The sequence below is a fragment of the Alteromonas sp. ABH4_452 genome, from assembly GCF_056311825.1.
The window spans coordinates 403,699-519,041 of sequence record NZ_CM149973.1; the positions used below are offsets into that span (position 1 = coordinate 403,699).

General features: G+C 45.4%; 104 protein-coding genes (2 of these 104 only partly in view). 51 read left to right on the forward strand and 53 right to left on the reverse strand.

All coding sequences use genetic code 11. The features are described from left to right. Positions 1-363: the 3' portion of an orotate phosphoribosyltransferase gene (gene pyrE, locus ACYX4N_RS01760; protein WP_476055402.1), read on the forward strand. 279 nt of this gene lie to the left of the window's left edge; 363 of the gene's 642 nt are visible here — the last part of the coding sequence; its start codon lies off the left edge, out of view; it ends in the stop codon at positions 361-363. Next, positions 353-613 carry a sulfurtransferase TusA gene (gene tusA / locus ACYX4N_RS01765; RefSeq protein ID WP_474803396.1) on the forward strand — a complete coding sequence of 87 codons (261 nt, stop codon included), beginning with the start codon at positions 353-355 and terminating at the stop codon, positions 611-613. Before pyrE ends, tusA begins: the two co-directional genes overlap by 11 nt. Before the next feature lie 52 nt (positions 614-665). Here tusA and ACYX4N_RS01770 read toward each other — a convergent pair whose 3' ends face one another. The 7 genes from ACYX4N_RS01770 to ACYX4N_RS01800 all read right to left on the reverse strand — a co-directional run bounded on the left by ACYX4N_RS01770 (position 666) and on the right by ACYX4N_RS01800 (position 6,017). Then, positions 666-1,469 carry a DUF1206 domain-containing protein gene (locus tag ACYX4N_RS01770; RefSeq protein WP_476055404.1) on the reverse strand — a complete coding sequence of 268 codons (804 nt, stop codon included), beginning with the start codon at positions 1,467-1,469 and terminating at the stop codon, positions 666-668. A 116-nt stretch (positions 1,470-1,585) separates the two neighbouring features. Continuing rightward, positions 1,586-1,774, reverse strand: coding sequence for a hypothetical protein (locus ACYX4N_RS01775; RefSeq protein ID WP_476055405.1), 189 nt, complete (start codon positions 1,772-1,774; stop codon positions 1,586-1,588). 20 nt (positions 1,775-1,794) lie between these two features. Continuing rightward, positions 1,795-2,256 (reverse strand): hypothetical protein, encoded by a 462-nt coding sequence (locus ACYX4N_RS01780; RefSeq protein WP_474856738.1) that lies wholly within the window; start codon positions 2,254-2,256, stop codon positions 1,795-1,797. A gap of 171 nt (positions 2,257-2,427) precedes the next feature. Beyond that, a complete protein-coding gene (locus ACYX4N_RS01785; RefSeq protein WP_474856737.1) occupies positions 2,428-3,015 on the reverse strand; it encodes a YqaA family protein in 588 nt (195 codons plus the stop codon). A gap of 24 nt (positions 3,016-3,039) precedes the next feature. Further along, a complete protein-coding gene (locus tag ACYX4N_RS01790; RefSeq protein WP_476055406.1) occupies positions 3,040-4,332 on the reverse strand; it encodes an amidohydrolase family protein in 1,293 nt (430 codons plus the stop codon). Between the two features lie 211 nt (positions 4,333-4,543). Beyond that, positions 4,544-5,170 (reverse strand): DUF1285 domain-containing protein, encoded by a 627-nt coding sequence (locus ACYX4N_RS01795; RefSeq protein WP_476055407.1) that lies wholly within the window; start codon positions 5,168-5,170, stop codon positions 4,544-4,546. Further along, complete coding sequence (locus ACYX4N_RS01800; protein ID WP_476055408.1) at positions 5,157-6,017, reverse strand: DUF3014 domain-containing protein; 861 nt, start codon at positions 6,015-6,017, stop codon at positions 5,157-5,159. Before ACYX4N_RS01800 ends, ACYX4N_RS01795 begins: the two co-directional genes overlap by 14 nt. A 384-nt stretch (positions 6,018-6,401) precedes the next feature. Here ACYX4N_RS01800 and ACYX4N_RS01805 point away from each other — a divergent pair, with 384 nt between their 5' ends. Together ACYX4N_RS01805 and ACYX4N_RS01810 are read left to right on the forward strand one after the other, a co-directional pair. After that, entirely contained in the window at positions 6,402-6,794 is a 393-nt protein-coding gene (locus ACYX4N_RS01805; protein WP_476055409.1) for a hypothetical protein, read from the forward strand. A 93-nt stretch (positions 6,795-6,887) separates the two neighbouring features. Then, positions 6,888-7,196: a DUF6482 family protein gene (locus ACYX4N_RS01810; RefSeq protein ID WP_269917869.1), complete on the forward strand. Its 309-nt coding sequence runs from the start codon at positions 6,888-6,890 to the stop codon at positions 7,194-7,196. 191 nt (positions 7,197-7,387) lie between these two features. Here ACYX4N_RS01810 and ACYX4N_RS01815 read toward each other — a convergent pair whose 3' ends face one another. The 4 genes from ACYX4N_RS01815 to ACYX4N_RS01830 form a co-directional block, all read right to left on the reverse strand. Continuing rightward, positions 7,388-8,755 carry an ABC1 kinase family protein gene (locus ACYX4N_RS01815; RefSeq protein WP_476055410.1) on the reverse strand — a complete coding sequence of 456 codons (1,368 nt, stop codon included), beginning with the start codon at positions 8,753-8,755 and terminating at the stop codon, positions 7,388-7,390. A 244-nt stretch (positions 8,756-8,999) separates the two neighbouring features. Beyond that, entirely contained in the window at positions 9,000-9,419 is a 420-nt protein-coding gene (locus tag ACYX4N_RS01820) for a hypothetical protein (RefSeq protein WP_476055411.1), read from the reverse strand. Positions 9,420-9,731: 312 nt separating this feature from the next. After that, positions 9,732-10,316: a DUF6702 family protein gene (locus ACYX4N_RS01825; RefSeq protein WP_476055412.1), complete on the reverse strand. Its 585-nt coding sequence runs from the start codon at positions 10,314-10,316 to the stop codon at positions 9,732-9,734. Then, positions 10,306-12,768, reverse strand: coding sequence for a M1 family aminopeptidase (locus ACYX4N_RS01830; RefSeq protein WP_476055413.1), 2,463 nt, complete (start codon positions 12,766-12,768; stop codon positions 10,306-10,308). Before ACYX4N_RS01830 ends, ACYX4N_RS01825 begins: the two co-directional genes overlap by 11 nt. 193 nt (positions 12,769-12,961) lie before the next feature. Here ACYX4N_RS01830 and proB point away from each other — a divergent pair, with 193 nt between their 5' ends. From proB to ACYX4N_RS01850, 4 genes are all read left to right on the forward strand, one after another. After that, positions 12,962-14,062, forward strand: a complete 1,101-nt coding sequence (gene proB, locus ACYX4N_RS01835; RefSeq protein ID WP_476055414.1) for a glutamate 5-kinase — start codon at positions 12,962-12,964, stop codon at positions 14,060-14,062. A 95-nt stretch (positions 14,063-14,157) separates the two neighbouring features. Then, complete coding sequence (locus ACYX4N_RS01840) at positions 14,158-14,595, forward strand: acyl-CoA thioesterase (protein WP_476055415.1); 438 nt, start codon at positions 14,158-14,160, stop codon at positions 14,593-14,595. Positions 14,596-14,606: 11 nt separating this feature from the next. After that, on the forward strand, positions 14,607-15,605 hold the full coding sequence (locus tag ACYX4N_RS01845) for a D-2-hydroxyacid dehydrogenase (protein ID WP_476055416.1): 999 nt from the start codon (positions 14,607-14,609) through the stop codon (positions 15,603-15,605). Positions 15,606-15,614: 9 nt separating this feature from the next. Further along, the gene (locus ACYX4N_RS01850) at positions 15,615-16,517 is read left to right on the forward strand and encodes a DMT family transporter (protein ID WP_476055417.1); all 903 of its coding nucleotides are present in this window, start codon (positions 15,615-15,617) and stop codon (positions 16,515-16,517) included. 51 nt (positions 16,518-16,568) lie between these two features. Here ACYX4N_RS01850 and ACYX4N_RS01855 read toward each other — a convergent pair whose 3' ends face one another. Then, entirely contained in the window at positions 16,569-16,844 is a 276-nt protein-coding gene (locus ACYX4N_RS01855) for a hypothetical protein (protein WP_476055418.1), read from the reverse strand. Between the two features lie 228 nt (positions 16,845-17,072). On the opposite strand from ACYX4N_RS01855, the gene ACYX4N_RS01860 reads away from it, so the two are divergent. Both ACYX4N_RS01860 and ACYX4N_RS01865 read left to right on the forward strand, forming a co-directional pair. Beyond that, complete coding sequence (locus ACYX4N_RS01860; RefSeq protein WP_476055419.1) at positions 17,073-17,579, forward strand: RNA polymerase sigma factor; 507 nt, start codon at positions 17,073-17,075, stop codon at positions 17,577-17,579. Next, positions 17,572-18,192 carry a hypothetical protein gene (locus tag ACYX4N_RS01865; protein ID WP_476055420.1) on the forward strand — a complete coding sequence of 207 codons (621 nt, stop codon included), beginning with the start codon at positions 17,572-17,574 and terminating at the stop codon, positions 18,190-18,192. The genes ACYX4N_RS01860 and ACYX4N_RS01865 overlap by 8 nt, the downstream gene beginning before the upstream one ends. A gap of 40 nt (positions 18,193-18,232) precedes the next feature. Here the strand turns inward: ACYX4N_RS01865 and ACYX4N_RS01870 are convergent, their stop codons facing one another. Both ACYX4N_RS01870 and ACYX4N_RS01875 read right to left on the reverse strand, forming a co-directional pair. Beyond that, positions 18,233-22,135, reverse strand: coding sequence for a translocation/assembly module TamB domain-containing protein (locus ACYX4N_RS01870; RefSeq protein ID WP_476055421.1), 3,903 nt, complete (start codon positions 22,133-22,135; stop codon positions 18,233-18,235). Beyond that, positions 22,132-23,970 (reverse strand): autotransporter assembly complex protein TamA, encoded by a 1,839-nt coding sequence (locus ACYX4N_RS01875; protein ID WP_476055422.1) that lies wholly within the window; start codon positions 23,968-23,970, stop codon positions 22,132-22,134. Before ACYX4N_RS01875 ends, ACYX4N_RS01870 begins: the two co-directional genes overlap by 4 nt. A 274-nt stretch (positions 23,971-24,244) precedes the next feature. Between ACYX4N_RS01875 and ACYX4N_RS01880 the strand changes: the two genes are divergently transcribed. Continuing rightward, positions 24,245-26,230 (forward strand): alpha/beta hydrolase family protein, encoded by a 1,986-nt coding sequence (locus ACYX4N_RS01880; RefSeq protein WP_476055423.1) that lies wholly within the window; start codon positions 24,245-24,247, stop codon positions 26,228-26,230. Positions 26,231-26,369: 139 nt separating this feature from the next. After that, positions 26,370-27,620, forward strand: coding sequence for a multidrug effflux MFS transporter (locus ACYX4N_RS01885; RefSeq protein ID WP_476055424.1), 1,251 nt, complete (start codon positions 26,370-26,372; stop codon positions 27,618-27,620). A gap of 150 nt (positions 27,621-27,770) precedes the next feature. On the opposite strand, the gene ilvC is transcribed toward ACYX4N_RS01885, so the two are convergent. Beyond that, positions 27,771-29,249, reverse strand: coding sequence for a ketol-acid reductoisomerase (gene ilvC / locus ACYX4N_RS01890; protein WP_025257222.1), 1,479 nt, complete (start codon positions 29,247-29,249; stop codon positions 27,771-27,773). Between the two features lie 157 nt (positions 29,250-29,406). Here ilvC and ilvY point away from each other — a divergent pair, with 157 nt between their 5' ends. Then, the gene (ilvY, locus tag ACYX4N_RS01895; protein ID WP_476055425.1) at positions 29,407-30,279 is read left to right on the forward strand and encodes an HTH-type transcriptional activator IlvY; all 873 of its coding nucleotides are present in this window, start codon (positions 29,407-29,409) and stop codon (positions 30,277-30,279) included. A gap of 19 nt (positions 30,280-30,298) precedes the next feature. On the opposite strand, the gene ACYX4N_RS01900 is transcribed toward ilvY, so the two are convergent. Continuing rightward, the gene (locus tag ACYX4N_RS01900) at positions 30,299-31,813 is read right to left on the reverse strand and encodes a YifB family Mg chelatase-like AAA ATPase (protein ID WP_476055426.1); all 1,515 of its coding nucleotides are present in this window, start codon (positions 31,811-31,813) and stop codon (positions 30,299-30,301) included. A 203-nt stretch (positions 31,814-32,016) separates the two neighbouring features. Beyond that, positions 32,017-32,634, reverse strand: coding sequence for a trimeric intracellular cation channel family protein (locus ACYX4N_RS01905; protein WP_476055427.1), 618 nt, complete (start codon positions 32,632-32,634; stop codon positions 32,017-32,019). A 427-nt stretch (positions 32,635-33,061) separates the two neighbouring features. Between ACYX4N_RS01905 and ilvD the strand changes: the two genes are divergently transcribed. Both ilvD and ilvA read left to right on the forward strand, forming a co-directional pair. Further along, on the forward strand, positions 33,062-34,912 hold the full coding sequence (gene ilvD, locus ACYX4N_RS01910; RefSeq protein ID WP_476055428.1) for a dihydroxy-acid dehydratase: 1,851 nt from the start codon (positions 33,062-33,064) through the stop codon (positions 34,910-34,912). Then, positions 34,912-36,459 carry a threonine ammonia-lyase, biosynthetic gene (ilvA, locus tag ACYX4N_RS01915; RefSeq protein ID WP_476055429.1) on the forward strand — a complete coding sequence of 516 codons (1,548 nt, stop codon included), beginning with the start codon at positions 34,912-34,914 and terminating at the stop codon, positions 36,457-36,459. The genes ilvD and ilvA overlap by 1 nt, the downstream gene beginning before the upstream one ends. Positions 36,460-36,762: 303 nt before the next feature. Here ilvA and plsB read toward each other — a convergent pair whose 3' ends face one another. Then, positions 36,763-39,216, reverse strand: a complete 2,454-nt coding sequence (gene plsB / locus ACYX4N_RS01920) for a glycerol-3-phosphate 1-O-acyltransferase PlsB (protein ID WP_476055430.1) — start codon at positions 39,214-39,216, stop codon at positions 36,763-36,765. A gap of 279 nt (positions 39,217-39,495) precedes the next feature. Between plsB and ACYX4N_RS01925 the strand changes: the two genes are divergently transcribed. The 6 genes from ACYX4N_RS01925 to ACYX4N_RS01950 all read left to right on the forward strand — a co-directional run bounded on the left by ACYX4N_RS01925 (position 39,496) and on the right by ACYX4N_RS01950 (position 47,634). Next, entirely contained in the window at positions 39,496-41,778 is a 2,283-nt protein-coding gene (locus ACYX4N_RS01925) for a sensor domain-containing diguanylate cyclase (protein WP_476055431.1), read from the forward strand. A 173-nt stretch (positions 41,779-41,951) separates the two neighbouring features. Further along, on the forward strand, positions 41,952-42,578 hold the full coding sequence (gene lexA / locus ACYX4N_RS01930; protein ID WP_474803480.1) for a transcriptional repressor LexA: 627 nt from the start codon (positions 41,952-41,954) through the stop codon (positions 42,576-42,578). A gap of 582 nt (positions 42,579-43,160) precedes the next feature. Continuing rightward, positions 43,161-44,324 (forward strand): cytochrome c oxidase subunit II, encoded by a 1,164-nt coding sequence (gene coxB, locus ACYX4N_RS01935; RefSeq protein ID WP_474803483.1) that lies wholly within the window; start codon positions 43,161-43,163, stop codon positions 44,322-44,324. 10 nt (positions 44,325-44,334) lie between these two features. Continuing rightward, on the forward strand, positions 44,335-45,978 hold the full coding sequence (ctaD, locus tag ACYX4N_RS01940) for a cytochrome c oxidase subunit I (protein ID WP_476055432.1): 1,644 nt from the start codon (positions 44,335-44,337) through the stop codon (positions 45,976-45,978). 151 nt (positions 45,979-46,129) lie between these two features. Continuing rightward, complete coding sequence (locus ACYX4N_RS01945; RefSeq protein ID WP_476055433.1) at positions 46,130-46,717, forward strand: cytochrome c oxidase assembly protein; 588 nt, start codon at positions 46,130-46,132, stop codon at positions 46,715-46,717. A gap of 23 nt (positions 46,718-46,740) precedes the next feature. Next, positions 46,741-47,634, forward strand: a complete 894-nt coding sequence (locus ACYX4N_RS01950) for a cytochrome c oxidase subunit 3 (RefSeq protein ID WP_474803488.1) — start codon at positions 46,741-46,743, stop codon at positions 47,632-47,634. Between the two features lie 16 nt (positions 47,635-47,650). Here the strand turns inward: ACYX4N_RS01950 and ACYX4N_RS01955 are convergent, their stop codons facing one another. Beyond that, entirely contained in the window at positions 47,651-47,860 is a 210-nt protein-coding gene (locus tag ACYX4N_RS01955) for a DUF2909 domain-containing protein (RefSeq protein ID WP_474809186.1), read from the reverse strand. Between the two features lie 45 nt (positions 47,861-47,905). On the opposite strand from ACYX4N_RS01955, the gene ACYX4N_RS01960 reads away from it, so the two are divergent. From ACYX4N_RS01960 to ACYX4N_RS01985, 6 genes are read left to right on the forward strand one after another with little or no spacing between them, the layout of a single operon-like run. Next, positions 47,906-48,610: an SURF1 family protein gene (locus ACYX4N_RS01960; RefSeq protein ID WP_476055434.1), complete on the forward strand. Its 705-nt coding sequence runs from the start codon at positions 47,906-47,908 to the stop codon at positions 48,608-48,610. Then, complete coding sequence (locus ACYX4N_RS01965; protein ID WP_179985043.1) at positions 48,603-49,142, forward strand: hypothetical protein; 540 nt, start codon at positions 48,603-48,605, stop codon at positions 49,140-49,142. The genes ACYX4N_RS01960 and ACYX4N_RS01965 overlap by 8 nt, the downstream gene beginning before the upstream one ends. Before the next feature lie 5 nt (positions 49,143-49,147). Beyond that, positions 49,148-50,365, forward strand: coding sequence for a COX15/CtaA family protein (locus ACYX4N_RS01970; protein ID WP_476055435.1), 1,218 nt, complete (start codon positions 49,148-49,150; stop codon positions 50,363-50,365). Beyond that, positions 50,358-51,275 (forward strand): heme o synthase, encoded by a 918-nt coding sequence (gene cyoE, locus ACYX4N_RS01975; protein ID WP_476055436.1) that lies wholly within the window; start codon positions 50,358-50,360, stop codon positions 51,273-51,275. Before ACYX4N_RS01970 ends, cyoE begins: the two co-directional genes overlap by 8 nt. Continuing rightward, positions 51,272-51,916 (forward strand): SCO family protein, encoded by a 645-nt coding sequence (locus ACYX4N_RS01980; protein ID WP_476055437.1) that lies wholly within the window; start codon positions 51,272-51,274, stop codon positions 51,914-51,916. The genes cyoE and ACYX4N_RS01980 overlap by 4 nt, the downstream gene beginning before the upstream one ends. 1 nt (position 51,917) lies before the next feature. Continuing rightward, complete coding sequence (locus tag ACYX4N_RS01985; RefSeq protein ID WP_474803502.1) at positions 51,918-52,505, forward strand: GNAT family N-acetyltransferase; 588 nt, start codon at positions 51,918-51,920, stop codon at positions 52,503-52,505. Between the two features lie 92 nt (positions 52,506-52,597). Here the strand turns inward: ACYX4N_RS01985 and ACYX4N_RS01990 are convergent, their stop codons facing one another. Beyond that, entirely contained in the window at positions 52,598-53,758 is a 1,161-nt protein-coding gene (locus ACYX4N_RS01990; RefSeq protein ID WP_476055438.1) for a polysaccharide deacetylase family protein, read from the reverse strand. A gap of 122 nt (positions 53,759-53,880) precedes the next feature. Between ACYX4N_RS01990 and ACYX4N_RS01995 the strand changes: the two genes are divergently transcribed. After that, entirely contained in the window at positions 53,881-55,227 is a 1,347-nt protein-coding gene (locus ACYX4N_RS01995; protein WP_476055439.1) for an MATE family efflux transporter, read from the forward strand. 95 nt (positions 55,228-55,322) lie between these two features. Here ACYX4N_RS01995 and ACYX4N_RS02000 read toward each other — a convergent pair whose 3' ends face one another. The 5 genes from ACYX4N_RS02000 to nfuA all read right to left on the reverse strand — a co-directional run bounded on the left by ACYX4N_RS02000 (position 55,323) and on the right by nfuA (position 58,531). Continuing rightward, positions 55,323-56,039, reverse strand: coding sequence for a class I SAM-dependent DNA methyltransferase (locus ACYX4N_RS02000; RefSeq protein ID WP_476055440.1), 717 nt, complete (start codon positions 56,037-56,039; stop codon positions 55,323-55,325). Between the two features lie 273 nt (positions 56,040-56,312). Further along, positions 56,313-56,696, reverse strand: a complete 384-nt coding sequence (locus ACYX4N_RS02005) for a VOC family protein (protein WP_474803510.1) — start codon at positions 56,694-56,696, stop codon at positions 56,313-56,315. A gap of 74 nt (positions 56,697-56,770) precedes the next feature. Beyond that, positions 56,771-57,466, reverse strand: a complete 696-nt coding sequence (locus tag ACYX4N_RS02010) for an aspartate/glutamate racemase family protein (protein ID WP_474809188.1) — start codon at positions 57,464-57,466, stop codon at positions 56,771-56,773. A gap of 211 nt (positions 57,467-57,677) precedes the next feature. After that, a complete protein-coding gene (locus ACYX4N_RS02015) occupies positions 57,678-57,833 on the reverse strand; it encodes a hypothetical protein (RefSeq protein WP_476055441.1) in 156 nt (51 codons plus the stop codon). A gap of 119 nt (positions 57,834-57,952) precedes the next feature. After that, positions 57,953-58,531: a Fe-S biogenesis protein NfuA gene (gene nfuA, locus ACYX4N_RS02020; protein WP_118491185.1), complete on the reverse strand. Its 579-nt coding sequence runs from the start codon at positions 58,529-58,531 to the stop codon at positions 57,953-57,955. A gap of 161 nt (positions 58,532-58,692) precedes the next feature. On the opposite strand from nfuA, the gene ACYX4N_RS02025 reads away from it, so the two are divergent. Further along, positions 58,693-61,350, forward strand: coding sequence for a M14 family zinc carboxypeptidase (locus ACYX4N_RS02025; protein ID WP_476055442.1), 2,658 nt, complete (start codon positions 58,693-58,695; stop codon positions 61,348-61,350). 67 nt (positions 61,351-61,417) lie between these two features. Here ACYX4N_RS02025 and ACYX4N_RS02030 read toward each other — a convergent pair whose 3' ends face one another. Next, entirely contained in the window at positions 61,418-62,131 is a 714-nt protein-coding gene (locus ACYX4N_RS02030) for a ComF family protein (RefSeq protein WP_476055443.1), read from the reverse strand. Positions 62,132-62,229: 98 nt separating this feature from the next. Between ACYX4N_RS02030 and bioH the strand changes: the two genes are divergently transcribed. The 3 genes from bioH to ACYX4N_RS02045 all read left to right on the forward strand — a co-directional run bounded on the left by bioH (position 62,230) and on the right by ACYX4N_RS02045 (position 64,497). Next, entirely contained in the window at positions 62,230-63,039 is an 810-nt protein-coding gene (gene bioH / locus ACYX4N_RS02035) for a pimeloyl-ACP methyl ester esterase BioH (protein WP_179985030.1), read from the forward strand. A 175-nt stretch (positions 63,040-63,214) separates the two neighbouring features. Next, a complete protein-coding gene (locus ACYX4N_RS02040; RefSeq protein ID WP_476055444.1) occupies positions 63,215-63,532 on the forward strand; it encodes a hypothetical protein in 318 nt (105 codons plus the stop codon). A 14-nt stretch (positions 63,533-63,546) separates the two neighbouring features. Further along, entirely contained in the window at positions 63,547-64,497 is a 951-nt protein-coding gene (locus ACYX4N_RS02045) for a putative metalloprotease CJM1_0395 family protein (RefSeq protein ID WP_476055445.1), read from the forward strand. Positions 64,498-64,659: 162 nt separating this feature from the next. On the opposite strand, the gene ACYX4N_RS02050 is transcribed toward ACYX4N_RS02045, so the two are convergent. The 3 genes from ACYX4N_RS02050 to greB form a co-directional block, all read right to left on the reverse strand. Then, entirely contained in the window at positions 64,660-66,438 is a 1,779-nt protein-coding gene (locus ACYX4N_RS02050) for a C1 family peptidase (RefSeq protein WP_476055446.1), read from the reverse strand. Positions 66,439-66,876: 438 nt separating this feature from the next. Continuing rightward, positions 66,877-69,243, reverse strand: coding sequence for a Tex family protein (locus ACYX4N_RS02055; RefSeq protein ID WP_476055447.1), 2,367 nt, complete (start codon positions 69,241-69,243; stop codon positions 66,877-66,879). 178 nt (positions 69,244-69,421) lie between these two features. Continuing rightward, positions 69,422-69,907, reverse strand: coding sequence for a transcription elongation factor GreB (greB, locus tag ACYX4N_RS02060; RefSeq protein ID WP_476055448.1), 486 nt, complete (start codon positions 69,905-69,907; stop codon positions 69,422-69,424). A 174-nt stretch (positions 69,908-70,081) separates the two neighbouring features. Here greB and ACYX4N_RS02065 point away from each other — a divergent pair, with 174 nt between their 5' ends. Further along, positions 70,082-70,351: a hypothetical protein gene (locus tag ACYX4N_RS02065; protein ID WP_179985024.1), complete on the forward strand. Its 270-nt coding sequence runs from the start codon at positions 70,082-70,084 to the stop codon at positions 70,349-70,351. 264 nt (positions 70,352-70,615) lie between these two features. Here ACYX4N_RS02065 and fkpA read toward each other — a convergent pair whose 3' ends face one another. Beyond that, positions 70,616-71,401 (reverse strand): FKBP-type peptidyl-prolyl cis-trans isomerase, encoded by a 786-nt coding sequence (gene fkpA / locus ACYX4N_RS02070; RefSeq protein ID WP_118491202.1) that lies wholly within the window; start codon positions 71,399-71,401, stop codon positions 70,616-70,618. Between the two features lie 197 nt (positions 71,402-71,598). Here fkpA and ACYX4N_RS02075 point away from each other — a divergent pair, with 197 nt between their 5' ends. The 3 genes from ACYX4N_RS02075 to ACYX4N_RS02085 all read left to right on the forward strand — a co-directional run bounded on the left by ACYX4N_RS02075 (position 71,599) and on the right by ACYX4N_RS02085 (position 73,186). After that, a complete protein-coding gene (locus ACYX4N_RS02075) occupies positions 71,599-72,531 on the forward strand; it encodes a WD40 repeat domain-containing protein (protein WP_476056408.1) in 933 nt (310 codons plus the stop codon). Between the two features lie 9 nt (positions 72,532-72,540). After that, entirely contained in the window at positions 72,541-72,789 is a 249-nt protein-coding gene (locus tag ACYX4N_RS02080; protein WP_474803538.1) for a SlyX family protein, read from the forward strand. 238 nt (positions 72,790-73,027) lie between these two features. After that, positions 73,028-73,186, forward strand: coding sequence for a hypothetical protein (locus ACYX4N_RS02085; RefSeq protein WP_012520154.1), 159 nt, complete (start codon positions 73,028-73,030; stop codon positions 73,184-73,186). Between the two features lie 119 nt (positions 73,187-73,305). On the opposite strand, the gene ACYX4N_RS02090 is transcribed toward ACYX4N_RS02085, so the two are convergent. Further along, entirely contained in the window at positions 73,306-74,415 is a 1,110-nt protein-coding gene (locus ACYX4N_RS02090; RefSeq protein WP_476055449.1) for a DUF748 domain-containing protein, read from the reverse strand. Between the two features lie 178 nt (positions 74,416-74,593). After that, positions 74,594-74,800, reverse strand: a complete 207-nt coding sequence (locus tag ACYX4N_RS02095; RefSeq protein WP_012520152.1) for a YheV family putative zinc ribbon protein — start codon at positions 74,798-74,800, stop codon at positions 74,594-74,596. Positions 74,801-74,918: 118 nt separating this feature from the next. On the opposite strand from ACYX4N_RS02095, the gene ACYX4N_RS02100 reads away from it, so the two are divergent. Genes ACYX4N_RS02100 through ACYX4N_RS02115 form a run of 4 tightly spaced genes read left to right on the forward strand, consistent with a single transcriptional unit; the run spans position 74,919 to position 78,726 of the window. Continuing rightward, positions 74,919-76,892, forward strand: a complete 1,974-nt coding sequence (locus tag ACYX4N_RS02100; protein ID WP_476055450.1) for an ATP-binding cassette domain-containing protein — start codon at positions 74,919-74,921, stop codon at positions 76,890-76,892. After that, on the forward strand, positions 76,873-77,379 hold the full coding sequence (locus tag ACYX4N_RS02105; RefSeq protein ID WP_476055451.1) for a TIGR02444 family protein: 507 nt from the start codon (positions 76,873-76,875) through the stop codon (positions 77,377-77,379). Before ACYX4N_RS02100 ends, ACYX4N_RS02105 begins: the two co-directional genes overlap by 20 nt. Positions 77,380-77,399: 20 nt before the next feature. Next, on the forward strand, positions 77,400-78,434 hold the full coding sequence (locus tag ACYX4N_RS02110) for a hydrolase (protein ID WP_118491212.1): 1,035 nt from the start codon (positions 77,400-77,402) through the stop codon (positions 78,432-78,434). A 58-nt stretch (positions 78,435-78,492) separates the two neighbouring features. Further along, entirely contained in the window at positions 78,493-78,726 is a 234-nt protein-coding gene (locus tag ACYX4N_RS02115) for a YheU family protein (protein ID WP_025257266.1), read from the forward strand. Between the two features lie 92 nt (positions 78,727-78,818). On the opposite strand, the gene ACYX4N_RS02120 is transcribed toward ACYX4N_RS02115, so the two are convergent. After that, the gene (locus tag ACYX4N_RS02120; RefSeq protein WP_474803560.1) at positions 78,819-79,373 is read right to left on the reverse strand and encodes an outer membrane beta-barrel protein; all 555 of its coding nucleotides are present in this window, start codon (positions 79,371-79,373) and stop codon (positions 78,819-78,821) included. 834 nt (positions 79,374-80,207) lie between these two features. Here ACYX4N_RS02120 and ACYX4N_RS02125 point away from each other — a divergent pair. Both ACYX4N_RS02125 and mdoH read left to right on the forward strand, forming a co-directional pair. Further along, complete coding sequence (locus tag ACYX4N_RS02125; RefSeq protein ID WP_476055452.1) at positions 80,208-81,833, forward strand: glucan biosynthesis protein G; 1,626 nt, start codon at positions 80,208-80,210, stop codon at positions 81,831-81,833. After that, the gene (gene mdoH / locus ACYX4N_RS02130; protein ID WP_476055453.1) at positions 81,814-83,814 is read left to right on the forward strand and encodes a glucans biosynthesis glucosyltransferase MdoH; all 2,001 of its coding nucleotides are present in this window, start codon (positions 81,814-81,816) and stop codon (positions 83,812-83,814) included. The genes ACYX4N_RS02125 and mdoH overlap by 20 nt, the downstream gene beginning before the upstream one ends. Positions 83,815-83,923: 109 nt before the next feature. Here mdoH and ACYX4N_RS02135 read toward each other — a convergent pair whose 3' ends face one another. The 3 genes from ACYX4N_RS02135 to nudE all read right to left on the reverse strand — a co-directional run bounded on the left by ACYX4N_RS02135 (position 83,924) and on the right by nudE (position 86,048). After that, the gene (locus tag ACYX4N_RS02135; RefSeq protein WP_476055454.1) at positions 83,924-84,508 is read right to left on the reverse strand and encodes a YceI family protein; all 585 of its coding nucleotides are present in this window, start codon (positions 84,506-84,508) and stop codon (positions 83,924-83,926) included. A gap of 127 nt (positions 84,509-84,635) precedes the next feature. Beyond that, on the reverse strand, positions 84,636-85,481 hold the full coding sequence (gene cysQ, locus ACYX4N_RS02140; RefSeq protein WP_014951323.1) for a 3'(2'),5'-bisphosphate nucleotidase CysQ: 846 nt from the start codon (positions 85,479-85,481) through the stop codon (positions 84,636-84,638). A 3-nt stretch (positions 85,482-85,484) separates the two neighbouring features. Beyond that, on the reverse strand, positions 85,485-86,048 hold the full coding sequence (gene nudE, locus ACYX4N_RS02145; RefSeq protein WP_476055455.1) for an ADP compounds hydrolase NudE: 564 nt from the start codon (positions 86,046-86,048) through the stop codon (positions 85,485-85,487). A gap of 71 nt (positions 86,049-86,119) precedes the next feature. Between nudE and yrfG the strand changes: the two genes are divergently transcribed. From yrfG to ACYX4N_RS02165, 4 genes are all read left to right on the forward strand, one after another. Then, positions 86,120-86,833 carry a GMP/IMP nucleotidase gene (gene yrfG / locus ACYX4N_RS02150; RefSeq protein WP_474803576.1) on the forward strand — a complete coding sequence of 238 codons (714 nt, stop codon included), beginning with the start codon at positions 86,120-86,122 and terminating at the stop codon, positions 86,831-86,833. A 7-nt stretch (positions 86,834-86,840) separates the two neighbouring features. Next, positions 86,841-87,392 carry an inosine/xanthosine triphosphatase gene (gene yjjX / locus ACYX4N_RS02155; protein ID WP_474856690.1) on the forward strand — a complete coding sequence of 184 codons (552 nt, stop codon included), beginning with the start codon at positions 86,841-86,843 and terminating at the stop codon, positions 87,390-87,392. Positions 87,393-87,674: 282 nt separating this feature from the next. Further along, complete coding sequence (locus ACYX4N_RS02160) at positions 87,675-89,063, forward strand: NAD-dependent succinate-semialdehyde dehydrogenase (RefSeq protein ID WP_476055456.1); 1,389 nt, start codon at positions 87,675-87,677, stop codon at positions 89,061-89,063. 210 nt (positions 89,064-89,273) lie between these two features. After that, the gene (locus ACYX4N_RS02165) at positions 89,274-90,401 is read left to right on the forward strand and encodes an MBL fold metallo-hydrolase (protein ID WP_476055457.1); all 1,128 of its coding nucleotides are present in this window, start codon (positions 89,274-89,276) and stop codon (positions 90,399-90,401) included. 290 nt (positions 90,402-90,691) lie between these two features. On the opposite strand, the gene ACYX4N_RS02170 is transcribed toward ACYX4N_RS02165, so the two are convergent. The 13 genes from ACYX4N_RS02170 to gspC all read right to left on the reverse strand — a co-directional run bounded on the left by ACYX4N_RS02170 (position 90,692) and on the right by gspC (position 103,741). Continuing rightward, positions 90,692-92,125, reverse strand: a complete 1,434-nt coding sequence (locus ACYX4N_RS02170; RefSeq protein WP_476055458.1) for a YdgA family protein — start codon at positions 92,123-92,125, stop codon at positions 90,692-90,694. Positions 92,126-92,211: 86 nt separating this feature from the next. Next, complete coding sequence (locus tag ACYX4N_RS02175; RefSeq protein WP_476055459.1) at positions 92,212-92,967, reverse strand: type II secretion system protein N; 756 nt, start codon at positions 92,965-92,967, stop codon at positions 92,212-92,214. After that, positions 92,964-93,443 (reverse strand): type II secretion system protein GspM, encoded by a 480-nt coding sequence (gene gspM / locus ACYX4N_RS02180; protein ID WP_476055460.1) that lies wholly within the window; start codon positions 93,441-93,443, stop codon positions 92,964-92,966. Before gspM ends, ACYX4N_RS02175 begins: the two co-directional genes overlap by 4 nt. Continuing rightward, positions 93,440-94,639, reverse strand: coding sequence for a type II secretion system protein GspL (gspL, locus tag ACYX4N_RS02185; RefSeq protein ID WP_476055461.1), 1,200 nt, complete (start codon positions 94,637-94,639; stop codon positions 93,440-93,442). The genes gspM and gspL overlap by 4 nt, the downstream gene beginning before the upstream one ends. Further along, a complete protein-coding gene (gene gspK / locus ACYX4N_RS02190) occupies positions 94,639-95,661 on the reverse strand; it encodes a type II secretion system minor pseudopilin GspK (RefSeq protein WP_476055462.1) in 1,023 nt (340 codons plus the stop codon). Before gspK ends, gspL begins: the two co-directional genes overlap by 1 nt. Before the next feature lie 59 nt (positions 95,662-95,720). Next, the gene (gene gspJ, locus ACYX4N_RS02195) at positions 95,721-96,347 is read right to left on the reverse strand and encodes a type II secretion system minor pseudopilin GspJ (RefSeq protein WP_476055463.1); all 627 of its coding nucleotides are present in this window, start codon (positions 96,345-96,347) and stop codon (positions 95,721-95,723) included. A 1-nt stretch (position 96,348) separates the two neighbouring features. Continuing rightward, positions 96,349-96,777 carry a type II secretion system minor pseudopilin GspI gene (gene gspI, locus ACYX4N_RS02200; RefSeq protein ID WP_476056409.1) on the reverse strand — a complete coding sequence of 143 codons (429 nt, stop codon included), beginning with the start codon at positions 96,775-96,777 and terminating at the stop codon, positions 96,349-96,351. A 26-nt stretch (positions 96,778-96,803) separates the two neighbouring features. Next, positions 96,804-97,430 carry a type II secretion system minor pseudopilin GspH gene (gspH, locus tag ACYX4N_RS02205; RefSeq protein WP_476055464.1) on the reverse strand — a complete coding sequence of 209 codons (627 nt, stop codon included), beginning with the start codon at positions 97,428-97,430 and terminating at the stop codon, positions 96,804-96,806. A 5-nt stretch (positions 97,431-97,435) separates the two neighbouring features. Further along, on the reverse strand, positions 97,436-97,873 hold the full coding sequence (gspG, locus tag ACYX4N_RS02210) for a type II secretion system major pseudopilin GspG (RefSeq protein ID WP_012520130.1): 438 nt from the start codon (positions 97,871-97,873) through the stop codon (positions 97,436-97,438). Further along, positions 97,873-99,099, reverse strand: a complete 1,227-nt coding sequence (gene gspF / locus ACYX4N_RS02215) for a type II secretion system inner membrane protein GspF (protein WP_476055465.1) — start codon at positions 99,097-99,099, stop codon at positions 97,873-97,875. The genes gspG and gspF overlap by 1 nt, the downstream gene beginning before the upstream one ends. Beyond that, positions 99,100-100,659, reverse strand: a complete 1,560-nt coding sequence (gspE, locus tag ACYX4N_RS02220) for a type II secretion system ATPase GspE (RefSeq protein ID WP_474829101.1) — start codon at positions 100,657-100,659, stop codon at positions 99,100-99,102. A gap of 1 nt (position 100,660) precedes the next feature. After that, positions 100,661-102,706: a type II secretion system secretin GspD gene (gene gspD / locus ACYX4N_RS02225; protein ID WP_474803613.1), complete on the reverse strand. Its 2,046-nt coding sequence runs from the start codon at positions 102,704-102,706 to the stop codon at positions 100,661-100,663. A gap of 114 nt (positions 102,707-102,820) precedes the next feature. Next, positions 102,821-103,741 carry a type II secretion system protein GspC gene (gene gspC, locus ACYX4N_RS02230; RefSeq protein ID WP_474856681.1) on the reverse strand — a complete coding sequence of 307 codons (921 nt, stop codon included), beginning with the start codon at positions 103,739-103,741 and terminating at the stop codon, positions 102,821-102,823. A gap of 128 nt (positions 103,742-103,869) precedes the next feature. Between gspC and hslR the strand changes: the two genes are divergently transcribed. From hslR to ACYX4N_RS02255, 5 genes are all read left to right on the forward strand, one after another. Continuing rightward, entirely contained in the window at positions 103,870-104,274 is a 405-nt protein-coding gene (gene hslR, locus ACYX4N_RS02235; RefSeq protein ID WP_179984995.1) for a ribosome-associated heat shock protein Hsp15, read from the forward strand. A 23-nt stretch (positions 104,275-104,297) separates the two neighbouring features. After that, positions 104,298-105,197 (forward strand): Hsp33 family molecular chaperone HslO, encoded by a 900-nt coding sequence (gene hslO / locus ACYX4N_RS02240; protein WP_476055466.1) that lies wholly within the window; start codon positions 104,298-104,300, stop codon positions 105,195-105,197. A gap of 445 nt (positions 105,198-105,642) precedes the next feature. Further along, positions 105,643-107,205, forward strand: coding sequence for a phosphoenolpyruvate carboxykinase (locus tag ACYX4N_RS02245; RefSeq protein WP_476055467.1), 1,563 nt, complete (start codon positions 105,643-105,645; stop codon positions 107,203-107,205). 235 nt (positions 107,206-107,440) lie between these two features. Beyond that, positions 107,441-109,867 (forward strand): TIM-barrel domain-containing protein, encoded by a 2,427-nt coding sequence (locus ACYX4N_RS02250; RefSeq protein ID WP_476055468.1) that lies wholly within the window; start codon positions 107,441-107,443, stop codon positions 109,865-109,867. A gap of 153 nt (positions 109,868-110,020) precedes the next feature. Beyond that, the gene (locus ACYX4N_RS02255; protein ID WP_476055469.1) at positions 110,021-111,202 is read left to right on the forward strand and encodes an MFS transporter; all 1,182 of its coding nucleotides are present in this window, start codon (positions 110,021-110,023) and stop codon (positions 111,200-111,202) included. Between the two features lie 101 nt (positions 111,203-111,303). Here the strand turns inward: ACYX4N_RS02255 and envZ are convergent, their stop codons facing one another. From envZ to ACYX4N_RS02275, 4 genes are all read right to left on the reverse strand, one after another. After that, positions 111,304-112,638: a two-component system sensor histidine kinase EnvZ gene (gene envZ, locus ACYX4N_RS02260; protein WP_476055471.1), complete on the reverse strand. Its 1,335-nt coding sequence runs from the start codon at positions 112,636-112,638 to the stop codon at positions 111,304-111,306. Between the two features lie 133 nt (positions 112,639-112,771). Continuing rightward, positions 112,772-113,494, reverse strand: a complete 723-nt coding sequence (gene ompR / locus ACYX4N_RS02265) for an osmolarity response regulator transcription factor OmpR (protein ID WP_118491268.1) — start codon at positions 113,492-113,494, stop codon at positions 112,772-112,774. A gap of 138 nt (positions 113,495-113,632) precedes the next feature. Continuing rightward, positions 113,633-114,763 (reverse strand): DUF2855 family protein, encoded by a 1,131-nt coding sequence (locus ACYX4N_RS02270; RefSeq protein WP_476055472.1) that lies wholly within the window; start codon positions 114,761-114,763, stop codon positions 113,633-113,635. A gap of 149 nt (positions 114,764-114,912) precedes the next feature. Continuing rightward, a protein-coding gene (locus tag ACYX4N_RS02275; RefSeq protein WP_474803640.1) for a phosphoribulokinase crosses the window boundary here: on the reverse strand, positions 114,913-115,343 show its 3' portion. 475 nt of this gene lie beyond the right edge of the window; 431 of the gene's 906 nt are visible here — the last part of the coding sequence; the start codon falls outside the window, past its right edge; the stop codon is at positions 114,913-114,915.

Consider the following 115,343-nt stretch of genomic DNA (forward strand, 5'->3'; position numbering starts at 1 on the left):
CCTTATTGCTTCAACCGTAAAGAAGCAAAAACCCACGGTGAAGGCGGCAATTTAGTTGGCAGCCCACTAGAAGGCAAGGTTATGCTGGTGGATGACGTGATCACAGCGGGTACCGCTATTCGTGAATCGATGACATTAATTGAACAGCAGCAGGCAAGTTTGTCTGGCGTATTGATCGCATTAGACAGACAAGAGCGCGGTAATGGTGAACTGTCAGCTATTCAAGAAGTAGAACGTGATTTTGGCACTCAGGTGATTTCTATCGTATCGCTGGCCGATGTGGTGGCTTATCTGACTGAGAAAGGCGGTTTTGAAAATGAAATCAGTGCCATTAACGCCTACCGTGAAAACTATGGCATCTGATTTTGATGGCGCCTTCAGCGCGGCAACTCAGCATTTAGACGCGCTAGGTTTACGTTGCCCTGAGCCAGTGATGATGGTGCGTTTAAATATTCGTAAGCTGGCCGATGGGGAAACCTTATCGGTCACGGCTGACGATCCCTCAACGGCAAGAGATATTCCTAGCTTTTGCCGTTTTATGGACCATACGTTGGTAGCGTCTCAAACAGAGACCTTGCCTTATCAATATGTTATTAAAAAAGGGCGCGCTTAAGCGCCCTTTTATCATTCAAATTTAGGCTCTTAGCGCCTTCCATTTAAATTTCCTACTCTACCTTTCTGTATTTCGCCTCTAACGCACAATAAAGGCCGAACATAACAAAGCCTGCGCCTACTGCGGCAATGAGATAAGGGCCGAAGGGCTGCTTCATCAAGGTTTCTAGTGCTTTTTGTAATCCACCCGCTTGGGATGGGTTACTTAATATGGCGGCAAGGATAAAAAAGCCACCTACTAAGGAATAAACGACCCCTCTTGCGGTATACCCTAGGCGACCGGTTACTTTCACACTCTTTCTAATGCGCTGATTTAAAGCGTGTAGTGAAAATTTCTTTAGAAAGTCAGCAGTGTAAGCATGTTTGAACTGCATAACGGCAAATATGATGATGCAAAGTCCGATTGCGGCCACAAGCCACAGGCCCCACTCGTATTGCATTAGAAATTCACTCACTTTCTTTCCGCTCCCTTGCGATGATGAGCTACTTTGTATTTCTAATAAGGTTTTACCTCCCGCGTAAGCCGCAACAAAATAGAACGCGCCTGATATAAAGAAGAACAGCTTATTTATGATGTGAATGAACCAGCTGTCGTCGTCAGATTTGTCGGTAATAAAAATTTGAAGCCAACGCCAACAGGCATAGCATGCTAAGCCAAGAACTAGAATGCCTAATAAGATCTGCCCGAGTGGTTGCTCTTTAAGTGTAAGAAAGACATTGGACTGAGAGGCTTTTTCACGGTTAAGCGCAGTAAATACAGATGTAAGAATGAAGACACCAAGCATAACGTACATGACTGTCTTGGCGCTATACCCCGCTCTAGCGGTTATCTCTTTCCATTTAGACGAAGGTTCCACGGTGTCCTCTCATAGCTTAATTGCAAAATAAAAACGGCTTAGTTATTTATCCTATATCAAGTTATGTTCCGTTTTGCTCCCGTCTGTATTTTACGCTTTCTAGCTAGCGTTTAAGGTTAACGTTCTGAACTGTCTGCAACGGCTTTTAGCAGCAGGTTTTGAAGCGTACGTTTGCTGTGAGCACAGTTGCAGTGAACGTCTGTCATGTGCAGAACTTCACCTTTAAGCATTTTTTGAAGAACAGATGCTCTTACGCTTAAAGAGACAAAGCCGTCTTCATTTGGGATTTGTTTCGACATCATCATTCTCTCCTTCAACTTTTTATTTAATGCAGGGCAGCAGACGCAAGTTGCCTGCTAATTTGAGGTTCATAGGTTTGCTCAAGCGTGTGCTGAATGGCGGATATAAGCCTGCATACAGATGGGTTAGTGGCATGCAAAGGCAGTATGGCAATTAGCTGCTGTTGGCACTCCTGCAAAATTGCGTGAGATTCTTGTTTTTTGTGCTCTTGAGCAAGTAAAGAAGATAAGTACATGCCCATAGTGCCAAACGCGAGTACATCTTCTTGCACAGCGCTCACTTTTTGAGAGGATGTGGGCTGCAGCGCGTTGAGAATAGCTTTAGCCGCTTCAAAGGCTTGATAACCTAACTCTCTGGCATAATCTAACTTACCCTGTTGATGGGCTTTCTGCGTTTGTGCCTGCATTGCTAAGCGATGCTCTCGTGCGCTTGAAGGGTTTAGCTGTAGCCACTTTCTGTAAACTGGGCATAAACGTTGAACATTCATATAAGCACCTCCTGTTTTTTATAACATTAGTGCAAATAAGAATCATTATCAAATGTAAAGTTCAAAAAATCTATTAGCGTAATTTGAAATGGGGATTTAGGGGGAGCTCACACGATTTGGTTGATGCTATTTTGATAGCTTTAGCGCCCTCAAATCGAAAAGGCTCTTCAATTAGGAGAGCATATTAGACAGCCACCACAATAAAACTACCACCAGCGTAATAGCGAAGACAGCTTTCATCTTGTAGCGTTTTATAAGTTGCTCGGCTTTGTCACCTGCGTAATACACCACTACCGCAAGGCCAAAGTAGCGAATAGCGCGGGCAATAACCGTGGCTAAAAGGAATAGCGGGAGTGAGTATTGGGTGGCGCCAGCAGCTAACATGGCCACTTGAAAAGGAATAGGCGCAATGCCTAGCGTCATCACAAACCAGAAGCCTTGATTTTGCATTTGTTGTTTAACGCTGTCGAACTGATCTTGACTAAAGAAGGTATCAATCACCCACTGGCCAACAAGGTCGAAAAGGTAATAGCCAAGAGCATAGCCGAAAACAGCGCCAATCACACAGCCCACGGTAGCCATTAATGCAATTTTCCATAGCGACTCTCGTCTAGCTTGCATTAACGGCACCATAACAGCTTCAAGCGGTATAGGAACAATGGTCGATTCTAAAAATGACGCTAAGGTAATGCCCTTTAACATATGTTTAGAGTCAATAAGCTTTTTGGTTTTGTGCTTAACCTTTTTACCTAGTGCCATGTAACCTCTACCACTTTTATTGTTTTACTGCTTGTAAACTACCCCGTCTTTCATCACAAAAGACACGCTTTCCATAAGTGATATATCGTCAAGCGGGTCGCCTTGAACAGCAACAATATCTGCTAACTTACCTTGTTCTAACGTACCTAAAATGTCGCTTATACCCAGTAAATCTGCGCTATTAACGGTAGCACTAAGAAGTGCGTCAGCGGGTTTCATGCCTGCTTCAACCATTAAAGAAAATTCCTGTGCATTATCGCCATGGGCCGATACACCACTGTCTGTACCAAAAGCAATTTTTACGCCCGCTTTGTGCGCTTGTTCAAAGGTATTTTGAATTAAGGGGCCGATGGCTGCTGCTTTAGGGCGAACTAGCTCAGGGAAAAAGCCATCAATCTTGGCTTTATCTGCTACAAACTTCCCAGCCAAGATAGTAGGCACGTAGTAGGTGCCGTGTTTCTTCATTAGCTTGCGAATTTCATTGTCCATGTAGGTACCGTGCTCAATAGAATCTACTCCTGCTTCTATTGCGCGTTTCATGCCTTCTTTACCATGAGCATGCACAGCCACAGTCATACCGTAATCTTTTGCTGTATCGACAATAGCTTCTAATTCGTCGGTCATAAACTGAGGGTTTTGGCCACTTTTGGCTACGCTTAGTACGCCGCCAGTTGCAGTAATCTTAATTAGGTCGGCACCATCTTGATAACGGGTACGTACCGCTTCGCGGGCTTCAACTTCGCCGTTAACTACACCCTGCTTTGGGCCTACATCTGGTCGAAGTAAGTGAGACATACCGTTGCTTGGGTCAGCATGTCCGCCTGTAGTCGCAATAGATTTAGCTACCGTGTAAATACGTGGGCCGGTAGCATAGCCTTTCGCAATAGCATTTCTTAAAGCCACGGTTTCGTTATAGCCATCACCAAGGTTACGCACTGTGGTAAAGCCTGCGTCTAGGGTTATTTCTGCGTAGTTTGCTGCACGCAATGCGTAATCGGCTTCATTAAGTGAAAAACGCTCTAAGTAGGTTTGCGGCCCGCCGTGTTGCGACGATAAATGAACATGCATATCCATTAGACCGGGCATAACCGTTGAAGCGCTTAAATCGATAACGGTGTCGCCTTTTTGTGGCTTAGCAAACCCTTTCTTTATCTCTGCTATTTTGTTGCCTTCAATAACAATGGTCATTTTTTCTTGAAGTGATTTTGAGGTGCCAGTAAACACTTTTCCCGCATGTATAAGGGTATCGGCAACCGCAGAAAAAGGTGATGAGATTAGTGCGCTGGTAATCGCAAGGGTGAGCAAAGGCTTTTTCATGATGTAGGTCTTCTTTTGATTGTTTTATAGACTACATCGAATGTAATGCACATAAAGAAATAACGCAAAATAAAGTGCTGTTAATGACATCTTGATGGTGACAAATATTTTAATAGTAAGTCCAAGTTACAGACGCAAAATAGTTGTGCAACATTAGTAGCGTAACCATAAGTTGCTTATCCATCAGTAACGTGAGAATAGAAAACGCGAATTAGGGCGTTTGAAGTATTTCGCCCAATACGAAGGTCGTACCGCTAGATTGAATACTAAATTGCGTATTCGAACCATCCGATGACTCTTCGGCTTGTTCTAACAGCTGGTAATAAGTGTTTTGATGTAGCCTTGCCCATAGGTTTCTACGAACGCGAATGTAAGGAATAGGTGTTGCCTGGGGGTCCTGAATAGCTTTTGGTGGAACTCGAAGTTCTAGCTGATCTGCGCACTCTAAGGGAATAATGTCGCCGGTTTGTGTAGTAAACACATAGGTGCTGCAGCTAGCAGATTCACCTTCTTGCTCAACTTCACTCGCCTTGCCGCATTTATTCTTTTCTATATGCCACTGGGTAATGAGAAAGGGCGTGTCTTCAACAGTGATCCCTACCTTTTCGACAGGTGTCACTAAAAAGTACTTATCGCCTTCTCGCTTCAGAACAGAGGCAAAAAGCTCGACCAGGCTTGCCCGCCCTATCGGGCTGCCCTCGTAAAACCATCGGCCATCAAGGGCTATCGTCAAATTAATATCACCACAAAAATCTGGATTCCATTGGTCAACGGGGGGCAAAGGGCGCGCCTTTGAAGACGTGCCCTTAAGCTGATGTTGAAACCTAGTTAGATCCACGCTCTTCTACCAAAACTTTCAATTCGCGTAGTTTCGCTTTAATACGACGCATATTGTCTGGTCCGGTACGCAGTAGCTGCTTTTGCGGCTCATTAAGGCTTTCTAAACGATCGTCTGCATACTTATAAGCTACCGAATCTGTATATACCTCGACAGGAACAGGTACTTCTGGTGTATCAAGTAACTGGTCGATGGCGTTTAGTAATACGCTGTTAAAGTCTTGGTCTGGACTACCAATTTCTGCAAACTTCGCTTGGATATCGTCTTTATAAATACCGTAGATATTAAGCAGCGCTTCATTATCGAACGACTCCAGCATATCTACATAGGGCGTATATCGTTTATAACTTGCAGCATCAATCCACTGTTTTCCCGCTTGAGAATAAACCCGGAAGTTTTGTTCTGGCGGCGTAAGTAGTTGATGGTTTGGCGCCATCTCATCATTCGCGAGATTAGCTACAGAGACAACAAACCGTTGAATAAGACCTTCGTTAACCAGCATACGGTTTACGGTTTCTTCATTTGCAGAAGAACTTTCAATTAATGACGCTTTGACTGCTGGATCGCTAGTATCTAATGGCTCTGGATCAGGCTCAACGGGCTCTGGAAGTGGCTCAACGTCGTCTTTTTCTTCAAGCTCAACGGTGGGTGCTGGTTGAGTAGGTTCAAAAATCTCTGGCTCTTCCGGTGCTGTGACTTCCGGTTCGGTCACTTCAGGTTCAGGCGTAATGACTGGCTCAGGCTCTTCGTCACTTGGCCAAAAAACTACAGCCAGAATAACAATAAGAAGGATGCCGACAATAATAAAATGTGGGCCTAACGATTTCTTTTCTGACGATTCGCTCATAATGACTCCGCTACAAAAATATCCTTTCGGTAATACTACCAGAGATAACACCCAAAATTAGAAAATCAATCAAGAGAAATGTTCCCTCAAAATTCAAATTCCTTATTCTGAACAGATTTTAACGTTTAAAAGACAGTTTCCGATTTGTTTTCATCCAAAAATTAGTGGGAACTCCCCATTTTTTTGATCTTCCAGTTCGCCATACAATGTAAACGTGAAAGTAATTTTTAAAACAATTGTTTAACATTTGGAGCTTTGTGTACTAATGTGTTGATTAATCATTGAAAAGCAAATGCTAGAGCACTGCTATTTACAGTAATTAACTAACATTTTGAGTCCTTAAGTCCCAGTGTTACCTAAATGTGCCCTTGTAGGATAGTAAGCGTGAGTAAATTCAAATCATATCATCCAAAGTTACACCGAGCCGTTACACGGTACACTGCTATACAATACGTTATTGCACTAGGGATAATGCTTTACCTGTTTTTGAATATGCATAGTCTGCCACCGCATCATCAACTAATTACTGTAATAACCGTGGTTGTTATGGGCATACAAAATGGCTTTATCTTGTCGAGAGCAAAAGTTGCACTTGCTGTAGAAGGGCCTCGGTTGCTGGTTTTCCCACTGTTATGGATAGCAACTGGAATGGGGGTCGCTGCTCTTGTGTACACCGTTTTTTCTATTGCTTCGTTGTTGGTTTTAGCCAACGCAGTGCGATATAAAAATCACCGCCCTCCACTTCATCTTGTGAATGAACCTGAAAACCTCGCATAGCGTATAACTGTCATTATCTCGTCCTGAAAATCAATGTATATAAAATCAAGCAGGGCGAGCGTAATGCGCACGCTGATTTCATGAGGTAGGAAAATGCATAAGTTTTATTTTCGGGATATTGAAGAGTCGCCGACGGTTATCGATTACTTAGAAGTTCAGTCTTATGAAATGAATGTCTATTTGGTTTATCTGACTATCGATAAACAAAGCGGTATGCTTTACGACAATAAAGACAAGCCAATGCGTTTTTTTAGTGCCGGGCACATTCGTGAAGCGTTCGCTCATTGTCGCGTTCAGCAGGCTGTAATGAAGCACGATACACCGTACGACGAGATGATAGGTAACCCGCCGAAAAGCAAAGAGCAGATGGCCTTACCTTTTAGTATGGAACTGCCCTACTAAACGCAACGCTATCTACCCAATACTGCCGGCTCAGTGCCATGAGAAGTGTAAAAACTGGGCGAAGGCATTAAGCAAAGTCTTCGTCCTTTTCCGATAATCCCAATCTTAAACAAGCAGTATTAAAACAAGCTGCACTCAAACAAGCAGCATAAACCGCGGTAGGATTTATCGTAAGATGGGATTAAACCTTGTTAAGAGCAAAGCCAGTTGCCCGCGGCCTCGCGCATATCCACTTTAGCTTGCAACCGCTTCGCTAACAAAAATAAACCTCCGAGCTTTCTATGTATAAAGAGCGCATCGACCGGCGGTGTGTGCCAAAAGTTATGATCCATTGTAAGCGCCATTCCTTTTTCGTGAAGTCTTGCGATTAAATCACTTTTCCCAAAGTCATAAGCCCCCTCAAAGCGAATGGCTTCGCAGGCTTCCATGCCTATAGCTATGACTGCATCAACTTGCATTTTAGAATGTCTGTCATCAATAAGCCCAATATTGTATGCAGCTTGCTTCATTAGTGCTTTATCATTGTCTGCGGCGCTCTTAAGTAAAGTTTGGTATTGCTGAGATATATTTTCAGGCACTTCGCGAGTGGCACCAAAATCTAGCAGCACGATTTCCTTGGTATCAGGTTTAAACTGATAGTTGGCTAAGTTAGGGTCGCTTTGCAGCAGCTTAAAGTGGAAAACTTCATTAAAAAACAACGTCATTAACGCTGTCATCACGGCATCTCGAACTTCTTGAGGCTCATCAAATAGCACATCCAAATCTTTCGCTTCGATATAGTCCATGGCTAATACCGTGCTTGTGGTAAGCGGTGCATAGGTCTTTGGAATAATAAACGCGCTTTGTTCTTCACATCGGATTTCAGTGGCCTCAACTAGGTTGCGGTAACGATTTAGCATATCGGCTTCTCGTTCGTAATCCGCTTCTTGGTGAAGCTGCGCTTTGGCTTCCTGCAACAGCGGGCCTATATCTAATGATTTTGGCACCAAGCCAGTAAGCTTTATAAGTGTTGCTACGTTATCCACATCGCTATCAATACTCTTCTTCACGCCTGGGTACTGTACTTTTACCGCTAACATTATGCCGTCCATAGTAATAACTTTGTGAACTTGGCCTATGGAAGCTGCGGCAACAGGGGCAAAGGAAAAGTAAAGTAAGTCATCTTGCCATCTGTCGCCCCAAGACTGATTTAGCGTGGCTATTAGCTGGTCCTTGGGCATGGGGTCAGCATCGTCTCGTAAACGTCCTAAAACGGCGGCGAGTTCTTCGGGTAAAAAGTCTCCTGCATCCATGGAAATGAGTTGCCCTAGTTTCATTGCAGCGCCACGCATACTGGCAAGCTGATCGGCAATATTTGAAATATTCTTTGGTGTTAAAAGCAGCGAAGATAGGACCGGCTTCTCACCTTTTAGCAACTGGCCTGCGCCCTGAGAAACCACATTACCTGCAATCCTACCTGCTAACGTGCCTAAACGACCTATACGCGATAAACGAGACGAGGGTACAGCCTTACTCGAACGGGTTGGCGACTCGGAAGATTTAGTCGGCTTCTCTGCCATAGGTTCACTCTGTTTTATTGAAGACGGAAAGGAATATTAATTTTTATGGTTTAAAGCATAGCTTAAAAAGTACTCTGACCCTTTATACATTTAAGTACGATGGCTGGATCGGGTATAAGAGCCATAAATCACCAAATAACTAAATGAATTGCTTGATAGTAGTGTTGAGATTATAGAATCAGGAAGAGGTGTAAAAATAAGATTGAGCACTGCATAAGTGTGCGGATTACACAGTGCTATATATTTAGATGATTTGAGAAATAAATTGAAGCACTAGACCAATGACACTGCCATAAGCAAACCCAGCCCATCCGCTTGCTGTTCTGTAACGCCAAAGCGCAGCACCAAAGAATCCGCACCATAGCATTGCAGAATAAGTTGATATTAGGCCCCCGCCCATGCCTGTATCGGGCAGAAATAGCATTACGATAAATGTCAGTGCCATGGCACCGCTCAACAGCACCCACATGATATTTTTCTTATCAGCGAACGCATTGCTGTTTTTACCTTTTGCTAAATCAGCATCTGGGGTTAGTTCTGCATTTACCTTTTGTTCAGCGCGCTCTGCTGCGTTAGCAGTACGCATTTTTCTAGCGCGGCGCTCGCTTCTTGATTGGGGTTTCTTGACCTGTGAAGGCAACGGTGCTGCAGCGCTATTGGTCATGATATACCTCATTAATTAGGTGTCAGTAACGTATTTGTCTACTGATAAGGTAGAGCATGCCTTAAGCTATGACTATAAGACTTCGGTCTCACATCGACATCATTGAGTAAAACTTCTCATACGAAGAGTAAAGAGCGGATTTTTGCGCAGTCGATATGGGTATTTGCCAACTCAGTTCGAATCAAAGGGCATTTGAGTCAGGGGTATTCGAATTAGGGAACTAAAAAGTTAGTCATTAAAAAAGCCCACCAGCTTTCATCGTTGATCGACGGTGAATGCTGGTGGGCTGTTCACAAGTTACTCAGCTAAATATTAATGATGGTCGCTACTTTGACTTTTAAAGCTCACTTCCAGCAGATTTACGCTATCAGCAAAGGTGAGGGTTTTAATATCGCCCTTGCCTTCTACATTTAGCGTATTTACTTGCTTCGGCCATAAGTCGCGCAATGCATCGTGGCGAATTTTAATACCTTCTAGCACGGGCGGTTCAGCGGTTTCCTGATAAACCCAAAAATGCTTACCTTCAACTTCAAAACCCACGTCAGCTAGTTTTAACGATTCGTCTGCCGCGTTTAAGATAGCGAAATGCTTAGCAACGTAATCGGCAAACCGCTGCTGCGTTTTAACGTCATCCATAATATCTGCATGCTTGTCGAACAAAGCTTTAACCGCGTGCTCAGCATCATGCAAATTAAAGCGGTGCATCACTTCAATATTTTCTGTTCTAGGGTTGAACAGTACCGTTGTAATCGCGGCTTTTATTTGATGCGCTTGAGCAGTCGTGCTGAACGACATTGCGCTAACTAGTAGCGCAGCCGCAATAGCTAACCCACCAACGCTTGCAAGCAGAGCATGAGAGCTCTGCAGCAGGCGGGCTAAAGACAACTTATTCGTCATCTTTATCCTCGTCGTCAGTTTTTAGCTCGGTCTTTGAATCGTGCATAAGGTCGCGGTACTCGTAAGTGTTACGCGGCTTATTCTTATACGCTTCAATACGCGAAGGAATGATACGACGTGGGTAGTGGTTGTTTTCCACATCTACGTCCGCTGTTTCCCAATGCGGGTCAACCGTCACGCTTACCAACTCTTTGTCTTTGTCGGTAACAATAAGCTTGCTAACGGCTTTAGGTGTACGACGCCAGATTTCTGCTGGAATGCGCATTTCTTCTTTCGTACCGTCTTCAAAGGCTAGCTCAAGAATAATCGGCATTACCAAACCACCTTTGTTGCTAAAATCTAGCACGTAGTAGTTTTTGTCTTCTTTTACCGCACGTTCAAAGGCTTTACGCTCCCAAGGTTCAAGCTTATCAAGGAACTTCTTGTACTTGTTGCGCTCTTTGTTGGTTACGGTATAGCGATCATTTTCATCGTAGAAATCGCTGATATCTTCAAAGCGGTCTACCCACAGCTTTCTACCTTCTTCTTTATTGCGAATATCGGTAAGTGACTTAGGCTTTTCCATTTCCGCTTCGCGCTCACGAGCAAAGTCGATATCTGGATCTTCAGTGTCTAAACGCAGCTTGTGTACGCTGTCTAGGCTAATATCTACGTGGTCTGTGGTATAAAACCAACCGCGCCAGAACCAATCTAGATCTACACCAGAGGCTTCTTCCATAGTGCGGAAGAAATCAGATGGCGTCGGACGTTTAAACATCCAGCGCTGTGCGTATTCTTTAAATGCGAAGTCAAACAGCTCGCGGCCAAGGATAGTTTCACGAAGGATGTTGAGCGCTACCGCAGGCTTGGTGTAAGCATTTGGACCAAGGCGAAGTACCGAGTCAGATTGCGTCATAATTGGCACCTGAGTCTGAGACTTCATGTAGCCTGTAATATCGCGCGGCTCTACACCCCATGGAATTGTTGGGTCCCATTCGCGACCAGCAACGCCATCTAGGAAGCTGTTAAGACCTTCATCCATCCATGTCCACTGACGCTCATCAGAGTTTACTGTCATAGGGAAGTAGATATGGCCCACTTCGTGAATAACTACGCCAATTAGGAAGCGTTTCTCAGCTAGCGAGTAGGTGCGTGAACCGTCATCACGAAGTTCTGTACGCGGGCCGTTAAAGGTGATCATGGGGTATTCCATGCCGCCAACTGGACCATTTACTGATTGGGCTACTGGGTAGGGGTAATCGAAGCTAAAACGGCTGTAAACATCCATAGTGTGGATGATTGACTCTGTTGAATACTTCTGCCACAGCTCACCACCTTCTTTCGGGTAGAAGGACATTGCCATTACAAGCGGCTGAGTGTCACCACCTTGCTGGTAGCCACGTGCATCCCATGCAAACTTACGCGACGAAGCCCAAGCAAAATCACGTACGTTATCCGCTTTAAAGGTCCAAGTCTTAAGCTTAGAGGTGCCTTCTTTTTCGTTTTCAATAGCTTCTTCAGGAGAAACGATGAATACGATACGGTCAGCTTTTTCTGCTTTTTTCAGTCGATCCCGTTGTGTTTTAGTTAACACATCTTTCGGGTTTTGAAGCACACCTGTTGACGATACGATGTGATCAGCCGGAACCGTGATATCTACTTCGTAGTTACCGAATTCTAGGGTGAACTCACCACGGCCAATAAATTCTTTATTAGTCCATGCTTCGTAGTCAGTGTATGCCGCCAGGCGTGGGAACCACTGTGCTAGCAAGAATATATCATTGCCGCCTTCGCGCTCATCATCTGGGAAGTGCTCGTAACCTGCACGTGCTGAAACCGCATCTTCTTCAACAATATTAAAGGCAAAGTCGATATCAAAGGTTACTTTGCTGCCTGGCTTTAGTGGCTTAGCTAGGTCAACCCGCATTAGGGTACCGACAATGGTGTGGCGTAAATCATTGCCCGCTTTGTCTTCAACGCGAGAAATGGTGTAGCCCAGTTCGTTGTCGTCAACAAACTGCTGACGGCGCAATGCACCCATGCTTAATTTAGCGGGCGTATTGCCACTTGCGGCTTGCGTGCCTGGTCCACGGTTACCAATGCCACCGAAAGTGGTAGTAAGCGCAGACATTGAGTCGTCACGGAATTTGTTTTGATCTAGCTGAACCCAAAGGTACTTAAGGGTGTCGGGCGAGTTGTTGTAATACGTAATTTCTTCGCTTGCTTCGATACGGCGCTCGTCTTCAAGTAGCTTTACGTCGATATCGTAATCTACTTGCTGTTGCCAGTATTGATGACCAGGCTCACCAGCGGCGTTGCGATAAACATTGGGAGTAGGAAGTACTTCATCTAGCTGACGGAATTTATCTTCAAAGTCGCCTTTTGTTTGTTTTATAGCGGCGGTACTAGGAAGAGAAATCAGCATAGACAACACTGGCGCTAGCCAGAAAAAGTGTCGTTTTGCGGTGCTCATGCAGGTTCCTTGCAACTTGTAAGTTAGAATTGTTATAAGATAACACTTGCTAGTATATAAGCATGGCACACACAATCCAATTTTTTGACCGTAAACTAACCATGTTTTAACGCAAAAAAACTGTAACAGAACGTTTTGTTATACGCTTTAACTGTCGTATTCTTAAGCTCTTGTTATCTTTTTTCTTCCCCCTATGAACTGTTTTAATTGGCAACGTGCTGTTATAAAAGTTGGCAGTGCCCTTATTGCACCTGAAGGCAATGGGTGTAGCGGACGCTACCTTTTATCTCTTGCTCGATTCATTACCGCAAGCCGAGAGGCTGGCAAAGAAGTGATTTTAGTTTCATCTGGCAGTGTGGCGGCAGGTCGTAGCCAAGTTAAAGTTCGCCACAACGCGTCTATTGCAGAGAAGCAGGCCATGGCTGCGATTGGTCAAAATTTAATGATGGCCAACTGGCAGCGCTTTTTTGATTTCCCCTGCGCGCAGGTATTGCTAACCGCAGATGATTTGCGTGACAGAACCCGCTACGTAAATATCAAAAATACCTTACGTGAAATTTTGAATCACAACGCGTTACCTATTGTGAATGAAAACGACACGGTAGCTGTCAACGAACTTAAAGTAGGTGATAACGATAACTTGGGTGCTTACACGGCATTGGTTGCGCAGGCTGACACTTTAATTATTTGCTCTGATATTGATGGCTTGTTTACCGCTGACCCCAGAAAAGACGCCAACGCCACACTCATTCCGCAGGTGGATAAAATAGACCCTACTATTTACGGACTAGCGGGGGGCGCAGGTACTGCGGTAGGAACTGGCGGCATGCGCACAAAAATTGAAGCGGCAGACAAGTGCACCAGTAGTGGTATCCAAACTCTTATTGTTAATGGGCGAAAAGGCGAAACCTTCGATGTTTTACTTGAAGGCAAGGTGCCGGGGACTTTGTTTACTGCTAGCAGCACACCGGCCAGCGCCAGAAGGCTTTGGCTTACTCACACGCTCAAAACCGCTGGTAGAATAGAAGTAGATATAGGTGCTAAAGAGGCGCTAGTGAGAAAAGGCGCGTCATTGCTGCCGTCGGGTATTGTGAATGTGAGCGGTTCATTTGAACAAGGGGATGCCGTTGAAGTGATGTGCGATGGAGAAATTATCGCTAAAGGTCTTTGCTTGTATAACGCAAAAGACTTAATCCTAATAAAAGGGAAAAAGTCGAAAGAAATTGCCAGTGTGTTAGGTTATGAAACAAGCGATGTTGCCGTTCACCGTGACGATATGGTGCTTTATTCATAGCACTATCATTGAAATACGATATAGCGCTTAGGCGCTATATTTGTTCACTTTTTGGGCAGCAACACTTACCCAAATGTATATGCCAAGGATTGTTCATGACTGATATTACACCGACACTTGCCGACTACCCTTATAACGTCACTATTGCCACCCGCTGGCAAGACAATGATGCATATGGTCATATCAACAATGTTGTGTATTACGGTTTTTTTGATACCGCGGTAAACCGCTTTCTGATTGAGAAAGGCAATTTAGATATACACAACGGGCAAACCGTTGCGTATGTGGTAAGCAGTCAATGCCAGTACGTGGCTCCGGCGGCATACCCAGAAGACATTTTTGTTGGGCTACGGGTAATAAAAGTAGGTCGAAGTTCAGTGACCTATGGGTTATCTGTGTATGCAGGCGAAAATAAGCGACGCGTGGCCCATGGTCAATTTGTGCATGTATTTGTAGATAGGAAGACCGATAAAGCTATTCCGATTCCTGTAAACGTGAAAGCGGCGTTAGAATCTATTGTGGAAGTAATGTAGGCCTATCGACAATGACAAAAAACGATGCTTTAAACAGTAAAATTGAAGATAACCAAACACAATCGTCGCGCAACGGTCAAAAAAAACGAGTTGTCTTCCTAGACGCTGAAACAATGGATTTACCCAGCCTTGATACTTCTGTACTCGATAGTCTTTATGCCGACGTCACACTTTATCAGCAGACTCGTGCTGAAGAAGTTGCCGAGCGTATTCGAGCAGCCGATGCGGTTTTAGTCAATAAAGTTGTGCTAAAAGCTGAAGATCTAAAGCAGGCAGAACAGCTTGGTTATATAGGTGTAACGGCTACTGGTACGAACAATATCGACCATGATTACTGTAAACAAGCGGGTGTTACTGTTCAAAATGTAGAGGGCTACGGCACTGATAGTGTGGCGCAGCACGCGTTAACCTTAGCTCTGAACCTGGCTACGAACTTTGTGGCATATCAGCGTGATATGGATAATCAGGCATGGTCCGCTTCTTCTCATTTTTGCTTACTTAATCACCCAGTGATTGAGCTTGCAGGTAAACACGCGGTGATTGTGGGTCACGGCGAACTTGGTAAGCGTGTAGAAGCATTATTCAAAGCTATGGGGATGAAAGTGAGTATTGCTGCTCGCCCCGGTAAACAAGACGACCCTCGCCCAAGCTTTGCGTCCCTTTTGCCCAGTGCTGATGTGATAAGCCTTCATTGCCCGCTTACTGAAGATACCGAAAAGCTTATTAACGCAGATACGCTGTCATTGATGCAGCCAACGGCCTTTCTTATTAATACCGCTCGCGGCGGACTGGTTGATGAAGAGGCGCTTTACCATGCGCTTAAACAAAATAAAATTGGTGGTGCAGGGTTGGATGTACTTAGCATAGAGCCCCCGCCCGCTGATCACATATTACTAAAGGAGCCGTTACCTAATTTACTGGTAACGCCACATAATGCTTGGATTGGTAATAGTGCAAGGCAAAAACTGCTTGATAAAGCCCTTGCCCATTTAAAAGATTTTTTGGGTTAAAGCGCGGCGATGAATAACGCGACCTTATTTGCTCTGTGCTGCCTGATTTGGGGTTCGACTTGGATAGCAATCACCTATCAAATCGGGCACACATCAGAGACGTTTGCTATAGCGCTTCGCTACTTTTTAGCGTCGGCTTGTTTAGGGGCATACTGTGTTATTAAACGTTTACCGCTAAAGCTCCCCTTACACGTTCATGTGAAAATGGCGGCAGTAGGGCTCTTCTTATACAGTTTGAATTACACGCTGCTGTATATTGCGCAGGCGCATATTATCAGTGCGCTATTGGCACTTATGAGCTCCTGCATTATTTATATCAACGTTGTACTTCGCCGTTGGTGGCTAAAAGAGCCCATAAGAAAAGAAGTGGTGGTTGGGGCCACTTTTGGCTTGCTGGGCATTGTGTGTCTATTCGTGCCTGAGTTTTCAAAAGTATCCATGGACGCAGCGCTTGCCACCGGTCTTGCCATCGCGTTTGTCAGCTTTTTTTGTGCCTCAACGGGCAACGTTATTTCCGAGCGTATTCTGACTTCGGGGACGCCTGTTATTCAAATGAATTTCTATGCCATGAGCTACGCCATGGCGCTGCTTTTTGTTACCTCGCTGGCTATGCCTGGAGAATTAAAGATACCTACCCACATTGAGTTTTATTTATCACTCGTGTACTTGGCAATATTTGGCTCTGTGTTCGCGTTTGGCGCATATATGAAACTGTTAAAGCAGATGGGCGCAGACAAGGCAGCTTACGTAGTGCTGGTTTACCCCATGGTAGCACTGGTTATTTCTACATTTTTTGAAGGTTACACTTGGAGCGTGTTATCAGTACTTGGCGTAGTAATTGTGCTGGTGGGTAACGCCATTGCAATGGGAAAAGTTCCCCGCTTTATGCGTCGCCCATCCGTATCTAGTTAGTGTCTGTTGAACTTTACTATGCATTAATTCGACAATCCCTGATAAGCACGTTTACTTAAGTGTATTGATTCTCTTGTTTAGCTCGTAAGCAGGCTCAGTGACGATGGTTTCAAGGGTTTCAATACGCTTCATCAAAGTTTCAATTTGCGCATCTTTTTCTTCTAATCGCTGCTGCTGTTTGTCAGTAACGGCTTTTACAAATGGATTACTGCACTCGCCGTTCATCCAGTCGTTCAATCGCCACTGAAATTTTGCGTCTAAGTAACTTGCCAAAAGCACAAGCGATGTGATGCTGCCAATTAACAAAACTAAACTTAACGTAGACATAGTGTTTTCCTCATTTAATTTTCAAAATTTAAAGTTAAAGCTTTCTAGGAGAAGTGCGCTTACCGCCCGTTACTTCGTCTTCTATTTCCTGCCTTTGTTAAGTAGTCGGGAGCTGTTCAAAAAAATTACAGCTTCATCGAAAAAAGTTTGTAATAAAAACTGGTGTGGGCAGACTGATAGAAGTAACACAATAAAATAACAACAGTTTTTGCTATTAGGGATGTGACCTTGGGCCAGGGTTTTGAAGATGTTTTTGTGCAATACGGAGCACTACTGGGCCGTGTAGCTAACAGCTATGAGGCAAACGAAGCGATGCAGCAAGAGTTATTGCAAGAAATTGCTATTGCAGTTTGGCAAGGACTGTCTCGCTTTAAAGGCGATAGCAGCGTAAAAACCTATATCTTGAAAATAGCCCACAACCGCGCTGTGACTCACGTAGCAAGTCTAGTGAAGCGTGTTGATACTCACCAATACGACCACGATGATACGGGCTCTGACGGGTACGCGAGTAACACACACTCCCCAGAAGAAATGTCTAGCCAACATCAGTCTTTAGAACGCCTATTGCGCGCTGTACGAGCCTTGCCACTGCAGCCAAGGCAGGTGCTTACCCTTTCTCTTGAAGGCTTAAGTTACGACGAAATAGCAGACGTATGTGGTCTGACAAAAAACCATGTTGGTGTGATATTAAAACGCGCCAAGCAAAGTATCATGCAGGAGCAACCGCATGCATAATTCAGATAAAGAAAATCAAAAGACGCCGCCAATATCAGTAGGTAACGAACAAAACGAGGCCCTATCTGCGCTATGGCAAACTCAGCCAGTTACGACTATCGATGTTGAGGAAGTAAAGTTCAGTTTGCGCAGCGAACGAACAAAGCAGCGTTGGTATATGGTATTCGATTCCTTAATGGTAATTCCCGCTATTTACATTCTGAACAAATATTGGGGAAATATGACGCTTATAGCACAAATGATGTTTCTTTTTATGTTGGTCACCTCTCTGCCTTTACTTATATATCAATTGTGGCTAAGACGAGTGGCGGCTTTCTACAAAGATAGCCAGACAGCAAATCACCTTACTCGACTCACTAAGCAAATTAAAAACAATGTAAAAATCGCATTCATTACCAAACACTCAACCTGGGTAGCCGTAGTTTTTGGCATTGCCTTTATTCTAGAGCGTTATTTCTTCGGCGATCTTACACCTGAAAAGATCATTAAGATGTCCATTGTAATGGTCTTAATGACTATCGGAATGTTGATTTGGTATGTATGGGCACACAAAAGACAAAAGCGCTTCGAGCGGCAGCTCAAAACGCTAGAAAGTATGGCGCAGCAGTGCTAGAAATTAGGGCCTAACTAATCAAAGCATCAACATGGAGCGTTTAGCTGTCCTTGCTAGCACTTGAGGTATCAGCGTTGCTTCTCTGTGATGATTCTGAATTATTATCTGCCTCATCAGTATCATCACTGTCGTCATCAGCGCTATCGCTTTTGCGAGTTCTGTTATCACCTAAAAAGAACTCATAATAGAGGTCTAAGGCAAACTCTGATTGGTCTTCCAGTGTGGTTTGGATTGCCTCTAAATACAGGCTCGGTAGTAACTGATATTTAAGCGCCAAATCAGGTGGTAGCTGTCGACGTCTCAAGGTGCTATTGGCATCGTTATCTTTTATGCCTACGTCCACATTGTATTCCACCGAAAGCCGGTCATTGATTTGGCCGGTAACAGAAAGCAAGTTTTCATTGGTACTTAGGCTAAAGTCATCAATGCCTAAAGCACTGCCTAACTGGCCAGTAAGGGTTTCTGTGTTCGAAAGCCCAAAACCCAATAGCAGAGCTGCGTAGTTAGGATCTGCTGAACTGCCTGAATCTGGTCCAGACCCTGTTAATAAGTAAGATAATACGCCCTGCTGGTCCATAGAGGGTTCAGAGAAAAGGTTGATGCTCGGTGCGTCGGCGGCTCCATCAATACGAATACCTGCTATAACATCATCGTCGGTTTTCGCCGGGTCTCTTATAGCCTCTACCAGTAACAAAGGCTGGTCGATTGGGCCATTGAACTGTACTTCGCCGGTTTGAATTATTAATTGTTGACCATAGGCGCTGTAGCGACCGTTTATTATTTGCAGGTCTCCATAGCCAACTAACGCCGGCTGAGTGTTCACTCGTATACCGCCGAACAAGCTGGCTGTAAGACCAAAGGCTTCAAGCTTTACTTCTTCTGTTTTGTTTTTATCAATATTAACCAACACAGATGCATGAACAATATCCAGTGGTTCTTCTTTGTCTGGTTCTCCGCGTAAGTGCACGTCCTTTGATGGTGAAACTGCACTTTCAGGCAGGGACTCTACTTCAATTCGGGCCCACGGAATATTAATATCGCCCGTAACATCGACCTTCTCTTTAGTTGCGGCAACATCAATATTAGGCGATACCTTAAGGCGAATGTTTGGTTGTCTTATTTCAAAGCTGTTGCCCTTTAACTTAAAGTTAGCGCTAGGCTCTGATGACCAGTCGAGTTCACCTTTTAGCGTACCTTTACCTCCACCGAGTATAAAACTGCCATCAAGCGCTGCAGTTTGGTCGCTAAGCACTACTTTTTGATTCCAGTCGGCTAATGTGACAGGCGTATCTTGAATATCTATTGCGCCGTTAGAAACGGTAAGCTCGCCATTTAGGGATGGGTCATTGACATATCCGCTAAGAGTAATATTACCGTTAAGCACCCCTGTTAAGGTGCGAATAGCGGGAGAAAGAGGTTTCAGTGGCGCTACATCAAGTCCCTCCATAACCAACTTACCTTCCAAAGGTATTTCCTCTTCAAACGGTCGGGTGTTTAACGTAAGTGTTGCATCACCGATATCTTGACTAGAGATCAGTGAAGTAGACTCTAGCAGCCCTTGTTTTATTTTACCGCTAGTTTCAAATGAGTTAATGGTAAGCGTTAATGGTCTGGTTTCGCCTAATTGCCACGGGGCTGCACTCATTGACGCGGTAAAAGTGGCGTCAATAGGATCTTGTTGTGAATAGCTGCCTTTTGTTTGAATACTCAACGTCGCTTCAGAGGGCGCTGAAACCATGGTCGGCACTAGTTCATTTGCCCACAGCCCCACAGGCAGTGACGTTGCCTTAATATCCCAACTTGCTTTGCTGTCTTGGTAATTCACGTTCGAGATACATAGCTCTCCTTCGCGTCGCGATGTCCAACAGTGCTGGCCTATTTTGGCCGTAACAGGTGCAGTGCCTATATCAAGTGTGAACGGGCTTGATAACGCCCATTGCATATTAGCAAGCTCTAGCTGGGTATCGCTTATTTCACCTACCCAGTGATTGTTTGACCATGCGCCTTTAAGGCTGAAGGCGACTTGATTATCCGGCACAGAAAGGTCTAGCTGCGCTTTGTGGTCTTTATATGTGCCATCTAGTCTTATCTCGCCGCTCATTGGCCCTTGCTGCGCCGCAGAGGCATTTAAATTTGGAGATATAGTGATGTTGGATAACTCTAATGTGCCGTTAGCACGTGGATTTTGCCACGGACCAGAGGCAGATATTTTACCATTTATCGCACCGGATACTTCTGGGTAAAGATTATTTATTGTGTTGGCGTTAATAGTAATATCGGCGTTTAAATGACGCTTGTTTAAGACTTGTGCAATAGCTCGAATAACGTTCTTTTCATTTTCCCCTTCTTGCACGATGTTTACGTTAGTAACGAATAAGTCACTTGGGCCGGCATACACGGCGTTGCCTTTTATTTCTAGTGGTTCACCTTGTAGCACGCCAGATACCTGCATATTTTTAAAGCTCATATGCAGCCCGCCACGCTCTGAGTACTGTAAAATGCTCTCTATCTGGCCGCTTAAGTTCTCAGGTGCGTAAGCGCTGAAACGCTGTGCAGACACGTTTGAAAGCGTGGTTTTTCCCTCCCAAGCAATACTCTCGTTTAGGTAAAGGGTACCTGTATTGACTAAGCTACCTTCTAGCGCCTCAATATTCGCCTGATTGACATAGATATTGTTCTTTTTAAGCACAACATCCAGTGATACAGGCACATTGCCTATGTCTGGCAAGGTTGCTGCACCGGCGCCTTTTAGCAGGTAATCGCCCATAGTGCCTTCAAGTGACAGCGTACCTGCTTTTAACGTGGCGTTTTCCATTGTTGGAATGGGTTGTTCTTGCCACTTTGCAGTAAGTTTAATGGGGAGTTCGGTATTAAGAACGTTTGCCGCCAAATTAGCGTCTGCGTTTACAGCCCCCTTTGTGTTGAGAGTAAGGGCCAAGTCATCAAGTGCTCCCGACGCGTTTAAGTTTACGGTAAGGGGGGCATCATCAAGGACTGTCTTTGCTCTAGCTGCAATACTTAGCGGGAAGTTCCCACTAAGGGTGGCGCTCGCTTTTGCTTTTACTTCCCCTTGTTCATGCGCGACAACCATTTCTTCAATGGCAATATCACTGTCTTTGAACTGTGCATCAAGCAGCGATACTAATGCTATTTGTTGTGTGCTATCGCCTTGGGTAACGTGTAAGTCTTCAACCAATAAAGTACCAAACGATATGGGAATTGGAGCGGTGATTGTTGGTAATTCAGGCACCTCGTAGCTAAGCGAGTATGACTTAGGCAAGGCGCTTTCTTCACTCGAGGTCGCTTGGTTTGCTGTTTTATCGGTGTCTTGAACAGGGGGCTGTTGACTCTGGGATGATTTAGCTTGAGAAGCCGTGTTTGCCGCTGGTGAACTAGCGTTTTCATCTGCCTCTACTAAAGCTATACGAATTCCTTTAGTGGCTAAACCGCCAAGCGTTAGCGCTTGGTCACCACTAAAATCCGTAAGCTCTAGCTCATCGACTTTAATGGTTGTGGTAAGAAGCTCAACGTTAATGTTTGCAAGCGCTAGATACCCTACCTCAATGGGAATAGGCAAAGAAAATTCATCGCTAGCCTCTGTTTCTTCATCAGTCTCAGGAGCAGCAGCGAGTTGCATTAACGTGGCATTCTCAAGCGTGAGTTCATTTACGCAGACTTTTGGTTCAAAGAAACAACGCCACGTTATATCAATATAGGCATACTCCGATGCCACGCGCCACTGCGCGTTCTCCCAGTGTAAATCGCGTATTTCAAGGGTATCGGCAAAACTTCCCTCAATATCATCAATGGAAAGGTTTGTAACAAAGCTGTTTGCTATAAGTTTTACCGTTGGGCCGCCCAATGGGCTAATAAGTAGCGCGTAAATGGCAACCAGTAGCAGTATAGGTGAGAGTAAAATGGCCGAAAGCGTACGTTTTCTCATAGCTCAGGCCCTAAAATGATGTGAATGCGCCAATCATTTCCTTGTTTTGATAGCCCTCTGGCTAAGTATACTCTTACAGGGCCAATAGGTGACAGCCAGTGAACCCCGGGGCCTATACCATAAGCGAGTGAGTCGCTTATATCGTTGGCTGCTTTACCCGCGTCTACGAAAGCGGCTATTCGCCAGTTGTCTGCAATTGAGTAAGCGTATTCTATGCTTGATGTGACTAAGTACTTCCCCCCAATAGATTCGATATCAAGCTCGCCAGTCTCTGGGTTAATAACATCTGCTTTCGGCGACAAATCACGAAATTTAAACCCTCTAACGCTTTGGTCTCCTCCAGCGTAAAAGCGAAGCGAAGCTGGCACATCATCGAAAGAATTTGTTTTAATTGCTCCAATTTCTCCGCGTAAAGTTATTCTATGCTTATTAGCGAATGTACGAATTAACATGCCTTCAACGGCAGTTTTAGCATAGTCAATATCTGAGCCAAAACCCTCTTTGCCATATTGAGCCAGCACTTGAACATAGGTGCCGTTGCCAATGTTTAGTTCGTCGTCTTTATCTCGGTAGGTGAGTGAATAGCCCGGTAAAACTAACGACGTGGTATTGGTATCAAGGTCCCCCTGATCGTAAGTTTCTCTAAGGTAGGTTACTGAATAATCATGTTGCCAGGGCGATCCATCTTGTTGCGTGTACCTATGTGCCGACAAAGAAAGGGTTTCGCTTTCAAAAGAGGTATTGGCGTACTCAATAAACTGGTAGCCCGCTTCGATACTGGCATAGTCACGGGTGATATTTTTCATCGGGATGCGATAGTCGGCGGTAACCGATTGCTCAGGCTCCGAAATAAAAATATCTGATGAAACCGAGTGCCCTTTGTCATTAACCCAAGGACGCTCCCAACCCAACCGTACTCGCGGACCTGTATCGGTAGCCGCACCGACCGAGACATTAAATGCATCGGTAGGCCTGTGTTGAAGCGAGACCTCAATAGGAACCAGTAAACCTTCTGCGTCGCTGACTACTGGCCTTGCTATAACGCGGTTGAAATAGCCCGACTGATTTAAACGTCTGTTAAAATCGCCTAACACTGATGATGAATAGGCATCGCCAGTTTTAAAAGGTTTTAGGCGCTCAATAATCGCTTTAGCTTTATCATCACCTACGAATTTAAGTTCCCCAAACTTATATTGAGGCCCGCTTTGCGCAATTAGCAGCACGTTCGCTTGTTTTTCGTCACGTACTAGATCTAAACGTGTTGCTTGCCAGAAATAGTCAAAATAACCGTTTGAGAGAGCGTAGTTAAACATAGAAGATTTAAATGACTCATAGATGGTCTGATTTAACACATCACCTTCTTTGAGTTTAAGTGAGTTAAAACGCTCTCTAAATGCCTTATCTTCACGACCAGCACCAATGATTTCTCGGGTAACTTTGTTGATGGTAAGAGGGGCATTCAACGCAACCGTTACTGTGACCTTGTCCCCTTCTTGTATGCGTACCTTGGTTTCACTGTTGTAAAAGCCATAGGGTTGTACCGCCGTCGCCACCGCTTCTGCTACTTCGTCTTGCCAATAAGGGTCAGTTAAAAGTGCTTTTTCCACATCAAGTCCGCTTAAATGCAGTCGGATGTTGTTACGTAGCTTCCCGTCTTCAACACCTTGAACATCGTAGGTAATTGACTCTTGAGCCAAAGATGTCGTGCACAGCAAGCACAGCTGCACGCACAACAAAGCCTTAGCTAATAAAGAGCATGCTTTGGATGTTTTGCGCACTAATTGTCGGGAAAATAGGCCTTGCAAAGTGGCAAGCCCGCTCCAAGTTGAAGGCATGAAAAGGCTAAATCCTTAAGGTAACGCTGGGCTTAGAAGCTTACTGGTTTAGGGTAAAATCCATATTATGTCTGTGGTTAATAGTACCATATCTGCATTTTGTATTCGCAAAGTACGACGAGAGATCAAATTATTGCGTCAATATTATCTATATTACCCCGTATGGGGTGGTTTTTTGTACATTGTGTCACAAATTTGTATACTTGAATTAACATAGCTTGAGGTTTACTCATTAGCTAAGTTCCGCCCAAAATAAAAATTACAAGGGAATGTTATGTCTTATAAAAAGGCTTTCTCACCAGCTACGCTTATTGCCCTACTATTGTTAGCTATTTCGACTACGTCGAACGCTGAGCCGGCTACTCAAAAAAATGCCTACGATGCTTTTAGTACGCTGCCAACCTATTGGACGCCATCTTTGTCGCCCGATGGAACAAAAATCGCTTTTGTTCAAAATGTTGAACAAGGAGAGGCGTTTGCCATGCTCGCCACCTTCGACTTGGTAAAGGGTGAAAAGCATTACCTACTTCGCTCTGACAATGAGCGTGTAAAGATTAATTGGTACAAGTGGGTGAACAATGAACGTGTCGTGGTGAGTGCGCGCTATGAAACTCGCCGTGGTACCACAAAAGTGCATGACACCCGCTTGTTAAGTATTAAATTCGATGGCGAGGGCGGCGCGTTTAATATGGTTGAATGGGAACGAATTAAGCGTCGGGCCGGTAATCCTAACCACATTCCTCAATTTCAAGATGAGGTTATCGATTGGCTACCTGATGACCCAGATCATGTGCTTATAGCAATCGATGCCGAGGTGCTAGGTTTACCTTCAGTGTATAAAGTCAATGTCAACACTGGAGGGGTAAGTCGCATTATGCGCGGTAAAAAGCGCATCAGAGATTGGCTTACCGATCAACAAAGTAACGTCCGTATTGGTGTTTCACTTAATTATGATAGTGGTGAGCGCGAGGTCTTTCTAAAAGAAGAAGATGGCTGGCGAACCTTGTTTGCCTATAACGCCATGACAGAGAAAGGGGAATACCCTGTGGGGTTTGCGAAAGACCCAAACATTCTTTATTACAAAGGCTACAAAGGTGACTACCGCGCACTTTACACCCTAAACCTTAAAACCAATGAGCGAACTGAAGTTTATGCTGATGAAGGGTACGACGTAAACGGTAGTCTTATTTACTCACCAGTAACGCGAGATGCTATCGGTGTGCGTCACGATGGTCGTTTTTATTGGGATGAACGCTATGTTGCACTTCAAAACGGTATCGACCAAGGGCTTCCAGATTATAACAACACGTTAGTTAGTTTCAGTGACGATGAGCAAACATATATTGTTTATTCTGAGTCTGATGTATTGCCTGGTGTTTATTTATTGGGTAATCGCAAGGAAGGCACGCTGAACATGCTATTTGAGCAATACAGCCAAATAGACTCGACGAAACTATCCGAGCATAAACTTATTGAGTATGAAGCCAGAGATGGTATCAAGATTGAAGCATATTTGACGCTCCCTAAGGGGGACGGACCCTTCCCAACCATTATTCATCCTCACGGCGGGCCAGGGGCTCGTGATTTCAGCGGTTTCGACTACTGGACTGCATACTTCACCTCTAAAGGCTACGCGGTGTTGAGGCCAAACTTTAGAGGCTCAAGAGGTTATGGGTATAGTTTTGCGCAAAGCCAAATGAAAGGATGGGGCCTAGCTATGCAAGACGACATCACTGACGCCGCAGGTTGGATGGTAGAAAAGGGATACGCAGAGCAAGATAATATGTGCATAGTGGGAGCAAGCTACGGTGGCTATGCCGCGTTAATGGCAACGGTTAAAACCCCTGAACTGTTTCAATGCGCCGTAAGTTTTGCGGGAGTGAGTTCGCTTAAACACGTTATCATTCACTCTCGTCGCTTTCTCAATAATGAGTTTGTTAAAAATCAAATTGGTGACGACTACGATGATTTAGAAGCTCGCTCGCCTTATTACAATGCAAAAGGGATCAAGACGCCTATTCTACTTGTGCATGGTGAAGAAGACCGTATTGTTCCACCTCTTCACAGCCGTTACATGGCTGACGAGCTAGAAGGCTACGACAAAGTTTTTAAATACGTAGAGCTTGAAAATGGAGACCATAACCTTTCTATTCAGCGCAACCGTCACCTATTCTTTAAAGAAATGGACGGCTTTTTAAATCAATACTTGAAACCGACCAAAAACGGCGAGGCGGTAGCAGCTAGTCTGTCAGAGGAGTAACACTCGTTAAAGAGGGCAGTATTTACGATAAGATAGCCTAGTTTGACGGCTTTTTAACCAAGTTTCAGGTATACTTACCAAGGCGCGAGGATTTCGCGCCTTTTTTAATTCCCTCACTTTATTTCATATTCGAGACTTTATGCCCCAGACATCTAATGGCGTATCTGATGATACTGCAGTTGTGCAAAAGCCCGCTCTTGGCCTTGTTGAATTTGTTGCTTTGATGGCGACCATGACATCGCTGGTGGCACTTAGTATAGACGCTATGTTGCCCGCACTTATTCAAATTGGTGAATCACTTAATGTGCAAGAGGCGCATCAGACTCATCTGATAGTCACCGTATTCTTTTTAGGGATGGCATTTGGCCAAATGTTCTTTGGCCCCTTTTCAGACAGCCGTGGTCGTCGTCTTACCATTTTAGTGGGGCTGTGTATTTTTGCGTTGGGAACCTTTGTATGTATGCTTGCCACTAATCTTGAAACCATGCTGGTGGGGCGTGTTATTCAAGCGTTTGGGGTGTCTGGCCCTCGTATAGCTTCTATGGCAATTATACGTGACCTCTACGTAGGTGATGCGATGGCAAAAGTTATGTCGTTTATCATGATGGTGTTTATCCTAGTGCCTATGTTGGCTCCAATTATTGGCCAAACTGTGATGGAATTGACGTCATGGTTTCACATTTTCACTATGTTTCTCATAGTGGCTACTATGGCGGGGATTTGGTTCTTTTCTCGTCAAGGCGAAACCTTGCCTCGTGCAAAGCGCAGAAAATTCTCGCGGGCACACTTTTTTAAATCATCAAAGTTTATTCTGACCCATCCAGAAATTATGGGTTATACCTTTGCCATGGGTTGTATCTTCGGGGCGTTTTTGGCGTATTTAAGCGCGTCACAAACCATATTTACTGTGTTTTACAATGTTGGAGAGTGGTTCCCGTATATCTTCGCTACCCTTGCCTTTTCCATCGGGCTTGCTTCTTACTTCAACGGTAAAATGGTCATGCGTTTTGGCATGCGCAAGCTGTGTCGCTTTGCGCTAAAAGGGGTAAATGGGTTTGCGGTGGTCTATTTAGCGTTGCTGTTTGCCTACGATGGTCTGCCGCCATTAATTCCGACCGTGGCCGTTATGTTTGTTGGCTTTTTCTTTGTAGGTATTCTGTTTGGCAATTTAAACGCTATGGCAATGCAGCCTCTTGGCGATATGGCTGGTTTAGGTGCCGCAATTATTGGCTGCTTTTCAAGCTTATTCTCTGTGCCCGTTGCCCTTATCGTTGATAGTTTTTTGAATGGAAACTTGATGCCCATTGGTTGGGGCTTTCTTATCTTTTTTTCGCTGGCGTATGCATCAGTTCGCTACGCTGAGCGTGTTCGGGAAGTGGCTGTTTCTTAGAGAGATAAGTGGTTGTTAGTTACTGCTTTGAGTTAGCTAAGCAGTACGCTTTAAAAGGATATGTGACTCACTGAGTTACAGGTATAAAAAAGCCCGACCAAAATGGTCGGGCAAGAGGGCTTAGTTAAGCACCTAACGACAGAAACTGTCCTATCCTATGATGGCTTTCATGTCAGTCATGTAGCCACGCAAGGTCTTACCTACTGATTCCACACCGTGTGAGCGGATGGCTTCGTTAATCTCAACAAGGCGTTTGTTCTCTACTTGATTAGAAGCAGCAGTCAAACCCTTACCGATAACGCTGGTATCAATAGCAGGCATAAATTTCTCACGCAAAATTGGAATTGCTGCGTTAGCAAACAAATAGTTTCCGTATTCTGCTGTGTCTGAAATTACCACATTCATTTCATACAAGCGCTTACGTGCGATTGTGTTAGAAATTAGCGGTGTTTCATGCAGTGATTCGTAGTACGCAGACTCAGGCAGAATCCCAGCTTCAACCATTACGTCAAACGCAACTTCAACACCACACTTGATCATGGCAACTAGCAAGATGCCGTGGTCAAAGAATTCTTGTTCGCTGATTTCACCTTCGTAAGCAGGTGCGTTTTCAAACGCGGTTTCACCGGTCTCTTCACGCCACTTAAGTAGGTTCGCATCACCATTTGCCCAATCTTCCATCATGGTGCGAGAGAATTCACCGCTGATGATGTCGTCTTGGTGCTTTTCAAATAGCGGACGAAGTAAATCAGTTAACTGCTCAGAAAGCTCAAACGCTTTCACTTTTGCAGGGTTTGATAGACGGTCCATCATGTTAGTTACACCGCCAATCTTAAGTGCTTCAGTAATGGCTTCTAGACCGTACTGAATAAGCGCACCTGCATAACCTGGGTCAATACCATCATCAACCATTTTCTCGAACGCAAGTACTGCTGCAACTTGTTGCATACCACATAAAATGGTTTGCTCACCCATAAGGTCAGATTTAACTTCAGCCACAAATGAAGACTCAAGTACACCTGCGCGGTCACCACCAGTTGCACTTGCCAGTGCTTTGGCTTGATCCCAACCTTTACCTTCAGGGTCATTTTCTGGATGCACAGCTATTAGTGTTGGTACACCAAAGCCACGCTTATATTCTTCGCGTACTTCTGAGCCTGGGCTTTTCGGCGCACACATAATAACTGTGATGTCGCTACGAATTTGCTGGCCTTCTTCAACAATGTTGAAGCCGTGCGAGTAACCTAGCGTTGCACCTTTTTTCATAAGCGGCATAACTGCCTCTACTACACTTGCGTGCTGCTTATCAGGTGTTAGGTTGTAAACTACATCAGCTTCTGGAATAAGCTGCTGATATGTACCAACAGTAAATCCATTGCTTGAAGCGCGTTTGTAAGAGTCGCGTTGCTCATCGATCGCTGCCTGACGCAGCGCATAAGAAACATCTAACCCTGAGTCACGCATATTCAGGCCTTGGTTAAGGCCCTGCGCGCCGCAGCCTACAATGACAATTTTCTTGCCTTTTAAGAACTGACAACCGTCAGCGAATTCATCGCGTGCCATAAAACGGCAGCGGCCAAGCTGGTCTAACTGCTGGCGAAGTGACAGGGTGTTGAAATAATTAGCCATAAAAATTTCCGAACAACATTCATTTTTGTCAATATCAAACACCGACCTTGGCGTTGACAGACCTCGTCTATGACGACTTGGTAGTGAGACTAAAAGATTTCTTTTGTTTTGGAAAATGATATATTTGCAAGATAATATTGCATAAAGTGAAATATATATGGATTTTCGCAGTCTACAGCTCTTTAACCACCTGGCTACCAGTCTTCACTTCGGCGTCACCGCAGAAGCCATGTATGTATCGCCATCTACGTTAAGCCGTGTAATTCAGCGTCTTGAAGACGAGTTGGGCTGCACCTTGTTCAAACGGGATAACCGTAAAGTCGCGCTCACCCATAGCGGGCACAAGTTACTGTCCTTCTCAAAACACGCGTTAGCTGATTGGCAGCAATTAAAAATTGATTTAAAAGAAGATAGCGATGCACTTCAGGGGGAACTAAGTGTATTTTGCTCGGTAACTGCCAGTCAAAGCCATTTACCCGCTATGCTAAGGCAGTTTAGGCAGCAACACCCTGGGGTCGATATACGCCTAATAACCGGTGACCCTGCTCTTGCCATAGAAAAAGTTAAAAGTAAGCAGTGTGATTTATCTATTGCTATCTATACCCCTGACATGCCGACAGATTTGCATTTCACTGCTCTTGATAACGTACCTTTGGTTCTTATTGCGCCAAAGGAATGGCGACTTACTCAGCTAAACCAGCTGGATTGGACCAAGCATCAGGTGATAATGCCTGAAACAGGGCCAACGCGACGCACTGCCTATCACTGGTTTGCCGAGCACGGTATTCGGCCGAATGTTTATGCCTATGTAGGCGGTAACGAAGCAATTGTAAGCATGGTAGCGCTAGAGTGTGGTGTAGGCTTTGTGCCAAAGGTAGTGCTCGACCACTCCAGTATGGCTAATGCGGTAACCCAAATTCAGGTTGAAGATATCGAGCCTTATGCCCTTGGCCTATGTTGTTTACAAGATAAGCAAAACGAACCGCTTATCAACGCCTTTATGCAGCTAAACTTGCATTCTCGAGGGTAGGTTACTTTATTAGTTGCGCTTAGCTAGCACTGAGCTGCTTTATAAGGTTATCGAGAGCACGATAGCCCAGCGCTTCTGCGATATGAGCTCTGGATACGGCATTTTCTTCTTCAAGGTCGGCAATGGTTCTAGCCACTTTCAGCGTGCGGTGAAATACGCGCATAGATAAATTAAGTTGTTTCGCGGCTGCTCGTAAAAAGAGGAGATCTGCGTCATCTAGCAAACAGATGTCGGCAAGTTCACCCGCGTGTAAAGCGCCATTGGGCTTGCCTTGTCGAGACTCTTGTTTTTGCCGTGCAGCTATCACCCTTTCCCGCATGTCATGTAACGAGTCGTCAGGTCTATTGCCCCGCTCTGGCAAGTCGTAGTCTGGAAGCCTAGGCACCTCGACTTGTATATCTATTCTATCTAGCAGCGGGCCTGACAAACGGTTCAAGTAGTTCAGCTGCTGCTGAGGTGTTAGACGGTTGTCCTCGATATCTCCAGTAGGGCTGGGGTTCATGGCCGCTACGAGTTGAAAATTTGCGGGATACGTTGCACTTCCTGATGCACGGGATAAATGCACGTCACCGGTTTCAAGCGGTTCCCGCAATACATCCAGCGCTTTTCGGCCAAATTCGGGGAGTTCGTCTAAAAACAAGATACCGTTGTGGGCCAGCGAAATTTCACCTGGCACTGGAGTAGAGCCCCCGCCCGTAAGTGCTACGGCAGAACTTGTGTGGTGGGGCGAGCGTAAGTGGCGGGTTAGAAAACGTTCAGCATTTAGCTTTTCGCCTTTCACTGAATGGATAGCAGCGACTTCCAAGGCTTCTTCTTCACTCATATCCGGTAATAGCGACAACATTCGACTGGCAAGCAAGCTTTTACCTGTGCCTGGCGGGCCTACCATCAGTAAGTTGTGAGCCCCGCTAGCTGCAACAATTAGAGCTCGTTTAGCCTGCTCTTGGCCGATAATATCGTCCCAACCTGTTGGGGAGTTACGTGATGAATGAGAAGTGAAAGGCTGGCCTTTGGCGAGCTTTTTGTTACCGGTAAGATGTTCATAGACAGATAGAAGATCAAATGCGGGAAACCGTGTGGCGTGGGAAACCAAGGCTGCTTCAACGTCGTTATCTCCCGGATACACAAGGGCTATATCTTCGTTTGCTGCCGTCATCACTACAGGAATAAGCCCGTTAACCGGTTTAATCTCACCGTTGAGCGCTAACTCGCCCACAAAGGCAATGTTTAACAGGCTAATGTCAGATATATAGCCCGATGCTGCTAAAATGCCAATGGCAATAGGAAGGTCGAACCGCCCGCCGAACTTTGGAATATCAGCCGGCGCTAAATTAACCGTTATTCGTTTGGCAGGAAACTCAAAACCACTGTTAATTAGCGCGCTGCGTACTCGCTCACGAGCTTCTTTCACACTGGTTTCCGCCATACCGACCAGTTGAAAAGCAGGTAGGCCATTAGCCAAGTGGATTTCCACACTTACCTCAGGAGCAGACACCCCCTGCCCTGCAAAGGTTTTAACAACAGCCATTCCCATATTGTGAACACCCTCTCTTCTTACCCACTCATTTTTTGCCTAATTAAAATTTCAAAACTTAGGCGCGGCCAAATAGCCAACGCACTGGGCATAAACTCTAGAGAGAGTGGGATAAAGATGTAACTGTACTAACGACGGGATTTATCGCCAATACTCACCGAGCCATGCCATTGATTACCTTGCTCGGCAACGAAGGTTAGATGCTAATGATGGTCGTTGTAAAATACGGGTAGCTGCCAATGCCAGCGCATGGCGCCTAATCTAAACAATACCGTGGTTGCAAGGGCTGCAATACCACACCATTGGGTAGCAAGGTCAAATTCAAGTGCGATGCCATATACAATACCGCCAGCAATACAGGTCATCGCATAAAGCTCGCCGTTTAGTACCAGCGGCACCTCGCGGCATATGACGTCTCGTAATAACCCACCAAATACACCAGTAATAGTGCCCATTGCTACCGCCACTGCCATGCCTGTGTCGTTGGCTAAGGCTTTCTCTATGCCCACGACATTAAAGAGTGCTAGCCCAAAAGCATCGGCGATTAACAGGTAGTGAAAAGGGAAGCGTGGGCTAATTCGCAGCCAAACAATGGGAATAAAGGCGGCAATTAGCGTGGTGTACAAGTAATCGGTATCGGCAATCCAAAACACGGGCACATCTAGCATCACATCTCGCAAGGTACCGCCGCCAATGGCTGTAGCACTGGCAAGCACTACAACGCCAAATCCATCCATGCGTTTTTGATAAGCCATAAGGGTGCCTGAAATTGCACACACGGCAACGCCTGCCAGGTTTAACCAGTGAAACCAATCGAACATGCTTATTACCCTTTTACTACTTTTAAGAACTCGCTATTTCTACCGCAAAAACTTGATCAAACCGTGTGTTTCATGCTATTTCTTTGCCCAATACCAATTCGCGGTTTAGCGCGCATTGCGTTTAGGGGTAAAGCCATAGCCCCTAACAAACAACATTTCATTTTTATAATGCCAAAGGAATACGGCATTGTAAGTCAAAGATATCATATAAAACAAAGCGCTACTGATCTGTAAGCAGTAAGGCTTTGTCGCCCTTCGCTTGAACGACCTAAGATGATTTAATACATCATCAGTATGACATGCAATTTTGAGTAAAACAGCGCGTATTGGAAAACAAGCCAAAGCATTACTGGTTTACCACTGTTTTTAAGTTTCACATAAAGGTCTAGCATTAAACCCTAGCACCTAAAATTAACGGGAAGGATTTATGCCCAAGTTACGTTCTGCAACTACCACACAAGGTAGAAATATGGCCGGTGCTCGTGCGCTATGGCGTGCAACCGGAATGAAAGATTCTGATTTCGGCAAGCCTATTATTGCTATTGCTAATTCATTTACGCAGTTTGTACCTGGGCACGTTCACCTCAAAGATCTTGGTCAGCTAGTAGCGCGCAGCGTGGAAGAAGCCGGTGGTGTCGCCAAAGAATTTAATACGATAGCGGTAGATGACGGTATCGCCATGGGACACAGCGGCATGCTATATAGCTTGCCGTCTCGTGAAATCATTGCTGATGCAGTGGAGTACATGGTGAACGCACACTGCGCGGATGCCATTGTATGTATTTCTAACTGCGACAAGATCACCCCGGGAATGTTAATGGCGTCTATGCGTTTGAACGTGCCCGTTATATTCGTATCTGGCGGCCCAATGGAAGCGGGTAAAACCAAGCTTTCAGACCAGCTGATTAAACTTGATTTAGTTGACGCCATGGTAGCGGCTGCTGATGATAAAGTGAGCGATGCCGACACTGACGAAATTGAGCGCTCTGCCTGCCCTACTTGTGGGTCGTGTTCAGGTATGTTTACTGCAAACTCAATGAACTGCTTAACTGAAGCGTTAGGTTTATCACTACCGGGCAATGGCTCTATGCTGGCCACTCACGCCGACCGTGAAGGCTTATTTAAGCAAGCAGGTAAGCAAATTGTTGAGCTTTGTAAGCGTTATTATGGCGATGATGATGAAAGTGTATTGCCACGTAATATTGCTAACTTTAAAGCGTTTGAAAACGCCATGAGCCTAGACATTGCCATGGGTGGTTCAACCAATACCATTTTGCACTTGCTAGCGGCAGCGATGGAAGGTGAAGTGCCTTTCACTATGGATGATATCGATCGCTTATCTCGCAAAGTGCCTCACTTATGTAAAGTGGCGCCGTCTACGCCTAAATACCATATGGAAGACGTTCACCGTGCCGGTGGCGTACTAGGTATTTTAAACGAGCTAAATAAAGCGGGCTTACTAAATACCGATGTTAATCACGTCTTAGGCAAACAGCTTACTGAGGTTATCAGCGAGTGGGACATCACTAACCCTGAAAACGAAGATGCGATAACCTTTTTCCGTGCAGGTCCTGCGGGTATTCGCACTACTAAAGCCTTTAGCCAAGATTGTCGCTGGGATGAGGCCGATGCCGACCGTGAAAACGGCTGCATTCGCTCTATTGAGAATGCGTTTAGCCAAGAAGGTGGCTTAGCGGTGTTATACGGCAATTTGGCCGAAGATGGCTGCATTGTAAAAACTGCGGGTGTGGATGAATCTATACTAAAATTCAACGGCACTGCCCGTATCTATGAGAGCCAAGATGATGCGGTAGCAGGTATTTTAGGTGACGAAGTAAAAGCCGGTGACGTCGTGTTTATTCGCTATGAAGGCCCTCGCGGTGGTCCAGGCATGCAGGAAATGCTATATCCAACGTCGTATTTGAAATCGAAGGGGCTGGGTAAGCACTGCGCACTAGTAACCGACGGGCGATTCAGTGGTGGTACAAGCGGCTTGTCTATTGGACACTGTTCACCAGAGGCAGCCAGCGGTGGCGGTATTGGCTTAGTTGAAGACGGGGACAAGATTGAAATAGATATCCCTAACAGAAGCATCAACATCGTTATTTCAGATGAAGCACTTGCCGAGCGCCGTGCAAAAATGGAAGCAAGCGATAAGCCCTGGAAACCAAAAGATCGCGTACGCGAAGTGTCTACATCACTTAAGACCTTTGCAGCGCTGGCAACCAGTGCCGACAAAGGTGCAGTGCGCGATGTCAGTAAGTTGGAAGACTTGTAATGGAAAACGAGCACGTTAGCGACCACGAGTATTTAAAAAAGATATTACTCGCTCCCGTTTACGATGTGGCGGTGGCTAGTGAACTTTCTTATATGTCTTTGCTTTCAGCTGAGCTTGGCAATGAGATCTTTTTGAAACGAGAAGATCAGCAGCCAGTGAAAAGCTTTAAGCTGCGCGGTGCCTACAACCGCATCTGCTCATTAAGTGAAGCACAGCTGCAAGCTGGCGTTATTGGCGCATCAGCGGGTAACCATGCACAAGGCTTAGCATACAGTGCAAAAATGAAGGGCATTCAAGCAACTATCGTGATGCCCGAAACCACCCCTGATATTAAAGTGGATGCTGTACGTCGCTTCGGTGGTGATAACGTTAATGTAGTCTTGCATGGCACGAGCTTCGACCAGGCAAGCAACCATGCAAAAGCGTTATGTGACACCCACGGCTATACTTTTGTGCCTCCCTTCGACAACCCCGATGTAATCGCCGGACAAGGTACGGTTGCACGAGAACTGTTGGAGCAGAACCCAAATTTGGATATTTTGTTTATTGCTGTTGGCGGTGGCGGCCTAGCCGCGGGCATTGCGGTGTACTTAAAGCAACTCAAACCCAGTATAAAGATTGTGGCGGTTGAGTCAGAAGAGTCGGCCTGTTTTATTAAAGCAAAAGCGCAAGGCGAGCCTGCAGAGCTGGAAAGCGTAGGTATTTTCGCCGATGGCGTGGCTGTTAAAGTGATGGGGCAAGAAACTTTTCGCCTGTGTAACCGTTTAGTCGATGAAACCATTACGGTTAGCAATGATGAAATATGCGGGGCTATAAAAGATATCTTCGATGATACCCGCGTTATAGCCGAGCCTGCTGGTGCACTATCTGTAGCGGCAATTCGTAAATATGCCAAGCAACACGACCTTAAAGGTAAAAAGTTAGGCGGTATTTTATGTGGCGCAAATATTAACTTTCATACCTTGCGCTACGTGTCGGAACGCTGTGAATTAGGCGAGCAGAAAGAAGCCGTTTTTGCCGTTAAAATTCCTGAAACTAAAGGCGCGTTTAAACAGTTTTGTGAATGCGTTGGGGCAAAAGCGATTACTGAATTTAACTATCGCTATGCAAGTGAGAGCGAAGCCCATATTTTTGTTGGGGTTAAGCTAAAAGGCGGTCAGCAAGAATTCGCGACACTTCAAAGCGACCTTGAAAGTAAAGGGTATGACTGCGTTAACCTAACGGATAACGAGTTAGCGAAGCTTCATGTCAGACACATGGTAGGCGGCCGCCCGCCGACCATTTTAAACGAGCAGGTGTTCAGCTTTGAGTTCCCGGAGCGCCCAGGTGCACTACTGAACTTCTTAAACACATTGGGCGAGCAGTGGAACATTACTTTATTCCACTATCGTAACCACGGTGCGGCGGAAGGCTTGGTATTGGCTGGTTTTGATATTGCGCCAGAAAGCCGAGATGACTTTAACCAGCATGTTGCCGAGTTAGGCTATAAGGTTGAAGAAGTAACGGATAATCCGGCATATCGCTTTTTCCTGTCGCAACCAGCGTAAAATCCTATCGGCTATGCAGAACAGCCTTTGATAGCTATACATTCAAAAGCGAAACTTAGCTCGTTTTAAACTTTTTTCGCTTTGTATTGCTTCACGTTAAGCGCAGGTTTACCGAGGAGCGATACAAAGCGGCACTATTTCAACTTTACTATATCAACCTCTATGGAAGATTGGCTCAGTGCCTATCTAAATATAGTTACTGAGAGACCCCATAAGTTAGAAATACGCCCAATAAAAAACCCATGCGGATGCATGGGTTTTTTTACGCTTTTAACAAAGCGATAGTTTTCGTTGCTTACAAAGCTAATTTGCCGTGTTAAGCGCAACATTTTCTAAATGCTGAATCATCTCAGGCCATATCAGCGCCATTACGTCAGCCCGCAAGGCTTCACACTCTTCCGAGTATTTTAAGCTGCCGTCTTTTTCTGAATCTAACCAATGATTATCTTTTAATGCGCCGATAAAGCTAGATAATACGTTCTTATCGTAAAACTCAGGAGAACTTAATCCGTAAAGGGCAGATAATCGCTCAGCGACTTGTTTACTTTCTCGCTCTAATGCACTGCGGCTAATTACTTTTTCTTTATCAAGAATAGTCAGTACTACGGCATAGCGCTGCAATGTTTCTTGCATACAGCGGCTTAATAACCAAGCAGAATGGAACTGTTTGCAGTGTGCATCTGGGGGTAAAAGTTCACCGTCTTTTTGGCGCAACAGCCCGTTGTCTAACATCGCGGTGATCAACGCATCAGTATGCGCAAGTGCTTCATCTTGTGTTAGATGCAAAAACAGTTCTTTTTGCAGCAAAGGATAAAGTGCTGCAATGAGTTGGAAAATACTGTTCTTGGTTGCGCCCTTCTTAGCGAAGATAGACGCCATGATAAGGCCGGGTATGGCGAACAAATGCAAAATATTGTTGCGATAATAGGTTAGGTATACAGCAGATTTAGGCTGAGGGCTGATCAAACGTCCGTAATCGTCTTCTTTAACATCAAAACGACCTAATTTTAATGTATCCCGAAGCAATTCTTGTGCTGATGAATCTGGAATAGTGGCGTCATCACTGAAGGGCACTGTTTTGAACAAGTTCATGAAGTCATCCATGGCTTGTTTAAGCTCCATCTCACTCATGGTCTGCCTTTTAGAAGACAGTAGACATAGCGAAGCTAATGCCATGCCGTTAAGTGCCGCAGCGCGGTTAATGCGCGTCATGACGTTGTTAGCCAACTCATTAACGGCAGGCGTTAACCAAGCAGGCTTTTTCTCTGGCTCGGCATCGCGACAGTCGCGCCAGTTCGGCACATGGCTTTCAAGGAACTGATTAAGAGCGATAGGCTCACCAAAGTTCACATATCCATGCCCGTAATTCTTAAGCTTACGAATGGCTGAGAAAACCTGAAGGTTAGACTCTTTTTTCTTCTTTGAGCCTTTAAGCTCGTTCAAATAGCTCTTCACTTCCATCACATTTTCATAGCCAATGTAGACAGGAACAATACTAACTGGACGGTTAACGCCTTTAAGCATGGCTTGAATTGTCATGGCCAGCATACCGGTTTTCGGTGGAATTAGGCGACCAGTACGGCTGCGTCCACCTTCAGGGTAGTATTTTACAGAGTAACCTTTGTTAAACAGCAGCTCTAAATACTCTCTAAATACCGCGGTATAGAGCTTGTTGCCTGCAAAACTACGACGTAGGAAGAATGCACCTCCTCTGCGAAACATTTTTCCAACAGGCCAGAAGTTAAGGTTGATACCCGCTGCAATGTGAGGCGTTACCATACCTTCGTGATAAATCACGTAAGTTAATAACAGATAATCCATGTGACTGCGGTGGCAAGGCACATAGATAATTTCGTGACCGTTAGCGGCCAGCTCACGTATACGCTCTGCATGACCTACGCTAATGCCGTTGTAAATCTTGTTCCAAATGCGTGTCAGCAATCTGTCACCGAAACGGATAAGCCCTTCACGATAATCTGCAGCAATCTCGGTGATATAGCTTTGAGCCCGCTCTTTGGCCTTTTCGTGTGTGACCTTTTTGCTTTTTGACTCTTCGGCGATCGCACGACGTACGGCATCTGAACCCAATACACTGTTATTGAGTTCTTGTCGCTCTAGCAGCGTAGGGCCAGTCATACTTTGACGTTTACGTTGAAAGTGAGTACTTGCTACGCGTACAAGTTTGTGTGCGATGCTTTGGTCACTACCATGCTGATTTGACATGGCGCGCGCCGAGACAGCTTTAGAATAATTAATAAAGTTATCACGGCCTAAAAACAGCACGATGAAAAGTTTACGTAGCCAGCTCGGTGCAGCGTTATCAGCAATTAGGTCGCTCAACCCTGGGTTACCGCGCCCTGGTGCACGACCCCAGGTTACATAAACAGGAACTACCTGTAGATCGAGGTTTTCGTGGTCTCGGTGCAAATGGAAAAGGTCAGTGAAAACGTCTTCAATGCCCGTATCTTTGGCTGATGAGCGAAAAAGAGGCTGAGTTTTACGTAAAAATAGAGTCGATGAGTACTCTCGACCTGCCAGTGTAAGCGTGTCAGTTGGGCTAGGAAGGCCTAGGTATTTAGTCGACATTCTCAGCGCAAGCTGGTCGGTCACTGAGTTAGTGGGAAGTAGATAAACAATAGGCTTGCTCTTATCTATTCCTAATTCGGTTTCAACGTTAACTGGAATACTGTGAGCTTTAACCAGTAACTTAACAGGATAATGAAATACCGACAGAAGGGCTTTTCGCATCCACGACATGAATTATGTAATCCTATGAAATAAAAACGGGTGAAGTGTAACACAATCGCGTCACAATCTCGCGACGAGCCATTGTTATTGATTTGCTTGTTTTACAGACTCCCTACCTAGCGGTAAGTTCATGAAATTCATAAGCGCCTGTATTTTTATATCTTCGTAACTTTGTTTAGGGTAAGGCTCACTGACCCTTTTAGCAATGCAACATTAGAAGTATTTAAATTGCTATAAGCTTTGATAATTACTACTTTTATAAGGGTTAATGAATATGAGCATGTAGTAGTGGATGAACAAAACCGGTTAAAGACGATTGATGACTTTTTGCTCAGTGATGAGGTGCCGTTAGATCTTGACGACCTTATGGTTGTGTTAGCAGGGGCATATAAGGTGCCTATCGCGCTAATAGGAATTGTTGGTGAATTTGAAGAAACATTCAAAGCGCGATATGGAACTACACTTTCTAAAGTGAGCCGTGAGCATGCCTTTTGCAGTCGTGTTGTAGAAGAGCGCAAACAAGTTGTTGTTAACAATGCCCACGAGGACCCCAAGTTTAAAGATAATCCATTAGTCACGGGCGAGCCGCACATCTGCTTTTATGCAGGAACTCCCATTGAAATTAATGATGAGATTATTGGTGCTGTCTGTCTTATCGATACTGTTCCTCGAGAAATTGATGCCAAATATCTTGAAGTGCTGAATAGAATTGGTGCGCTTGTTAGCCAGCATATTTCTCTTTCTAAAGAGCATGAAGCACTCAAGCGTGAGCATGGGCTAATAGAAAAGTCCCCTATTGTTCTGGCTACGTGGCGAAATACTACGTCGCTCAAACTGGTTCATATCTCAAATAATAGTGAGCGCGTTTTGGGCATATCGTCCCAAGATTTACTGAGCGGTGCAGTTGAGCTTGGCGATGTTTTAACACAAGACGCTGAGGGCGACTTTACGTTTGCCATGCAGGCGCATATGGAGGGCGTGGAAACGCATACCTGTCGTCTTCAAATAGCCACGCCCACACGTACCATTTGGGTAAGTATGATCTCTACGGCGAGTTTCCGTGAAGACGGTATGTTGTCTTCAGTTCAGGCGTTCTTATTTGACACCAGCGACCAAAAATATGTGGAAGACAAGCTCAACAAAACAAACCAGCGCATGCGGCTGTTATTGGAAGCCTCTGAATTGGGCACATGGGATTGGAATTTGGCCGCTGACGTAAACCAAGTAAACAAGCGTTGGTGTGATATCGTCGGTCTGGAATATGAGTACTATGACACCAGCTCTCGCTTTTTCAGGCAGTTAATTCACCCCGCGGACTATGTAAAAGTAGAAAAGCAATTAAACGAGCACATCATTGGTAAAAGCAAGGTTTTCAATACCACGTTTCGCATGAAACATACTAACGGCGCGTGGGTTTGGGTTGAAACCTACGGAAAAACCGTAGAATTTAACAATGCGGGTAAGGCTATTCGCGTTGCTGGTATTCATCGCGACATCACGCAGAGAATGGAAAGTGAGCTTCATGAGAAAAAGAAAACCCAGCTACTTCAATTTATAAATAAAACCCGTGCCTCTTATCTCCAGAACAACGATTTAACCATGGCCTGCCAAACGGTATTACCCGAGCTTATTGATATCTCGGATAGTCAGTTCGCTTTCATTGGGCAAATGAAAGGTGAAGGCGATGCATCGAAGCTGTTTATTCATGCTATTTCTGAAATAGTCTGGGACAGCAGCAGCTTTACGCAATACAACGAGTACAAAAAGCGAAACTTGTATTTCAGTAGTTTCGATAACCTTTTCGGTACCACAATTTTAACCGGTGAGGTAACGATTAGTAATGCCTCAGGAAGTCATCCAAACTCAAAAGGGGTGCCCCAAGGGCACCCCCGCATTAGTCGATTTTTAGGGCTACCGATTAAGATCAAAGATAGAGTGGTGGGCATGATTGGTTTAGCCAATAAATTCGAGCCCTACACCTTCGATGATGCTGAGTTTTTGCAACCTCTATTAGATGCATTAGCCGGTCTTTTCTATGCGGTTGAACTGGAAGAATCACGCGCGATAGCTGAAGAGAAGTTGCGTAAGCTGGCCATGACTGACTCGCTAACTGGGCTGTACAATCGACGAGCTTTTGTTGATAAATGCCATCAGCTCTCTGCACAAAGCAATAGAGTGAGCGTAGCGGTAATCGATATAGACCACTTTAAAAAGGTTAACGATACTTATGGACATGATGCAGGAGACCAAGCTCTAATTTCAGTAGCCCACCTCATCGAAGAATATTATGTGGAGCCCGATATTGTTTCACGTCTTGGTGGAGAAGAGTTTGCGATAGTAGCAATTTCAGACAACAAAAGAGACGAAGAAAGGCGATTTAACAAACTTCGAGAGGCTGTTGAAAAAACAGAAGTTAAATACAAGAAAGACACGATATTCGTGACAATAAGTATTGGTGCTGTCTTTGCTGAGGATAGCTTGAATCTTGACTTTAGTGTGTTACTTTCCAAAGCGGATAAACTGCTATATACGGCGAAAAAGAATGGCCGAAATCGAGTTATTCTAGAGTAATAAAAACTTTAGGCTGCGCGAGGTTTCACGTATTTGACAGCCTTAAGCCCCCTAGTTTTTATATACTAGGTGCTAGCCCCATGCAGCTTGCTCCATAGTTTCAAGACTTTGCGCTTGTTATTTGCTTTTAGGTGTATATACTTACAGGAACTGTATGAACAGACAGGTCTTTTATGCGCCCACTCACAGCTCGACAAACTGAAGTTTTAGAACTTATTAAAACAACCATGCAAGAAACGGGAATGCCGCCTACGCGCGCGGAAATAGCTCGTCAACTTGGTTTTCGTTCTGCCAACGCAGCAGAAGAACATTTGAAGGCATTGGCGCGTAAGGGCGTAATTGAAATTTTGCCTGGTACCTCGCGTGGTATTAAGTTAAATATCCCCCTCGAGGATACTGCACCAGAAGAAGAAGGCTTGCCTCTAATAGGGCGCGTGGCGGCTGGTGAGCCAATTTTGGCGCAAGAGCATGTAGAATCCCACTACAAGGTCGACCCTGCTTTGTTTCAGCCTCAGGCAGACTTTTTACTTCGTGTAAACGGCATGAGCATGAAGGACATCGGTATCTTGGATGGCGATCTTCTTGCTGTGCATCGCACGACCGATGTCCACAACGGTCAGGTAGTGGTCGCGCGGGTGGATGAAGACGTTACGGTGAAGCGTTTAGAGAAACGCGGTCGTGAAGTTTTACTTCATGCTGAAAACGAAGAGTTTTCGCCAATTAAGGTAGACCTTGCCAGCGAGCCTTTTGCTATTGAAGGTATTGCCGTAGGTGTTATTAGAAACGCCGACTGGATGTAAGGTTTTAGCATCTTCAATCAAAAGCGGCGTATTAGCCGCTTTTTTTATGCCTTTTAGTACCATATTTTAGTTAATTTTCTTAGGTTAGCGTTTGTTAGTATGTCTCAAAACTACGAAATCTGGCATCACCATTGTGCGAAAGATATGTGCTATTTGGCCCGAGAATGAATTGGCTAATACACATTTATTATTTGAAAGTTTGTTTGAAAAATAGGACGAGCGATGTGTTAATTGTTGATTTTATGACCAAATGAAGCTTCATCCTCATCAACACCCCGTTCAAAATGCGCGTTTGATTTTTTAAGCGCCGCGAGCACGCCCAATACCCTCTCCAACAAAATTGTAACGTAAGCCTGCCACAAGAAATGGTTAAAAATTAGCCTCTTCATTAAATTTTTAATAGAAAAGACTAGACGACACGACATTATTGCGCAATTCTTATACAGAGATTAACAAAATAATAACAATGACTCTAAATTTGTTTTACAAGTTGAGGTGATGGGTCAATCGTTCGCAAACCATTTGGTAGGGCAGCGCGCAGAATAATCAGCGTTTTTGGTCTTGCTATTACGGAGGTGCTGAGTGAAACAACTAACGACCGTTTTTGCAAAGTGGTGTTCAATAATACCATTTTTGCTTTTCTCCCCTTTGCTTCTTGCACAAGAAGTTAGTGAAGAAGCCTCTTCGCTTAATTTGAGACGCGGTGCTACCGACATCAGTGGGCAGGTCTATGATCTGCATATGTTGATGTTCTTCATTTGTGTAGGTATCGCGGTTGTAGTTTTTGGCGTGATGTTCGCCTCAATGTATCTGCATAGAAAGTCTCGTGGCGCCAAGCCCGCTAACTTTCATGAGAACGTGAAGGTTGAAATAGCGTGGACCGTTGTACCTTTTCTTATTCTCATCTTTATGGCTGTGCCTGCGGCAAACACGCTTATTGCGATGGAGGACACGTCTGAGCCTGACATGACTGTGCTAGTAACAGGCTCACAGTGGAAGTGGCACTACAAGTACATGGACAGCGACGTAGAATTTTACTCACTGCTTGCTACTCAGCGTGAGCAAATAGAGAACAAATTTCAAAAAACCGACAATTATCTGCTTGAAGTTGACCGTCCGTTAGTTATTCCAACTGGGAAAAAAGTGCGTTTTCTTATTACCTCTGACGACGTTATCCATTCGTGGTGGGTCCCGGATTTTGCTGTGAAAAAAGATGCAAATCCAGGCTTTATTAACGAGTCTTGGGCCAAGGTCAATGAGCCTGGTATTTATCGCGGACAGTGCGCAGAACTTTGCGGAAAAGACCATGGCTATATGCCTGTTGTGGTTATCGCTAAAGAGCCAGCTGAATTTGATAAATGGATGGGCGAGCAGGAAGAAATTGTTCGTAAAGCGAAAGAAGAAGAACAGCGCCTACTTTCTATGAATATGTCTATGGATGAATTGATGAAAGAAGGCGAGCGCGTTTACAACGCCACGTGTGCAGCGTGCCACATGCCAAATGGTGAGGGTTTACCCGGTGTATTCCCAGCACTTAAAGGCAGCAAGATGGCGTTAGAGGACCAGCAAGGTCACATCGACATTGTGCTTCATGGTAAGGCAGGTACGGCCATGCAGGCGTTTAGCAAAATGCTGAGCCTTAAAGAAATTGCTGCGGTAGTCACTTACGAGCGCAATGCGTGGGGTAATAACACTGGCGATATGGTTCAAGCCAAAGACGTCAATGCTGTGGCAAACGGAAACTAGGAGCAGACAAATGAGCAAAGCAACTGAAGTTATTTCGCCAGATACCTCTGCGACTCATGGTGGTCACGTACAGGGTGATCATACACATAATGACCATGAACACCACGATCATATTCCGAAAGGAATAACGCGCTGGTTGTTTACTACTAACCATAAAGACATAGGCACACTTTACTTGTGGTTTGCCTTCATTATGTTTTTGGTTGGCGGCGCAATGGCCATGGTTATTCGCGCTGAACTGTTTCAGCCCGGCCTACAAATTGTAGAACCAAATTTCTTCAATCAAATGACCACTGTGCACGGGCTTATCATGGTGTTTGGTGCCGTAATGCCAGCCTTTACAGGTCTCGCGAACTGGCTCATCCCCATGATGATTGGTGCCCCAGATATGGCATTGCCGCGCATGAATAACTGGAGCTTCTGGATTTTACCTGGCGCCTTTTTGATTCTGCTTAGCTCGCTCTTTATGGAAGGCGGCGGCCCTGCTTTTGGTTGGACTTTCTACGCACCCCTTTCAACGACTTACAGTGGCGATTCGACAGCATTGTTTGTGTTCTCTGTTCACATCATGGGTATCTCATCCATTATGGGTGCGATTAACGTGATAGTGACTATTTTCAATATGCGTGCGCCAGGCATGACCTGGATGAAAATGCCGTTATTTGTATGGACTTGGCTTATTACAGCGTTCTTGCTGATTGCGGTAATGCCAGTGCTTGCTGGCGCGGTAACCATGGTATTGACAGACAAGTTTTTCGGAACCAGCTTCTTTGATGCTGCAGGTGGTGGCGACCCGGTGATGTTCCAGCACATTTTCTGGTTCTTCGGGCACCCCGAGGTCTACATCATGATCTTGCCCGCTTTCGGCATTATTTCTCAAATTGTCCCTACCTTTTCTAGAAAACAACTGTTTGGCTATGCCTCTATGGTGTACGCCACGGCGTCTATCGCGCTGCTTTCTTTTGTAGTTTGGGCTCACCATATGTTTACCACGGGCATGCCGGTGTACATGGAAATGTTTTTCATGTTTGCCACCATGCTTATCTCAGTGCCCACTGGAGTAAAAGTGTTTAACTGGGTAGCCACCATGTGGCGCGGCTCACTAAGTTTCGAAATGCCAATGATGTTCGCCATTGCCTTTATCGTATTGTTTACCATTGGTGGGTTGTCAGGGCTAATGTTGGCGATCACCCCTGTAGACTTCCAATATCACGACACGTATTTCGTTGTGGCTCATTTCCACTATGTTCTGGTGACAGGCGCGGTCTTTTCCATCATGGCGGCCGTGTATTACTGGCTGCCTAAATGGACAGGCAAAATGTACGACACTACTTTGGCTAAATGGCATTTCTGGTGCTCTTTAGTATCGGTAAATGTGTTGTTCTTCCCTATGCACTTTGTGGGTTTGGCAGGTATGCCACGCCGTATTCCTGACTATGCATTACAGTTCGCTGATTTCAATAAATGGATAAGTTTGGGTGGTTTTGCCTTCGGTTTATCTCAGCTCATCTTTCTTGCCCTGCTTATTAAGGCCTGCAAAAAGCAAGGTGAGCCGGTATCAGCGCAAGTTTGGGACGGCGCAGAAGGATTGGAATGGGAAATTCCATCCCCCGCTCCTTATCACACGTTTGAAACTCCGCCTGTCGTCAAGTAACGATAGGTGGGATTTGTGAATTGACCATTCTTGTAAAGCGCTGAACTGCAGCGGTAAGGGTGGTATTCACACATTGCAGGTGGTGAGGGAGATAAGCGGCTAAAAAAGCGTTTACCAAGCTTCACTTTTGGAGTTACTCGGAGGTTGCGTGATGTCACAGCAAAGTGCAAATAACAAAATGGTTATCAAGCTTGTTGCTATTGTCATAGGCATGTTTGGCTTTGGCTTCGCTTTGGTTCCCTTGTATGACGTATTCTGTGACGTAGCGGGAATTAATGGCAAAACCGAGAACACGGCAGCCGTTTACCAATCAGTTGAGATTGATGAATCGCGAGAAGTGACCGTAGAATTTATTACTCGCACAAATACCGGTATGCCGTGGGAATTTCGCACTGAAACCAAGCGTGTGAAAGTGCACCCCGGCGAGCTAAACACGGTATCGTTTTATGTGAGAAATCCTGCATCAAGTAATATCGTCGCTCAAGCCATTCCCTCTGTATCCCCTGGCACAGCAGCGCTCTATCTTAATAAAACGGAATGCTTCTGCTTCAATCAGCAGCCACTTGATGCGGGGAGTGAGGCGTATATGCCTATGCAGTTCTACGTCGACCCGCAGCTTCCTGAAGATATAACCTTTTTTACCTTGCAGTACACACTCTATGACGTCACAGCGCGAGCCAGTGACCTAACGACAACACCGAATCCCTTTATGGCTTCGACACCATCAACTGGCGAATAAGCAGAAGGGGTAAGGAGAAGAAAATGCAAACCGAAGTACAGAATCACGAATATCAAAAATACTATGTACCAGCGCAAAGCCCATGGCCCATTGTAGGGGCCGTCGCTCTATTTCTTATCGCTGTAGGTGCAGGCAACTATGTGGTGCAGGCGACCAAAGGCGAAACCGGCTATGGCGGTCATATCCTTTTAGCGGGAATAGCCGTATTGCTGATTATGCTGGTGGGCTGGTTTAAAAACCAAATTGATGAGTCTATGGCTGGGCTTTACAGCGACCAGCTAGGCCGCTCGTACCGCCAAGGCATGAGCTGGTTTATCTTTTCAGAGGTGATGTTTTTCGCCGCGTTTTTCGGTGCGCTTTACTACGCACGGTTTATCTCGGTTCCATGGCTTGGTGGCGCATCGAATAACGCTATGACTAATGAAGTCTTATGGCCGACTTTTGAGGCAATCTGGCCGCTGGTATCAACGCCAGGCGGCACTACCACACAAGAAATGAGTGCTGCGGGTTTACCCACAATCAACACGGTTATCTTGCTTATCTCATCAATCACACTGCACTTCGCTCATGTGGGTCTAGAGCAAAACAAACGCAAGCAGTTGACCCTAATGCTAGGCATTACCATTTTACTCGGGTGTGGGTTCCTGTTTTTACAGGTGGAAGAGTACATTCATGCTTATCGCGACTTGGGGCTTACGCTTCAGTCAGGTATTTATGGCAACACCTTCTTTATGCTTACAGGGTTTCACGGTATGCATGTGACCCTCGGTACCATCATTCTTATTGTATTATTTTTTAGAGTGTTGAAGGGGCACTTCACACCAGAAAACCACTTCGCTTTTCAGGCGGGAAGCTGGTATTGGCACTTTGTAGATGTAGTGTGGGTCATGCTCTATCTCTTCGTTTACGTGCTTTAGAAACAACACCCCAAACTCAATAAGGCCTTGGGTTTGGGGTAATTAAACCGGTACCAATAGCAATAAGAATAATAATAACAATGACGGCAGAAGTGAGCACTCGTCGACCAATATATTTACTCATTGGCCCCTTAGATGTGTCGTTTTTTATCATGATGCGCATCGCCATGAACAGATTAACAATCATGTACAGTACCAACGCAACAAGGACTATTTTTATCAACATACTCACCTCAGTTTTTATTCTCATTTTGCAGGGTGCGAGATAATCATGCTTTTTCGCACTCGCCACGTTATTCCTTGGTTACTCACAGGCTTTAGTGTGGCGATTATGTGCGGGTTAGGTTACTGGCAACTTGATCGCATGGTTCAAAAGCAACAACGTTTAGCTAGCATAGCGCAAAAGCAAAGTAATGGAACCTTGAGTTTAGAAGAGGCGCTGAACCACACAGATCCGAGAGATATCACCGTTTCTTTCAGTGGTTCCTTAGATGCAAATCACGTATTGCTTTTAGATAACCAGATTTACAATCAACGGATAGGGTTTGACGTGATAGCGCCGGTATATACCAATGCCGGTTGGCTTTTAGTGAACTTTGGCTGGGTGCCCTCACCAGATTTAACTCGCACCTTGCCAGATATAAGTTTTACGAGCGAAATTCGCGATTTTACCGGTGTCATCAGTGTTCCGGGTAATAACCCTTTAGTTAAAGAAACCAACATGGCCTTGGCGCAAAGCCCTGCGCTTGTTCAGCACATCGAATTTCCCGAATTAAACGACGCCTTAGAGCGAAATTTTTTACCTTTTATTCTCCAGCTTACTACGCCTGACCCAGCGTTTATTCGCGAACATCAGGCCGTTGTAATGTCTCCCGAAAAGCACCTGGGTTATGCCGTTCAGTGGTTTGGTTTAGCCATTGCCGCTGCGGCCATAGGTGGTTTTGCAATTAATAAGAAAGGACGTAGTTATGAGTAATGCTGCTTCGAAAAAAACGTTAATTATCATGGTAGCTGTGTTTGTTTTGCCTGTCGTCATGGCGAAGCTTGCACTTGACAACGATTGGTTTACCAAAGGCGCTACTAATAAAGGTCAGCTGCTTGCGCCAACAATCGACATGAGTGCACTTTTGAAAGATGCAGAGCCTAAGTGGCGTTTACTTTACGTCATGCCGAATGAGTGCGATGCAGTGTGTGAAAACGCACTATTTAGCATTAACCAAGTATGGCTTGCTTTAGGTAAAGAGTCTGATCGCGCCCAAGCCGTGGTCGTTACAAGCGATTCAAGTGATCAAGTAGCGATAGCAGCCTTAGCGGACTACCCCTTTGTAGAAACCTTGCCGGTTACCACGCCAACCGCCCTCGCCTCTAGCAGTGTTTATATCGTCGATACTCAAAATAACGCCATGCTCTTTTACGAAATTAAAGACGATAGAAAAGACGCGGTGATGGAAAGCCGTAACATGCTGGCGGACATGAGAAAGCTATTAAAGCTATCACGCATAGGATAAACGCTATGAAAAAGTTAACCCTATTCAGTATATTTTTAGCTGCTGTTGTTATCATTTTAGGTGCCTATACCCGTTTGACCGATGCCGGATTAGGCTGCCCGGATTGGCCTGGGTGTTACGGAAACTTAACCGTCCCCTTAAGTGAAGAAAAGGTAGCACAGGCAAACGCCGCCTACCCAGAGCGTCCGGTAGAAGCATTTAAGGCGTGGAATGAGATGATTCACCGCTACTTTGCAGGAACCTTAGGGCTATGTGTACTGGCTATTGCCATTATTGCTGTTCGGCAGCGCGACAAAGGCACGCCCGTTAAATTACCACTGTTACTGCTGGGGCTTATTATCTTCCAGGCTGCACTTGGTATGTGGACAGTGACGCTCAACCTGCTTCCCGTTGTTGTTATGGGGCATTTGTTAGGAGGCTTCTCCGTAATATCCTGCCTATTTATTCTCTATCTTCGCTTGCGCAATACCGCAGGCGGTGCACCGAAAACTAAACAAGCGCCCATAGCGTCAGCTATGCATGTTCAGGGCATTGTCGACTTACCTCAAGCTAAAGCCTTTCAGCGAAACCTCAAATTTTTCGCCTTTGTTGGACTCGGCGTACTTGTTACGCAGATTGCTCTGGGAGGGTGGACTTCGGCAAATTATGCGGCCTTAGCTTGTACGGAAATGCCAGTTTGTGAAAGCGGTTGGCAGGAACGAATTGATTTGGCAGGCGCATTCAGTGTGCCTGATGCAGACAACTATGAATTCGGTGCTCACGATTACGGTGAGCGAGTCACTATGCACATAGTGCATAGGTTCGGTGCGGTCATTACGTTTTTATACTTGCTAGCACTTGGTATCAGTGTGTTGGTAAGCCGCCATACCTCAAGTAAACAAAAATATGTGAGCGCGTTTATGTTGGTAGCCTTGTGTACGCAGGTGGCATTAGGGCTTAGCAACATTATCTTTATGCTGCCATTGGCTGTCGCTGTAATGCATAACGCAGTAGCAGCCGTGTTACTTCTTTCCCTACTCAACCTCATTTTTACCGTATTTCTGGCACTAGAAAACGATAACGTCTTTGGTACAGAAAAACGAAGAACAGACTCATTCTCAGGCTCGAAACCACTGCAGGGGGCAGGTGCATTTAGCATACATGAAGCGCCTTTGCAGGGCCCATTTAACGCGTCAACGTCTTCTCATATTCTCCCTAAAGCTCCAGGAGGTTTCCATGGCTAAATCGGTCTCTTTACATGCGCGTACTTCACGCAAGCACAATGTAGTCACGTGGCGAGATTACTATGAAATGACTAAGCCTAATGTCGTCATGTTGTTGCTGTTAACCGCGTTAGTGGGAATGTGCTTAGCTACGCCTACTTGGGTAAACGCAACTGTGCTCATCTGCGGCTTATTGGGTATTGGTATGTTGTCTGCGTCTGCTGCCGTTATTAATCACGTTGTCGACCATAAAATAGACAGCGTCATGGCACGTACGTTTAATCGGCCTGTCGCGAAAGGCAAAGTCAGTATAAACAACGCGCTGTGGTTTGCCGGTATCTTAGGTGTGGTAGGGTTCGTGGTGTTGGCCTTATTTGTGAATATGTTAACCGCGTGGTTAACCCTAGCAAGTTTAGTGGGCTACGCGTTTATCTACACTATGTACTTAAAGCGAGCGACACCGCAAAATATCGTGATTGGCGGTTTGGCGGGTGCCGCGCCACCACTTTTAGGTTGGACTGCGGTTACCGGGGAAATACATGCTCATGCATTACTTTTGGTCCTGATTATCTTTACTTGGACCCCTCCCCATTTTTGGGCTCTCGCCATCCATAGAGAAAAAGACTATGCCAAAGCGAAGGTGCCTATGCTGCCAGTAACCCATGGTGTGTCTTTTACGAAAACTTCAGTATTGTTATATACAGTGTTGCTAGGACTTGTGTGCCTGCTTCCCTACCTTACAGGTATGAGTGACCTCATTTATTTAATTGGCTCAAGTATGCTTAACATTGGATTTTTATATTATGCTTTAAAGCTAAAATTTGATGCAAAGCCTCAAACAGCAATGAAAACTTTTAGGTTCTCTATTATTCATCTCATGGTATTGTTTGTAGTATTACTCTTAGATCACTACATTCCATTGAGTTTATGAACCAACGAACTATTGTCGGCCTTGTTGCATTTTTAGCGTTGTGTGCAGGCATTCTCGGGGCGCTTTATATCGCGCCTCCAAGTGTTGAAAGTCAGCCTGAATACTTTCAAACCTACCCTGAGCCAAGAGCATTATCACCTTTCACACTAACGTCACATGAAGGTGACGTATTCGATAATTCCTCGCTCAAAGGCCAATGGAGCTTAGTATTTGTGGGCTATACATTTTGCCCAGATATTTGCCCCACGACCATGGCCGAGTTAAACGAAATATACCCTGAACTAAAGGGATTAAATACTGTCGAACCAATTCGAGTTGTATTTGTATCCGTTGATCCGAATCGCGATTCAATAGAAAGACTTTCAGAGTATGTGAGCTATTTTAATGAGGAGTTCATCGCCGTTACCGGAGAGCACAAAGCGCTATTCCCGTTCGTACGTAATTTAGGGATGATGTATGCTATTGCTGAAAGTACCGATAACCCCAACTATTTAGTTGATCACAGTGCATCTGTTGTACTTGTCGACCCTGATGCTAGGGTGATAGGAAGATTCAAACCAAAAAGAGAGCCAGGAAAGCTATCGATAAGTGATTCTCAGCAAATATTGGCAGATATGCCGATAATTACCTCGAAGCAGTAGTATGGAAATAGAAATTAGGCAAGGTGTGGCATCTGATGCCGCGCAAACTACGCCGCTCATATTGAACGCGGCGCAGTCATTATTAACGTCTATTTTTGGACATAATAAGAATAAAACAGCCGATGGCTACCTTGCTCATGCTTGGGAACTAGGCGGCGGTCAGTATGGCTTCAACAATCATTGGGTGGCATGCAGTGGTGACGAAGTGCTAGGTGTGGTAACTGCTTGGCATAGCAAACTGGGTGCCGCATTTGATAGAGCAACCCTAGACAGCATTACGTCATACTTTACGCTTGATGAAGCTATGACAGTACTCATGCGTAACCAAACAGTAGCGGTAAACCTTACGCCCCCCACCAATACTGAACTAATGATTGGACACCTTTCCGTTGAAGAAAGCGCCCGACGAACCGGGGTGGGCTCTATGCTGATGGATGCTATGCAGGTGCGAGCAGAAAAACTCAAGAAACGTAAGCTTGTGCTCGATGTTGAAGTATCGAACGTGTCGGCTATCCGTTTTTATCAACACCATGACTTTGTGGAAGAGTCTATTAATAAAGGCTTTATCCGCTTTGCTCGTCCAGTTTAGGTAAACGTTTCCTTATGTAAGCGCGAGTTCACTGACGCGAACTCGCGCGAGCCCCGCATCAGGCTAATTCCAAGTCAAAATTTTTAATTTACTTAGTCAGGATAATTGCCACTTTCATCTGCTACAAAGAAGGGCGTTGAGTACCAATAATAGCGACCAGCTTGAGTATTGGATGGTGCTGTACAGTTCACCCGTGAGCGGCCTACCGGGAGCGTCTTATCTAAGGTGAACGAAAGCACCTTACCTTCAAGGTCTGTCTCGATGGTATCGCCCCCAAAAAAACAATTAACCTGAGTAAGACGCACATCGTCACTGTCTATAGTCAAGCTTATGGGTGAAGACAAGGTTCGTGTCGTCATGCGAGGGTTTTCATGTGAACTGTGCGTTACTGGCATAGCAAGGCTATTAAGCTTGGTCTTGAGCGTTGCCAAATTTGCGTAAGGACCTGCAGCTGGAAACCGTGGAAGGGCTTGCATGTCGCTAGATGGGCCTACAGCCCCAGAGTGCTGTCCAAATCCAACATAACCTTCAGTTTTGAGCTTATTAGTAAGCGCGGTGTTGTACTCGCCAAACGGGTACGCTAGATACTTAAGGCTTATATTTAGCTTGTCTTCTATCTTCTTTTCAGCACTTTCTACGTTTTCCCACACTTTTTCCAGCCATGCGCGCTCCCCCATCGCTTGCTCACCGTTTAGCATATGAAGGTGATCTAGCGTATGGTTGGCAAAAGTAACGCCGTTGTTGTGCATGGCAATTACTTGCTCCCAGGTTAGCTGCTTCGGGCCTACGCCAATTTCATCGGGATTGATAAACACTGTGTATGGAAAGCCAAGGTCAGCCAGAATAGGATGAGCATTGTGTAAGATATTCGCGTAACCATCGTCAAACGTGATAGCCACTGCTTTTTCGGGCAGTGTTTTATTGTGTTGTATTGCTTCAACAACGTCCTGTAGCGAAACAACTGTGTGGTGTTTGTCCAAGTATTCCATGTGCGATCTAAAGGCTTCAGGCGAAATACTGGTACTAGCCGGTGTTGAAGACGACACATGGTGGTAAAGCAAAATGGCCGCGTTAGGCGTGGCACTCGTACTAGAATCTGAAGCGAAGCTAGGCGAGGCCAGCAACATATTGAAGAGCCCCAACAACGTTAAAGAAAAGATCTTCAAACGCGAGCGAATCATCATTCTATTTTGAATTACATTGTTGGTTTTCATATCATCATCCACTGAGTGCCTGAACAAATTCAATAGCATGGTAAACTTCAAAATTACGCAAATTGGGCCAATTTTATATTTGGTCGCGCAGGTACGCTTTTACTTATGCTGTTGCCTAGGTTGATAGTATATAGCGAAATTAACCCCTACTGAGATCATTTATGCCCCGTTCCCCAGTAACTCAGCGCTCTTTTTTTGACGACCATTCCCGTCTGTTGGCGTTAGCGCTTCCCATGATCTTAGCAAATATTACCACGCCCCTATTGGGCTTGGTTGATACCGCAGTTTTGGGGCATATGTCTTTACCTGCAATGCTTGCGGGAGCATCGGTAGGCGCGCTAATTCTAACGCAAATATACTGGGTGTGCGGATTTCTTCGCATGTCTTCAACGGGCTTAAGTGCACAAGCTAAAGGTTCGCCGAATAACACGTTAGAGTCAGCAAAAGTGTTGTGGCAAACGGTGGCTGTTGCCTTGGTATTGGGGGCATCGGTACTTGCTCTTCAATCTCCCATTTTGTCTATAGGCTTAGCTCTAACTCAGCCAAACAGTGACGTCGCCCTTCACCTTCAACACTATTTCTCGACGCGGGTATGGGGTGCGCCAGCGGCTATGCTGAACTTGGCATTGGTTGGATGGCTTGTCGGGCAGCAAAAAACGCGCAGCGTCATGGCTATTCAAATAGTGGGAAATTTATTAAATGCGGCACTCGATGTGGCGTTTGTGCTCGGTCTTGGTTTGTCCGTGGCTGGTGTAGCGCTGGCCAGTGTTATCGCTGAATACACCATGGCTATAATGGCGTTCGCCGTGGCGATTAAGTGCGTTGGCGGTGTAGCCGTAAGTACATCGTGGTTCAACCGTGCTGCTCGGAAAGTACTGATGAAGCTTAACGGTGACATGCTATTACGAAACCTGGCACTGCAAGGCTGCCTAGCGTTCCTCACTATTCAAGGGGCCCGTTACGGTGAAACGTCGGCGGCCGTCAATGCTATACTCATGCAGTTTTTTGTTCTAATTGCATTGGGGCTTGATGGTATTGCGTATGGCGTGGAAGCGCTGGTCGGTGAAGCCAAAGGGGCGTCTGACAGCAGCGAAGTGAAACGACGCACCTACCAAGGGTTAGTCTGGTCGAGTATTTTTGCCCTTATTTATAGCTTGATATTTTTCGCTGGCGGTGAGGCTATTATTACGTTACTTACGGAGCATAGTGACATTGTAGATGCTGCGCTACCTTATCTTGGCCTAATGGTATTACTTCCTTTATTAGCGCATTGGTGTTTTTTGTACGACGGCGTGTTTGTTGGTCTCACTCGAGCCAGCGCCATGAGAAATACCATGATAATAAGTGCTTTAGGTGTATATTTCCCTGTTTGGTATCTCACGCAAGACCAAGGTAATGTTAGCCTGTGGTACGCCCTACTCGCCTTTTTACTTGCTCGAGGCGTGACATTGGCTTGGAGCTTTTATCGGTTAGATAAACGCGGTGAGCTAGCGACACTGCAAAGCTAGTGTTTTATAACGCTTCGCTGACCTTACTTAGTGAAGGCGTGCTGAGCACGCTGCCTCTCTCAGTTTTTCTAGGGCATCATTCAGTATTATTTTTGCTACTGAGTTTTTTGCGCGGCTCTTTTTTGCACAATGATAATAGTGTGTTGCTCGGGGTGCTGATCAAATTCAACGTGGCGAATAAAGCCGCCCGCTTCCATCAATATTTCCAAGTATTTATGTAGCCCTAGCGAGGCGTAGTAGACTTCTGGGCCCATCACTTCATTTGTGTGCTCTCCACTTTCTGTTGTGCCCCCGCAGCTAAAAAGTAACACGCCGTCATCGCCTAAGTGGTTCACTAGCTTCTTAAGCAAAGGCTCTTGCTGCGTTAGAGGAATATGCCAAAAGCTATCCCAAGCGCTTATAAACGAATAGTGCTTGGGCATAGTGAATGTACACACGTCGGCGCAATAGAAGGTATGGGCGGGTAATTGAGTTGTCGCAATGGCGAGCATTTCTTCGGATACATCAATACCTTCGTACGTTAACCCTGCGCTTTCGATAATGGGAACAAAACGGTTTGTGCATCCACAACCTATGTCTAGCGCGTAACCTCTTTTTTTTGGTTTGACTTGATTGCTCTTGTCTCCTTTATTTAGCGCTTCTCTTTTGTTAGGCGCTTCGCTTGGCACTGTATCGGGCTCTTGTGATGGGATGTCCGGCAAAAATGACAGGGCTTTTTGATAGGCCGTCATGCCATTTTTCTGATTAAATTCAGGGCGAGTCCAAAGGTGAGTAATGGTGTCGTAGGCCTTGCCGGTTTCTTCAGGTGTCATATTCCCTCTGTTAGCCGAGCTTATAATGGTTCAAGATTAATTCATTTAGCAGCAATGTATAGTCAAAGTACAAGGAAGAGAAAAAGCGAAACCCGTTTGAGGCATGGAGCGGCCAGACAGTAACGCCTATGCTTTTTCGTTTGGCTGGGGCTTATATGTAGACTTAAATAGGCATACCCAAAGCGCTATTACTAAAAGCGCTTTGGGCCAAATAGAAAGCTAAAAGCGAATAGCCTACAAAAAGGCGTAGGCACCTAAGCAGGCTAGCTTCAGCTATTTTTTTACGATATGCGTGGCACAGAGTTTGTTACCTGACGGGTCTCTCAGGTAAGCAAGGTATAATTGGCGTTCGCTATTTCCCCGAATGCCTGGTGGGTCTTCACACGGAACGCCCCCATTTTCGCTTCCTACCTTATGCCACTCATCTACAACCTCGGGTGTGCGTGCCGCAAGGCCAAGTGTAGTGCCATTGCCGTGTGTCGCTGCCTCGCCATTAATTGGCTTGGTTAGGGCTAAAATACCTTTGGGCGTGTAGTAAAACACGCGTCCATATTCATCAAAAACGCCGGGTTCGTAACCCAATACACCTAAAATAGCGTCATAAAATTTCTTCGACGCCTCAAGGTCGTTTGCGCCTAACATAACGTGGCTAAACATAGTTGTGTCCTCTGAAATAGTAGGGGTAACCCCCTTTTATCAAATTAGGTTACTCGTGCTCTGCCTTAGTGTATTTATTGCCCTAAAGCGAAGTCTACCGCGGCTTTAGCATGGATAGCGGTAGTGTCGTATAACCTAACCTTGGTATGTTGTTGTTGCACTAATAACGCAATTTCTGTGCAGCCTAAAATAATGCCTTCAGCACCCTCGGCCGCAAGCGCGTTTATTACTTCAATATACGCCTCACGAGAATCAACACAAATCACGCCCTTGCATAATTGTTCATAAATAATGTTATGGACTGTATCTCGTTGTTGCGCATTTGGAATAACAACTTCAATACCAAAAGCCTCTTCAAGACGGGATGTATAAAAGGTTTGCTCCATGGTGAAGCGGGTGCCTAGCAGCCCAACTTTCTTAACTGAATTTTTCTGCAGCACACGACCCGTGGCATCGGCAATGTGAATAAGAGGGATACTAATATTTTGCTCTATGTCAGCCGCGACTTTGTGCATGGTATTGGTACAAATTAATACGGCTTTTGCACCAGCAACTTCTAAATGCTTTGCCTCGCGGATAAGTATATCGGCGGTTTTATCCCATTCACCCTTATGTTGAAGCTGTTCTATGTGAGCGAAATCGACGCTGCTTATTATTAGCGGTGCACTGTGAAGGCCGCCAAGTCGTGTATTAACGTCACGGTTTATTGCTTGGTAATAACTTACCGTTGATTCCCAGCTCATGCCGCCGAGCAAGCCTAGCTTTTTAATAGTATTTTCCACAGTTCACCTTTTTTAGGTATTTAGTACTACCTTCAATCTACCGATAAAATGAAGTCGCGACTAGTGGCTGGAAGAAGGAAAACATTATGAACAGAAATATAACAGCGATATAACTAGCTAAGTGTAGGGAGAGACGTTGGCGCGTTGTGAATACTTTAACGCGGTAAAGTGGCTTAAATTAAATAGATAAGCTCAATTGTTAGAACTTAGGTGGCGGTTTCTTATTTTTCATAAACGAGAAACGCTGAATGAAAATGCCCCAGTAGCCCAACATGGCAATAGCAAAACCAAGAAATAGCACCAGAAGGCTTAGGTAACGCAGCGCAACATGAAGTTCGCTAAGGGTAAATAACATCAAGACGCCGACAACGAAAATAGATAAGCCTATTTTGAATCGTTGCCAGCTCTTGAGTGGATCTTGCATCAGCATAAGGGCAGCATTGTGATTGCACCTAAATAAGCGCAGTATTGCGCTTAGTAGTAAGAGTGCTCACCGGCTTGGTGTTCAGTTGCGTCGCGCACGCCTTTAAGCTCGCCAGCAAACTGTTCAATCATTTGCTTCTCGATACCTTCTTTAAGCGTCACGTCTACCATTGAGCAGCCATTACAGCCACCGCCGAATTGAAGAATAGCGTAGCCATCATCAGTTAACTCGGTAAGTACAACATTACCCCCGTGGCTCGCTAGCTGCGGATTGATTTCTGATTCGATCATGTAGTTGATTCGCTCGACTAAAGGGGCATCGTCGGCCACTTTGCGCGCTTTAGCATTAGGCGCTTTAAGCGTTAATTGCGAGCCCATTTGATCGGTAACGTAGTCAATTTCCGCCTCATCGAGGTAAGGTGCACTTTCTTCGTCTACCACGGCATCGAAGCCGTTAAACGTAAGGCGAGTGTCTGTTTCTTCGACAGCGTCCGGCGGACAATAGGACACGCCACACTCAGCTGACGAGGTGCCTGGGTTTACGACGAATACACGAATATTCGTGCCAGACTCTTGTTTACTCAGCAGTTTTACGAAGTGAGCCTGGGCTTCTTCTGATATAGTTATCATCAGCAAGTCCTACATATTGTGAAAATTTGGATTATTGTATCAAATTTACCTGAGTAAAACAGTCAGGTATTAATTAAATAAATTATTCCAGTGAATCGAATTTGTTGAGAGCGACGTACACCGCTATTACTCTCAACCATAACAACAAGACGGGAAGCGCTATGTTAGCGAAACTAAAAAACTCCGCCAAAAAGAACCCATTATCACTCGCTTTATTGTTGGCGCTTGGCACTATCGCCCTTGACGCGACAACCAGCCAGCAAGCCTTGGCACAGCCAGCCTTATCATCAGTGGTTACTGTTACCCCTGATACCGGCGGACAGCCGGTTACCGCATACTTACCTGATACAGTATCTTACAACCCAGCTATTCCTACGCCTGAATCTGTACTTGGTGCCAACATTGGTGAGTGGCACGTACGTCACGACCAAGTCGTAAATTATATGCAGCTGCTTGCCGAGAATTCTGACCGCATTACCATCGAGGAAACTGGCCGTACCCACGAAAATCGCCCGCTTTTACTCATGACTATCACTGCGCCGTCAAACAGAAACAACATTGAAGCCATGAGGCAGCAGCACATTGATGCCATGGAAAGTGGCAAAAAAGTAGGTGGCGGCGCTCCTTTGATTTTTTACATGGGCTACAGTATTCACGGTAACGAGCCTTCCGGTACCAATGCTTCGCTAGCGCTGGCTTATTACTTAGCCGCCGCTCAAGGCGAAGAAATTGATGCCTTGTTGAACAACAATATTGTGCTGTTTGATCCATCTTTCAACCCCGATGGACTCTCTCGTTTTGCTCAGTGGGCAAATATGCACAAAGGCAAGCAGTTAGTTTCTGATAGCCGCCACCGTGAACATGACGAGGGGTGGCCATCAGGCAGAACAAATCACTACTGGTTCGATTTAAATCGCGACTGGTTATTGCTGGCGCACCCAGAGTCACAGGCGCGTATTAAACAGTTTCATAAATGGCGGCCACATATTCTGACCGATTTTCATGAAATGGGCACAGACAGTACCTATTTCTTTCAGCCAGGCGTACGCTCGCGCAAAAACCCTTTAACGCCAGACGAGAACGTCACCTTAACTGAAGCGCTTGCGCATTATCACGCGGCTGCATTCGACGAACAGGGCGAGCTGTATTTCACCGAAGAAGCATTCGATGATTTCTACGCTGGTAAAGGGTCTACCTACCCGGATTTACACGGTAGCGTGGGTATTCTGTTTGAACAGGCCAGTTCACGAGGACACCTTCAAGACTCTATAAACGGCAAGCTTGCTTTCAAAGACACCATAGCGAACCAAATTACCACGTCTCTGAGTACCTTTAGGGGCGCATTGGCAAATAAGGCTGCAATACTTGATTACCAATCGGGCTTTGTGAAGAGTACGCAGTCTTTAGCTAAGCAAGATGCACAGGCTGGATTTGTGGTAAGTGCATCGAATGATACCGCTCGTTTTAACGCGTTTATCGCATTACTAGAGCAGCATCACATCGAATATGAAGTGCTTACAGAGAACTTCGATGCGAACAAGATTAGCTACAAGGCTGGGAAGGCAATATTTATCCCTACTAACCAACCTCAATATCGCCTAGTAAAGTCAATCTTTTCAACGCAAACATCATTTGAAAATAACACCTTTTATGATGTTTCAACTTGGAATTTAGCGTTGGCGTTTAACTTGGACTACACGCCTTTAGACAAGGGCGATGTGCGAAGCCTTACGCTAAGTGACAACTCAGCTCTAACACAAGCAACACTTAACAATATTCATGAAAACGCTTATGCCTACGCGTTTTCATGGCAGCATTATTACGCGCCCGCCATGCTTCAAACTTTACTGGAAGCCGGTGTGAAAGTGCGAAGCAGTGAAAAAGCGTTTTCCGCTATTAAATACGATGGCAAAAATGTTGACCTTCAGCCCGGTAGTATCGTGGTGCCTAAAGGTTTGGGGCAGCCCGAAAACTTAGTAGCCATTTTGAGCAAAGCGCAGCAACAGCTTAAGGTACCTGTGTTTAGCTTGCGTAGTGGGTTAACGCCGACAGGTAATGATTTAGGTAGCCGGAGTATGGCGCCAGTTGGCTTACCGCAGGTATTAATTGTAGGGGGTGAAGGGACGAGTGAATACGAAGTGGGAGAAATGTGGCACTACTTCGATACTAAAGTCGGCTTGTCTGCAAGTATTGTAGAGCAACAACACCTATTAGGTGCGCTTAATGACCCTAGCATCTCATATACTCATATTTTGTTTCCAAGCGGTCGCTATCGCTTTACAGAGAACGACAGAGCGAAAATTGAAGATTGGGTGAAAGCCGGTGGCGTGATCGTAGGCCAGAAATCTGCACTGCGTTATTTTGCTAAACACAAGTGGCTAGATGCGGATATTGTAAGTAAAGAGACCATAGATAATGCTTTTGATGAAAGCGATTTAAGCTACGAAGACGGCTCATCGCTCTATGCCAGAAAGTTGGTGGCGGGCGCTGTATTTGAAGCAGATATTGATAATACGCATCCACTTTTTTATGGCTATAGCGATGACACGCTACCTATGTTTAAAACGAACAATATGATCGTGGAAGCAAGTAGTTCGCCGTTTGTCACACCAGCTCGCTACACCGACGAGCCACTTGTAGCAGGGTTTAGCGATAAAAGAATGGTTGCGCTAATGGCTGAATCAACCGCGGTGACGACTCAGAAGATGGGGCGTGGTGTGGTGATTGGTTTTACCGACAATACGCAATTTAGAGGCTACTGGTACGGCACGAACAAAATGCTAGCTAATGCAATTTACCAGTCGCACTTTATCCGTTAAATCAGTTTATGAGGCGCGGTGCATGCCGCGCCTAACAGCGCATTTTTCTATATTCCTTTTTTAAGCCTTACGCCTTTAGCAATAAGCTGCTTTTAGGTGGCGGCGTAAATACCGCTGCCCACACTTGAACCTGTATATTTGGGTAGCGCTGCTTAAGTCTTTTACTTAGTGTGTTTACGGTCACACCCGTAGTAAGCACGTCATCCACTATCGCCACGGTGAAATCGCTGCCATCTTTATTACTTTGCGCTGTCGCTATTTCACCATCAATACACTGCTTGGATAAAGTAAATACACGGTTTGCGTTCTCTGCTCTGGCCATTTTGGATAAGTGGTGCTGCACACTAAAACCTTTGCGGCTAGCCCACGCTTGGTTAATGGGTATACCTAGTTCGCGGCTTAAGCTTCCACACAAAAGCGTAGCTTGGTTGTAGTGACGCTTTGAAAGCCGCCATGCACTAATTGGAACCGGAAGCAGTACATCTGGCACTGATAAAGTGCACTGTCGCTTTTTATGGACAAACCAGTTACTTAATACTTTCCCTGCCGTCAGCGAATGCGTAAACTTTAACTGGTGAACCAGCGATGACATGGGCCATGTGTGAAGCCCCAGCACGGATAGTGCGTCATAGTGGCTATGCTTGACGTGGCCTGCCACAGGGCCGTATTGAAGTAGGTTACTCCCATGTAATGAGGCTTCGAAAAAAAACATGTCATCTTCACACCAGTGACATACTGGCGTAGGACTTGCCTGATAACATAGCAAGCATGAAAGGTTCATAGCGTTGATTCCATCAACTTCCTTGAATTGTCGAACGTCGACCTATTTTCATCATTTCGTGTTTTCACAAAAACACGTTTCTGCCTAAGGAGGTGTAAATGGAAATTTTGCATACAAATGGCGAGCTTGTCACCCGTACTCAGGGTACAGGCGTAGATGTAGTATTTCTTCACGGTTGGGGTATGAACAGCGGCGCGTTCACATCCTTTATCCCTTACCTTAGTGATAATTTTCGCGTTACCACCATCGACCTTCCTGGCTTTGGAGAAAACGCGGAAATCGTGCCTTCACCTTACAATGTTGAGTCCCTTGCCCAAGCTATTGTAGACAAACTGCCAGACCAGTGCGTGTTGGTTGGATGGTCACTAGGTGGATTGGTAGCTCAAAAGCTCGCGTTATTAGCACCAGAAAAGCTCAATGGACTGGTTACTATTGCTTCAACGCCTCGTTTTATAGCCGGACCTTGCTGGCCAGGCATTGCGGCTGATTTACTTACTATGTTTGAAACACAGCTGGAGAAGAATTACCAAAAGACACTCGAACGCTTTTTGGCAATTCAGGCTATGGGTAGTGAAACGGCAAAGCAAGATATTAAAGCAATACGAGAGCAGGTCACTCAATTTCCAGAACCCGCTGAGGAAGCGCTTAAGAAAGGCTTACGTATATTGTCTACTGAAGACATGCGACACGATGTAGGGCGGATAACTACGCCTACGTTGCGATTATATGGCAGATTAGATAGTTTAGTGCCGACCAGTGGAATAGATCGTATATGTGAGTTGCACCCACAGGCCGATACGGTTGTTCTTCCTCATGCCTCTCATGCGCCTTTTATTTCTCATCCCCAGCAAACCGCAGATATTCTATTCCGTTTTGCTGCGGGAATTTACCAACAAAAAGCGTCTTGATCTAACGCCTCAATACGGCTTCAAACTGCTATTAATCGGTGGTTTGAAGCTTTCCTGTCGTTAAAGCTAATTAAAAGTCGCCTGCTTACAATAAGTTAATGGCAGTGTGTGATACATGTCTTTCCATTTGCGTGAAATTGGTCAATAATTGCACATGAGAGGTTAGGGGTAGTGTATGACAAATATTGATGGTTTAAGTGCAGGCTCTGCATTTGCAGCGGCTCAGTATGGGTTACAAAGTGCAAGCGATGGCGTATCGCAGGCAGCGGCAAATATTGCTCAGCGAACGGCTGAAGATGCTATTGCACCCGCTCAACCTATTGTGGCTACCAGCGAATCAAACAACACTTCTTCTGATTCTGCTTCTAGCACTACGCGTTTAACCGACGATTTAATTGCGCTTAATGTAAACGAGCGTAATGCCCAAGCTTCCGCCAAAGTTTTAGGGGTGGCCGACGAGATGCTTGGCACTATCATTGACGTATTGGCTTAAGTGGAGCTGGTACGGTGAATATAGTAACGCCAATCCTTAACGCTATTGCTTATCCCACGGCGAATGTAAATACAGAATCTGCCCGTAGAGATAACGTGCAGCGGGAAACTATTCCCCAAGCGTCAGACTCCCAGCAAGGCGCTTCTCAAAAAGGTTTAGGTTCTGAAACTGATAAGGCTAAAAGCCCGGGGCAGCCGCCAGCTCCTGTCACCTACGAACGCCCTCAAATACAAACCGAGCTTCAAGCCGCTTTCCAAAACGTTTTTGGGCAAGAAAAAGACAATGCGCAGGACGAGAGTGCAGGCAAGCAAGACGCGAAAGACAGGCAGCAAGAGCAACAAGAGAAGCAAGAAGCCACGGAAATTGAACAACTAAAAGCCCGTGATCAGGAAGTAAGAGTTCACGAGCAGGCACATGCGGCAACAGGTGGGCAGTACGCAGGTGCACCGCGATATGAATACACTACAGGCCCAGATAATAAGCGCTATGTTACCGATGGCGAGGTGTCTATTGACGTCTCAGAAGAGAAAACGCCAGAAGAAACGCTGCAAAAAATGGAACAGGTGCGCGCCGCAGCGCTCGCGCCAGCTGAGCCTTCTTCGCAAGACTTAAAAGTGGCCGCTGAGGCATCTCAAAAAGCGACAGAGGCGCGAAGTGAGATTGCTAAAGCGCAAGCTGATAACCCACCAACAGCGGAATCTATTACAGAGCAGACTCCAACCGGTAGTGTCGATACAGTTTCAGGTATTGAAACTATCACTGAGTCCGAAATTAACACTGGCCCAAGAATAGGAGCGGCGGCAGACGAAGTGTTGGATAGTGCGTCTAACCCCGCAAACGCTATATCTTCGAAAGGCTTAGAAGCAAATGCGCCTGACGCCATGCAGACAAGAATAGGCCGTATTCAAAACGCTTATTTACAAGCTTACACTCCATCTAGAGAAGGTATATCTCTCCAAGCATAATAGCCGGCTTCAAGCATGATAGCGTAAGTTAGTGCTGGCTGCTTCATATTACACCAACAAATTAACCCGCTGAATAACTTACGATCTAGCCCAAGAAACTGCGAGCTAAATCGCAAGTACGGCACTTTCATTTATGCAAAGGCTTCTTCAAATCAGCAAGCCCTAATAATCCAATATCGCCTTCGTAAACGGATATTTAGGTGCACCACCAGTGATATCTGATAGCACCGAATTCATGGTATCTACGTCGCTATCGAATCCACCATGGGATGTAGCTGCCGTAGCATCACCTTCTTTTCCTTCGCTGTATTTAAACGTTACGTTAGACAGTGGCTGATTAAATACGGCCATACCTAATAATGGCATCTCCGGTTTAGGTTCAAAAGCATTTGATACCAAATAGAGCAGTGATTTTTGGTAAATACGCGCCACGTGATCATCTTTTTCTAATGCTTCAGATAAGTTATAAATCGTGGTCGACTGGATATGTTCTCCCTCTATAAACTCCGAAAGCTTTTCGTCGAATAGAGAATAGCTAATGGCTGGGGCCATTAAATGCAGGCTTGATACTTTTATATTTTCATCAACTTTGAATAACCTTGATAGACTGTGTGCATGAAAAATAGAGCCTGCCGAATGACCCACAACATGCAGCTGTATCCTTGGGTTGTTTTTCAAATAGTCGGCTAACTTTGTTAAAAAGTAGGTGCCATCGGACGTGGTGCGGGTAAAAGGCGTGCAAGCGTCTGATTTCATTTCACGCCACAGTGCGCCGCCCACTTTACGTGTCGCCCATTCTAAAATGCGGTCAGTGTAGTCGGTAAAAGCCCCAACTTTGGTGCTAATTTCTTCATTCTTAAAGCCTAAAATATCTTTTAGCTCTTCAAGCATGCCTGTGTCATACATGAAGTGAATGGGGTACACATCATTTTTAAGAAAGGTGTCTTTCATGGCGGCAATGCGTCTAGCCGAGGCTTTAATGCTATTCAAGCCTCCGTGCGCGTACAGCATTACATGTTCATGATTACTGTCGAAAAGCTTTTCAATAATGGCATCGACGTGGTTTTTATTGCTCCAATATTTACTTTTAGTATCAAAGTGCCCGTCATCAAAATGAACGAAGTGATCTTGAATACTTACTCGTGGCGTAGAGCGAGAGAACAGCCCTTGTGCGATAGAGCGCGTAGCTTGATGGTAGGTACCCGTACCTGAAATAGGAAGAGCGAGTTGTACCACCCAGGCATCCATAACATTCAACGCCCAGTCATCGTATCGCCAAAGCGCTAGCCCTGATTTTTTCCAATCCGTACCCCACGAGTTCTGAATCCAAAAGCCTTCATCATTGTAGCCAACAATGGCGAACGCATGACCTCCCATGGGTTCAGGTCTTAAGTTTATCGCGTCGCCCGCGGCGTCTTTCCAGCCTTCATGAATTCTCGCAGAAACAAAGATTACACCCACTTCATTAAGTGCAGCATGAAAATCGCTAATTTCCCGTTCAAGGCGGTAGTATGCGCCGAGCCTATGATTACTGGCGTTATCAGCTATGGCGAGGGTCATTTCAAATTCGTTGCTGTGATTGATATTTTGCGTCAGTGAGTCGCTGCAAACTCCGCTGTTATACCAGCCTTTAATAGCGCCGCGGCAGCTAGAGCCATCATAAGCTTCACCCAACCATTCATCGTGACGCTTTGCCATGGCATAAAGCATCCATGGGCTCACGGTATGTTTTCGGCCTTGCTGGCGATAGATAAAATTTATGGTGGCGGCCAAGGCAAAGCCTGTACAAGCGCCGTCTTTGCCTTGGTCTAATATACCCAAGTTACCCGGCGGGTCGATAAAAGGTTTAAGTGGGGTAAGGTTGGGTTGGTAGTAGCGATCCCGAAGGTCGGGGTAGTCTGCACTGACATTTAACATGCTTTTTGAAACCGGTAAGTTCATAACATCATCCTCTGATTAGGGCAGGTGATCTTTGCTGTACAGCGAGATGAAACGCGCGTACACCAAAGGCCGTCGGCCGTTAACTCATTATGGTCGTCCGAAAGTACTGCCTGTAAAAAAAGGCTGAGGTCAAATGAGCAACATTACCTTCGTTAAACGTTAAGGCACTGACCGCGTGTCAACGGTCTCGCTAAACGATATCAATATACGAACTTCGGTTTCGGTGTGACCCACACCTTTTTATTGTTTCGGTATTCTCTATTTTGGTGCTCTTGGCTAAAGAGTATTTAGGCATATAGAATTTCTATGCGCTACAAACTAATGTGCCACAAAATAATGTAGAAAAAAACGACAGGCTAAATGAAAGCGTGATAAAAAAGGGCCTGTCAATGACAGGCCCACTATAAGCAACATTAAATTGTTGTGAATCGCTACTATCTACTTTTTCGCTTTAGCAAACGCGTCAGCAAAGGCATTACCCATGGCGCTGTTTTGAGGCTGGCTGTTGCGATTGCCGCCTCCCTTGTTTGAGCGCGGATTTGCTTTGCTATTGGCACGCCCAGCCCCTTGGTTATTCGCACCTCTACCTGAAGCCCCCTTACCTGAAGAGCTATCGCCAGCGGTATTATTACTCTGACTCGGTGTATCGTCTAAGCGCATGGTAAAGGAAATACGCTTGCGCGGTACGTCGACTTCAAGCACTTTTACTTTAACGATATCGCCTGCTTTAACAACCTCACGAGGGTCTGAGATAAACTTGTTAGTCAGTGCTGAAATATGTACCAGTCCATCCTGATGTACTCCCACATCAACAAACGCGCCAAAGTTAGCTACGTTGCTCACTACGCCTTCTAGGATCATACCTGGCTTCAGGTCGTTAATAGTTTCAACGCCTTCTTTAAACGCCGCTGTTTTAAATTCAGGACGAGGGTCACGACCTGGCTTGTCGAGCTCTTTAAGGATGTCTTTAACGGTAGGTAAACCGAATGCATCGCTGGTAAAGGTATCTGGCGATAAGCTTTTGAGCAACTCGGTATTGCCGATAATGTCGTTAACCGCAACAGCAGTCGTATCAACGATCTTATCGACCACTGGGTATGCTTCGGGATGTACCGCAGAGGCATCAAGTGGGTTGGTGCCGTTTACAATACGCAAGAAACCCGCCGCTTGCTCGAAGGCTTTAGGCCCTAAACGCTCAACTTTCAATAGTGCTTTACGGTCTGGGAAAGCGCCATTAGTGTCTCTGAAGTTAACAATGTTGTGCGCTAGAGTTTTGTTTAAGCCTGATACATAGCTCAATAGGGCAGGCGATGCCGTGTTTAGGTCAACGCCAACAGCGTTTACACAGTCTTCAATAACACGGTCAAGGGACTTGCCCAACTGGCTTTGACTTACGTCGTGCTGATACTGGCCTACACCAATGGCTTTAGGCTCAATTTTAACTAGTTCTGCGAGTGGGTCTTGCAGGCGGCGTGCGATAGACACGGCTCCACGAATTGAAACATCCAGATCAGGCAGCTCTTTAGAGGCAAGCTCAGACGCTGAATACACAGAAGCGCCAGCTTCACTTACCATAATTTTCTGTGCTGTAAGTTCGCTGTTGTTCTTAAGCATTTCACCGACAAGTTTGTCGGTTTCACGGGAACCTGTGCCGTTGCCAATGCTGATTAAGTCTACTTTGTATTGTTTGCACAAGGTTGTTAGTGTGCGAATAGACTTATCCCACTGATTTTGCGGTGCGTGTGGGAATATGGTATTCGTCGCTACCACCTTACCTGTACTGTCTACTACCGCTACCTTAACGCCTGTTCTTAAACCTGGATCTAGACCCATAGTGGTTTTTGCACCTGCAGGTGCAGCCATCAACAAGTCGTTTAAGTTTTTAGCAAATACTTCAATGGCTTCTTCTTCAGCACGCTCTCGAAGGGCGCTGAATAGCTCAGTTTCCATGTGTAGACCAATTTTGATTTTCCACGTCCACTGCACTACCTGAGCTAAGAAATCATCAGCGCCACGACCGCGGTGCATGATATCGTAGTGGCTTGCGATAATGTGCTCGCAATGAGATGGTCCCTTTTCTTCTGATTGTGGGTCGGCATCTAGCTGAATATGAAGCATGCCTTCATTGCGACCTCGGAACATGGCCAATGCGCGGTGCGATGGAACTTTTTTGTATTTTTCGCTGTGTTCAAAATAGTCTTTATACTTAGCTGCTTCTTGCTCTTTACCTGGTACAACCGTACTTTTTACGTGAGCATTTTCAGTAAGGTAATGGCGCACTTTCGCTAGCAAAGCAGCATCTTCAGCAAACCTTTCCATAAGGATATAGCGAGCACCTTCTAGCGCGGCTTTAGTATCAGCAACGCCGTTGTCTGCATTAACAAACTCTTGCGCTTTGCTTTCAGCGTCTGTGTCAGGGTTGCTAAACAATGCATCGGCTAGCGGCGCTAAACCTGCTTCGATAGCAATTTGTCCTTTAGTACGCCTGCGAGGCTTATACGGTAAGTACAAGTCTTCAAGGGTTGTTTTGCTGTCAGCACCGGCAATGCTGCTTTTGAGTTCGTCAGTAAGTTTGCCCTGCTCTTCGATAGATTTAAGAATAACGTCGCGGCGTTCTTCTAGCTCACGTAAGTAGGTCAAACGCTGCTCTAGATTACGCAGCTGCGTATCATCAAGGCCTTGGGTTACTTCTTTGCGGTATCGGGCAATGAAAGGAACGGTTGCCCCTTCATCGAGAAGTTTTACTGCGGCAGTTACTTGCGAGGGTTGAACGCTAAGCTCTTCTGCAATTTTATTGGTAATCATAAGTCGCTCTAAGATACTAAAAGTTCGCGTTAGGCAATGGCGAATAAACGATGTGTGACAGGCTTACATACACAGCGTTAGTAGTGAAAATAAGAACGGTGAGTATATCACCGCGGTGTAGGGAAAGTCGTCTGATCATTGTGTTACAACTGGGTAGTTAAGAAGACCATCTCTTTGTTTAAAGTTTGTCTGTTGCGTCATACCAAATACGGTTTATCCACCACTCTTTAGTACCCGCCTCAGTTTTAACAATAAACTCATCGTCCTCTTCTTTGCCAAGTAGAGCACGGGCCATGGGTGAATCAATGGAGATGTAGTCCTTACGGCCAAATATTTCATCATAGCCAACTAAGCGAAGCTCCATAACTGCGCCTGATTCGTTTTCAATTTCAACCCAAGCACCAAAGAACACTTTTCCTTCTTGCTGTGGATCATAATCAACAACTTTTAGGTTCTCTAAGCATTTGCGTAAGTAACGAACTCGACGGTCAATTTCGCGAAGCTTCTTTTTGTTGTACTGGTAGTCAGCATTCTCACTCCTATCGCCCAGGCTGGCTGCCCAAGTTACCTTGCGAGTGATTTCTGGCCGTTCTTCACGCCACAAGAAATCCAGTTCTTGTTTAAGCTTTGAATAGCCTTTTCGAGTGATAAGCGGTGTTTTCACAATGTCCTATAAATAATCCAGCTAATTACCCCTACTTTATGTGGGTAATAAGGCAAAACGCAATCTTTCGATAAGGTAAAAAGTGACAAAACAGACAGATTGAATAATTATTGAACATAAACCTTTCTGTCAGTGTCGTAGTATCAATACCATACTAGCCATTAGGGGAAATGAATGCGTAACAGAATGCCTGTGTTGAACCGCCGAAGGTCGGGAAGCGATCCGCTTCAAACCAGCGGCACTATCATAGGTTTTATGCTGTTTTTAAGCGGCGCGCTGTTATTGTTGTATGCCTTACTTGATATAGTTGTTCGCTTAAATAGTGTACGAACCGTGATATACCTTATCTTAGCGTGTGCCATGTATAAAGTAGGGCACTCACTGCTTAATCATTTTGCGACGTTTAAAGTCCATACGGAGAGACGACGCGCACCTAACCGTTAAAACCTTTAGTTTTAAGCCCCAGTTTTTAAGGTTTAATTGTTCCTAAAAACCTTTGTTAGGGCCGTGAAATATTTCAATTTTAGGCTAAGCTTTAAAGTGTAATTCGAGGCACCAAGCATATTGAATAACCCATTTTACTATTTGGGTACGCGCGTGGTGAAAATCCACTAGCTCGTAGGGAAAAGGTAAGCAAGGATCACGCTGACTCACTAAAACAAAAAAGCCGACGCATAGCGTCGGCTTTCTCTTTTCTGAAACTCTAGCTTATTCAGCTGGCGCTTCGGCTTCAGGTTTAACCACTTCTAGAAGCTCAACATCAAAAATTAGCGTTGAGTTAGGCGTGATTGCGCCTGTTGAACGTGCGCCGTAAGCAAGCTCTGATGGAATGTGGAAGCGGTATTTCGCGCCTTCTTTCATTAGCTGTACGCCTTCAGTCCAACCCGCGATTACGCGATTAAGAGGAAATTCAGCTGGCTCGCCGCGCTTATAAGAAGAGTCGAACTCTGTACCATCAAGCAAGGTACCACGGTAGTGAACTTTTACCATGTCTGTTGCTTCTGGGCTTGCGCCTTCGCCTTCTTCAAGTACTTCGTATTGAAGACCAGACTCTGTTGTGGTCACGCCTTCTTTCTTACCGTTTTCTTCTAGGTAAGCAAGACCTGCTTCAATGTTTTTCTCAGCCGCTTGTTCAGCCATTTCTTGCTGTTTAGCACGCAATACTTCTTCGCCCTGTTGAGCGATTTGCTGAATTTGCTCTGGCGTAAACTTAAGGGTGTCGTTCAGGCCGTCTTTAAAGCCTTGTTGTAGCGCATCTTGGTCTAGGGTTAAACCAAGCTGCTCTTGTTGTTCGGCACGGTTGCTAACGAACAGACCCATACTCGCGCCCATGGCGTAAGCTTGCTTTTGTGTATCTGTCATTTCTTCTGCTGCAACAGCAGTTGTTTTTGCACTATCAGCGCTTGTAGAAGCGGCCTCATCAGATGTGTTTGGCTGGCAAGCGAAAAGGCCTAGCGCAGCGATAGTAGATAAGGCAACGAGCGACTTCTGCATAAAAACGTCTCCATTAATTATTATCATCATGCGTCTATGTCTATACTGCTGCATCTAAGGCAGTTTGCACGATAGTTAAAGATGCGTGATCCATGCTATGTTAAACCTAGCGTTTACAAAGCGAAACCCATTTGATTATGTTTAGGCCTCAAATGTTCCATAGAATAGTGTTACTCACCTTACTTATTGGCAATTCCATGGGATGTTCTGTCCCTGATACTACGCCAATACAGCAGTGGCGTCATGTAGAAGAGGGCGCTTACGCGGCAGATATATCCAACGACGGCACCTTAGCTGTAGTGTCTGGCGTGAATAATGGTGTCAATGTATGGCGAATTGGGCAGAGCGAGCCCCTCTATCATTGGAGTCATCAAGGGGAAGGTAACAACCTAGTGATGTCAGTGCACATCAGTGCAGATAAGCGCTATGTGGTCACTGCCGACCGTGAAGCGTTTGCTCTGTGGAGTTTGGAAACTGGCGAACCAGAAGGGTTTTGGCGAATAGATGAATCCTCTATTCGCGATGTGGTAGTCACCAATAATGGAAATGGCATACTCGTCGCTCGCTCAAATGGTAAAGTGATGTATTTTGAGCCGCGCACCTCTCGCAGACTTGAGTTTTTTGGGCATCAGGAAAAAGTTAATTCCATTGATATTTCACCGAATGGCAAGTTTGCCCTTACTGGTGGCAATGACTATATTGCCTATTTATGGAGTACAGACACTGGGCAGATTATCCACACCTTCACGCACCCCACTCGAGTAACCAAGGTTGCGCTGGACGATGAAGGCCGATTTGCTTTTACTGCCGACAGTCAAAGTAAGTCGCAAGTGTGGAATGTACAAACCGGGCAGCCCGTAACTTCACTGAAGTTTGCATCACGACAAAAAATCTTCACCGACGTCGAATTTTCAAAAGATGGCCAGTACTTACTAACAGGATCACCAGCCAGGAAGGTTTATCTTTGGAATTTGAAAAACGGCGAGCAAGTTCAGTCAATTCAAGTCGCATCGAGAGAGTCAATTTCACCGCCAACCGCAGTTGTTTATGGCGTCGGCTTCCTTCCCAATGATAATATATTGTCTATAAGTAGCAGTGGCCTTGCCGAAGAATGGCAACGAGAGAGATAGAGAATTTACATGACAAACAAAAGCGCTGAGCAGTTACAACAGCAAATAGATAGCGCCAATAGCTATATTGAAGAGTTACAGATGAAAGTAGCCTTTCAAGAACACACTATCGAGGCACTTAATGAAGCGTTGGCTTCACAACAAAAGCAACTCGATGATTTAGCGTTTAAAGTAAGTCACGTAATAGACCGTGTTAAAAGCATAGAACCGTCTAATATTGCTAAGCAATCAGAAGAAACCCCGCCTCCGCACTATTAATTTTAGCCATTCTTGAGTGGTATAGGCGCTTTTTTGGTTTGAAAGAGGCGCCTCAAAGGCAGTCGACAAATTAGTAAAATCAACCGTTTATGAGGCTTCGGGTTAAACACTAGTTTATCTTGTTATGAGTTAGGCTAAGACTGCATTTATCCTGATAATCTAATTGAATTACACTTGCGCGCAATTGCACAGGCCCAAGTAATACCGAGCCTTATCTTCAACAAATAAGAGAGTAGTTATGAGTGATTTTGATATGGATGCGTTTGACAGCATCGATTTTGACTCAGTTGAGCAGTCAGTAGCCGAAAAGCAGGCTGAAAAAGACAAGCAGGAAAGCCAAGAAATTGAAGGCATGCGCGACGGTGCCAACGATTGTGGTGATAGCTGTACTATATAACACTATCTAAACTGCTAAGGGCTCGTGCAAAGCCCTCAGCGGTTATATGGGCCTTCAGCGTTATATAGGCCCTTAGCGGTTAAATCAGCCCTTAGCAGCGTAAGAAAAATTCTGCGTTTTTAATTAGACCCCTCAGGGTTCTCTAGTCGGTCTAACTCCAATCTGTCGAGCTCTACACTTTCCTCCACATCGCCTTGAAATGCTTTAATAAATGCGTTTTTCAATATCGCCGTAAACGCCTCCCAAGTCTGTGTTTCTGGGCTAGATAAGTCGCCCTCAATGGGAATACGCGTGGCAATTTGGTCTTGGCTCTGATTTTCAAACAGTTCAGTGATAAACGCGGAAATTGCTTCAATACTGCCTTCAACAAAACCGTCTCCGTCACGTTCAATGTCGCCTTTCCAAGAAAATACTTCAACGTTATGCAAAATAGGTTTTATATAGCCTTTTACCTGCCCTTCATTAGACGCGACCTCGGCAGCAAGCGTAAGCGTTCCGGCTTCTAGGTCGAAAGGCGCATAAGTATCAAGCAGGTTTTTAAAATTCACCAGACCCACATTGTCAGCTTTAATGTCTAGATCAAAAGTAGGGGCTTTGGTTGCAGGATTAAGCTTGGCGTTTAATGAAATAGTCCCTTGCTCCGCAGTCTGGCCATTCGCAGTAGCTGAGGCTACGCGGGTGTCTGATAAGTCGTCGCTGTTTACCAAATTATTCACTTCAAGATGAATATCGTGCAGCGCAATATCGATAGCCGGAGAGGTATCTGGATTGTGAAAGGCAATTTTCCCTTCGTTAATGGTGAGTTTGTCTATACGTAGAGGAAACAATTGGTCGGCAATAGACAGCCAGTTTTCGTTCTTACCCGACTGACTCTTTTTTTCCGTGTTTCCGTCTACAAAGTTAATTTCTGGAGAATTTACCACCACTCTGCCAACGGCTGCACCTTTAAAAAGCTGTGACCACGAAAGTGTAAACTCCACATAGTCAGCCTTAAACAGTGGCTTATCTATTTGTCCATTCGCTTTATACAGCAACACATATTCTAAGCTGTAAGCACCACGCCATAGCATTAAATCAACATCGCCCACTCGACCATCGTATTGGTCCGATTGGCTTAGTGTGTTGTTAATGTATGTGGCTGCGGCATAAGGAAGGTACAACCTGGACGCGATGAGCATGAGCAATAGCCCTGCTACTACATAGCAAAATCGTTTTTTAGCGTGTTTCATATTTCACTCCTTAGGGAAAGGAATACAAAAAACATGCCTTGGAGAGCGTTTTTCCTCGGTAAGGGCGTTAGCCGCTAGTGGCGCGATGCCCAGAGAAGGTTTTAAAAAGCCTGAGTACAGTATGAGAAGGTGTTACACAGGCTTAAGGGTAAGATTTACTGAGATGTGGGTAGGAATGCTAGTGCGGTTTAAAGATACCAATCACGTTTTCGTTAGAGCGCGTAGCGGCACTCACCTTTTCGTCGGTTTGCGCTTCGTTGTACCCACATGCGACGCATTCCAGCTTTTCCACGTTATTTTCAAAATATAACGAAATAGTATCTAGCTCTTGGCATTTTGGGCACGTAGCCCCTGCTACAAAGCGACGTTTTACACGTTTTGACATACATACACCTTTGGGGAATTTCGCTAGTATTATACCTTGAAATGGTATGTGTTGATCAGCTTTTACCTTAAGTTTTTGATACTATACGCGCCCTAGATTGTTCTATCACAGGTTAGTCATGATTAAGCTTTCAAATGTATCGCTACTTCGCGGCCGCAAAATGCTGCTGGAAGAGGCGTCGGCACAGGTTTTTCCAGGCCACAAAGTGGCGCTAATAGGCAGCAATGGCTGCGGAAAGTCCACGCTGTTTGCTCTGTTGCGCAGTGAACTAAGCGTCGATGCCGGAGATTGCAGCGTACCCAGCGATTGGCGAATTGTGAGCGTGGCTCAGGAAACGCCAGCGACTGATCGAACTGCGATAGATTACGTGATAGACGGTGACAAACATTTACGTGATTTACAGGCTAAGCTAGACGCCGCTGAAAAAAGCGGAGACGGCGTAAAGATTGGCCAAATTCATGGGCAACTAGAGCAGGCTGGGGCTTACGATGTGGAATCACGTGCAGCGACTATACTTTCCGGCCTAGGGTTTACTAATGCGCAGTTAAGCGCGCCAGTCAGTGACTTTTCTGGTGGCTGGCGTATGCGCCTAAACCTGGCTCAAGCGCTGCTTTGCCCTTCAGACTTACTGCTGCTTGATGAGCCCACTAACCACTTAGATTTAGACGCCGTGATTTGGTTAGAGAAATGGCTTCAACGCTATACAGGTACCTTGCTGCTTATTTCTCACGATAAGGCATTTATCGATGATACTGTGGCGCAAATTATCAGTGTTGAGCAACAGAAGCTTGTTACTTACACAGGTAATTATTCATCTTACGAAACCCAGCGTGCTGAGCGTATACGCTTACAAAACATTGAGTATGAAAAGCAGCAGCAAAAGGTAGCCCATCTAAACTCTTTTATTACGCGGTTTAAAGCCAAGGCTAGTAAAGCGAAGCAAGCGCAAAGCCGTATTAAGCAGCTAGAGAAAATGGAAACGTTAATGCCAGCCCATATGGCTAGCCCGTTTAGCTTTTCCTTTGCTCCGCCTACTGCACTTCCTAACCCTCTGGTTCAAATGGAAAAAATACAGCTGGGGTACGATGACCATATAGTGCTTCAACAGGTAAAACTGAATTTAGTACCTGGCAGCAGAATAGGTCTTCTAGGTAGAAACGGGCAAGGTAAGTCAACGTTAATCAAGCTGTTAGCGGGTGTTCATGCGCCTAAGCAGGGGATTTTCAATACCGCAAAAGGTCTGAAGATTGGCTATTTTGCCCAGCACCAGTTAGAAACACTAGACGCTAATGCCACACCCCTTTTACATTTGCAGCGTATTGATGAAAAAGCTACTGAACAGCAGCTTCGCGATTACCTGGGCGGTTTTGGATTTAACGGCGATGAAGCATTGGCACCCGTGGCACCTATGTCAGGTGGCGAAAAGGCGCGCTTGGTGTTGGCACTAATTGTCTACCAAAAACCTAACTTATTGCTGCTGGATGAGCCTACCAACCACTTAGATCTAGAAATGCGCCACGCGCTTAATATTGCTCTTCAAGGTTTTGAAGGCGCTATGGTGCTGGTATCGCACGACCGCTTCTTACTTTCCTCGGTTTGTGAAGATTTCTATTTGGTAGACAGCGGTGAAGTTGAGCCATTTAAAGGCGATTTGGATGACTATCGCGACTGGATCCTAAAACAGCAGGCGGCAGAAAAAGCCAAGGCCAACAGCGAGGCTAAAGGTGCTAACAGCGACGCTAAAAACGGCGCGCAGAAAGAGGCAGGAGCGCACAGTAAGCCAGAACGCAAGTTAGATCGTAAAGAAGAAAAGCGCCGCGAAGCCGAGTTCAGGCAAAGCGTAGCGCCACTTAAAAAAGCCATCGAAAAACACGAAAAAGCCATGGAGAAATGCAGTACCGCCTTGGCAGAGGTAGAAGCATCACTCGCCGATACCTCACTTTACAGCGACGACAAAAAAGCAGAACTCATGGGCTTGCTCGACAAACAAACTGAGCTTAAGCAACAGCTTGAAGAGGAAGAAATGGCATGGCTAGATGCCCAAGAGCAGATAGAGCAAAAACGAGAAGAGTATGACAGTGTCAGCGCCTAATATAAAAAGCAGTGTGTTTTGGGAGTACAGCGTATCTCGCTATACGAAAGGTGATATGGCACCGCTCGCGCTTCTGCTTCAAGATAACCACAAGGTGAATGTAAACGTTCTCTTGCTGATTTGCTGGTGTTTAGAGAATAATATCATTATAAATTTGCCTCAGCTTAAATCGGTTATAGCGGCATCAGCGAGCACTGACGAAAAGTTAAAGCAGCATCGCGAGAAGCGCAAAGCAGCAAGCCCAGAGAAAGGTGGTGAGCAAACATCCTACGATGCACTCAAAGCGCAAGAATTAGAGCTTGAAAGGCAACAGCAGCGAGACATTGTTACGTCTTTTAATGAGCAGGCGGTTACGCACTTGGGTCAGCAGGCCTCGTCAACGAATATATTTAACGCGTCTATTGCTGCGTTCATTAATGCATACGAGTTACGCGACAACAACGAGGCGCGCCAGTTAGTGAGCCTTGTGGTTAATCAATTATCGTAAAAACACAATAAGAAAATACAATGAGCAAATCAGCGCTATCGCATGGAAAGATAATAAAAAGTAGCTTTAAAGTGCCAGGATGGGCAAAGAACCGACATGTGCAAACCATATGGCCGCGTTTTATTCAAAAGCGCTTACCCCTTTCTTATAACATGGAGCGTTTAACCTTACCGGATGACGATTTTGTTGACGTAGCATGGGGCCCCAAACCACAAGAGACATCAGGGATAGTGGTGATGTTTCACGGATTGGAAGGCAGCATCAAGTCGCATTATGCGAACGATATGATGGCCCAACTGTCTGTGAATGGTTGGCAGGTGGTAATGATGCATTATCGCGGCTGTAGCGGTGTGCCAAACCTAAAAGCGCGCGCTTATCACAGTGGCGAAACGGAAGACCCTAGTTTTTTCTTAGAGTGGCTGCACGATAAATTTCCACGTATTCCCAAGGTGGCTATTGGCTTTTCGCTTGGCGGTAATATGTTGTTGAAACTCTTAGGTGAAAACCCTGCACAAAAGTGGCTGAAGGCGGCGGTTGCCATCTCTTCTCCGCTTAAACTATCTGAGTGCGCTAAGTCAATCAATCAGGGTTTTTCTCGTGTGTATCAAAAGTATTTACTTACTAGCATGAAAGATACTTTGCGTAAGAAGATGGAATACATTGATTATCGCAAGCTTATTCAGCTTACAAAAAGTGATGTAGAAGGCATTACTAGCTTTACTCAATTTGACGAAAAGATCACGGCTCCCCTGCACGGTTTTGCAGATGCGCAAGACTATTATGAAAAGTGCAGCGCGTATCACTTTTTAAGTGCCATCCACTGCCCAACGTTAGTATTGCATAGCATCGATGACCCCTTCATGAACCACTTAATTGTGCCAAAAGAAGAGGAACTTGCGCGTAACGTCACCGTAGAATTGAGCGAACGAGGCGGTCATGTCGGCTTCATGCAAGGCTCTGTATTAAACCCGAAGGTTTGGCTGCACGAGCGCGTAAAGCGCTTCGTTAGCGAAGCGTTACCGGTAAACTCAACCTGTGGTTATGTTAGTCGCTAATACTGAGGTGATATTGGTGTCGTTTAAGTTTTATAAAACGTTTTTCCCAGGAGTGTGAATGATAATTCCCATCGACGCATTAGAAGCCGATACGCTTTATAGCTTGGCTGAGTCTTTTGTATTACGCGAAGGCACCGACTATGGCGCTGAGGAAGTTGAGCTAGAGGTAAAAGTGCAGCAGGTGCTAGACAGGTTAAAATCTGGCGAGGCAGTACTTGTATACTCAGAGCTCCACGAAAGTGTGGATATAAAAAGAAAAGAAGATATTGAGCCCAGCGACACAGCTGAATAAAAAACGAAGCGAAAGAATAGCCGTCTTCTTGAAGTGCAGACACAAAAAAGCCGGGTCGAGCAACCCGGCTACCTACCTGAGGAGAGGAAGGCTTAAAAAGCGTAGCGTGCAGTTACCTGCATAATGTCTAAATCATCAATGATTTTGTAGTTTGCACCAACTGCCCACTGTGGCGTGATGTAGTAGTTAGCGCCTACTTTGAATGTCGCTTCACCATCATCTACATCGTAGTAGCCCACTTCACCAGCAAGCTCTACCTGCTCTGTAATCATTGAGCGAAGACCTGCATTAATGCTGTAGCCTGTCTCATCATCTATGTCACCATCAACACGCTCTAGGTTAGCGCCAAAATAGGCATCTGTTGTGGCGTTTACAGGTAAGCGGTAACCTGCACCTAGGGTTAGCATATCGAAGTCGAAGTTACCTTCTTCAAAAAAGCTGTACTCGCCGTTTAAGTACCAGTTGCTGTTTAACAGGTACTTACCATTAACGGTTAGGCCGTCTGGTTCGAAAGACTCGTTGTCGTCAAAGTCCATTTTGGTGTAACCACCTTCTACGTAACGCCAGTCTGGTTTGTCGGCCATTGCTGTAAGAGGAAGTGTTGCCGCAGTAAGTGTCGCTGCAATAAGTGTGATTGATTTACGCATGTGATAACTCCTTAGTATGCTCAGTAGCCCAGTTTCTGCAACGCAAACATTCAATGTGTTTGCGAAGCGTGTCACAAGTCAGCGCTTCTAAAACGCGCTGCTCTTCTGCAAATACGCTGTCTTTCTAAATCGCTCTGCTCTTATACATCGCTCCGCAGTGGGCTACTTGGTTGATGAACACAAAGCCAAAAACGTCTTCATGTCATCTCAATTATTTCTTTTCAGAAATCGTGTCCGATGTATTTATCAACATGGCGGTGTGCAAAGCGTCTGCCAACTGCGAAAAAAACTCAGCTGAAATTCAAATTGGAGGTATCCATCTATCTAATAAATATAGAGAAATTAAAAAATAAGAAGAAGCGTTATATGAATACCTAAGCTGCTAATGTCTGGGTGGAGTTTAAAAAGTAAACATATTGGCATGGGGAACTGTCTCTAAAAAACAACAGATAAACTTTTGTCTAAATCATCGGACAAATTTACAACAAGGAAATTGCCCACTAACTTCAATGTCGATGCTTTTAAGTGACTGTAAATAAATGTAAATATAATAAATTAGCCCGTCTTTTTAGTGTTGGAACAGCTTTTGCTGAAGTACCTGTGTGTTATCCAGCATTCACTTTTGCCAACAGGCACGGAATTCGGTTTTTTTCGCGATACCAGTGAATAAGGAAAGGAATAGAGCGCCTTTCTTGAATGGTTTCAATGAATACTTTTTCTCATCATCGCTTTTAAAGCAGCAGATACTCTGTTGCTAGCTATACATAGCTAAGCGATAAAGTTAAGAGATTGACGAGCATCTGGATAACCATTGTTTTCATAAGGAGAGGACAAATGGCTAAGCCAGTTTCAATTTTCGGAAAAGATTTACAAACTAATGCGATTCAGCATCGAAAGCTGTCTCGCATTCTTTTGGCGATGACCAGCGTTATTGCCCTATTTGCATTTCACCAAGCAGGCGCTGTCGAGGTTAATGACAACAATCAGCCTCTAAAAGCATCACCCGTTCTTCAATCTATAATTGATGCTGCTCGCAAATCAGCAACAGAAAGCTATGAACAAGACGATCACGGATTAAACAGCAAGTTAAAAGAGATTGATTACACCACTTATCGTTCTATTCGCTTTAAGCCTGAGCAAAGTCTTTGGCACGGCGAGAACGACTACGAACTTCAGTTTTTTCATCCGGGTTTTTTATATGAGTACCCCGTTACCATTCACACTATTGGCGAAAGCAACAAGCCTGAGCGCTTAGCGTTTAACAGCGATATGTTTAACTACGACGGGTCTGCGTCGGGGTTAGCTGGGTTAACGGATGAAAAGTCAGGGTTTGCAGGCTTTCGTGTTCACTACCCTATAAAAAACGAAGAGTACAAAGATGAATTTGCTGTATTCCTCGGTGCTTCATATTTTCGTTTGGTAGGTAAAAATCAAGTTTATGGTATTTCAGCACGCGGTTTGGCAATTGATACCGCGTTAGCGAAAGGTGAAGAGTTCCCTCATTTCACAGAGTTCTGGGTTATCGAGCCTGGTGAAGGCAAGCCAATTACTATTTATGCTCGCTTAGAAAGTCCTTCTGTTGCAGGTGCGTATAAATTTGTTATCCAGCCTGATATCGATACCAGCGTAAAGGTAGAAAGCTGGTTATTTGCTCGCGACGACGTGAATAAGTTAGGCATTGCGCCATTTACCAGTATGTTTTTGTATGGCGAAAACACAGAGAAGCGCCATGACGACTATCGCCCAGAAGTGCACGACAGCGACGGTGTGCTAATGGTAACTCATGCGGGTGAAGAGATTTGGCGTCCACTGACTAACCCAGCACGCCTTCAAGTAACGTCACTTAGCGATACAAATCCAAAAGGCTTTGGCATGCTTCAACGCGACGGTGAGTGGGGTAACTACCTTGATGCTGAGGCCAACTATCATATACGTCCTGGGCTATGGGTTACCCCAGAAGCCGGCTTTGAGAAAGGCCGTTTAGAAGTCGTAGAAATACCAACTAAGTCTGAAATTCATGACAATATCGTGGCTTTCTGGACACCTGAAAAGCCATTTAAATCCGGTGAGTCCCTGTACTTCTCTTACGACCTTAAGACGGTAGAGCAAAGCCCTTTTGTAAGCGAATTAGCGTCTGTTGTGCGTACCCGTCAGGGAAAGGCCGTGTTACCAGGCGATGAATTTAAAGATGATAGCTTGAACACTACCCGCCAGTTCAATGTGGACTTCAGTGCTCCTTCTGCCATTTCTTTTAACAATGAAACTATGAAGCTTGTTGTGCAGGGCACCAACGGAACGATTTCCCAACAGCGCCTTTATCCTGTAGCCGACGGCCAAGAGTGGCGCGCTTCCTTTTTTGTTAAGCCGAAAGAAAAGCAAACGGTAGATATGCGCGCTTACATTGAAAAAGACGGAAAGCGTGTTAGCGAGGTTTGGAATTATGTCTACCAGCCAAAATAATCGTCCTCAAACATCAGTATCGAACGAGGCTAAAGCCGTGCCTCAGATTAAACGTGACAGCACTGCACGTGCTTCACACTTCATCTTAAAAGGAGAGCATATGCGTTTGTTTATCATGGCAATGCTAGTGATTCCAAGCACGGCATTGGCCGGTTGGAGCTTATACGAGATATTTTTACCGAACGGCCTTACGAATCTAGAAATTGCGCAGTTAGGCTTGGGTTTGACTCTATTTGCTTGGCTGTGCATGGCGTTTTGGACGGGTATCATTGGTTTCTTTTTACAGCTTTTCAATATAGATCCACTGAGCTTACGCAGAAACCAAGTAAAGCCAGATGCTTCGTCGCCGTTAAAGCAAAAACACGCCGTAGTCATGCCGGTTTATAACGAAGATACCCGCCGTATTATGGTGGGGTTCGAAGCCTGTATTCGCGAGTTAATGGAAAGCGAAAACAGTTCGAATTTCGATTTTTATATGCTCAGCGACACCCGTGACATGGAAAAAGCGGATGCTGAGCTACGCGCTTTTACTCGATTGAAAAAGCGTTTGGGAGCATTCTCTAGCCAAGTGTTTTACCGCCGTCGCGAGCAAAACCTGCACAGAAAAGTGGGTAACCTTAAAGAGTTTTGCGAACGCTGGGGTGCAAATTACGAGTCGATGATTGTATTAGATGCCGATAGCGTAATGACCGGAGAGCGTATGCAGGACCTGGCCCGCCGTATTGAGCAAAACCCTGATACGGCCTTAGTGCAGACTATTCCTATGCCAGTACGTCAAAACACCTTTTTTGGTCGTTTCGTGCAGTTTGCCGCTCATCTTTACAGCCCAATGTTGGCAACAGGCTTATCGTTTTGGCAAACGGACAGTGCAAACTACTGGGGGCACAATGCCATTATTCGTATTGCCCCTTTCATGCAGCATTGCGGTCTACCCACACTTGAAGGTCGTGCACCTTTTGGTGGCGAAATATTAAGCCACGACTTTGTTGAAGCTGCGCTTTTGCGCCGTGCCGGTTGGCAGGCTTACCTACTTACCGACACAACAGGTAGTTATGAAGAAGTGCCAAGTAACATTGTAGACTACGCCATTCGCGACCGTCGCTGGGTACAGGGCAACATACAGCATTTAGGGCTTTTGAAGGTGAAAGGTCTTAAAATGGCGAACCGTCTGCACTTCTTATTTGGTGCGTTTGCGTACATTTCTTCGCTAATACTGTTTTGTATGTTGGCACTAGGTACCGCAGATGCATTAATTCGCGCCACGTCAGTGCCAGAGTTCTTCGTATCTGAGTATCAGCTTTTCCCCAGTTGGCAGGTAGCACGCCAAGACATGATGATGGTAACCATGTGGGGTACCGCCGCCTTACTATTCTTACCTAAGCTTTTAGGTATTACCTTGGCTTTGATGAAACGTCGCGAAGAGTTTGGTGGGGCGTGGTCTTTACTAAAAGGCGCGGCAATTGAATTAGCCATGGCTGTGCTAATTGCGCCGCTGATGATGTTCTACCACAGCTATTTTGTGATCAGTGTTTTTATAGGCCACTCAGTTAAATGGGAAGCGCAAGAGCGCGAAGGGCGAAAAGTGCCGTGGAAAGTTGCAATTAAACACACGCAAATTATGAGCTGCTTAGCGGTAGCGTGGGGCGTCACTACCTTTTATTTCACCCCGTCGTTATTTATGTGGCTGCTACCTGTATTAATTGGCATGGTGTTGGCTGCACCGGTTATCCGCTTAACAAGCAGTGATATACTAGGCATAGCGATGCGCAAGTGGGGCGTGTTTGTCATTGATCAGGAAGTAAATGAATGTAAAGCACTTAAGCGTTTACGTGTTGCGATGGGATATTTCACTGTCTCTCAATATAAGGCAGAAGTACCTGCCCTTCCTGAGAACGTGTGGCAAGGTATGCCAGAGCAAGCGTTAAGTCAAAAGCCATTACCTATGCGTTATAGACTTCCTAACAGGCTACATCAGTCTTAGAAACAAGCCCTTAAAACAAAAAAACCGCACGTTTTCGTGCGGTTTTTTTATGCTTTGATTTATTACCACTGCCTAACTCTTATCGATAGACCCTAGCAATAGCTGTATTCTATTGCGTAAAGGTAACGGAAAACGTCACTGGGACTGTTGTCGTTATACTCTTTAGCCCTGCAATTTTTTGTAGCGCAGCTACGCCTTCAGCAAGGCCGAAAGATTCTGCTTTAATAAGGGTCGGAGCAGTAGTAGATACAGTTAGCGTATCGTCGTCTACTTTACTCGCCTTAACCGCAAATGATGTAGGAACGGCTTTTCCATGTAACATCAAAATGCCATCTACTTTCCCGTTAACAACTTGACCCGCTTTCAGGCTCATCATCGACTCAGGTAAATCGGCCTCAAACTTAGCTTGTGCATATTTGCTCACATTAAAAAGCATCTCTTGCATTCGCTGATTGCGAATATCAATGGCTGTATTAACTGACGATAAGTCTACCGCCACAGAGAGCTTGCCGCTATCAGACAAGGTACCGTCAAAGCTATCAAACTTATGTACTTCAGTGACTTGTGCATTCTTAGTTGATAAGAAATGCAGCGCACTTGTCTCGCCGTCTATTGACCAGTCGGCTGCGGCAGGGAATGCTAGCCCACATGCGAGCAATGCTGCAGATAACGTGCGAATACGTGTAGTCATCATAGGTTACTCCTTTTACTTTTTGGTTCCATCTGGCTTGATTTAACCAATACCAGAGTAATGTGGCCCAGCAACATTACTACGCTATTATACGTAGGTTTATTGCACTGCGCTAAAGAAATAATACGCGCTAGTGCTGATGTGGGTTTACAAAGTCATCATACTGGACTACGTCTTGCCATGGCACCCTTTGATCGCCCATTACTACAAAATCTGGGTTTTCCAGCGAATGACGCTGATTATACGTAAGCGGCTCGAAGTTGGCCGCGGCGATACTCCCGCCAGCTTCAGAAACAATGCATTGAGATGCGCCGGTGTCCCATTCACCTGTGATACCAATGCGCATAAACACATCAGCTTTGCCTTCGGCAATAAAGCACGCTTTCAGTGAGCAACTGCCCAGTGGAAGGGTTTGGTATACGCGCTTAGCGCACATTCTGCTAAGTACTTTCTCTCTTGACTGGCGACGGCTAATTGCAATCATCACCACGCTATTTTTAGGGTCGTCTAGCTTGCGTACGCTTATTGGGTGATCGCCATCAGGTGATGACTTAAACGCCCCTTTGCCTTTTTGCGCATAATACAGCGATTGTCCTGGAGGCCAGAAAATAACGCCGATAGTTGGCTCATTATTCTCTATTAGCGCAATGTTTACTGCGAAATCACCGCTTCTAGCAATGAATTCTTGGGTTCCGTCGATGGGATCGATTAACCAGTATCGAGGCCAATGCTTTCGCTCTTCTAGACTTGCGTGTTTGTTTTCCTCTGAGAGGATTGGGATATCAGGTGTCGCGGCTTGTAAGCGCTTGTTGATGATATCGTTTGCCAAATAATCTGCGCTGGTAACGGGAGACTCATCGTCTTTTTGATAAGCGTCAAACTCCCCTTTATCGTATACTTCTAATACGGCTTCACCGGCTTCGATGGCAATTTCTTTCGCTAGTTCTAGTAGGTCGGCATGGGCGTCGTCGGGCATTGTTTATTGTTCCTTAAACCACTTTTGAGCTAAAAACAGCGCGGCTATACAGCGTGCTTCTACAAAGTCTTCTCGTGCAAGTAAAGCATCTGCTTCATCTAAAGGCCAGTGAATCACCTCAAGAGGCTCGGGTTCATCGCCTTCAAGCTGTTTAGGATACAAGTCGCGGGCCAAAACGATGGTCATATTTGCATTGAAAAACGTAGGGGCCATGCTGACCTTATGGAGCTCTATAAGATCGTTCGCTGCATAGCCAGCCTCTTCTTGTAGCTCGCGATTAGCTGCCTCGATAGCTGTTTCGCCTGGGTCTATTAAGCCTTTAGGAAAACCTAGTTGATACGAATGTGTACCGGCTGCATATTCACGAATCAACACCATGGTATTTTCATCAAGCATGGGCACTATCATTACAGCACCCCGGTTTCCGCCCGCCATCCGCTCGAATTCACGGGTAGCACCGTTCGAAAACTCAAGGTCTAAGCGTTCTACCCTAAAGAGTTTGCTTTGCGCAACGATTTCACGAGAATGAATGTGTGGTAACGGTTTGTTCGGATCGATTTTTGGCATGTCTCTCGCTACAACTTTGTTATCATACTTGTATACAATTTCTTAGCTTACTTCATTATAAGGAAAATCGCTTGCCCTTTCTGCCCTGGAATGAAATAGAAACTGTACTGCTAGATATGGACGGTACTTTGTTAGACCTTCATTACGACAACCAGTTCTGGCTGCACCATTTACCAAAACGGTTAGCTCAAATAAAAGGTATTTCTGAGGCCGAGAGTCAAAAGGAAATGAGCGCGCGTTATGAGTCAGTATTTGGGCAAATTCAGTGGTACTGTTTAGACTACTGGGCTGAAACTCTAGCACTGGACCTAGAAAATGAGTTTATGCCGCTGAAACGAGAGTTGGCGCACTTGCTAGCCCTTCGCGACGATACCATTCCCTTCCTTGATGCACTTCATGACTCAGGTAGGCAGGTAGTGTTAGTAACCAATGCGCATCCAAACAGTCTGGCGCTTAAAATAGAGCATACCCAACTTGATGCGCATATCGACAACCTTATTTCTACCCATGAATTTGGCGTTACCAAAGAGTCTCAGCTTTTGTGGGAGCGGCTACAAAAGAGAGTGCAATTTGATAATAGCCGTACCTTATTTGTCGATGACTCACTGCCTATTTTGAAAGCGGCACAGACGTACGGTATTAAACATTTACTTGCTGTAGATAACCCTGATAGTACCTTGCCAAATCGCAATATTAGCGAATTTCCAGCAGTACGTGATTACCGTTTAATGCTAGAAGATATTAAACGCAGCCCAGTGGGTGATGTTGCAAAAGAACGTTTTTAAAGGACAAATGCAAATGGTATCTGACACAATTTTTGTAGGGTCGCTGAATCCGGTAAAAATAAATGCTGCGCTCAATACACTCTCTGACACACTAGAGCACGACTTTGACGCCCAGGGCATGGCTGTGCCAAGCGGCGTGCCCGAACAGCCAATGAACGAGGATGAAACGCGCCTAGGTGCTATTAATCGCGTGAAGGCCATGCTGGCTCATCATCAAGGCGGTTTAACAGATGCATGGTATGTGGCAATTGAAGGTGGTGTAGATGTATTTGAAGATGGCCCTGCAACCTTTGCGTATGTGGCGATTTACCATGAAGGCCACTGGTCGGTAACACGAAGTGCGAGTCTGCCCCTTCCTGTGAGCGTATATCAGGCGCTACAGCGTGGCGAAGAGCTTGGACCGGTTATGGATAAACTCTTTGATACGGTAAATATAAAGCAAAAAGGCGGCGCTATAGGGTTACTAACTTTAAATCATGCTTCGCGTCAAAGTGTTTACGAAGTTGCGCTGACCCTTGCTATGGCGAAGTTTCATTTTCCAGACTTATATACCGACTAGTCAGGTTAAGTTTCCTTTCACTAAATTAGCCATTACCAAACGCAGCATATCGGCCCTCGAACAAAAGTAATCCCCTTGAGGGCTGCCTACTTTTTCCTGAAGTGTTCGCTCTGAAATCTTTACTACGATAGGTAATCTTTTCTAATTCCAGTTTTATTCTCAGACTCCATCTTTGCTGTGGATTTTGTCTATACTCCTGATTTTATTGAGGAAAAAGTTTTTTTTGCAATTTGGCTTTCTAGTTGCACTTTCACTTTAACAAACGGATTAAGGAGAGTGACAATGAGTGAGACAATTAATACCTACAACCCTGCTACAGGTGAAAAGATCGATCATTATCATTTGATGTCAGCTGAAGAAGCTGAACAGGCGGTAACACGTTCTCAAGAAGCCTATTTGAACTGGCGCCGTACGTCATTTGAAACTCGAGCAGATTTATTTAACAACCTTGCCGATTTAATGGAAGAGCGCATTGACGACCTTGCCAGCCTAATGACCCGCGAAATGGGAAAAGTGACGGCGCAGGGTAAGCAAGAAGTGCAGCTGTGTGCTCAAATTTGTCGATATACCGCGGAGCATGGCGCATCATTTTTAGAAGACGAGCACCGTATTTTTGAAGGTGGTCGTGCGATCATTACTTACCAGCCTATTGGCGTTATTCTGGGTATACAGCCTTGGAATTTCCCTCTTTATCAGGTTATTCGCTACAGCGTATCAAACATCATGGCAGGTAATACGACAGTACTCAAACACGCTAAAAACGTGTTTGGTATGGCACAAGCCATTCAGCAGATGTACGAAGATGCTGGCTTCCCGAAAAACGTATATCAGTCGTTATTAATTGATGGCGGTACGGCAAGTGACCTAATCAAGCACAAATACGTACGCGGTGTTACTTTTACCGGTAGTGATGAGGTAGGTAAGCAAGTTGCGAAAGAAGCCGCGAGTTTGTCGAAGAAAACCGTAATGGAGCTTGGTAGTAACGATGCTTTCTTAGTACTTGAAGATGCTGATATCGACCAAGCAGTAGAAATGTGTATTCAAGGTCGTGTTATCAATAACGGTGAAACGTGCGTAGCGGCTAAACGCTTCGTTATCGTGGATAGCGTTTATGACGAGTTTAGAGACAAGTTCGTAGCACAGTGTAAGAAGCTTAAAGTGGGTGACCCAACGGATGAAAACACTGATCTTGGCCCTATGGCCAGAGAAGACTTGCGAGATGAACTTCATGAGCAAGTGAAAAAGTCAGTGGAAGCTGGGGCGAAACTCACTCTTGGTGGTGAAATTCCAGACTCTAATGGCTACTTTTACCCAGTAACTGTGCTTGAAGACGTATCATCTGGTATGCCGGCTTATGATGATGAACTGTTTGGCCCTGTTGCGTCGTTAATTCGTGCCCGTGATGATAAACAGGCGATGGAAGTTGCAAATGACTCGCGCTACGGCTTAGGCGGCGGCATCTTTAGTACTGATACGGATAAAGCTGTTGCCCTAGCGAAAGACGAATTTGACACCGGCATGGTAAACATTAACGGGTATTCTTTAGCGCAGCCGAACCTACCCTTTGGCGGTGTAAAAGACAGTGGTTATGGCCGTGAGCACGGTGGTTATGGTATGCGTGAATTCGTAAATATCAAAACCATTATGGTAGCGGAGAACGCTGCGGAGTGATCATTAGTTAAGTAAAGCCATTAGCTAATTAATATAATGAGTTAAAAAATGGGGTACGTCATACGTGCCCCATTTTTGTATGTCTACGGCCCTACTTTCAACCTTTCTTCGCTATCACAGAGCTTTCATTGAATGATTTTTCACCCATGTTCGGTCTTTTCCTTTGATATAAATGTATAAATTCTTATGAAGCGATATAGGATGATGGCGATGAAGGTCTTACAAAGACAGATAAGCGGTATAGGATTAAGTGCTGACATTAAGTACAACAAGAGGTCCATTAAGCGCGCGAAGCAAAGCGGTAAGGCGTGCAAAGGCTCGCTAAGTATACTAGCCGCTACTGCTGTTCTGGCGTTTTCTTCTGGGGCGCAGGCATCGTCAAGTGAGTTATTTCATGCTTCACCGCAATCTGATATTTCACCTCATTCATCGTCTCAACAAACAAATAGTGCAAAAAGCGAGAGTGAAGGCGACACCTCTATGGCTTGCGGTAATGTCTCCGTGCAGGTACTAGGGTCGGGTGGGCCTGAATTGGATGATGGAAGAACCTCTAGCGCTTATTTGGTCTGGGTAAAAAATAAAGCTCGTGTGTTGATAGATGCTGGCAGCGGCAGCAGTGTTCAGTTCGGCGCCGCTGGCGCGTCATTTGAATCACTTGATGTGATTCTACTTTCCCACTTACACACCGACCATTCCGCGGATTTACCCAGCTTCGTAAAAGGTGGCTATTTCACCAATCGCGAAAAAGACTTATGGGTTATGGGACCAGACGGCAACCAAACTATGCCCTCTACTAACGCCTATGTGTCATCGTTAATTGGCGAGGAAGGCGCGTTTAAATATCTATCTTCTTACACTATCGAAGGTCAAGACGATTACACAATATCGGCGAAAAGCGTTGCAAACGCCACACTAGAGAAACCCTTTGAATACGCGGTGAGTAGTGAAATTAGTGTTCAAGCTATGTCGGTAAATCACGGGCCTATACCCACTCTTGCGTGGAAGGTTAAGGCTAACGGGTGTGAAGCGGTATTTTCTGGCGATACTAACGATAAAGAAGGAAATCTAGCGCGCTTTGCTAAAAACGCCGACCTTTTAGTGCTGCACAATGCGATTGACGATAACGCGGGGCGCGTTGCGAAGAACCTGCATATGACACCAACACAAATCATTGATATTGCCGAGCAGTCTAAAGCAAAACGCATTGTGCTGTCTCATATTATGAAGCGCAGCGAATCGGGCTTAGATGCGCTTACCGAGGCTATTACAGTTGTAGCCGAAGGACGTGTCTACGCTGCTCAAGAATTGATGAATATTAAGCTGCTTGATGAAAACTAGCCGCAGTCTCAAGTAGAAAACTTAGCTACGGTAGCCTGTAACAAGGGGCTTGGTTTTTATGGGTTTTGGATGTTTAAAGCTGAGTAGAATGGGGCGACTTAAAAAAAATGCAGAGCGTTTAAGCTCTGCATTTTTAATTTGGGCATGTTTAATTCAGACTAAGTCAGTCAATACTTAGTGCAAATAGAGAATTGTGTTAACCGCACTTTCAACCGTACTTTTCACCGTACTCTTAACCGTACTCTTAACCGTACTTTGCTTTTCGGGTATTTAAAATACTGTTCTACTTGTTACTGAGGTGCAAAAGGCAGTGGAATAGGCGTGCCGTTAACGCTAGCTTTACCGTCTTTAAGCTCCAGTTTTGTCTCGTAACCCTTCTCGGTTTCTTTTATCAAGCCTTGCTGAGCAAAGGTGCTTAACATCATTGGTGTTTGCTGCTCTACTGCGGCTTCGAGTTCTTCTGCTGACATGTTTTGCGCTTGTGGTGTTGCCATCAATTGACCCATCATATAGCCAGACGCTACGCTCTGTGCAAAGGCCTTATCAGCAACTATTTGTGCATCAGCCATGAGGTGTGTTACCCAATAAGCCACATCTTCCATGGTACCCGGTAGCGCATCAATGCCTACTAGCTTAGTATTCGCATGGGCACTAAACGAGCCTTCAGGTAACGTCGCTTTCAGCGTCGTAATGTTAAGTTCGGGTTCGGCTTTCAGCTGTGGAAGTAAGTTAGCTTCGACAAACTCCATCATTTTAGCGGGTACTTCTTCAGAAGGGATCATTAAAGATGTGTTGCTAAAGTCTTGATAAGCCTCGATGAAGTCTACGTCTAAGTTGTTTAGGGCAACGCCTAACACCATATCAGAGGCTTCAAGTTCTGGCCCCACGACCTTATCAATGGCGTATTCTACGTACACATTGGCGGTGTTGTTATCTTTATCAATGTTAGTGTCTGTAATCAGTGCAATATTCTCTAGCTGCACCGTAGCGCCCGCTTCAAGGCCGGATACTTCCATGGTTTCGATAAGCGCTTCAATTTTAGTTTCAAACAATTCGCCCTTGAAAGCTTCCATCATGCTGCCGTCATAGGCTACATCCATAGATAAATTAGCCATTTTCATCGAAAACTCATCGGCGTTAATACTTAGCGACTCGCCCGAGGACGTATATAAGGTTTGCCCTCCATCAGGCTTCGCTTCACCCGTATAGCCTGAAAACAGTAGGGTAAAGCCTTCTTCCTCATTAGTTGCGCTAAGGGCCGGAATGACATCTTCATAGCTTAGGCTGCCAAATAGACCAACCACGCCTTCATTATAATAGATGGACTGTTGCGCATCCCATTGAACGTATTCTCTTAATTCATCGCCATCAATCGACACTGTATAATGAACGCGCCCTAATCCAACGCCGTCACCAAAGTACACAGGACCGTGATGCGCAACCAAAGTAGCGGTAATGTTAGGGTTTTCGTCTAAAGGCATTTCTGCTGCATCGACATTTTGCGCATTGAAAAGTGCTTGAAAGTCTATAGCAAGTTTGATTTCCGCTTTTGTTGAGAACCAGCCTTTGTCGTACGAAAGGACTTCGGCTGAATATACAGCCTGTTCGTTAAATCCGTTTACGGCAGCGTTAACATTATCTTCAACGCTAGAACCGATAAAATAAGGGGCAATACCAAGCGCAACTAAAGTCACGCCAGCGCCAGCTAAAAGAGGTTTGTTCATTGTACAATCCTTTGTTGAGTGTGTTTCCTAGTGGCCCTGGTATAAAAACCAGGGCGCATTTTGTGATATTAATTGGGTTTAGTACGTTAAAGCTTTATTGGGATATACCCACTACTATTAGGCGCACCAAACAAGCGAGCCGCTTGGTGTACTTCGTTGGGCAAGCTATCGTCGGGTTTAAATTTACCGCTAACGCGGATATTTTTCATGTTGGTAGGAATAACCGCGTCGATAGATAAGCTCAACAAGTTAGGCTCGCTTACCATGATGCCAATGTCTTTCCCTTCGCAACGAAGTTTAGCTGAGTAAGTACCGAAATCAATGGGTCCTTGAGTTCCCGCAACCGTCGCGTTTAACCAGTCTCCTGTACCATCTAGCGACTCACACGCTGGACCAAAGGTTAGATCGTTTAACGAGACTTTAAAGCGTCCGCCTGCATTTACCGGTAAGGGTAGGCGAACTTGTGCAAGTACTCTATCTACAGGCAGATACAGCGTAAAGTTCTCGGTATTAATTGTATCTTGGCTGAAAAGCCCTGTAGTAACAGGCCCTTCAAACGCGATGTCGTTTTTATCGCGAATATTACCGGCTTTAAGATCTAGCTTAACTTTACCCAATAACATATGAAGTGGGCTAAGTTCCCACTTCAGGTTATTAACAGGCAAGCCGTTAACCACTAGGGTCTGTGCTTTACCAGAAAATAAGGTGCCACTTACTCCGCTTACAGAAACATTATTCGGTAGTGTTATACGACCAATAACCTGCACTGCGGGCATATAAGCAATAGCAAACAATAGGAAGGCAAGAATTCCGCCTATGATCCAACTAACTTTCGACTTCATGCTTTACCTAACTGTAGTCGGCGAATTTTGATATAGCCCGGCGCATCTGCTTCAGCTATATCGGCTTGAAGAATAACTACGCCCATGTTTTCCATGGCTTTAAGCCATTCCAGAACCGCATTAAATGGCGCTTGGTCTACCCATACCTGCAGTTCATCACCTTGAGGCTGCATACGGGAAATAGCAATATCATGTTGGGCAGTGGTTCGGTTCACCGCTTGCGGTAACGACCCTGAAAACACCCGTTTGTTGCCCGAACTACGACGTAACTGCTGAGCGCGTGCACCGCTGTCTTTTACCCAAACCAAAAGCGACTGCTGGTTATCAAGTAATTGCTTTTGTTTGTCTAGCGCAGCATTAAGTGGCGACCAAACTGCAAAATAAAACAGTGCTATCACTACCATCACTGCAGAAATTAGCACTAATTTTTGTTCCCGTTCAGTGAGGGCTTTGTATTTTTCTAAAAGCGCGTTCACAACGTACTCCTTACTGAAACTGTACCCACAACGCCATTGTCACGATTATTGATAGCACCCTGTTCAACCACAAAACCGGCGTTTTCAGCGCTGCGTTTAAACTGCTCTAAGGCTTCAAAGTTTTTACCCTGCGCCTGAATACGAATTTCTGTGCGGGTAGCGTCAAAGCGCAATGTTTGTGGCTTAACGTCGGTGGCTGAAAAAGCTGGTGCAAGCTGATCTAACATAATAAGCATGGAAGCATCCCCACCGCCCTGCTCTAACTTGGCAAGCTCGCTTTGTAGCTTTAACCGTACGTTGCGATAGGTACCAATGTTGGGAAAGCCGGCTTTAACTGCGCTACTTATTTCACTGCTAAGTGCTTGGTTTTGCGACTTTAGCTGATAAAGAGTAACGCCTTTATCTACTAAGCTGGTACACAGTGCAAGTACAGCGAGTACAGCGGCTACACGCCACTGACTTAGCACTCCGCTGCGCTTACGTTTAATCTTGTACTCACCCTGGCACAAGTTAAAGCTGCTTTGCATGGCTTCTTTAGCCAATACTTGCATGGGCAACTCAAGTGGGGCCTGCGCTTCTTCAATATTCGGTAAACTGCCTAAATCGATACCAGCGTAGTTCGTAATGGTCACAGGCGCTTCTTGCTGCGCAGTAAAATGCACTAATGTAGGAAGCAACCAAGTTTGTTCACCTTGAACCCCTTTAAATTCGTCTTGGCGAACCAGTAGCTGCTCACCTAAGGTCAGTACCGACCAGCCGTTTTCGGTTACTGGAACAGCGAGTACATCAGGAATAATAGTGTCGCAGAATAACCCTGCTTCGCTTAGCCAAGCTTGCCACTGCTCCATTTTTTCATGGCTAACCACAGCGACAGCTTGGTTGTCGCCGCGCTTAGGGCCAATGGCGAAAAACTGCTGGCTAATGTCGGTAGCCAATTCGTCTTCTAGCATAAATGGAATGGCTGAGATAATTTTACGCCCTGCTTTAGGCGGTAGTTCTACCCATTTAAGCAGTATCTCGCTGCTTGGTGCTAGAGCGATAACGCTTCGCTGACCAGCGCGTTCGGTAAGCGTAGATAAGTCTTCTGCACTAGGTAGTTCGCCAGAAGCAATGATCTCGTCTTCAGATTTTGAATAAACGAGCCAGCTTATCGGGTCGGTGTAGTTGGCGCCTAAACGCACCAATAATTGTTCCATTAATAGGTTCCCCCAAACTCGCGATTCACAATGCTAACGCCACTGTCGGCGCTTGCATGAAACACGGTGGAAAGCTTAAAGGTTGCTTTGTTGTATTGTGTTTTTGTATGCAACATAAAATATTCAGTTTTAACCGTAAACCAATCTTGTCGAGAGCTTGTTAAATTAAGCGCTTGAACAGAGGGCTCGCTTAAAAAGTCATTGATTTCGTCCCATCCGTTTTGCGGACGGCTGCTGAGTAAACTCGCAGCTTGCTGAATATCAAGCCCCGTTAGGCCTGCTAGTAATGGTGCATCTTCCTCTTCTAACGTATTAACGTTTATTTTCAATTCACTGTAATCTGGGATCACGCAAACCAAAGGCATTAAATCGTCTAGCCATGCTGGTGATACTCCGTTAATAATACGCAATTCACTTTTTGATGCCAGTGGTCCGTTGGCTGCAAGATATGGAAACTCTCTTGACTCATACTCGCTGTCTTCTGCGCCATAAGGGCGCATGCTGTCATCTTCATCAACCCAGTCTGCTAAGCTGTCGCGCAGTGTATCGGCGGTAAAGTTGTCTAACCCATCTACGTTTAGTGATAGCAACATGGTGTGAAAAGCTTCCATTGCTTCGGTAGTATTACTTGAGGCGCTACTCGATGCACTATTTGCGTTATTCGAAGCACTACCCGACGCTATTGCGTTAAGATTAAAGCAAGCTTGAAGGTCTTCCAAATTAGCCGTTAAGCCGCCGTTTTCTAACGGATAGCTAAATTCTTGTGCCCAAGGTTGGTCAATAGAAATAGTATCTGGGCTTTCCTCTATCAGCGACTGAATTGACTTACGTGCAAAAGCTTCGGCGCCCATGGCGTACCAATAAGCCTGATTATTGTCTTTTAAATTCATGGTGCGCTGCACTTGTAGCTGTAATCGCGTGCCCATTTCTGTAGCTAGCACGGCCACTAGTGCCACAATCATAAGCACAATCATTAACGCCACACCCTTTTGGTTAGCTGGTGGGCTAGACAGCTGGGGCATACACGTCTCAGCCTTGGCGCGCGTATGGTTTTTTAAAAGGCGTCTTCCTGTGTTTGGCATTATGACGATTCACCCGTAGTTAAGGTAAATTCCCTTCGAATTTTGCCAAAGTCTTTACTTACAAATTCTATCGCCACTGCCCGCGGTAGCGCCGCGCCTTTGTAGCTTTCACTCCACGAGATATCTTCTTCATCATCTAACGAACTGCTGTTCGAGGTGGCGAGAAACTCAATTTTTAAACTTTCTACGTCTTCTAGCAGCACTCGTACTTTGGGCTCGTAGCCAATAACATTATCCACGTAATTACTGTAAAGACGCTCAAGCTTGTTCTCTTGAAGCCTGTAGGCAACAAACTGCAAAGTACTTCTTGGCAGCATTAACTGAGGATTGTGCCAACCGCCCCGCACAAAACCAATGCCATCATCATCGCTGTCGTCGGTTTCTCCACCTGCCATTACTACATCTTGCTTTTCTCCGTTTACACGAGAAGCGCGAGGTACTGCCTGTTGAATATCACGTTCAATAGTGATCATGGCCCTCTGTAGCAATTGGAGCTTAGCAAAGCGCTCTTCAGAAATATCATTGCTGTCGATAACTGTGGTAAGCAATCCCGTTGACGCCAGCCCGATAAGGGTAAATATGGCCATGGCAATCAGTATTTCTATAAGCGTAAATCCGCGCTGCATACTAGTTCCCCGCCGTTGGCTTAGCCACAAAAGTGGTAACCGATGTCACTGAACTTTCGTAGCTTTCGTCTTCGCCTACCGAAACGGTAACTGCACGCAAGTCGTTATCGTTGGTCTTCGCAACGGTTTGTTGCCAGTACCAAGTGCGGTCAGCCATCTCCATGGTGCCTTTTAAATTATTTTTGGGCGGCCAGGTGGTATCAAGCTGAAGCTGGTTAAGTCGATTGCTTGCTACCCAATTGGCAAAAGTGACAGACTCTATTTGGCCAACGCTAGATAAGTGCTCGCCAGCCGCTTTGAGCACGGCGGTGCCTGTTAGTGCGAATATAAGGAGTGCCACCATAACTTCAAGTAGGGTTAAACCACGTTGGTTATGGGGGTTGTTAACCGCAATGCTCTTGCCAGAAGAATTTACCGAGTTTGTTCTCATACAAGGTGCTTTCATAGTGGTCGCGTTCATAATGGACGCTCCAGGGGACCTTCAAGCACTAAAGGCGGTAAGTCTTGGTTCTGCAAGCTGTAATAGACAGGGTCGTCGCCGTCATCGCCTTCATAATTGAACGATAGGCTAAAAGGTGTTATTTCGCCGCTCGACATAATCAGCACTTGAGGCGGAGGCAGCTTTTTCTCTTCTTCGTTACCTATTTCTACGCCTTCGTCAGAAACACTTAGGTTTTCGTCGAACAATTCTCTGTCAAAGAGTCTATCTTCAACGTCCCACGGAAGGTCGTCTAAATTTAAGGAGAAGGTAAAAGGTTCGGGTAACGTGAAAGGCTCGTAGGTTTTTTCGCCTTCAATACGCTGCCACTCATCATCGTCGTCTAGGTAAACGAAGTAGTATTCGTTTTTGTCAGCTTCAAAACGTACGCCTAGCTGTTGTTGATTTAACACCGCGAAGTCGCTGGCCATATCAATAATTACTTGCAGGCGTTGAGCTTGGGTTTTTAATAGGTCTGACTTACTTGCGCCGAAGGCGTTAAACATAATGTAACCCGCCGCCAAGCCCATAAGCAGCAGTACCAGCATGACTTCTAAAAGGGTAAAGCCTGCTTTATAAGCCGATGTACTGCCGCTGTAGCGCATAAAAGTTAGTTCAGGTATTCGTTAATGTTCCAGTTACCAATGTCATCATCAGTACCCGGTTCGCCGTCTGGACCATTAGAGAAAATATCTACTACGCCAAGTTCTCCTGGGCTAATTAGCGCATACGGGTTGCCCCACGGATCTTCAGGTAGGCGCTTAATGAAGCCACCTTCAGGGTAGTTACGAGGAATCGGGTCGATAGTCGGCGCGGTAACTAGCGCATCAAGACCTTGCTCAGTGGTTGGGAAGCGGTTGTTACGCAACTTGTACATTTCCAGCGCACTTTCCATTTGCTGGATGTCTACCGCGGCCTTTTTAAGCTGTGCTTCCTCTTGATTACCCAAAATTTGTGGTGCAACCATTGAGGCCATAATACCGATGATTAGAAGTACGACCATGACTTCAATCAAACTGAAACCAGAACTGCGATTAAGTGTTTTCATTAAATATTCACCATGTTGTTCAATGCTAAAATTGGTTGCAATATTGCCATAACGATAAACAGGACAATGCCTGCCATCGATACAATAAGTAAGGGTTCAAATACCTTAAGTGAGACACCAATAAGCGCTTCAAATTCCCTATCTTGATTATCTGCGGCACGAGCTAGCATCTGCTGTAGCTCGCCCGACTTTTCCCCTGATGCAATCATATGCATCATCATTGGTGGAAACATTTTTGTGTTATCTAGTGCAGCGCGTAAGCTTGAGCCTTCTTTAACGTTGACTGCCGCATCGGCTACTTGATTTTTAATATGCTGGTTTTCCAGTACATCGCCAGAAATACGCATAGCTTCAAGTAGCGGCACTGCGCTGGCGCTTAATATACTTAAGGTGCGAGCAAAACGGGCCGTATTTAAGCCCCTTGAAACTCGACCTATTAAAGGCAGTGTTAAAAGTGCTTTGTGATAGCGCAATTTCATGTGCTTTTGTTGCAGCACGCGCTGAATAATAACAATAAGTACGCCAATGCCAATTAGCATAAACAAACCGTAGTTCTGAAGCCATGTACTTACAGAAATAAGAAACTGTGTTATGCCCGGCAGGTCTTGCCCCATATGATCGAATTGCCCAACAATTTTAGGCACTACTACGGTTAACAGCAGTAATACGATACCCATTGCAAAGAACAGCATTAACGATGGGTAAATCATCGCTTGAGTAATTTGGCTGCGGGTTTGCTGCCTGCGCTCTGTGTAATCGGCCAGTCGGTTAAGCACGGTATCAAGGTGACCGGATTTTTCACCAGCTGCAACCATTGCGCGGTATAGTTCGTCAAACACACTAGGAAATTGTGCAAGCGCGTCTGCAAGGCCGTGACCTTCTACCACTTTACTGCGTACCGCCATCATCATGTTCTTCTGGCGGGGTTTTTCACACTGTTCGGCGACAGCGAGTAGTGCTTCTTCAACAGGAAGTGCTGATTCTACAAGCGTTGCCATTTGGCGTGTAAGAAGCGCTAAATCCGATGCTGAAATACGTGGTTTAAACAGTGAAAAAGAAAGTCCTTTGCCTTCGTTTTGTGACCGTTCTGCAACTTGCTCTACTTCTAACGGAATTAAGCCTTTTTCTCGCAGCTGTTGGCGTACCTGACGTGCGTTATCGCCTTCAAGTACCCCATTTGTATTTTTACCGCGGGCATTAACCGCTTTATAAGCGAATGCCGCCATTTAATCTTCCCTCGTTACTCGAAGCACTTCTTCAAGAGAAGTTTCTCCAGCTAGCACCTTGCTACAGCCGTCTTCACGGATGCTTGGGGTCGAGGTTCTGATATAACGTTCAATAGCTTGTTCGCCCACACCTTCGTGCATCATTTCACGCACTTTTTCATCAACTAATAACAGCTCGTGAATGCCGGTACGGCCACGGTAACCAGTTTGATTACACGCTGCGCAGCCGTGCGGCTTATAGATAGTGGTGTCGCTCGTTGCGCTCTGCCCTAGTACTTCAAGCTCAGAAGCGTCTGGCGTATGGGGCTTTTTACAATCTGAGCACAGGGTACGTACCAGTCGCTGTGACAATACGGCCAATAAGCTCGAAGACAGCAAAAATGGCTCAATACCCATGTCTTCTAGACGAGTAATGGCACCTGCTGCAGTATTGGTATGTAGTGTAGACAGCACTAAGTGACCGGTTAAACTGGCTTGAACGGCAATTTGTGCGGTTTCGATGTCGCGGATCTCACCCACCATGACTACATCAGGATCTTGACGCAAAATAGCGCGAAGCCCGCGGGCAAAGGTCATATCCACACGAGGGTTAACCTGTGTTTGTCCGATACCTGGCAGATCAAACTCGATAGGATCTTCAACCGTTAATATGTTTCTGTCTCGCGAGTTTATTTCAGTTAACCCGGCGTACAGCGTGGTACTTTTACCAGAACCCGTTGGGCCTGTAACCAAAATAATGCCGTGAGGCTTTCTGATAAGGGACGAAAAATGGTTTCGGTTTTGAAGCGTCATGCCCAAATCTTCTAGATTCAAACGAGCATTGTTTTTATCTAAAAGACGCAGCACCACGCGCTCACCGTGACTTGATGGCATGGTAGAAACACGAACATCCACAGCGCGACCGGCAATGCGAAGCGTAATACGACCATCTTGAGGTACGCGTTTCTCAGCAATGTCTAATTTCGCCATTACCTTGATACGCGAAACCAACATGGATGAAAGTTTGCGATTAGGACGTAAAATCTCGCGCAATACACCGTCTACCCGAAACCGAACAACAAGCTGATTCTCAAAGGTTTCGATGTGAATATCCGACGCACCTTCTTTTATCGCTTCGCCCAACATAGCGTTGATAAGCTTGATGATAGGCGCATCATCTTCACTGTCTAATAAGTCTTCAGTGTCAGGCAAGTCTTCGGCAAGGGCGAACAAGTCGCTTTCATTACCAAGGTCTTCCATAAGCTGTTTAGCTGCAGAGCTATCGCGCTGAAACGCACTCGTTAATAGGTTTTCAAACTCGTCAGCAGGGATAGTTTTAGGTACAAACGGTTCCCCATAAAAGCGCCTAACTTCGGCGAACACGTCAAATGGCGTATTTTCTGTAAAATACAGAACTGCAGGCGTTTCGTTGGTTTCAAGCAACACTTGGTTGCGTTTTGCAAAACTAAACGATAACTGCTTAGGGCCAGCCTCTTCTTCAGGTAAACCGGCCTCTTCACCCATGGCTTCTAGGGCTTCTTCTTGCGCCTCTAGTGCTTGAGTAAGTTGTTCATCCGCCATACTACTCGTTACCTTCTTTTTGCTTCTCTTTCTCTGAAAGGTACTCTTCAAATGAAGGTGGTAGGGCTAGTGCATCGTTCCACTCAGGCATGCTCGGCGTTTCAGCCGTTGGCATTAGAGACACACCTTCTTGCTGACGTTTAAGCTGTAGCGCTCGAATATAGTTGTATTTACGGTGACTGATTGAGTTCATAGTAGCGCCGTCACGCACAATCGTAGGTTTTAAAAATACCATTAGATTACGCTTACGCTTGCTGGTCGATGTGGTTTTGAAAAGGTGACCAAGAATAGGGATATCGCCTAAAAGCGGCACTTTAGACACACTTTCTTGTACGTCTTCATCAATCAATCCACCTAGTACGATAGTGCCGCCATCATCAACGATTACTGTGGTTTTAATTTCACGCTTGTTAATCGAGATATCTACCGAGGTTGCACCGCTTACGCTCGACACTTCTTGTTCAATAAGTAATTGAACTGCATCGCCTTCGTTAATTTGCGGTGTCACTTTAAGTTTGATACCCACTTCTTGACGGTCGACAGTTTGGAACGGGTTAGAGTTGTTCGCGCCCGTTGTAGTACCGGTAATAATCGGTACTTCCTGACCTACAATGAAAAACGCTTCTTCATTGTCCATGGTAGTTAGGTGAGGTGTGGCAAGAATATTAGAGTTGGTATCAGTGCTTACCGCTTGGACAACAGCGCCCCAGCCATTTTCGATAACACCGGCAATCAATCCATTAGCACCACCTAAAAGGCTGGCTAGTGAAGTATAGTCGCCTTCATCGGTGGTAGTCACAGTTACCACTTCACCGTCGTCGGTAACATAGGCTTCGGTATCTGTATCATCTTCTGCTTGCTTAAGGGCTACGGCTAATGAACCTACAGGAACTACACCGTTGCTAAATTGCGTGCCGCCACCTTGTTCTGAAACCCATTGTACACCTAGCGTTGTGCCATCGCCTTCAAACACTTCTACGATAATAGCTTCAACTTGTACCTGCGCACGGCGAATATCTAGCTGTCGCACCACTTCCTCAAGCGAGCGCATCATATCCGGCTCTGCGGTGATTACGATAGCGTTAGAGTCTTCATGTGCGTCAATGCTGATTTCGCGGTTTGAACTCGCTCGGCGTGACGTAGTACCGCTGCCTTGTTCTTCTGCTTGAATACTGGCCGATACGCCTTGAAGTACCTTAACTAAATCTTCTGCTTTTGCGTAGTTTAGGAACAATACGCGAGTGTTGCCATTGGACTCAAGTTCTTGGTCCATGCGCTGAATAAGGTTAATAAGACGCTGACGTGCTTTAACGTCGCCACTAACGATCACAGAGTTCGTTCTATCGTCTGCTACAACGCGAGGTTCAGATTTAGCTCCAGTATTCGCTTTGCCTTGTGATTTGTTGATACTTTCAATAATACGTACCATCTCAGAAGCTGACGCATAACGAAGTTTTACGATTTCGACTTCTTCATCGCCCGCGCGGTCTACGCGTTCAATAATTTCCACAAGACGATTCACTACCGCAGCACGGCCGGTTAGCATCATTACGTTTGATGGATCGTGGCTTACTACGTTACCGCCACCTGCTTGGTCATTTAGCTGACGTAAAATAGGAGCCAGTTCACGTACCGGTACGTTATAAACAGGCACTACGCGGGTAATAAACTCATCGCCGTCTTGTTGCGCGCCTTCCACTACTGGAATATTAGAAGTTTTCGCGTCTTTAGAGCGTACAACTTTTAAGATGCCGCTTGGCATTTCAACTACAGCAAAGTCGTAAACTTGGAGTACATTTAGGAAAAATTGATAATACTGATCTTCATTAAGCATGTCGTAACTGCGCACGCTAATTTTGCCGCGTACGTTTGGGTCGACAATAATGGTGCGCTCAAGGTTTTTGCCGACAATATTAATGAATTCATTGATGTCAGTATCTTTGAAATTAGGCATGTATTCAGCGGCAGTCACCGAGAAACACAGAAGCGCCGTACACATAGCTGTGCCTAAGCGAGATAATAGTTTATGGCTAGTGCGCCTTTTCATTCTAACTTCCTTCATTTCCTAACATGTCGATGGCTGAATTGCTTGTCAGTTACGTGCTGACCTCTACACAAACGCTTACTAGTAAAAAGCGAGACGTTACCGTTTTAGTTGTTGTTACGCCTCGGGTAAATCTAAGTAAAGCGTGGTTAAACTGCCATCTCGAATAATCGTTAATTCTATATTCTGTGCATTGCGTAGCTCAGACAGTGCCTCTTGCGATTGTTGCAAGTCGGTAAGGTCTAGCCCGTTAATTTGGGTAATGACATCGCCAGCCTGAAGCCCGGCCGATTTGAATAACTCAGGTTCTTTCCCAGGACTAACTTGATAACCTATAAGTTGACCTTCCTCAGTTTTCGGCGATATCGAAATAAAATCTGTAAAGCTAGCAGGCCGTTCACGAAGTGCCGCAGTTGCCTCTAATGCTTCATCGCTAAGCTCGACGGTATCTTCTTCTAATTCATCTTCTGGCTCAGGGCGATTTCTTGCCTGCATTTCACGGCGACGATTAGCTTCGTCGTAGTCAATGCCGTCTAGCATCAGGGTTTCGTTTCTTACCCCGTTTTTAATAATGACGCGGTCGTTATACACCTTTTGCAACGTGGCATTGGTGCCTTCGATTTTGTCGCCTAAACCATATACCGCTTGGCTTCCACGATTTTCAATAATCGCAGTACCAGCTTCTTGTTCCGAACTTGCTACTACACCCGTTAAAGTTAGATTCAAACGGGTTTCAGGGGCGTCGGTTACTTCGGCAACGGGTTCAGCAGGTTTAGCTGCCGCATTACCAAATAAATTCAGCTGTTGTATTTTCGCTATGTTGACCCCACTTTTGCCTGATGACGATGAAATAACCGGAGCTCGGCTTACTGTGGGTGTCGCAGATAGTTGAGGTTCAGGTATAATTCGCCACACAAGTTTGGCAGCAAATGCAATTAAATACAGGCTAAGCAGAACCACTACTATGGTATGTAGCTGTTTTTGATGCTGGCTTAGATAAACAACCAGAGATTGTGGATTGGGTTTATTGAATGTCATGCTGCCACTAATGGTACTGCTTTATTATAATATAGTGAATTTTTGGTTAACCGCGCTTTAGCAAACCCATAATAGCCTAGTAAAGGTGAGGGTCAAACACTAAAGCCGCACCATTACGAAATTATTACATGAGCCAATCGGAAAGTAACAATACACCACAAAATGTTAGGCTGGACAAGTGGCTATGGGCTGCAAGGTTCTTTAAGACTCGCGCCATCGCTAGAGATATGGTGCAGTCGGGAAAGGTCCAGTACAACGGGCAACGAGCCAAACCTGGTAAGCATGTAGAGCTTGGTGCCATGATTAAAGTTCCCGCAGGATGGGATATTCGTGAAATAAAGGTGCTAGGCTTAAGTGATAAGCGTTTAAGTGCACCTTTAGCGCAGGCGCTTTTCGAAGAAACGGCTGAAAGTGTAACAAAACGTGAAGAAAACCAAGCCGCACGAAAAATGAGCGCGTTTCACAGTCCTAAACCAGATCATAGACCTGATAAAAAGCAGCGACGACAGATTATTAAATTTAAGCAGCAATAGTGTGCTGCTCAACAGGATCATTTATGAGCGATTTCGATAAATTACACCGCTTCCTATTTACTCAAGCTAACGTTCGAGGCGAGTTGGTTCGTCTTGATGAAAGCTTAAAAAACATAGTGCACAGCTATGAATACCCAGTGCAAATTCAAACTTTGCTAAGTGAAATGGCAGCGGCGACGTCACTTTTAACGGCAACCCTTAAGTTTAAAGGTGAAATTTCACTGCAAATTCAAAGCAAAGGGCCAGTAAGTTACGCGGTATTAAATGCCACACATGAGCAAACGCTTCGCGGTGTGGCGCGCTGGGATGAAACACTGGAAACGCTGCCAGATACCTTTTCTGAGCTATTGTCACAGGCCGTACTGGTTATTACTATCACACCAGATGAAGGCGAGCGTTATCAAGGTGTAGTAGCTTTGGATAAACCGTCTCTTGCTGAATGTATTGAAGGCTACTTTGCTCAGTCAGAGCAGCTTGCAACCAGCGTTCATCTGATGACAGACATGAGCGACCCTAAAAATGCGAAAGCGTCGGGCGTGTTGTTGCAAGTACTACCTACCGATGCAAGCGCAACTGACGTGTCGCAGGCCAATGAATTTGCTCACATCTCAAAAATTACCGAAACACTGACCAAAGAAGAGATGTTCTCTTTGCCTGTTGAGGACATTTTGTATCGTCTTTATCACCAAGAAGATGTGGAAATGTACCCAGCTAAGGACGTATCGTTTGCGTGTTCTTGCTCAAAAGAGCGCAGCGCAGAAGCACTTCGTCATGTAGAGAAGTCTGAACTTCGCGCGATTATTGCGGAAGAAGGCGCGATCAAAATGAACTGTCAGTACTGCCATGCAGAATACCGCTTTGACAGTATAGACGTTGAAGCTATTCACAGTGGCAACTTCGACGCTCCTTCTTCTAATCAGTAACTACTTGTTTACTTCTGTGTTAAAGCACCTTCTTTCGAAGGTGCTTTTTTATTTCAGAACACCTCGCAGTATATCTCAATTCATTCGCTCAACACTTCACTTTTGGTCAAAAAATGCCCAGCAGTAAGTGTTTAACTTTTCTCCACAGTCACATTTTCCTTTTTCTCCCGGTTTCAGTGAAAGTTTTCACTCGCTGTTTCAAAAAAAATTTAATTTTTTATTTTGAAATTCATCGATCAATATAGGTTTTCTAATCCCTATTTTTGCATTTATATCCAAGGTAAAGGCTTTCTTTGTAATTAATTTACAATATTTATGAAATTAGTATGTTCTAAATAGTGAGTATGCGTTTTATAAATGCTCTAAAGGCCTTGTTTACATTACACTCAAAGAGGTGATACTTTTTTGAAAGTGCTTTTGAAAAATTACATATAGGGTAACAGCCATGACCGCAGCAGCCTCAATTCAAACGGAACTGAAAGTAACGCCACTTATCGACCTGCCAAATGCAGAGCTCATCGAACGCGCCGTATTGCGCGGAGAAGGTGTATTAGACAAAAACGGCGCGCTTGTCGTTGAAACCGGCAAACGTACCGGTCGTTCTCCAAACGACCGGTTTATTGTGAAAGAGCCAACTACCGAAAACGACATCGATTGGGGCAAGGTTAACAAGCCTTTTGACGCCGACAAATTCGATGCACTGTGGGATAGAGTAGAAGCTTATCTTTCTACCCAAGAACACTTTCTTTCACACCTTCAAGTGGGCTCTGACCCTGAACATGCTTTATCTCTAGAGGTAAGAACGCAAACTGCTTGGCAGCACGTGTTTGCTCGTAATCTATTTATTATTCCAGAACAGTGGAATGTTAAAGGTGACCAGCCATGGCAAATCTTAAACGTACCTGGTTTCACCTGTGAGCCAGAGCGTGACGGCACTAACAGCGACGGCACGGTTATCATCAATTTCGCGAAAAAACGCGTATTGCTTGCGGGCATGCGTTACGCGGGCGAGATGAAAAAAGCCATGTTCTCAGTGCAAAACTTCCTGCTTCCAGCAAAAGATGTACTACCTATGCACTGCTCAGCCAATGTGGGTGAAGAAGGCGATGTGACCTTGTTCTTTGGCCTTTCAGGTACTGGTAAAACTACGCTCTCAGCTGACCCTAAGCGTTTCTTGATTGGTGATGACGAGCACGGCTGGGCACCAGGTAGCGTATTTAATATCGAAGGCGGTTGTTACGCTAAGTGTATCGATCTTTCTCAAAAGAACGAGCCAGTAATTTGGAATGCGATTAAGTTTGGCACTATTTTAGAAAACGTAGTGCTTGATGATACGCGTACACCAGATTACACGGATACATCGCTAACCCAAAACTCACGTGCGGCCTACCCACTTTCACACATTGAAAAGCGCGTTGCTGAAAACCGTGGTGGAGAACCTCGCTCAGTGGTATTTTTAACCTGTGACGTAAGCGGCGTATTACCTCCGGTTTCTGTACTAACTGAAGAAGCTGCGGCGTATCACTTCCTAAGCGGTTACACAGCGAAAGTAGGCTCTACTGAAATTGGCTCTACTAGCGATATTGAATCAACCTTCTCAACTTGTTTTGGTGCGCCTTTCTTTCCGCGTCCAGCAGGCGTGTATGCAGAACTACTGATTAAGCGTGTTAAAGCGTTTGGTGCAAAGGTTTACCTAGTTAATACCGGTTGGACAGGCGGTCCTTACGGCACAGGTAGCCGTTTCGATATCCCTACTACGCGCGCCATCATCGATGCGATTGTATCGGGCAATTTGGCTGATGTGGAAACTCAGCACATTGACGCGTTAAACCTAGATGTGCCAGTGGCAATAGACGGTATAGACAGCAATTTGCTTGTGCCTCAAAACACGTGGGCGGATAAAGAGAAGTACAACGAATACGCCGCTAACTTAGTTAACGACTTTAAACAGAACTTTGAAAAATATAACGTTAGCGACGCTATCGTTAAAGCCGGGCCGGGTAACTAATACTCGGTTCGCCCCTTCCCAACGTTCATCACACTCAACGTGATTGATGTTTTGCCCGCACCGTGTTGCGGGCTTTTTTTGTATTTTTGTTAACAAATTTAACATTATGAATACGTATGTTTATTTAAGTCGAGCAATGCACTAGCTATCATTCACAGTACACAAGTAGGCTTTAATTAAGCGAGCTTCGTCAATTAAGTGCGCTTCGCTAGGAAGCATAAATAAGGTTTTGAGCATGATAGACAGGAAACAGCGTATAGCACTTGCATGTGCTAGTTTTGCATTTTTTTCGGTAAATACGGTAGCCGAAGTTCAAAGAGCGACACTCGAAAAAGCTACGCTAAATATTGATACGGATACCAATGACTTCACGATAAGCGCGTTGCACGATAGTGGCTTTCAAGTAACGTATCTTACTGATGATAATGGCACGCCTTACGCAAATCTACCGTCTATGGCGCTTCCCGAGCACGCGTTGACTGATGCAACAAAAAACACCGTTAATGATGTAGAGCTAGTTGAAACTGCGACAACCCTAATCCTAAAGCTCAACAATATTGCAGCGCATGTTGATAAGTCGACGCACGCTATCAGCTATTCCGTAAACGGCAAAATTGTAGCGAAAGAGCAAGGCGGACTAAGTGTTTCCAGTAACGGCGTCAGCCTGTCGTTTGCGCTAGATGAAAACGAAAAACTCTATGGTGGCGGCCAGCGCGTACTAGGTATGGACCGTCGTGGTCATAGCATGCCGCTATACAACAAAGCACACTACGGTTACACCACCTCTTCAAATCAAATGTACTTTGGCTTATCGGCGGTGATGTCGTCAAAAAATTATAGTGTATTGTTCGATAACACTGCTTCTGGCGAGCTAGATATTGGCAAAACGAACAGCGACGAGTTGCTATTTAAGGCGCAAGGTGGGCGCGCCAGCTACATCATGGTGTTGGGTGAAAACCTAGAAGATACGGTAACGTCTACTGTAGCAGTAACGGGAAAACAGCCGCTTCCACCGCGTTGGTTGTTAGGTAACTTTGCTTCTCGCTTTGGTTATAAGTCGCAGCAGCAGGTAATGGATGTTGTCGACCAATTTAACACGCAAGATATTCCTGTTGATGCTGTGGTGCTAGACCTTTACTGGTTTGGTAAAGACATAAAAGGGCACATGGGAAACTTAAGCTGGGACACAACCACGTTCCCAGAACCTGAAAAAATGATTAGCGAGCTACGCGCTCAAGATGTAAAAACCGTACTTATAACAGAACCGTTTATTCTTACGACGTCAAAGCAATGGGATAGCGCTGTTGCCAATAATGCCCTTGCGCAAAACGATAATGGCACGCCGTATACCTTCGATTTCTATTTTGGCAATACCGGCCTAGTTGATGTATTCAGTGAGTCCGGCCAAAATTGGTTTTGGCAATACTATAAAAAGCTTGCTGCACAGGGTGTTGCCGGCTGGTGGGGCGACTTGGGCGAGCCTGAAGTGCACCCTGATGATATTCAGCACATGTGGCAATCGAAAAAAGTAAGTGGTGCGGAAGTTCATAATGGTTATGGCCACCAGTGGGCCAAAACCGTATATAACAACTTAACAGAGCTTCAACCTGACACGCGCCCGTTCGTGCTCATGCGTTCAGGCTTTTTGGGCAGCCAACGTTATGGAATGGTGCCGTGGACGGGCGATGTAAGTCGAAGCTGGGGCGGGCTTAAGCCACAGGTAGAGTTGGCACTTCAAATGAGTGTTTTTGGAATGGCGTATACCCATTCTGATTTAGGCGGGTTTGCTGGAGGCGAAACCTTTGATGCCGAGCTTTATACAAGATGGCTTCAGTTCGGTACCTTTTCACCGGTATTTAGGCCTCATGCACAGGATAATATTGCCCCAGAGCCTGTTTTCCATGCCGACCCCGTGAAGTCTATTGCACGCAAGTTTATTCAACTTCGTTACGACATGCTGCCGTACAATTATTCATTGGCGTTTGAAAATGCACTGAACGGCACACCGCTAATGCGCCCATTGGCCATGGAGTATAGTGAAAGCTCATGGTTTGAAAACGCTGACAGCTATTTATGGGGCGACGCGCTGTTGGTGTCACCCGTGACTAGCTCTGACCAGACCCTATGGCCGACAGTTCTTCCTGAAGGCGTTTGGTTCGACTTTTTCTCAAACACCAAATACCAAGGCGGGCAAACGGTAGATTACCCGTTAACCCAAGAAAACTTCCCTGTATGGGTTAAAGCAGGCGCCTTTATGCCCATGTCAAAAGGGCTTGATCGTACCGAGCAGTTTAATGCTCGCCAGCTAGAGATACATTACTGGCACGATAGCTCTGTCGCTTCATCTTCTTACACCTATTACGAAGATGACGGTAAGAATCCAGCGTCTGTTGAAAAAGGTTTGTACACTAGTTTACAGCTACGCTCGTCAGTTGATGATAACGCTGAGTTAACCCTTTCTCTTGGCAGTGACGGCAGCTATATCGGTATGCCGAAGCAGCGCAACATCACCTACGTGGTGCACGGCTTTAGTCAAAAACCTTCGCGTGTTTTGATTGATGGCCATAGCGTGCCAGTTGCATGGGATGAAAAAGGGAAAACGCTTTCGCTTGCATTTAACTGCGACTATCAGCAGTCTGTTGAAGTTGTGATCATGCGATAATGTAAGTTGTGCTCATGAGATAAGAAAGGGCCCTGATCTGTCTTACTAGGCAGTTTTCCCAAGGGCACACTTTCTAAGTTAAGGGCGCTACCTAGATTGTGCCCTTACAACTACATCTGATGTTTCCCAACTGATATCAACTGTGGAGCCTAAATGAGCCGACTTCCCGCGACCATTGTTATTTTTGCCGGTTTTTTCTTAATTGGTAAGTTATTTCTTTTATGGGGAATACTTCTACCTGATATTGCCGCCGATCTGAATATGTCTGAGGTCGTCAGTGGTGCTTTGTTCTCGCTGTTTTCGGTAGGCATGATGTTGGGCGCGGTGATTGGCGGTAAATACGCCAGTCGCTTCGAGTACATGCCGCTATTAGCGACCCTGTTTAGCATGAATACGGGGCTTCTGCTTTTAGTCTCAGTACTGTCATCTTGGCAATGGTTTCTGGTGTTAGCTGTTTTGATTGGGGTGGTAAGCTCAACGATCTTTACCATAGGTCACACACTAATCGCGCGGATGTACGCTGAAAAGCGCTTTACTATGATGGGCTTAATGGACTTCATGTTCAGCTTAGGTACGTTTGCTGCGTCGTTTTTTGTAACACTGTTATATCTTATTGAACAAAACTGGCGGTTGCCTATTCAAGTAGTGGCTGGCGTGATGATCATTCTATCGTGCTATACCTATATCGCTGCGCGGTCGCAGGCAAAAGTTCTCAAAGGTCAGCCAAAACAGCCTAAGAAAACCTTGGCATTTGGCACCATCATCAAACAGCCCGTTTTTATATTTCTAGCCTTACTCACATTTGGCTATGGCGCGGTAGAGTTTGGTAACGCTAACTGGTTTGTGAGCTATGCGCAAAACGGCTTAGGCTTTAGCGGTGAACAGTCGCGTAATCTACTCGCATGCTTTACCGCAGGTATGGTTATAAGTCGCCTGACCTTTCCATTTCTGCTTCGCTTTGTGTCACTCCATCGCATGGTAGTGCTTATGGCTACCGCTTCCCTTGCTGGTGTCTTTGCGCTTAAGCTGATGCCAACTTTCTATGGCATAGGCGCGGGGAATTTATTACTAGGTTTAGGATTAGGTGGGCTTTTCCCGCTTGCACTGTCTGCGGCAATGAATATCGACAGCGACAACGGCCCTGTGCTTTCTGGCATTGCGATTATCGGCAATTCTACCGGGGTGCAGGTCGCTTCTTTTTCTACCGGGCTTTGGGCTAACTTTGTACCGCTTACCACGGCATTTTGGGTGATCCCGATAGGGGGTTGTGTGCTGTGGCTAGCTTCTTATGGTTACAGCAGAAAGATAAAGTACCACAAAGACCCCGTAGGCTGAGCGCTCTGAGAAGGCTGAGAAGCCTAAGAAAGCTGGCTTTGTGCGAACAAACATTTCTAGCCGGTATGCATAGCGCTACAAATTAACGGTGTAACGCTGCGCTATTTCTTTTCTGGCAGTTCAGATAGGTATGGCAGGTAAAACTCGGCAACCAGTCCTTGCTGCGGGTGGTTTCTAAGCGACACTTCGCCATCGTGAGCCTCTACAATTCTTCGAATAATGGCAAGTCCTAAGCCAGAGCCTGACGAGTTACGGGCTTTATCACCTTGCGCAAACGGCATGAAAACACTGTTTAATTCTTCTTCTGGAATGCCTCGCCCGAAATCACGCACTTTGCAATACACACGCTTTTCGTGACGGTTATAGAAACTGCTAATGGCGATTTCATCAGAGCCGTATTTAAAAGCATTTTCAATGAGGTTGTCGATGACGCGTTTCATTGCAATACGCCGCAGCGATAATGGCGGGATGGCGTTAAGCTTTAATTCAATATGATGTTTATCATCCAAGTGCCTTGCTTGCACTAGCTCTGCAATAATCGCGTTTAAATCGGTTTCTTGTGTGACTTCTTCTGTGTCATAACGTGCATAGTCAATGAACTGGTCGATGATAGCGTTCATGTCCTCTATGTCGTTCACAATGCCGTCTTTTATCCAATCCTGATCTTCCGGCAGCATTTCTGATGCAAGGCGAATACGAGTAAGCGGCGTGCGCAAGTCGTGAGAAATACCTGCGGTCATGATATTACGGTCGTTCTCTAGCTGCTTTATGCCCTGATTCATACGGTTAAAAGCGCGAGTAACCTGGATCATTTCCGTGCTGCCTTGTTCGCGAAGCGGCGCTGGATGCTCACCTTTACCCACGGCAATTGCTGCTTTTTGTAAGGCTGATAATGGCCGCGTCATACGCCTTACAAACAGCCAGCCACCCGCTACGCTCAATATCCCAATTACCATTAAATATATAGTCAGTGGGGAGATATTCGCTTCGTTTAACCCCGAAATGGGAATAGAAATCCAAGTGTCTGGGTAGCGATTAAGAGATATCCACACAATGTAAGGCGCGTTCTCGTCGCTAGCTTGTGAGGTTGTGCTAATGCGTACATCGGCAAGCTGTCTTAGCTGTTCACTAACCTGCGTTGATATATAGCTGTAATAAACCGCGCTTTCTAGACCGTTCTCTCTCGCTACGCTTTCATCAAATACTTGAACCTGCGTTTGCTGAAAGTAGCTGTCCCTTGTTTCTTGATTAGTCACCAGTAAATCGTTAGCCAGTACCGACTTTACTTGTGTGGCCAATAAGCTATTAATTTGCTGGTAGCTAGGATGAATAAAGTAATAGGTGACCGAGATGTAGGACACAATTTGGTTTATGAGCAACAACACGCCAATAAGCATGACGGTTTGACCAAATGCACTTTTGGGAATTAAACGCATAACATGCCGTCGCTGTGAGCAATGAGCCAGTGTCTGTAATGACAGTATGTGAACGCGTAGTTAGCCGTCATGAATACATACTTTACTAGCGAACTGGCTAAGGCGGTAGCATCCGCCGTATCCATCATAGGTGCTAAACTTGTTCGCCATCAGGCACGAATACGTAGCCCAATCCCCACACAGTTTGAATGTAGCGCGGGTTGGCTGGGTCGTCCTCGAGCATTCTCCGAAGGCGAGAAACTTGAACATCAATACTGCGTTCTAGGGCGCTGTAGTCTCGGCCTCGCGCTAAGTTCATCAGCTTGTCTCGTGACAATGGCTCGCGGGGGTGAGTAACCAAAGACTTCAATACTGCAAACTCGCCGCTTGTCAGAGTGAGCGGCGTATCGCCTGCTGTCATCTCTCGGGTGGCGAGATTAAGTTTGTAATTGCCAAACTCCACAATTTGCACGTCTTTAGACGGCGCGCCCGGCGCTTCGCTGCTGCGCCTGCGCAATACTGCTTTAGCGCGGGCTAAAAGCTCGCGCGGGTTAAATGGCTTTGGCAAATAATCATCTGCACCCATTTCAAGGCCAATAATGCGGTCAACTTCATCGCCCTTTGCGGTAAGCATAATAATGGGCATGTCGTTTTCTTGCTGACGCAGACGGCGACAAATAGATAAACCATCTTCGCCCGGTAGCATAAGATCTAAAACCATAAGGTGAAAATTCTCGCGCTCAAGCAGTCTATCCATTTGCTCTGCGTTGGCCGCACTGCGAACTTGATAGCCTTGTTCTAGCAAATAGCGCTCTAACAAACTGCGCAGGCGCATGTCATCATCAACAACGAGAATTTTAGAGGTTTCCTGACCCATACTCATACCTTTCGTTTTACTTTTGATTCACTATAACCACAAGATGTGAAATACAAAAGCGAGAAAGCGTAAAAGGCCGGGGATGTTTGTTACAAATAGTGTCTAAAGCGGGCAAGAACCCCGGGTGCTTATATAATGCTAATCAAAGGTAGCAACATTAAGGGCTTTAGTATTGGCCGAGCCGTTAAGTGTCTCCAAATATAACTGTGTTATTGCATCAGTGCCACGGTGTGACTGTTCGAAGAACTGATCGCTGACTTTTAAGGCGAAGCGCTGCCATGCACCCGCGTATTTTGCTAAAAAGGCCTCATGCCCCCATTCCCCTTGGCGCAGTTTTACGCGTGCTGGTGCGAAGAAAATCTCTGCATTAAGCAGTTTGGGGTTGGGCTTTTCTTCGGCTTTCCAATCTGTTGCACCAATTAAGGTTACCTCGCTTAAACTATCGCCAAGCAGCTCGCTAAGGTTATTAATTAGCGTGCCGTTAGCCGCGAAATCAAGAAGCCAGTAGCGTGAATCGCTTTTGTCACTCGTAAGCGCATTAAGGTCATCATAGCTATACACTGCATCGTAGCAGTCAGACGCTTTGACCATATCCACATTAGACTGAGAGGTTAACCCAATCACTTGATAGTTGGCGTTTCGTGACGCTTTTTGATCTTTTAGTAGTTGCGCTGTACCCAACGCGGTTTTACTTGAAGCGCTAGATAGCAGTAAGGTTTCACCCTTTGCTTTCTCTGCCACGTAGTCATCAAGCACAAACGAGGTCATATAAAGAGGCCTGAAATTTAGCTGCCATGCCTCACGGTCTTTGTTGTAGCCAGGGTCCGCTGCACAGCGTAGGTATTGGTCGTAAACGGGGCTAATGCTTTTGCGTTGTTCGTGAATGTCAGAAAAGCCATGAGGCGCCACTTTACCAGCCTTTATCACCCAGTGGCTCGCCATAGGAAGGTAACCAAACACTTTCTCACCTTCGCAAATATCAGGGTGGTTCGAGGCTTTGACTGTGGCAAAGCCCCAAACAGGTACTATTCCGAAGCCGTTTGGGTTATCACCATTGTCATCACTTTGTGGTGGAAAGAAACCCCAATAACCCATTTTAAAACCCAGCGCCGCATAGGTGATGTTATTGGCAGAAAAGCCGAAGCTATCGGTCTCAAGCAATACTTCGTCTTGCTGTAAATCGCTTACGTTTATATCGCAGTGAACAACTTTCGTGTTAGAAAGGTCTTGCTGATCTATCCAAATCTGCTGGCTTTGAAATGTAGTCATAATAGATGCCCGACGGTCATAGAACTGGGTTAAAAAGCTTAGTCAAAAAAAAGCTAAGCAGTTAAAAACCTAGACTGACGCAGAGGAATAGCCATTACGACTTAATGTTTTAAATATATGCCTATAGAAGTGGTGTATATAACCTGAGGCTACTCGTCGGTATTAAGCCAATCCATCTGATGGCCGGCTCTTCGCTTTTTATTTAAAATATCTTCAAGCAGCGGAGTTAGGATAAGTTCCATTGCCAACGCAATTTTACCACCTGGCACCACTAGCGTATTGATACGCGACATAAATGAACCGTCAATCATTTGAAGCAAGTAAGGATAGTCGACATTCTTCATCTCTCGTCTGAAGCGTACTACAACAAAGCTTTCATCTTGGGTGGGAATTTCCCTAGCGCTGAAAGGGTTCGAGGTATCAACGGTCGGGACGCGCTGAAAGTTAACGTGGGTGCGAGAAAACTGCGGCGTAATATAGTGGAAGTAATCGTCTAGGCCGCGAACAATACTGCTCATAACGGCTTCACGAGAATGGCCACGATCAGTGGTGTCGCGCACAATTTTTTGAATCCACTCTA

Coding starts and splice junctions, on each gene's coding strand:
- ACYX4N_RS01810 (WP_269917869.1), top strand. CDS start 6,888: ATGCATAAGTTTTATTTTCGGGATATTGAAGAGTCGCCGACGGTTATC.
- ACYX4N_RS01775 (WP_476055405.1), bottom strand. CDS start 1,774: ATGATGATGTCGAAACAAATCCCAAATGAAGACGGCTTTGTCTCTTTA.
- ACYX4N_RS02125 (WP_476055452.1), top strand. CDS start 80,208: ATGGCTAAGCCAGTTTCAATTTTCGGAAAAGATTTACAAACTAATGCG.
- ACYX4N_RS01995 (WP_476055439.1), top strand. CDS start 53,881: ATGCCCCGTTCCCCAGTAACTCAGCGCTCTTTTTTTGACGACCATTCC.
- gspH (WP_476055464.1), bottom strand. CDS start 97,430: ATGCGCTACAGCGGCAGTACATCGGCTTATAAAGCAGGCTTTACCCTT.
- ACYX4N_RS01980 (WP_476055437.1), top strand. CDS start 51,272: ATGAACCAACGAACTATTGTCGGCCTTGTTGCATTTTTAGCGTTGTGT.
- ACYX4N_RS02175 (WP_476055459.1), bottom strand. CDS start 92,967: ATGAAGTCGAAAGTTAGTTGGATCATAGGCGGAATTCTTGCCTTCCTA.
- ACYX4N_RS02270 (WP_476055472.1), bottom strand. CDS start 114,763: ATGACTACATTTCAAAGCCAGCAGATTTGGATAGATCAGCAAGACCTT.
- gspD (WP_474803613.1), bottom strand. CDS start 102,706: ATGAAAAGGCGCACTAGCCATAAACTATTATCTCGCTTAGGCACAGCT.
- hslR (WP_179984995.1), top strand. CDS start 103,870: ATGAGCCAATCGGAAAGTAACAATACACCACAAAATGTTAGGCTGGAC.
- ACYX4N_RS02055 (WP_476055447.1), bottom strand. CDS start 69,243: ATGATTACCAATAAAATTGCAGAAGAGCTTAGCGTTCAACCCTCGCAA.
- ACYX4N_RS02160 (WP_476055456.1), top strand. CDS start 87,675: ATGAGTGAGACAATTAATACCTACAACCCTGCTACAGGTGAAAAGATC.
- gspL (WP_476055461.1), bottom strand. CDS start 94,639: ATGGAACAATTATTGGTGCGTTTAGGCGCCAACTACACCGACCCGATA.
- ilvA (WP_476055429.1), top strand. CDS start 34,912: ATGGAAAACGAGCACGTTAGCGACCACGAGTATTTAAAAAAGATATTA.
- ACYX4N_RS01800 (WP_476055408.1), bottom strand. CDS start 6,017: ATGAGCGAATCGTCAGAAAAGAAATCGTTAGGCCCACATTTTATTATT.
- gspI (WP_476056409.1), bottom strand. CDS start 96,777: ATGAGAACAAACTCGGTAAATTCTTCTGGCAAGAGCATTGCGGTTAAC.
- ACYX4N_RS01785 (WP_474856737.1), bottom strand. CDS start 3,015: ATGGCACTAGGTAAAAAGGTTAAGCACAAAACCAAAAAGCTTATTGAC.
- ACYX4N_RS01825 (WP_476055412.1), bottom strand. CDS start 10,316: ATGACGAATAAGTTGTCTTTAGCCCGCCTGCTGCAGAGCTCTCATGCT.
- ACYX4N_RS01875 (WP_476055422.1), bottom strand. CDS start 23,970: ATGCCTTCAACTTGGAGCGGGCTTGCCACTTTGCAAGGCCTATTTTCC.
- ctaD (WP_476055432.1), top strand. CDS start 44,335: ATGAGCAAAGCAACTGAAGTTATTTCGCCAGATACCTCTGCGACTCAT.
- gspC (WP_474856681.1), bottom strand. CDS start 103,741: ATGACATTCAATAAACCCAATCCACAATCTCTGGTTGTTTATCTAAGC.
- ACYX4N_RS01815 (WP_476055410.1), bottom strand. CDS start 8,755: ATGGCAGAGAAGCCGACTAAATCTTCCGAGTCGCCAACCCGTTCGAGT.
- yjjX (WP_474856690.1), top strand. CDS start 86,841: ATGCAAATGGTATCTGACACAATTTTTGTAGGGTCGCTGAATCCGGTA.
- gspK (WP_476055462.1), bottom strand. CDS start 95,661: ATGCCCCAGCTGTCTAGCCCACCAGCTAACCAAAAGGGTGTGGCGTTA.
- nudE (WP_476055455.1), bottom strand. CDS start 86,048: ATGCCAAAAATCGATCCGAACAAACCGTTACCACACATTCATTCTCGT.
- ACYX4N_RS02095 (WP_012520152.1), bottom strand. CDS start 74,800: ATGTCAAAACGTGTAAAACGTCGCTTTGTAGCAGGGGCTACGTGCCCA.
- ACYX4N_RS01905 (WP_476055427.1), bottom strand. CDS start 32,634: ATGTTCGATTGGTTTCACTGGTTAAACCTGGCAGGCGTTGCCGTGTGT.
- ACYX4N_RS01880 (WP_476055423.1), top strand. CDS start 24,245: ATGTCTTATAAAAAGGCTTTCTCACCAGCTACGCTTATTGCCCTACTA.
- ACYX4N_RS02025 (WP_476055442.1), top strand. CDS start 58,693: ATGTTAGCGAAACTAAAAAACTCCGCCAAAAAGAACCCATTATCACTC.
- ACYX4N_RS01885 (WP_476055424.1), top strand. CDS start 26,370: ATGCCCCAGACATCTAATGGCGTATCTGATGATACTGCAGTTGTGCAA.
- ACYX4N_RS02170 (WP_476055458.1), bottom strand. CDS start 92,125: ATGAACAAACCTCTTTTAGCTGGCGCTGGCGTGACTTTAGTTGCGCTT.
- ACYX4N_RS02005 (WP_474803510.1), bottom strand. CDS start 56,696: ATGTTTAGCCACGTTATGTTAGGCGCAAACGACCTTGAGGCGTCGAAG.
- ilvC (WP_025257222.1), bottom strand. CDS start 29,249: ATGGCTAATTATTTCAACACCCTGTCACTTCGCCAGCAGTTAGACCAG.
- ilvD (WP_476055428.1), top strand. CDS start 33,062: ATGCCCAAGTTACGTTCTGCAACTACCACACAAGGTAGAAATATGGCC.
- nfuA (WP_118491185.1), bottom strand. CDS start 58,531: ATGATAACTATATCAGAAGAAGCCCAGGCTCACTTCGTAAAACTGCTG.
- ACYX4N_RS01865 (WP_476055420.1), top strand. CDS start 17,572: ATGCATAATTCAGATAAAGAAAATCAAAAGACGCCGCCAATATCAGTA.
- ACYX4N_RS02000 (WP_476055440.1), bottom strand. CDS start 56,039: ATGACACCTGAAGAAACCGGCAAGGCCTACGACACCATTACTCACCTT.
- cyoE (WP_476055436.1), top strand. CDS start 50,358: ATGGCTAAATCGGTCTCTTTACATGCGCGTACTTCACGCAAGCACAAT.
- ACYX4N_RS01855 (WP_476055418.1), bottom strand. CDS start 16,844: ATGTCTACGTTAAGTTTAGTTTTGTTAATTGGCAGCATCACATCGCTT.
- gspF (WP_476055465.1), bottom strand. CDS start 99,099: ATGGCGGCATTCGCTTATAAAGCGGTTAATGCCCGCGGTAAAAATACA.
- lexA (WP_474803480.1), top strand. CDS start 41,952: ATGCGCCCACTCACAGCTCGACAAACTGAAGTTTTAGAACTTATTAAA.
- ACYX4N_RS02110 (WP_118491212.1), top strand. CDS start 77,400: ATGAGCAAATCAGCGCTATCGCATGGAAAGATAATAAAAAGTAGCTTT.
- gspG (WP_012520130.1), bottom strand. CDS start 97,873: ATGAAAACACTTAATCGCAGTTCTGGTTTCAGTTTGATTGAAGTCATG.
- ACYX4N_RS02065 (WP_179985024.1), top strand. CDS start 70,082: ATGCGTAACAGAATGCCTGTGTTGAACCGCCGAAGGTCGGGAAGCGAT.
- cysQ (WP_014951323.1), bottom strand. CDS start 85,481: ATGCCCGACGACGCCCATGCCGACCTACTAGAACTAGCGAAAGAAATT.
- ACYX4N_RS02115 (WP_025257266.1), top strand. CDS start 78,493: ATGATAATTCCCATCGACGCATTAGAAGCCGATACGCTTTATAGCTTG.
- ACYX4N_RS01965 (WP_179985043.1), top strand. CDS start 48,603: ATGAGTAATGCTGCTTCGAAAAAAACGTTAATTATCATGGTAGCTGTG.
- mdoH (WP_476055453.1), top strand. CDS start 81,814: ATGTCTACCAGCCAAAATAATCGTCCTCAAACATCAGTATCGAACGAG.
- tusA (WP_474803396.1), top strand. CDS start 353: ATGGCATCTGATTTTGATGGCGCCTTCAGCGCGGCAACTCAGCATTTA.
- ilvY (WP_476055425.1), top strand. CDS start 29,407: ATGGATTTTCGCAGTCTACAGCTCTTTAACCACCTGGCTACCAGTCTT.
- ACYX4N_RS01820 (WP_476055411.1), bottom strand. CDS start 9,419: ATGACCAATAGCGCTGCAGCACCGTTGCCTTCACAGGTCAAGAAACCC.
- ACYX4N_RS02255 (WP_476055469.1), top strand. CDS start 110,021: ATGAGCCGACTTCCCGCGACCATTGTTATTTTTGCCGGTTTTTTCTTA.
- gspE (WP_474829101.1), bottom strand. CDS start 100,659: ATGGCGGATGAACAACTTACTCAAGCACTAGAGGCGCAAGAAGAAGCC.
- ompR (WP_118491268.1), bottom strand. CDS start 113,494: ATGGGTCAGGAAACCTCTAAAATTCTCGTTGTTGATGATGACATGCGC.
- gspJ (WP_476055463.1), bottom strand. CDS start 96,347: ATGCAGCGCGGATTTACGCTTATAGAAATACTGATTGCCATGGCCATA.
- ACYX4N_RS01780 (WP_474856738.1), bottom strand. CDS start 2,256: ATGAATGTTCAACGTTTATGCCCAGTTTACAGAAAGTGGCTACAGCTA.
- ACYX4N_RS01840 (WP_476055415.1), top strand. CDS start 14,158: ATGACTGATATTACACCGACACTTGCCGACTACCCTTATAACGTCACT.
- ACYX4N_RS02100 (WP_476055450.1), top strand. CDS start 74,919: ATGATTAAGCTTTCAAATGTATCGCTACTTCGCGGCCGCAAAATGCTG.
- plsB (WP_476055430.1), bottom strand. CDS start 39,216: ATGTCGTGGATGCGAAAAGCCCTTCTGTCGGTATTTCATTATCCTGTT.
- ACYX4N_RS02105 (WP_476055451.1), top strand. CDS start 76,873: ATGACAGTGTCAGCGCCTAATATAAAAAGCAGTGTGTTTTGGGAGTAC.
- ACYX4N_RS01790 (WP_476055406.1), bottom strand. CDS start 4,332: ATGAAAAAGCCTTTGCTCACCCTTGCGATTACCAGCGCACTAATCTCA.
- ACYX4N_RS02030 (WP_476055443.1), bottom strand. CDS start 62,131: ATGAACCTTTCATGCTTGCTATGTTATCAGGCAAGTCCTACGCCAGTA.
- ACYX4N_RS02075 (WP_476056408.1), top strand. CDS start 71,599: ATGGGATGTTCTGTCCCTGATACTACGCCAATACAGCAGTGGCGTCAT.
- ACYX4N_RS01985 (WP_474803502.1), top strand. CDS start 51,918: ATGGAAATAGAAATTAGGCAAGGTGTGGCATCTGATGCCGCGCAAACT.
- ACYX4N_RS01960 (WP_476055434.1), top strand. CDS start 47,906: ATGCTTTTTCGCACTCGCCACGTTATTCCTTGGTTACTCACAGGCTTT.
- ACYX4N_RS01850 (WP_476055417.1), top strand. CDS start 15,615: ATGAATAACGCGACCTTATTTGCTCTGTGCTGCCTGATTTGGGGTTCG.
- ACYX4N_RS01970 (WP_476055435.1), top strand. CDS start 49,148: ATGAAAAAGTTAACCCTATTCAGTATATTTTTAGCTGCTGTTGTTATC.
- ACYX4N_RS01990 (WP_476055438.1), bottom strand. CDS start 53,758: ATGCTATTGAATTTGTTCAGGCACTCAGTGGATGATGATATGAAAACC.
- bioH (WP_179985030.1), top strand. CDS start 62,230: ATGGAAATTTTGCATACAAATGGCGAGCTTGTCACCCGTACTCAGGGT.
- ACYX4N_RS02080 (WP_474803538.1), top strand. CDS start 72,541: ATGACAAACAAAAGCGCTGAGCAGTTACAACAGCAAATAGATAGCGCC.
- ACYX4N_RS02135 (WP_476055454.1), bottom strand. CDS start 84,508: ATGATGACTACACGTATTCGCACGTTATCTGCAGCATTGCTCGCATGT.
- ACYX4N_RS01845 (WP_476055416.1), top strand. CDS start 14,607: ATGACAAAAAACGATGCTTTAAACAGTAAAATTGAAGATAACCAAACA.
- envZ (WP_476055471.1), bottom strand. CDS start 112,638: ATGCGTTTAATTCCCAAAAGTGCATTTGGTCAAACCGTCATGCTTATT.
- ACYX4N_RS02040 (WP_476055444.1), top strand. CDS start 63,215: ATGACAAATATTGATGGTTTAAGTGCAGGCTCTGCATTTGCAGCGGCT.
- ACYX4N_RS02085 (WP_012520154.1), top strand. CDS start 73,028: ATGAGTGATTTTGATATGGATGCGTTTGACAGCATCGATTTTGACTCA.
- fkpA (WP_118491202.1), bottom strand. CDS start 71,401: ATGCAGAAGTCGCTCGTTGCCTTATCTACTATCGCTGCGCTAGGCCTT.
- ACYX4N_RS01955 (WP_474809186.1), bottom strand. CDS start 47,860: ATGTTGATAAAAATAGTCCTTGTTGCGTTGGTACTGTACATGATTGTT.
- ACYX4N_RS02245 (WP_476055467.1), top strand. CDS start 105,643: ATGACCGCAGCAGCCTCAATTCAAACGGAACTGAAAGTAACGCCACTT.
- ACYX4N_RS01870 (WP_476055421.1), bottom strand. CDS start 22,135: ATGAGAAAACGTACGCTTTCGGCCATTTTACTCTCACCTATACTGCTA.
- ACYX4N_RS01950 (WP_474803488.1), top strand. CDS start 46,741: ATGCAAACCGAAGTACAGAATCACGAATATCAAAAATACTATGTACCA.
- ACYX4N_RS02050 (WP_476055446.1), bottom strand. CDS start 66,438: ATGAACTTACCGGTTTCAAAAAGCATGTTAAATGTCAGTGCAGACTAC.
- ACYX4N_RS02165 (WP_476055457.1), top strand. CDS start 89,274: ATGAAGGTCTTACAAAGACAGATAAGCGGTATAGGATTAAGTGCTGAC.
- ACYX4N_RS01945 (WP_476055433.1), top strand. CDS start 46,130: ATGTCACAGCAAAGTGCAAATAACAAAATGGTTATCAAGCTTGTTGCT.
- ACYX4N_RS01900 (WP_476055426.1), bottom strand. CDS start 31,813: ATGGGAATGGCTGTTGTTAAAACCTTTGCAGGGCAGGGGGTGTCTGCT.
- hslO (WP_476055466.1), top strand. CDS start 104,298: ATGAGCGATTTCGATAAATTACACCGCTTCCTATTTACTCAAGCTAAC.
- proB (WP_476055414.1), top strand. CDS start 12,962: ATGAACTGTTTTAATTGGCAACGTGCTGTTATAAAAGTTGGCAGTGCC.
- ACYX4N_RS02120 (WP_474803560.1), bottom strand. CDS start 79,373: ATGCGTAAATCAATCACACTTATTGCAGCGACACTTACTGCGGCAACA.
- ACYX4N_RS02250 (WP_476055468.1), top strand. CDS start 107,441: ATGATAGACAGGAAACAGCGTATAGCACTTGCATGTGCTAGTTTTGCA.
- ACYX4N_RS02015 (WP_476055441.1), bottom strand. CDS start 57,833: ATGTTATTTACCCTTAGCGAACTTCATGTTGCGCTGCGTTACCTAAGC.
- ACYX4N_RS02090 (WP_476055449.1), bottom strand. CDS start 74,415: ATGAAACACGCTAAAAAACGATTTTGCTATGTAGTAGCAGGGCTATTG.
- ACYX4N_RS01830 (WP_476055413.1), bottom strand. CDS start 12,768: ATGAGCACCGCAAAACGACACTTTTTCTGGCTAGCGCCAGTGTTGTCT.